70 protein-coding genes and 2 tRNA genes are annotated in these 103286 nt (G+C 45.4%); 53 read left to right on the forward strand and 19 right to left on the reverse strand.

Translation table 11 applies throughout. From position 1 onward, the window contains the following. The first annotated feature begins 677 nt into the window (after positions 1 to 677). Entirely contained in the window at positions 678 to 1028 is a 351-nt protein-coding gene (locus ACHKAR_RS01655) for a hypothetical protein (protein WP_159584570.1), read from the forward strand. Positions 1029 to 1137: 109 nt separating this feature from the next. Here ACHKAR_RS01655 and ACHKAR_RS01660 read toward each other — a convergent pair whose 3' ends face one another. Together ACHKAR_RS01660 and ACHKAR_RS01665 are read right to left on the reverse strand one after the other, a co-directional pair. Next, on the reverse strand, positions 1138 to 1350 hold the full coding sequence (locus tag ACHKAR_RS01660) for a hypothetical protein (protein WP_159584568.1): 213 nt from the start codon (positions 1348 to 1350) through the stop codon (positions 1138 to 1140). Positions 1351 to 1418: 68 nt separating this feature from the next. Next, positions 1419 to 2096, reverse strand: coding sequence for an NUDIX hydrolase (locus ACHKAR_RS01665; RefSeq protein WP_159584566.1), 678 nt, complete (start codon positions 2094 to 2096; stop codon positions 1419 to 1421). 100 nt (positions 2097 to 2196) lie between these two features. Here ACHKAR_RS01665 and ACHKAR_RS01670 point away from each other — a divergent pair, with 100 nt between their 5' ends. Both ACHKAR_RS01670 and xylA read left to right on the forward strand, forming a co-directional pair. Beyond that, complete coding sequence (locus ACHKAR_RS01670; protein ID WP_395415901.1) at positions 2197 to 3687, forward strand: xylulokinase; 1491 nt, start codon at positions 2197 to 2199, stop codon at positions 3685 to 3687. A 4-nt stretch (positions 3688 to 3691) separates the two neighbouring features. Next, positions 3692 to 5026, forward strand: coding sequence for a xylose isomerase (xylA, locus tag ACHKAR_RS01675; RefSeq protein ID WP_395415902.1), 1335 nt, complete (start codon positions 3692 to 3694; stop codon positions 5024 to 5026). Positions 5027 to 5110: 84 nt separating this feature from the next. On the opposite strand, the gene ACHKAR_RS01680 is transcribed toward xylA, so the two are convergent. The 4 genes from ACHKAR_RS01680 to ACHKAR_RS01695 form a co-directional block, all read right to left on the reverse strand. After that, positions 5111 to 6976, reverse strand: coding sequence for an LA_2272 family surface repeat-containing protein (locus ACHKAR_RS01680; RefSeq protein WP_395415903.1), 1866 nt, complete (start codon positions 6974 to 6976; stop codon positions 5111 to 5113). Beyond that, positions 6961 to 7950, reverse strand: coding sequence for a FecR family protein (locus tag ACHKAR_RS01685; protein WP_395415904.1), 990 nt, complete (start codon positions 7948 to 7950; stop codon positions 6961 to 6963). The genes ACHKAR_RS01680 and ACHKAR_RS01685 overlap by 16 nt, the downstream gene beginning before the upstream one ends. Positions 7951 to 7972: 22 nt before the next feature. Further along, a complete protein-coding gene (locus tag ACHKAR_RS01690) occupies positions 7973 to 8536 on the reverse strand; it encodes an RNA polymerase sigma-70 factor (RefSeq protein ID WP_395415905.1) in 564 nt (187 codons plus the stop codon). An 82-nt stretch (positions 8537 to 8618) separates the two neighbouring features. Further along, positions 8619 to 9272, reverse strand: a complete 654-nt coding sequence (locus ACHKAR_RS01695; RefSeq protein ID WP_370519077.1) for an NUDIX hydrolase — start codon at positions 9270 to 9272, stop codon at positions 8619 to 8621. Between the two features lie 260 nt (positions 9273 to 9532). On the opposite strand from ACHKAR_RS01695, the gene ACHKAR_RS01700 reads away from it, so the two are divergent. From ACHKAR_RS01700 to ACHKAR_RS01735, 8 genes are all read left to right on the forward strand, one after another. Further along, a complete protein-coding gene (locus ACHKAR_RS01700; RefSeq protein ID WP_395415906.1) occupies positions 9533 to 10999 on the forward strand; it encodes a CotH kinase family protein in 1467 nt (488 codons plus the stop codon). A gap of 70 nt (positions 11000 to 11069) precedes the next feature. Continuing rightward, positions 11070 to 11747 carry a response regulator transcription factor gene (locus ACHKAR_RS01705; RefSeq protein WP_159584552.1) on the forward strand — a complete coding sequence of 226 codons (678 nt, stop codon included), beginning with the start codon at positions 11070 to 11072 and terminating at the stop codon, positions 11745 to 11747. Further along, the gene (locus ACHKAR_RS01710; RefSeq protein WP_395415907.1) at positions 11744 to 13009 is read left to right on the forward strand and encodes a sensor histidine kinase; all 1266 of its coding nucleotides are present in this window, start codon (positions 11744 to 11746) and stop codon (positions 13007 to 13009) included. Before ACHKAR_RS01705 ends, ACHKAR_RS01710 begins: the two co-directional genes overlap by 4 nt. An 89-nt stretch (positions 13010 to 13098) precedes the next feature. Next, a complete protein-coding gene (locus ACHKAR_RS01715) occupies positions 13099 to 15543 on the forward strand; it encodes a TonB-dependent receptor domain-containing protein (protein WP_395415908.1) in 2445 nt (814 codons plus the stop codon). A gap of 147 nt (positions 15544 to 15690) precedes the next feature. After that, on the forward strand, positions 15691 to 16029 hold the full coding sequence (locus ACHKAR_RS01720; protein ID WP_159584546.1) for a PadR family transcriptional regulator: 339 nt from the start codon (positions 15691 to 15693) through the stop codon (positions 16027 to 16029). Continuing rightward, on the forward strand, positions 16026 to 18638 hold the full coding sequence (locus ACHKAR_RS01725; RefSeq protein ID WP_395415909.1) for an ABC transporter permease: 2613 nt from the start codon (positions 16026 to 16028) through the stop codon (positions 18636 to 18638). The genes ACHKAR_RS01720 and ACHKAR_RS01725 overlap by 4 nt, the downstream gene beginning before the upstream one ends. A 162-nt stretch (positions 18639 to 18800) precedes the next feature. Beyond that, positions 18801 to 20594, forward strand: coding sequence for a T9SS type A sorting domain-containing protein (locus ACHKAR_RS01730; protein ID WP_395415910.1), 1794 nt, complete (start codon positions 18801 to 18803; stop codon positions 20592 to 20594). A gap of 196 nt (positions 20595 to 20790) precedes the next feature. After that, positions 20791 to 22404: a T9SS type A sorting domain-containing protein gene (locus ACHKAR_RS01735; protein ID WP_395415911.1), complete on the forward strand. Its 1614-nt coding sequence runs from the start codon at positions 20791 to 20793 to the stop codon at positions 22402 to 22404. A gap of 5 nt (positions 22405 to 22409) precedes the next feature. Here the strand turns inward: ACHKAR_RS01735 and ACHKAR_RS01740 are convergent, their stop codons facing one another. The 4 genes from ACHKAR_RS01740 to ACHKAR_RS01755 form a co-directional block, all read right to left on the reverse strand. Then, positions 22410 to 22892: a deoxycytidylate deaminase gene (locus ACHKAR_RS01740; protein WP_159584538.1), complete on the reverse strand. Its 483-nt coding sequence runs from the start codon at positions 22890 to 22892 to the stop codon at positions 22410 to 22412. Positions 22893 to 23357: 465 nt separating this feature from the next. Beyond that, on the reverse strand, positions 23358 to 24356 hold the full coding sequence (locus ACHKAR_RS01745) for an ABC transporter ATP-binding protein (RefSeq protein ID WP_395415912.1): 999 nt from the start codon (positions 24354 to 24356) through the stop codon (positions 23358 to 23360). Between the two features lie 3 nt (positions 24357 to 24359). Next, positions 24360 to 25529: a PQQ-dependent sugar dehydrogenase gene (locus ACHKAR_RS01750; RefSeq protein ID WP_395415913.1), complete on the reverse strand. Its 1170-nt coding sequence runs from the start codon at positions 25527 to 25529 to the stop codon at positions 24360 to 24362. A gap of 42 nt (positions 25530 to 25571) precedes the next feature. Next, on the reverse strand, positions 25572 to 29819 hold the full coding sequence (locus tag ACHKAR_RS01755) for a CHAT domain-containing protein (protein ID WP_395415914.1): 4248 nt from the start codon (positions 29817 to 29819) through the stop codon (positions 25572 to 25574). A 141-nt stretch (positions 29820 to 29960) separates the two neighbouring features. On the opposite strand from ACHKAR_RS01755, the gene ACHKAR_RS01760 reads away from it, so the two are divergent. After that, complete coding sequence (locus ACHKAR_RS01760) at positions 29961 to 31859, forward strand: ABC-F family ATP-binding cassette domain-containing protein (RefSeq protein WP_159584530.1); 1899 nt, start codon at positions 29961 to 29963, stop codon at positions 31857 to 31859. A 5-nt stretch (positions 31860 to 31864) separates the two neighbouring features. On the opposite strand, the gene ACHKAR_RS01765 is transcribed toward ACHKAR_RS01760, so the two are convergent. Next, positions 31865 to 32848 (reverse strand): c-type cytochrome, encoded by a 984-nt coding sequence (locus tag ACHKAR_RS01765; RefSeq protein WP_395415915.1) that lies wholly within the window; start codon positions 32846 to 32848, stop codon positions 31865 to 31867. 232 nt (positions 32849 to 33080) lie between these two features. On the opposite strand from ACHKAR_RS01765, the gene proB reads away from it, so the two are divergent. The 3 genes from proB (at position 33081) to ACHKAR_RS01780 (ending at position 36292) form a co-directional block, all read left to right on the forward strand. Next, positions 33081 to 33842: a glutamate 5-kinase gene (gene proB, locus ACHKAR_RS01770; RefSeq protein ID WP_395415916.1), complete on the forward strand. Its 762-nt coding sequence runs from the start codon at positions 33081 to 33083 to the stop codon at positions 33840 to 33842. Further along, positions 33839 to 35095: a glutamate-5-semialdehyde dehydrogenase gene (locus ACHKAR_RS01775; RefSeq protein WP_395415917.1), complete on the forward strand. Its 1257-nt coding sequence runs from the start codon at positions 33839 to 33841 to the stop codon at positions 35093 to 35095. The genes proB and ACHKAR_RS01775 overlap by 4 nt, the downstream gene beginning before the upstream one ends. 69 nt (positions 35096 to 35164) lie before the next feature. Next, positions 35165 to 36292 carry an aspartate aminotransferase family protein gene (locus tag ACHKAR_RS01780; RefSeq protein WP_395415918.1) on the forward strand — a complete coding sequence of 376 codons (1128 nt, stop codon included), beginning with the start codon at positions 35165 to 35167 and terminating at the stop codon, positions 36290 to 36292. Positions 36293 to 36327: 35 nt separating this feature from the next. Here ACHKAR_RS01780 and ACHKAR_RS01785 read toward each other — a convergent pair whose 3' ends face one another. Beyond that, positions 36328 to 37230, reverse strand: coding sequence for a sialate O-acetylesterase (locus tag ACHKAR_RS01785; protein ID WP_395415919.1), 903 nt, complete (start codon positions 37228 to 37230; stop codon positions 36328 to 36330). 268 nt (positions 37231 to 37498) lie between these two features. On the opposite strand from ACHKAR_RS01785, the gene ACHKAR_RS01790 reads away from it, so the two are divergent. The 6 genes from ACHKAR_RS01790 to argJ all read left to right on the forward strand — a co-directional run bounded on the left by ACHKAR_RS01790 (position 37499) and on the right by argJ (position 45581). Next, a complete protein-coding gene (locus ACHKAR_RS01790) occupies positions 37499 to 38722 on the forward strand; it encodes an ATP-grasp domain-containing protein (RefSeq protein ID WP_159584519.1) in 1224 nt (407 codons plus the stop codon). A gap of 57 nt (positions 38723 to 38779) precedes the next feature. After that, a complete protein-coding gene (locus tag ACHKAR_RS01795) occupies positions 38780 to 40768 on the forward strand; it encodes a hypothetical protein (protein WP_395415920.1) in 1989 nt (662 codons plus the stop codon). After that, positions 40762 to 41919 carry an alanine racemase gene (alr, locus tag ACHKAR_RS01800; protein WP_395415921.1) on the forward strand — a complete coding sequence of 386 codons (1158 nt, stop codon included), beginning with the start codon at positions 40762 to 40764 and terminating at the stop codon, positions 41917 to 41919. Before ACHKAR_RS01795 ends, alr begins: the two co-directional genes overlap by 7 nt. A 192-nt stretch (positions 41920 to 42111) precedes the next feature. Continuing rightward, on the forward strand, positions 42112 to 43305 hold the full coding sequence (locus ACHKAR_RS01805) for an aspartate aminotransferase family protein (RefSeq protein WP_395415922.1): 1194 nt from the start codon (positions 42112 to 42114) through the stop codon (positions 43303 to 43305). 2 nt (positions 43306 to 43307) lie between these two features. Beyond that, on the forward strand, positions 43308 to 44345 hold the full coding sequence (gene argC, locus ACHKAR_RS01810) for an N-acetyl-gamma-glutamyl-phosphate reductase (RefSeq protein ID WP_395415923.1): 1038 nt from the start codon (positions 43308 to 43310) through the stop codon (positions 44343 to 44345). Between the two features lie 18 nt (positions 44346 to 44363). Continuing rightward, the gene (gene argJ, locus ACHKAR_RS01815; protein WP_159584509.1) at positions 44364 to 45581 is read left to right on the forward strand and encodes a bifunctional glutamate N-acetyltransferase/amino-acid acetyltransferase ArgJ; all 1218 of its coding nucleotides are present in this window, start codon (positions 44364 to 44366) and stop codon (positions 45579 to 45581) included. Positions 45582 to 45618: 37 nt separating this feature from the next. On the opposite strand, the gene ACHKAR_RS01820 is transcribed toward argJ, so the two are convergent. Then, positions 45619 to 46188 (reverse strand): DinB family protein, encoded by a 570-nt coding sequence (locus tag ACHKAR_RS01820; protein WP_395415925.1) that lies wholly within the window; start codon positions 46186 to 46188, stop codon positions 45619 to 45621. A gap of 127 nt (positions 46189 to 46315) precedes the next feature. Here ACHKAR_RS01820 and ACHKAR_RS01825 point away from each other — a divergent pair, with 127 nt between their 5' ends. Next, positions 46316 to 46912: a toxin-antitoxin system YwqK family antitoxin gene (locus ACHKAR_RS01825; protein ID WP_395415926.1), complete on the forward strand. Its 597-nt coding sequence runs from the start codon at positions 46316 to 46318 to the stop codon at positions 46910 to 46912. 7 nt (positions 46913 to 46919) lie between these two features. Here the strand turns inward: ACHKAR_RS01825 and ACHKAR_RS01830 are convergent, their stop codons facing one another. Further along, the gene (locus ACHKAR_RS01830) at positions 46920 to 47753 is read right to left on the reverse strand and encodes an ion transporter (protein ID WP_395415927.1); all 834 of its coding nucleotides are present in this window, start codon (positions 47751 to 47753) and stop codon (positions 46920 to 46922) included. A gap of 354 nt (positions 47754 to 48107) precedes the next feature. Between ACHKAR_RS01830 and ACHKAR_RS01835 the strand changes: the two genes are divergently transcribed. From ACHKAR_RS01835 to ACHKAR_RS01880, 10 genes are all read left to right on the forward strand, one after another. Next, positions 48108 to 48728 (forward strand): RNA polymerase sigma-70 factor, encoded by a 621-nt coding sequence (locus tag ACHKAR_RS01835; protein WP_395415928.1) that lies wholly within the window; start codon positions 48108 to 48110, stop codon positions 48726 to 48728. Positions 48729 to 48875: 147 nt separating this feature from the next. Further along, on the forward strand, positions 48876 to 49862 hold the full coding sequence (locus ACHKAR_RS01840) for a FecR family protein (RefSeq protein WP_395415929.1): 987 nt from the start codon (positions 48876 to 48878) through the stop codon (positions 49860 to 49862). Between the two features lie 86 nt (positions 49863 to 49948). Beyond that, complete coding sequence (locus ACHKAR_RS01845; protein WP_395415930.1) at positions 49949 to 53200, forward strand: SusC/RagA family TonB-linked outer membrane protein; 3252 nt, start codon at positions 49949 to 49951, stop codon at positions 53198 to 53200. A gap of 2 nt (positions 53201 to 53202) precedes the next feature. Then, complete coding sequence (locus tag ACHKAR_RS01850) at positions 53203 to 54777, forward strand: RagB/SusD family nutrient uptake outer membrane protein (protein ID WP_395415931.1); 1575 nt, start codon at positions 53203 to 53205, stop codon at positions 54775 to 54777. Between the two features lie 61 nt (positions 54778 to 54838). Beyond that, the gene (locus ACHKAR_RS01855; protein ID WP_395415932.1) at positions 54839 to 55903 is read left to right on the forward strand and encodes a LamG-like jellyroll fold domain-containing protein; all 1065 of its coding nucleotides are present in this window, start codon (positions 54839 to 54841) and stop codon (positions 55901 to 55903) included. A gap of 149 nt (positions 55904 to 56052) precedes the next feature. Continuing rightward, a complete protein-coding gene (locus ACHKAR_RS01860) occupies positions 56053 to 57258 on the forward strand; it encodes a glycoside hydrolase family 76 protein (RefSeq protein ID WP_395415933.1) in 1206 nt (401 codons plus the stop codon). 22 nt (positions 57259 to 57280) lie between these two features. Then, entirely contained in the window at positions 57281 to 58714 is a 1434-nt protein-coding gene (locus tag ACHKAR_RS01865) for a glycoside hydrolase family 125 protein (protein ID WP_395415934.1), read from the forward strand. A 26-nt stretch (positions 58715 to 58740) separates the two neighbouring features. After that, positions 58741 to 62988: a carbohydrate-binding protein gene (locus ACHKAR_RS01870; protein WP_395415935.1), complete on the forward strand. Its 4248-nt coding sequence runs from the start codon at positions 58741 to 58743 to the stop codon at positions 62986 to 62988. A gap of 183 nt (positions 62989 to 63171) precedes the next feature. After that, entirely contained in the window at positions 63172 to 64083 is a 912-nt protein-coding gene (locus ACHKAR_RS01875) for an ROK family protein (protein ID WP_395415936.1), read from the forward strand. After that, on the forward strand, positions 64080 to 65408 hold the full coding sequence (locus ACHKAR_RS01880; RefSeq protein WP_395415937.1) for a sugar porter family MFS transporter: 1329 nt from the start codon (positions 64080 to 64082) through the stop codon (positions 65406 to 65408). Before ACHKAR_RS01875 ends, ACHKAR_RS01880 begins: the two co-directional genes overlap by 4 nt. A 54-nt stretch (positions 65409 to 65462) precedes the next feature. Here ACHKAR_RS01880 and ACHKAR_RS01885 read toward each other — a convergent pair whose 3' ends face one another. From ACHKAR_RS01885 to ACHKAR_RS01895, 3 genes are all read right to left on the reverse strand, one after another. Next, entirely contained in the window at positions 65463 to 66209 is a 747-nt protein-coding gene (locus tag ACHKAR_RS01885; protein WP_395415938.1) for a VIT1/CCC1 transporter family protein, read from the reverse strand. 40 nt (positions 66210 to 66249) lie between these two features. Further along, positions 66250 to 66714 carry a hypothetical protein gene (locus ACHKAR_RS01890; RefSeq protein ID WP_395415939.1) on the reverse strand — a complete coding sequence of 155 codons (465 nt, stop codon included), beginning with the start codon at positions 66712 to 66714 and terminating at the stop codon, positions 66250 to 66252. Between the two features lie 267 nt (positions 66715 to 66981). Beyond that, positions 66982 to 67055 (reverse strand) — tRNA-Met (locus ACHKAR_RS01895). A 97-nt stretch (positions 67056 to 67152) separates the two neighbouring features. Here ACHKAR_RS01895 and ACHKAR_RS01900 point away from each other — a divergent pair. From ACHKAR_RS01900 to bshB1, 7 genes are all read left to right on the forward strand, one after another. Continuing rightward, complete coding sequence (locus ACHKAR_RS01900) at positions 67153 to 67542, forward strand: START-like domain-containing protein (protein ID WP_159584479.1); 390 nt, start codon at positions 67153 to 67155, stop codon at positions 67540 to 67542. A 60-nt stretch (positions 67543 to 67602) separates the two neighbouring features. Then, entirely contained in the window at positions 67603 to 69369 is a 1767-nt protein-coding gene (locus tag ACHKAR_RS01905; RefSeq protein WP_395415940.1) for an LptF/LptG family permease, read from the forward strand. A gap of 80 nt (positions 69370 to 69449) precedes the next feature. Beyond that, positions 69450 to 69719, forward strand: coding sequence for a 30S ribosomal protein S15 (gene rpsO, locus ACHKAR_RS01910; protein WP_159584476.1), 270 nt, complete (start codon positions 69450 to 69452; stop codon positions 69717 to 69719). 118 nt (positions 69720 to 69837) lie between these two features. Continuing rightward, positions 69838 to 71982, forward strand: a complete 2145-nt coding sequence (gene pnp / locus ACHKAR_RS01915; protein WP_159584475.1) for a polyribonucleotide nucleotidyltransferase — start codon at positions 69838 to 69840, stop codon at positions 71980 to 71982. Between the two features lie 56 nt (positions 71983 to 72038). Beyond that, positions 72039 to 72902, forward strand: coding sequence for a sigma-70 family RNA polymerase sigma factor (locus tag ACHKAR_RS01920; protein WP_395415941.1), 864 nt, complete (start codon positions 72039 to 72041; stop codon positions 72900 to 72902). Positions 72903 to 72997: 95 nt separating this feature from the next. After that, positions 72998 to 73954 carry a thioredoxin-disulfide reductase gene (trxB, locus tag ACHKAR_RS01925; RefSeq protein WP_395415942.1) on the forward strand — a complete coding sequence of 319 codons (957 nt, stop codon included), beginning with the start codon at positions 72998 to 73000 and terminating at the stop codon, positions 73952 to 73954. A 55-nt stretch (positions 73955 to 74009) separates the two neighbouring features. Then, positions 74010 to 74729 carry a bacillithiol biosynthesis deacetylase BshB1 gene (bshB1, locus tag ACHKAR_RS01930; RefSeq protein ID WP_159584472.1) on the forward strand — a complete coding sequence of 240 codons (720 nt, stop codon included), beginning with the start codon at positions 74010 to 74012 and terminating at the stop codon, positions 74727 to 74729. Here bshB1 and ACHKAR_RS01935 read toward each other — a convergent pair. Further along, positions 74717 to 75970, reverse strand: a complete 1254-nt coding sequence (locus ACHKAR_RS01935; RefSeq protein ID WP_395415943.1) for a glycosyltransferase — start codon at positions 75968 to 75970, stop codon at positions 74717 to 74719. The genes bshB1 and ACHKAR_RS01935 overlap by 13 nt on opposite strands. Beyond that, positions 75943 to 76584: a pyridoxamine 5'-phosphate oxidase gene (gene pdxH / locus ACHKAR_RS01940; RefSeq protein WP_221413401.1), complete on the reverse strand. Its 642-nt coding sequence runs from the start codon at positions 76582 to 76584 to the stop codon at positions 75943 to 75945. The genes ACHKAR_RS01935 and pdxH overlap by 28 nt, the downstream gene beginning before the upstream one ends. Before the next feature lie 135 nt (positions 76585 to 76719). On the opposite strand from pdxH, the gene miaE reads away from it, so the two are divergent. The 14 genes from miaE to ACHKAR_RS02010 form a co-directional block, all read left to right on the forward strand. Further along, positions 76720 to 77304, forward strand: a complete 585-nt coding sequence (gene miaE, locus ACHKAR_RS01945) for a tRNA-(ms[2]io[6]A)-hydroxylase (RefSeq protein ID WP_159584470.1) — start codon at positions 76720 to 76722, stop codon at positions 77302 to 77304. Next, positions 77304 to 77882: a YqgE/AlgH family protein gene (locus ACHKAR_RS01950; RefSeq protein ID WP_159584469.1), complete on the forward strand. Its 579-nt coding sequence runs from the start codon at positions 77304 to 77306 to the stop codon at positions 77880 to 77882. Before miaE ends, ACHKAR_RS01950 begins: the two co-directional genes overlap by 1 nt. Positions 77883 to 77935: 53 nt before the next feature. After that, the gene (locus tag ACHKAR_RS01955) at positions 77936 to 80002 is read left to right on the forward strand and encodes a DUF349 domain-containing protein (protein WP_395415944.1); all 2067 of its coding nucleotides are present in this window, start codon (positions 77936 to 77938) and stop codon (positions 80000 to 80002) included. Positions 80003 to 80104: 102 nt separating this feature from the next. Next, positions 80105 to 80177, forward strand: a tRNA-Thr gene (locus tag ACHKAR_RS01960). Between the two features lie 280 nt (positions 80178 to 80457). Next, positions 80458 to 83175, forward strand: a complete 2718-nt coding sequence (locus tag ACHKAR_RS01965; protein WP_395415945.1) for a hybrid sensor histidine kinase/response regulator transcription factor — start codon at positions 80458 to 80460, stop codon at positions 83173 to 83175. Between the two features lie 199 nt (positions 83176 to 83374). Next, positions 83375 to 84769 carry a sugar porter family MFS transporter gene (locus ACHKAR_RS01970; protein WP_395415946.1) on the forward strand — a complete coding sequence of 465 codons (1395 nt, stop codon included), beginning with the start codon at positions 83375 to 83377 and terminating at the stop codon, positions 84767 to 84769. 10 nt (positions 84770 to 84779) lie between these two features. After that, positions 84780 to 87887, forward strand: a complete 3108-nt coding sequence (locus ACHKAR_RS01975) for a SusC/RagA family TonB-linked outer membrane protein (RefSeq protein WP_395415947.1) — start codon at positions 84780 to 84782, stop codon at positions 87885 to 87887. A gap of 9 nt (positions 87888 to 87896) precedes the next feature. Further along, a complete protein-coding gene (locus tag ACHKAR_RS01980) occupies positions 87897 to 89561 on the forward strand; it encodes a RagB/SusD family nutrient uptake outer membrane protein (protein ID WP_159584464.1) in 1665 nt (554 codons plus the stop codon). A 48-nt stretch (positions 89562 to 89609) separates the two neighbouring features. Then, positions 89610 to 90872: a DUF4960 domain-containing protein gene (locus ACHKAR_RS01985; RefSeq protein ID WP_159584463.1), complete on the forward strand. Its 1263-nt coding sequence runs from the start codon at positions 89610 to 89612 to the stop codon at positions 90870 to 90872. A gap of 57 nt (positions 90873 to 90929) precedes the next feature. Further along, positions 90930 to 93164 (forward strand): GH32 C-terminal domain-containing protein, encoded by a 2235-nt coding sequence (locus ACHKAR_RS01990; RefSeq protein WP_395415948.1) that lies wholly within the window; start codon positions 90930 to 90932, stop codon positions 93162 to 93164. Positions 93165 to 93170: 6 nt separating this feature from the next. Then, positions 93171 to 95696 carry a GH32 C-terminal domain-containing protein gene (locus ACHKAR_RS01995; protein WP_395415949.1) on the forward strand — a complete coding sequence of 842 codons (2526 nt, stop codon included), beginning with the start codon at positions 93171 to 93173 and terminating at the stop codon, positions 95694 to 95696. Between the two features lie 44 nt (positions 95697 to 95740). Beyond that, positions 95741 to 101104, forward strand: coding sequence for an Ig-like domain-containing protein (locus ACHKAR_RS02000; protein ID WP_395415951.1), 5364 nt, complete (start codon positions 95741 to 95743; stop codon positions 101102 to 101104). 105 nt (positions 101105 to 101209) lie between these two features. Then, entirely contained in the window at positions 101210 to 102697 is a 1488-nt protein-coding gene (locus ACHKAR_RS02005; RefSeq protein WP_159584457.1) for a glycoside hydrolase family 32 protein, read from the forward strand. A 13-nt stretch (positions 102698 to 102710) separates the two neighbouring features. Beyond that, positions 102711 to 103286 (forward strand): PfkB family carbohydrate kinase (locus ACHKAR_RS02010; RefSeq protein WP_395415952.1); only part of this gene is annotated, 576 nt, incomplete at its 3' end.

The following is a 103286-nucleotide window of genomic DNA, read 5'->3' on the forward strand; positions in this document are numbered from 1 at the left end:
ATTTAGATGGGTAGAACCGAAGGGATTTTGCTCCACACTCGATTAACCAAAAAATCATGAATGACACCAGAGGTGTCCAATGTGAATAGCTACGTTCCATTTGAACAGGTAGCTCCAGAGGACCGATATGTTTATAAGAGGGTTTCGCAGCTACGCCGCTTTTATGTTCTGGGCCATATTGCTATGAATATTCGGCTCCCGTGGAGCCAGTATTTAGATGGGTAGAACCGAAGAGATTTTTTCTCCCCAATCCATCGACTAAATCATGAACGACATCAGAGGTGCCCAATCTGAATAGATAGGTTTCTGAATTTAAAACAAACAGCTCCGTAGGAGCGACATGTTTATAAGAGGGTTTCGCAGCTATGTAGCTTTTATGTCCTGGGCCATATTGCTATGAATATCGGCTCCTATGGAGCCAGTATTTAAATGGTAGAACCGAAGGGATTTTGCTCCACATTCGGTTAACCAAAAACATGAATGACGCCAGAGGTGTCAAATATCAATAGCCACGGTCCATATGAACAAACAGCTCCAGAGGAGCGACATGCTTCCAGCAAGATCTCTCTTTACACTCCATAAAATTGTTCTAGACTCACGCGAAGGGAAAGAAGATTTATTTAAAATGGATATATTAGAAACTCATAAGTTATCTTGGCTCAATCAAAACACCGCATATGCCAACATTAATACTATCCTCCATTGTTTGTGAAATCCCTGAAGAATCTGACAAGGACGAGATCTATCTCATGCTTCAGGGCAAGAAGATTTGGCCACAGAATAAGAAATACCTCAAGATCGATGTGGACGAGATACTGCCCCTTGGACTGAAATTCAACATCAAAGGGCCGGGAAGGATGAAGCTGGAATTATGGGAATATGACGTGACCAGCAAAAACGATCACCTGGGGAATTTTCATTTGGATTTCAAAAACCTCGATCCGGGAAATTACACCGAACTTCTCATGCGCAACGAGGCAGGTGCTCAGAAAGCCAGTTATTACCTCAACTGGGAGATCAGGGAGTGATTCTTGCATCTAAAAAAGGCAGATCACTCATTGCGAGGAGGCTACAAGTCCGAAGAAAAAATCTGTCTATATTGATAGGTCGCGCAAGACCACAAGACGGTAGGGTTTCTTAGTGTTTAGTTTTTGAAGGGTGTCGAGCTGTTGATGATAAAAAGACCCTACTTTTAATCATCTCAATTATCGATGTTGGACATAAAGTAAGGTCATTCCAAAAATCTTGCTCATTAGCTTTTACAAATTGCTTAAGTTTTTCTACAAGCGTTATGTCTGCAATCTGGCTGATGTATTCAATAAGGGAGTATTTTTCTGCTTGAATATCCATGTCGATTGTCTTTTTTACAGAGTAACGATTTATAATTAAATTTTAATCTTGGAAATAGATAACATACCTCATAAATCCAACACAAACTTGTGCTCTTTTAGGGCCTGGTACACCTCCTGATCAAACTTATAGAGCTTGGCCGCACGGTGGGATACATTGTTTTGCTTTTCGCCCAGGTCTACGATGAGCTTCATACCCAGAATTTTTCGGCGGAAGTTGGGCTTGTCCAGTTTGATCTGCAGGATGGATTCATACAGATTTTGCAGCTGCAGTAGTGTAAACTTCTCCGGCAGGAGGTTGAACCCAATGGGCTCCTGCTTCACCCGGCTTTTGAGCTGATCCAGCGCATAGGTGAGGATTTCGTCATGGTCATAAGGCAGCTCTGGCACTTCATTCAGAGAAAACCACTGCACGTCTGAGGCGGTGTAGCCAGCCACCACATCATAGTCAGTGTCTTTAATCAATGTATAATAACCCACAGTCACCACCCGCTTGGTTGGGAAACGATCCACCGATCCGAAAGCCTTCAACTGCTCCAGAAATAGATTATTCACACCTGTGAGGAGATAAAGAATTCTGTTAGCTGCTGCATCCAGAGACTCCTCATAGGTGATCCACCCCCCGGGCAATGCCCACTTGCCTTTGCTAATCCCTTCTCCATGCTTGACCAGGAGCACTTTGAGTTCATCCGTGAATCCAAAGATCACACAGTCAATAGAAAGGTCTTCCATGATATGTTCTGCCATGTCGTGATTTTAAGCTTTTGCCAAAATAAAGATAAAATACTTTCCAATACTTATGGTCATTATGACTATAAGTATTATCTTTATTTTAAATTCATAGAAAATGTACTTTTTAGGTTTAGATATAGGAAGTTCCTCGATCAAAGCAGCCTTAGTTGATGGCACTACCAACAAACAAGTAGCTGTGGCACAATATCCAGAAACAGAGATGGATATGATGAGTGAGCAGGTGGGTTGGGCTGAGCAGCAGCCGGAGGTCTGGTGGAAAAATGCGTGTGCCGCCACTCAAAAGGCATTGAATTCAGCACGAATCAATCCGATGGAGGTAGCGGGCATTGGTATTTCTTATCAGATGCATGGGCTGGTCCTCGTAGATAAACATCACGAGGTGCTGAGACCGGCCATTATTTGGTGCGACAGCCGTGCAGTGGAGATTGGGGAGGAGGCTTTCCAGGGTATTGGAGAAGAAAAGTGTCACAAGCATTTACTTAATGCGCCGGGTAATTTCACCGCATCCAAGCTGAAATGGGTGCGCGAAAACCAACCCGAATTATATGCAAAGATTCACAAGATCCTCTTGCCGGGAGATTATATAGCACTGAAACTCACAGGGGAGACCACCACGACTGTTTCAGGTTTGTCCGAAGGTATTTTCTGGGATTTTCAAAATAACGAAGTGGCTGGATTTCTCATGGATCATTTAGGCTTTGATCAGGAGGTTATTCCCAGGATTGTTCCAGCTTTTGGGGATCAGGGAAGGCTCTCGGTCACTGCTGCAAGGGAGATTGGTTTGAAGCCGGGCATTGGCATTGGCTACCGGGCTGGTGATCAGCCAAATAATGCGCTTGCTCTTGGGGTGATCAATCCCGGAGAAGTGGCAGCCACGGGAGGTACCTCTGGCGTGGTATATGGCGTGAAGGACAAGCCTGTTTATGATCTCAAATCACGGGTCAATAGTTTTGCCCATGTCAACCATACTTCTGAAGATCCACGAATAGGGGTACTACTTTGTATCAACGGAGCGGGCATTCAGTACCGTTATATCAAGCAGATGATGGCTGAGGAAGGGCTGGGGTATACAGATATGGAGCGGGTAATGACCCGTGTACCTATCGGAGCTGACCAGCTGCGGGTAATTCCTTTTGGGAATGGGGCAGAGCGGATTCTCAGCAACCGCAACATTGGTGCTCAGGTGAATAACCTACAATTCAACAGGCATAAGAAGGAGCATTTTTACAGAGCCGCTCTTGAGGGCGTGGCCTTTTCATTTATTTATGGTATCGAGATATTGAAAGAACTGGGTTTGGATATTACCAAGCTCAGGGTGGGCAATGACAACCTGTTTCAATCCGGTATTTTCAGTAAGACAATAGCCACCTTGGCCGATGCCCCTATAGAGATGGTAGAAACTACCGGAGCAGTGGGTGCCGCCAGAGGCGCTGCTTTTGCCCAAGGGCATTTTTCCAGCCTGGCAGAGGCGGTGAGTGGAGATGCCACAATAAATATTTATGAACCAACCACGAGTGAATATCAACAATACAGCAATGCTTATCAGGCTTGGGTAAGTGACTTAAAGAGACTTTTAAACGACTAGAAACATGAGCAAACAAATTATTTTAGGAGACAAGGAATACTTCAGCGGAATCGGCAAGATCGCTTTTGAAGGAAAGGAATCAGACAATCCCTTTGCTTTCAAATATTATGATGAAAACAGAGTAGTGGCAGGTAAAACCCTGAAGGAACACTTCCGGTTTGCAATTGCCTACTGGCACACCTTCTGCGGTACCGGTGGAGATCCATTTGGTCCTGGCACCAAAGATTTTCCATGGAGCACAGCAGGAGACGCTTACCAGCGCGCCAAAGATAAAATGGATGCTGGTTTTGAGTTTATCTCTAAAATCGGAGCACCATTCTATTGCTTCCATGATTTTGACCTGATAGAGGAGGGGGATACCCTGGCTGAGTCTGCCAAGCGACTTGATTTTATCACGGATTATGCCAAAGAAAAGCAGGCCGCTGCCGGCACTAAGTTGCTTTGGGGTACGGCCAACTTGTTTTCCAATCCACGCTACATGAATGGAGCCGCAACCAATCCAAACTTTGAGGTGGTGGCCTATGCAGGAGCACAGGTGAAAAATGCACTGGACGCGACTATCAAACTCGGTGGAGAAAACTATGTATTCTGGGGGGGTAGAGAAGGCTACATGAGCCTGCTCAATACCAATGTGAAGAGTGAACTGGATCACCTGGCGCAGTTTCTGCATATGGCCAAAGACTATGCAAGAAGTCAGGGATTCAAAGGTAATTTCTTTATTGAACCTAAACCCATGGAGCCTACCAAGCATCAGTATGATTTCGATGCGGCTACTGTGCTGGGATTCCTCAGAGAGTATGATTTGTTGGCTGATTTCAAGCTGAATCTAGAAGTGAATCACGCTACGCTGGCACAGCATACCATGCAGCACGAGATGCAGATAGCAGCTAATGCCGGAGCACTGGGTAGTATGGACGCTAACAGAGGCGACTATCAGAATGGATGGGATACAGATCAGTTCCCGACTAACCTGAATGAACTCACTGAGATGATGTTGGTATTCCTGGAAGTAGGTGGCCTACAGGGTGGAGGGATCAACTTCGATGCGAAGACCCGAAGAAACTCTACGGATCTGGCCGATATTTTCCATGCTCACATAGGAGGTATGGATGCTTTTGCCAGAGCACTGATTACAGCAGATGCCATTTTGACTCAGTCTGATTATAGCAGACTGAAAGCAGAGCGATATGCTTCTTTTGGTACTGCAGATGGCAAGGCCTTTGAAGGTGGAAAATTAAAACTGACAGATCTGGCGAAAATTGGCGCTGGCATGGACAACATTCCTTTGCAGAGTGGCAAGCAAGAGCTGTTTGAAAACATAATCAACCAATATATTTAAGAGGTTCACTTTTTGGTTTAGGTGAATTCCAAAGGGAAATGATTCGTTTCATTTCCCTTTTTTATGTTTAAAATATCCTGAATTTCAAATTCTCAGTCCAATGCGATAGCCCAGCCATAATTTTTGAGAATTCTTGGAACTAGACCTTTCCAATAGAGGGTTGGTACCCACTAAGTCCATCGGGTTGAATCGGTCATTGATGCCATAGAAATAGAGGTAGTGAAGCACCGGGCCGGCATGGATAGACATGCGCTCTGTAATCTGCCCACCGAGCGAAATATTGAACCTACCATTGATTGGAACGCTGGTAATCTGCTGATTGGAAGGGAGGAGCGTGTGACCAGTTAATTCAACTCCCAGATAGAGAAATTTGGCAATGTTTTGTTGACTTCCAAAGCCAAAACCTGAAGTCCAGAAATTCTTTTCATAGCTAATGCCAGAAGTGATGATGGTATAAAAATGTTTGACTCCAGACTTGAATGACATGTTAAATTCGGTGACATCATTATAGTCAATATCTAAAGCGATCACTTCACCTTTTGCCAGGTTGACCAGACCGAACATCGTTCCGTATTCCACTTTTTCGGCCATATTCACCAGGCCTACCTGTACTCCTTTTAATGTAGAAGCAGAATTGACGGTCCCCAATTGTAGGCCTTTGAGCGTGTCGCCCACATGGTTGTAGAGCAAGGTAGCTTGCATCCCCCGTAGGGAATGATGTGTGTAATTCATCACACTGCCAAGCTGTGCTCCTGTCAATTTTCCATGAGCATGATTGTAGCCGAGGGCCAGCTGGGCTCCACTGGTGTTGCTGGCCATATTGGCACCCAAGGCCATTTGAATACCCATAAGGGTATCCCTGGCCAAATTATAGCCCCATGACGCCTGCATGCCTCTGACGTCTTCCGCTACATTCGCACCCATGGATGCCTGCAGACCACTGAGGTCTGCAGAGTAGTTGGCCGCGAGAGCCATTTGTACCCCCATTGCCGATCCAGAAACAGCATTGGCACCTAGAGCGGCCTGAAAGCCCTTCATTTCGGACTTACTCAGGTTGAATGCACCACCTATTTGAAGGCCCTCGATATCCCCGCCAGCAGTGTTGGCCAGACCAGCAATCTGAAGGCCTCTGACTTGTCCACGGTTGGCATTAAACATGCCCAATTCAACGCCATCAACCCCTCCGGCATAACCCGCCAGGATGTTCAAAGAGATGTGGTTGGTGACCTGACTGCTAACCTGACCATTAGTGCTCACTCCTGGTACAAGGGAAAGTTGAGCCCAGCGGTCTTCTCCTGAAGGGATGTCTTCGATATGTTTTTTTTCTCTTTTATCTATGAACAGACCTGCTGCTTGTTTTATGGAGTTGATGGTGATTTCTGTTTTATGAATAGGTTCTAAAAGCAGACTGAGGAAGTCGCTATAGGTTTTGTCTACTGTAATTACCGTGTCCTTATAATTCTCCTTACTAATGGCCAAAGTGATTTTGTCTCCGTCTGGCCTGGAGGCCAGGTGGTAAGACCCATCTTCGTTGGAAAGTGTGGCCGAAAGTCGACTCACTTCGTAAATTCTGGTATTGGCAAGTCTTTCTCCGGTTACTGCGTCGAGAACCTCACCATTGATGTGGATGGGGGTAGAGGTGCTTTCAGAGACATCTACCTGAATGATAATATAGCTACCATGAACCTTGAAATTGAACCCGGTTCCTAAAATACCTTTGAGAATTGTTTCAATGGATTCTCTTTGGTAGGTGCTGTAAATCTCTTTTTTGGGTAACCTGTCTGGATTGTAAGAAACGTGGTATTGAGACTGTCTGGACAACATTTCCAGTGCCTCCATAGTAGTGGAACCATCGAAGGAAATGGTCAGTGTATCTTTCAGCGGATCAATCTGAGAATGGCCTGACTGAGAAAATAGTAAGAGCCCAATAAAGGTTAGTAATCGGTACATCCTTTTCCAGTTAAAATGTATTGTTGGTCGGTTTGCGAAATTTCAAGGTTCAGCGTAAGGGCAATCACGTCCAGAATGTTTTCAAGCGTGTCATTGTTAAAGGTCACACTCAGGCTGCAATCGCTTAATTTTTCGCTTCCAAGCTTGATTTGAGTTGCATAAGCTTCTTCAATGGTTCGGATGACTTCAGGGAGTTTTTCGCCGGAGAAGCGAAGGGATTTTGTCCTCCAGAATTGCTCCAGGCCAACTGAAGATGTTTTTTGGGCGGGAGACAAAGTTTCAGTAGTGTTGCTGAATGTGGCTTTCTCTCCTTGGACGATCAGGACAGATTCGTTTCCCCGAGTGAATTGTACGGTGCCTGTTTCTACGATTACGGTTACGCTTTTGTCATCCACTTTAACATTGAAAGAGGTACCTAACACTCTGATTTGAGTGGGGCCTGCCTCGATGATGAATGGCTGATTGGGGTTGGGAGTGATTTCAAAAAAAGCTTCTCCACTGAGTGCTACCCTTCGTTCCTCGGTACTGAAGGAACCGGGGTAAGTGAGCTGACTGGCCTCATTGAGAGCCACGACAGAACCATCCTCCAATTGTATGTTGCCTACTGTGGAATGAGTAGTATAAGTTTTTTGTGGATCTTGCAAGAAACGTACGAGGTATCCAACACCGACCATCACTAAAATGATCGCCGCTATTTTGAGAAGGGTGTAAGTACGATTGGTTGGTGAGACAGGTTTTTGTGCCAGCACTTTTTGCCAGGCTGCATCAATGTCTCGTTTTTTATAGTCTGTGTTTGGGGTGCTGATTGCTCCTGTATCAGCCCACAGAGTATGAAGCTCTCTTAAAAGCTCCTTATTTTCCACAGAAGTATTGGTCCAATGCATCAGGACAAGTTCTTCCTCTTTTGAGGCAAGCCCCGAGAAATGCCGGATTAGTAGCTCCGTGGAAATATGATCTGGAAGTTTTGTATTCATCCTTTCTTAGTTGACACGTTACTCAAAATCTACCCCCATTCACCATCCACAAAAAAATTAAGATCAGAAAATCTTTGAGTTCGTTCCTCAATAATTTCAGTGCTTTACTCATCTGATTTTCTACTGTTTTAATAGATAAATGGAGGTGATCAGCTATTTCCTGATATTTTTTACCCTCGTATCGACTCAGGTTGAAAATCTGTCTGCATTTGGTTGGCAGCTTATTTAGTGCTGCTTCAATCGCCTCCTTCAGCTCTTCGAGTTCAAGGAAATCAATATTACTTGCATTTGGGTGAGTGATCTGGTGATGAGTGGCATGCGAGGCTTTGACCTTCTCATGTCGCAAATGATTAAGACATCTATTGCGCACAGACCCCATGAGGTAGGATTTGACAGAAGTGTTGATCTCAATGGTTGTTTGGCTCCAGAGCGTCACAAAAAGCTGCTGCACGATTTCTTCAGCATCGTCTTCATTGGAGATGTAGCTCAGTGCAAAATGTACCAGTTCGTCGTAGTGAGTCCTGAAGAGAGATTCGAAAACCTGGTCATCACTGATATGGACAATTTGTTTGGAGCTAGGATTCAACGGTTAGGTGTGGATATACCCAAAAGTATAAAATGAAAGGGTATTGTTTGTAAGTATGTGCTATCGAGACGTACGTCTTGATCTAAACATTCAGCGAAAAGTCCCTTTTGGACTCCGAGGCGTACTTTTCCTTGTTGAACTGATAGAGGTATGAGCCTTTTTTACTGGAAGTCATGTCTTTCTCTTCCAGTTTGGTCAGCACATCCAGTTGATTGATTTTTTTGACAAAATTTCGCTTGTCCAACTCCTGATCCAAAATAGCCTCATAGAGCTTTTGTAGCTGCCGCATGGTGAATTTTTCAGGCAGCAGTTCAAATCCAATGGGCTGAACGGAGGTTTTGTATCGCAGGAGATTGATGGCTGTGGTAACCATGTCGCCATGATCAAATATGAGTTTAGGCGCTTTGTTGAGGCTGAACCACTCAGCTGAGTGTTGTCGGGAGAGCTCTTTATTGTGGTCTTCTATTTTGATCAGCGCATAATAGGCAATGGAAATCGTTCGTTCCACAGGGTCTCTGTCTGGCTGACTGAATGTTCGCACCTGATCCATATAGACGTCTCGTAGACCAGTGAGGCTGTGGAGTATCCTGTTGGCGGCCTGTGAGGCGGTTTCATCCTCACGAAGAAAGCCACCCATGAGTGACCATTTCCCCTTTTCGGGCTCCAGATTTCTTTTGATCAAAAGCAGCTTGAGTTCTTCATCGTCAAAGCCAAAGATGATACAGTCTACTGCCACAAGCAGTCTTTTTTGGTTTTGATAAGTGGTGATCATGGCTGTGATTAAATCTATTATTTGTAAATAAGGTGCAGAAATCTCGTGTGCACTCTTTCATCGCAGGTTAAAATGCGTAATTAAAGGCAAGTTTCCAAAGGTGAAGGTAATGCACCTGGGCAGAAGGCTGAGAAACGGATGGCTTGAATTCCAGCGCTCTCGGGTTTGATCGGCTAACGGTGGCTCTTCTTGGGGGTATGAAAATTGCGTAACTTGTGGGAATTATGCGTACTCATCTGACTTTTTTTAGTGCAATAATAGGCCTCTCTGCGCTGGTAGCCTGTAAAACCGACAAAAAGGAGGAGCCCAATCCTCAGACTCCAGAGGAGGTGGTCTTTGCAGTTGAGACCGGAGAGAGCCAACTGCCTTATCTCATCATCGATACCAAAGGTGTGGATATCAAAAATGAGCCTAAAATCCCGGCTGAGCTGAAGGTCTATGTGGAAAAGGCCGCAGTGCAGAGTGCACACATCGGCATTGAATATCGAGGGTCTACCTCTTTCCGATTGTCGGATAAGAAGTCTTTTGGAATAGAGACCTGGGCCGAGGATGGCAGCGATACCGAAGTGAGTTTTTTTGGGTTTCCTGAAGAAGAAGACTGGATACTTATGGGGCATGTGGTCAATGAAGGGCAGGGATATATTTTTGACCGTACCCTCATGTATCATCAGTTTGGGTATCGGCTATTTGAGGAGATGGGTCGATATGCCAGTCGCACGGAGTTTGTGGAGCTACAGATAGACAATGACTACAAGGGGGTCTATGTGTTCATGGAAAAACTCAAACGTGACAAGAATCGAATAGACATTAAAAAACTTGAGCCAGGAGATGTGCTGGCTGATGATATTACAGGTGGGTATATTTTGAAAATTGATAAGACGGTAGGTGGGGACCTGAACATCAACCAGCCGCTGGAGTACTTTGAAAATAACTGGGAGGATGATGCCCGGTACACTGAGGATATCAGCTTTCGTTCGGACTATGACATCTATGGACAGCCTATTGAATTTGACCCATATGGGCAGCCGTACCATGCCAATATGTACCTGGAAACCTATTTTCTGTATGAGTATCCAAAGGCTAAAGAGATTACCGCTGCTCAGAAAAATTACATTCAAGCGTATATCAGTGATTTTGAGACGGCCCTTTTGACAGATGACTTTTCTTCAGAAGAGCGGACCTATACCGACTTTGTTGATCTGTCAAGTTTTGTGGATTTTTTCCTACTGAATGAGGTAGTACGGAACGTAGATGCTTACCGGCTCAGTACCTATCTGCACAAAGACCGGGGCGGCAGATTAAATATGGGCCCGGTTTGGGACCTGAACATTGGCTATGACAATGGTGGACGGGTACCCATAGATGGCTGGGTGATGAATTACAATCAGTATGTGGAGTCCGACGCCTGGATGGTGCCCTTCTGGTGGCCAAGACTTATGGAAGATCCCAAGTTTAGGGCGGCTGTCAAGATCAGGTGGAACAGCCTGCGGGGAGGGATCATGAGCACTGCATCTCTCACGGCTATGGTTGATGCCACTGCCAGCTATCTGATAGAGAATGGCGCTGTAGATCGCAACTATGATCGATGGGGGAAGGCCATCGGGGTGGATTATGACGCAAGTATCGCCAGCCTCAAGACCTATTTAGAGGAGCGCACCCAGTGGATGGATGGTCAGATTTCGGCTTTTTGAGTGAGCACAATTCTCAGTGCCACTTCTCATTTCAAAATTCCTTCAGAAATAGCCCGTATTTTTGGTCCCAATGAAACTACTTGTCATAGAGGATCATGATCAACTTAGCGCCAATATTCGCACCTATCTCCACGGGGAGGGCTATGTGTGTGAAGTGGCAGGCAGCTACCAGCAGGCCGTGGAGAAACTTTATGCCTATCAGTATGATCTGGTGGCACTAGACCTCATGCTGCCTGATGGCAATGGTCTGGACCTGCTTCGAACCATCAAGGAAAACTGGCCTCAGATCTGCGTGCTGATTATTTCCGCTAAAAATGCCCTTGATGACAAAATCAAGGGCCTCGATCTGGGAGCAGATGACTACCTGGCCAAGCCCTTCCATCTGGCTGAACTCAACGCCCGCCTGAGGGCGATTTTTCGAAGAAAAAACCAGCAGGGGGATGACAAAATCCAGTTTGAAGACATGGAACTTAACACTCAGACCTTTGAGGTAGTGGTGGGAGGACAGGTGCTTGACCTCACCCGTAAAGAGTTTGAACTGATCCAGTATCTCCTGCTCAATCAAAATCGTGTGCTCACCAAGCAGTCCATCGCAGAGCACCTTTGGGGGGACTATATGGACACCGCCGATTCTTTCGACTTTGTATATCAGCACATCAAAAATCTACGTAAGAAAGTCGCTGAAGCAGGAGGTACCGATTACATTCATACCGTCTACGGCGTGGGTTATAAATTCAAAAAGGGATGAAACTCGTTGTTAAAATCACTCTGTATTTTGTCCTCATCTCCTCTATTGTATTCCTCATTGGAGCGGTATTTAGCTACAATGCTATAAGCCGTGAGATTGACATAGAGGAGCGGCTTTTTCTCAAAGAAAGACTCCAGTCAGTCGTAGGGTTTCTGGAACACAGAAATCCAACCCACGAAATTTCACGGGATAAGATGGTCATCACACCGCTCGATGAATTGGTGAGCGATAGCGAAATTGTATTTACCGATACCCTCGTCACACACTCAACCCTCAATAGGATAGAGCCGCATCTGAAGCTGGATGTCATTCGACAGGTCAATGGGAGGGCCTATAAAATTATGCTCTATGATCTCATCATAGAAGAAGACGATATCGAGGATGCCGTACGTGAATCAATGGTGAAAACCTACCTGATGTTGCTGCTGGTTTCGCTCGTTCTTAGTCTCATTGCTTCCTACTATGTATTCAGGCCGTTTCAGTTTACACTGGCTGCTATCCGGGATTTCTCCATCAAGCAGTCTCACACACCAAAGCTGCCCCTTTCGTCCACAGCAGAGTTTAAAAAACTCAACCAGTTCATTGACGAAATGATGCAAAAAGCTCAAAGGGATTATCGCTCGCTGAAGGAGTTTTCGGAAAATGCTTCACATGAAATACAGACACCCATTTCTATAGTTCAAGGCAAGCTGGAGCTGCTCATGGAGTCATCCGAGCTCCGCGAAGATCAGATGGAGCTCATCTCCTCAGCACAGAATGCGCTGAAGCGGCTGAGTAAGATGAGCAACTCGCTCTCGCTCCTCACCAAGATCGAGAATAAGGAATTCTCGGATATTGCCCCTGTCAATGTTTCCAAACTTTTGTCGGAGTTGTTATTTGATTTCAAAGAGCTGATAGAGCTGAAGCAGATTACGCTCACTACAGAGGTGGAGCCTGATGTGGAGGTCATTGGCAATGCTACGCTACTGGGAATTCTGATGACCAATCTGCTGAACAATGCCGTAAGACATAATCGTACCGGCGGCAGCCTCCGTGTTGAGCTTACCTCCGCCGGTCTTAACATCACCAACACTGGCGAACCTCTCGAGGGCAATGCGCAGGATTATTTCATGCGATTCAAAAAGGGGTCGGAAAATCCTGATTCTTCCGGGCTGGGGCTGTCCATAGTTCAGCAGATCTGTTCAGAACATCAATTCTCTGTTATTTATCAAACTTCTGCCGAACAACATCACCTCTCGGTACGTTGGGAAAGTAGGAATTAGATGTAGCTACATAAAAATCAGATTTCCTTCAGAATTCAAACAAATTTCAATCAGAGTGTGCAGGTAGTTTTGCATTCTCTAATAGACTTATGATACGAAACACTTACACTTTTTTATTCATTTTTCTTTTTGGCATCACCCTTCATGGGGCATCACCTATCGAGGAGGCACCTTCTATCAGAGGACAGGTGATTGATGCAGGTACAGGCCAGCCTTTAGAGTTTGCCACGGTGAGTGCGGTGCGTGCGGACGACAAGAGCCTGATCACTGGGAGTATTACAGATGCCGAAGGTCGGTTTAGCCTGGCAGTGGAGCCTGGTGAGTATGTGGTGAAAATTCAGTTTGTTACCTTCGAAACGAAAGAGATTTCGGTCATTGTGGGACAAGGCAACCGCAATCCCGACCTGGGAACCATCAGCATGAAGCCATCGGTGAGTGAACTGGATGAAGTGGTGGTTTCAGGAGAGCGCACTCAGATGCAGCTCAGCCTCGATAAGAAAGTGTATAACGTGGGTAAAGACCTGAGTTCGTTAGGAGGATCCGCCTCTGATATTTTGGGAAATTTGCCGTCTGTCACTGTGGATGTGGAGGGCAACGTGGAGCTCCGTGGGAGCTCCAGTGTGAAGGTACTCATAGACGGCAAACCCTCAGGACTCGTGGGGTTGTCCAGTACAGATGCTTTGCGTCAGCTTCAGGGCAATATGATCGAGCGCGTGGAGATCATCACCAATCCTTCTGCCCGGTATGATGCCGAGGGGATGGCGGGTATCATCAATATCATTTTGAAAAAGGACAAAGGAAACGGTCTCAATGGAAGTTTTCAGGTGAATACCGGCTATCCACACAATCATGGAGCCTCCGCCAATGTTAATTTTAGAAAAAAATGGGTCAATCTGTTTCTTAACTATGGAGTAAACTACAACAAAGCGCCAGGCTTGGGAGGTGCCAGTCAGCAGTATATGCTGCCAGATACTTCCTATACGACTGACCTGAGTCGTCAGCACATCCGGGGTGGGATATCCAATAACGTGAGGTTCGGAGCGGATTTTTACCTCAACGATTACAGTACGATTACCACCTCTTTTCTCTATCGCTACTCTGATGAACTCAATGATTCGGAACTTGAGTACAAAGATTATGATGGCAACGAACAACTCATAGACTATACACGCCGGGAAGACACCGAAACGGAGGGTGATGAGAACCTTGAGTATGCAGTCAACTATACCCGCACCTTTCAGCGTCAGGGCCAAAAACTCACGGCAGACTTTCAGTATCAAAATAACAATGAACTGGAGAAGTCCGACATTGTACAGTATCAGGGAGCTACCATGGCCGAAAGTGTCCCCGAACTTTTTCAAAAAGTGCGCAACGATGAGGGCGAGAAGCGTTTGATGCTTCAGTCGGATTATATCCAGCCATTTGGTCAGAAGGGCAAGGTAGAAGCTGGATTCCGGAGTACTTTCAGAGAAGTGAAAAATATCTATAACGTACAAGAGAAGAATGACCCCTCCGAGGCGTATGTTCCCCTGGATACCTTCAGCACGGACTTTGCCTACAATGAGGATGTACATGCTTTTTATGGTATCGTGAGCAACGAATTGGATAAAATATCCTGGCAGTTGGGGCTTAGAAGTGAGACCACCAGCATCAATACGGTGTTTCAGGAAACAGGCAAGCAGCGAAACTGGCAGTATACCAACCTTTTCCCAAGTGCTTTTTTTACCTATAAGCTCAAAGGTGAAAACCAATTGCAGTTGAGCTACAGCCGTAGGATCAACAGGCCCAGGTTCAGAGAGTTGAATCCGTTTAGCTCCTTTACGGACAATCGTAATTTCCGCATAGGAAACCCTGAGCTTCAGCCCGAATTTACTGATTCATACGAAACCGGATTTCTTCAGAACCTGAAGGCTTCATCTATTTACTACGGGGTGTATTACCGACATACTACTCAGCTGATTCGTAGAGTGAGCCTTGCTCCAAACGAGAGTGGAGAACGGGTGCAGATTCCATACAATATTGGCGAAAGTGATGCACTAGGGATGGAAATCAATGCGGCCCATGAGTTTACCAGTTGGTATCGTGTGAGTGGTAATTTCAACTTTTATCATCAGCAGATTACCGGTACGGTGGGAGACACCATCAATCTGGGAGCACGCACTACCACCTTCAGTACAAGGGTAAGCAACAACTTCAAGATACCTAAGCTTTTTGATGCTCAGGTGAATGTGAACTATCAGGCGCCGCAGAATCAGTCGCAGGGGAGAAGGCTCTCCGTGACGGTGGTCGATGTGGGGCTGACCAGAGATATCTGGAAAAATAACGGGACCATTTCCCTCAGTGCGAGAGACCTCTTCAATTCACGAAAGTGGAGGTCGATCACGGATATACCCACTTTCTACGAGGAGTCCACCTGGCAGTGGCGGAAGGGCCCCACTTTTGTGCTCACCGCTACTTATCGCCTTAATCAGAAGAAGCAAAGACCTGAGCGCGGTGCAGGCCGGGACGAGTTTGAAGGTGATGGAGGTTTTTGATCCCCAGAAAAATATAGTTAGTTAGGTTGATTGGTAGAAGCCGGCTCATACAATGAGTCGGTTTTTTTTGTTTTGATCATATCATTTACAACTATGAAAGAAACCTTTTACATTTGCTGACGTATTTCATTTACAATCATGAATGATATGAAAGAAGAAAAGGTACAGATTGGAGAGTTTGAAGAACTGGTGCTGCTGGTGACGGCCATCCTTCATGAAGATGCCTATGGGGTCAGAGTGATGGACGAGATTGGAGCGCAGACGGGCAGGAAGGTGAATATCAGCGGAGTACACACTGCCCTCGATAGATTGGAGAAAAAAGGCTACCTCAGCTCATACATGGGAGGCGCCACAGCCGAGCGAGGGGGTCGTAGTAAGCGATATTTCAAAGTGACTAATCTTGGGGTACAGGTATTGGAAATCAATCGAAGGGTGAGAAATACTCTTTACGATCAAATACCCAAAGTTTTGCTGGAAACCCGATGACATCTGCCAATCCACCGAAACTGCCCTTCAGAATACTGAGATGGTTCTGCAAGCCCTGGTATGCCGAAGTGATAGAGGGTGACCTGCTGGAGCTTTATCATAGACAGGTGGCCACACATCCAACCAAGGCCAGACTAGCTGCCTACATGAATGTGATTCGTTTTTTCAGGTGGCGATACATCAAAGATTTAGAAGATTTTCAACCTAATACACCTTTTGGTATGTTCAAAACTTATTTCAAAGTGACCATGCGGAGCATGGGTAAAAACAAGGTGCAGACTACATTGAATATTTTGGGTCTTTCAATGGCCATAGCGGCATGTCTCCTCATTCTGATCCACATCAAGTATCAGTTTGCTTTCGATAAGCACCTTCCACAGTTGGAGAATATCTACCGTGTGACATTAAATGAGCGTGGAGGGAACACCCCGGCATTGCTGGTGAAGCAGATGCAGGCTGACTATCCTGAAGTACTAAATGGAACCAGGATTTCGGGGCCTCTGGAAAGTGTGATCTCACTCCAGGGCCGCTACATCAGGCAAGGAGGTGGGATCTACGCGGATTCTACTTTTTTCGATCTGTTTCCTGCTACCTTCCTGGCGGGCAGGAGCGGTCAGGTACTCAGTGGCCCCAGGGATGTAGTGCTTACAAAAAGAGTGTCCGATAAACTTTTCCCTAATGGAGAAGTGGTAGGAGAGGAGATTAATGTAGATGGGGATGATTATAGAATTACGGCTGTCATAGAAAATCCACCAGCGACTAGTTCCATTCCATACGAATTTATCTTGTCCATGCCACGTGAGTCATGGGTGACCAATGGTTGGTGGACTGGGAATAATTTTTATTCTTATTTACTTGTTGATCCTAATGCTAACATTGATCAACTGGAGGGTAAGTTTCCTGATTTCGTCCAGCGATACATTGGCCCGGAGATTCTGGGATTTTATGAAGCCTACGCTACCCTTGAAGATTACTTCGCCGAAGGTCACCAGTATTCCTTTGGGCTTGTCCCGATGAAGGACATTCATCTGCATCACCCGCGACTTTCCCTGGGTACAAGAGCAGACTATCAGAGTATACTCACTTTTGGAGGGGTGGCGGTATTTATCCTGCTTATCGCCTGCATCAACTATGTGAATATGGCCACTGCGCGCTCTTCTCTCAGGGCTAAGGAGATTGGGATGAGAAAGGTGATGGGTTCTGTGAAAAGCCTTATTGCTCAGCAGTTTCTTCTGGAGTCATTTGTGATTACATCCATCGCCATGGTAGCCGGGCTCGTGCTGGCGTTGGTTTGCCTCCCATATTTCAACCAGGTGAGCCTGGGAAGCTATGGTATCTGGGACATTGTGAACCTGGAGAATGCCCTTTGGTTTTTCCTCATTTTGATCGCTACCAGTTTGCTTTCCGGGATTTATCCAGCGCTCTACCTGGCGTCTTTTCGTCCCATTGCAGCTTTGAAAGGAGAGACGGTAAAAGGGGGAGGTAGCCGGATGCGCTCAGGATTGGTAATTTTTCAGTTTTCTATCTCGTTGTTACTCATGGTAGGCACCTACATTGTATATCAGCAGATTTCGCTGATGAGCAATAGAAAACTGGGTCTGGCTACAGAACAGACCTATGTCATCAGAGATGCTCGTAAGATAGCTGGGGACTTTGGAGCTTTCAAGAATCAACTACTCGGCCAGGCGGCCATCAGTCAGGTGGGGCTGGCCAATGGATACCCTTCGGGAGGTATGGCTGATTGGAACTATACCTCAGTGGATGAAGACCAAATTCAACTGAGTCCTAATAATATCTTCGTTTCCAGCGAGATTCTGGAGGTATGGGGCTTGAAACTCCAAAGTGGTAGATTTTTTAGCGCGAACCTGGGCACCGATACCATGAATATTGTTGTCAATGAAACCCTGGTGAAAACCCTGGGATGGGAGGAACCTCTCGGCAAAATGTTGGGTAGAAGTGAAGGGCACTTCAAAGTCATCGGCGTAGTGGAGGACTTTGCTCTGGGCTCGGCGAAAAGCGGAAACGCACCAGTAGTGTTTCGGTATATGAATGATGGCGTATTTGATATCTTCGGAGGAGATTATCTGATGGTGAAAATAGATGGTAATTTAAGAGACGCTTTGGAACACATAGAGGCCACATGGGATCGTTTCTTACCCAATTACCCTCTGGATGGTCGATTTATGGATGATTCATTCCAGGCTCTGTACGATGGAGAGCGAAGGTTTGGCTTGTTGTTTTCCGGATTTTCGGTTCTCGCCATTGTCATTGCCTCAATTGGATTGTTTACCCTATCGGCATTTGTGCTGGAGCGCAAGCGCAAGGAAATAGCGATCAGAAAGGTCCTTGGAGCCAGAGTGGGTCAAATCTTTGTGAGGATAATAGCCTACTTCGGACGCCTTATCATCGCCAGTACATTTATTGCTGTGCCGGTTGCGTTCTACCTGGGGCATGATTGGCTTGATAATTATGTGGAACGCATCGATTTGAGTAGTATGATTTTCGTGATCCCTTTGGCATTACTGGCCCTGATTTCGCTGGTAACTGTAGCCCTACAGACCTACAGGACGGCAGCTAATAACCCATTGGATTCTTTAAAGGAAGAGTAGAATAATATCGTTTTGATGAGGGGTAAGTGTTCCAACTTTAACGGTTATGGGAGTATCTCGGGTGTGTGTCGACAAATGAGCACCATTTAGCGATAAAAATGAGTCTTTTATGGTCAAGTGAGGTACTTTTACGGGATTAGTCCATAGTAATTAATCCAACCCATGACCTTGAATGTGAGGGCGTTATGCGCCTTATTTTTTATAACATTATGTCTGACTTCCTATGCCCAATGCCCAACGGGAAATGTGACAGGTGATGTAACCATCAATAGCAATTGTAACATTACTTCTGGTGCAAATTATACCATCACAGGAAACCTTACACTAAATGCCAATCTAACATTAGGAGCTGGCGCTAAACTCACGGTGACAGGTACACTCAATAATAGCTATGTTGGTTCGGCCACTACCCGAACCATTTCTGGCGGGACTGTAGATGTGGGCACCGTGAACACCGGAAATAATTATACTTTGAACCTAAGTGGTACCACGCTGAATGTGACTAATGGATATACCGGTGGTTATCACGGTGGGCTCACCATGACCAATGCCGTTTTGGATATTGGTACATCATTTTCAGAGGGGTTCCAGCAGGGTACCATCACACTCAATAACTCTGATATTTCCACCGGAACTACTTTTGCTACTTCCGGAGGAGGTACACAGTTGTCACTGACAAATGGATCGTCCATCGATGCAGGGACTTCCTTCAGTTTTACCGGTGGCAGCGGACGCACACTCACCGTGAACAACTCTTCTATCAACTCAGGCACTAACTTCACGATTGGGGAGCAATCTGGCTCCAACATTACCAATGGCTCATCTCTTGTAGTCGGAGGTAATTTCTTAAATGACAATGGTGCCGATATGATCCTGGATAATTCTACGATCACGCTCACTTCAGGAAACTTTATGAATGACTTCCAGGCTACCATTTTGGCCCAAAATGGGAGTGATATTACCCTCTCAAATGGTAACATGAATACGGAGGATCAGTCTAGTCTGATCATCGATGCCAGCGATGTGTACATCAACGGAGACATGAACAATGACTTTCACGCACAGCTGACCGTACGAAATAACGGAACGCTCACCGTGACGGGTGACTTTAACAACGGATTACAACCCAATGGTGATCCTGCAGACCAGGGTTATGTAGATGTGGATGGTGGTTCTGTCTCGATTGGCGGCAATTTGAATAACTCCGCTGGGAGTTCGATTGATATAGACGGAGGAGGGTCGTTTGCTGTAGCCGGAAATGTTACAAATGGCAACGAGTCTACACCAGCTTCTATCACGGTTCCTGACGGCACATTCTCCTATGGAGGCACTATGTCGGATCCTCATAGCGGGGTTTCGGCATCCTCAGGAGATTCGGAGTGTGCAGATGGTTGCTGTGGATCTGGTTGCGCAGCATTGCCCGTGTCATTGATCACTTTTGACGCCCTGCAGGAGGACGATCAGGTGCTTCTGAGTTGGAGTACTGCCACGGAAAAAGACAATGATTACTTCACTTTGGAGCGCTCTACAGACGGGCGTACTTTTCAACCCATCGCTCAGATTTCCGGAAATGGTACCTCTAAAGTAATTCAACATTATTCATTCATAGATTACCTGGGTTTTACTTCCTCCTCCACTTCCGTCTATTATCGCCTTTCGCAAACGGACTATGATGGAACTTTTGAATGGCTCCGCGTAATTGATCTGGGACAAAGTGCACAGGTGAATAGGATCCAGGCATTTCCAAATCCGGCCTGGCAAGGGGATGAAATTCAGATAGAGGGTGTAACGGCCGATATGTCGTGGGAAATATACGCTTTATCCGGTGGGCTGATGGCCAGAGGTTCATTTATTTCAGGCAACAGAATAAATATGCAACACTACAAGCCAGGGACATACCTCTTGAAAAGTTTCAGCGGATCAGCCAGCACCACTGCTAAAATCATCATCCGATAACAGAGAGCCATGTTGGGTAATTTTTATACTTAATATACCCTGTTTGATTCAGTTCCGTTAGGTAAAAGACCCCCTGCGTATAACACGCAAAAATGTGCGTAATTCGCCCAATTGCGTGTTTATCAATATGTTATGAATAAAATATAACCCTATTTTAAGGTGTAGTTCTTAGCTATGGACTAAAAAAAACCACCTTATGATCATTAAAATAGGCTTACTCACCATCTCATATTTAGCACTTACCGGAGTGTTATGGGCTCAATGCCCTACTTCTGGTACTATTAGCAGCAATTGTACCACCATTGGGAACCTGACCATTTCCGGCGCTACACTCAATGTGGATCCGGGAGTGACGGTGACTGTGATGGGCACACTTAAAGTAGAATCTGGAGGCACGCTCAACGGCACAGGAGCTACCTTTAATGTGTGGACACTAGCGGATGGGGCCGGATCCACCAACACCTACAATGGCGGCACCTATAACGTATCCACCAGTTTCTCGACTGCCAATGGTGGAGATTTTGCCATGTATAATAGCAATGTAGTACTCAGCATGGGGACAGTGAGTATCTCAGGAGACGATGTAGTACTGGAGAACTCTACATTTACAGGCGTATCCTCATGGACCACCAGCGTGACCAGCATGGCCATGACAGGGACAGATATTACCACCTCCGGGAGTTTGCAACTCGAGAATGCTACCATCACTGACGCGGTGCTGGATGTGGGAACGAGTATTTCCTTGAAAAACACTACAGTTACTAACAGTATCGTGAATTCAGGAGGGAAAATGACCATTGAAAATGGCAGCGTGGTTTTTGACAATAGCACCCTGGATCTTGGTACTTCCAATTTGATGTCATTTGGGACCACTGCACTGGATTTCAATGGCAATGGTGTGCTCACGATGAATAACAATACTCAGGTGGATATTAAAGGGGATATTGTGAATAATGAATGGTACATAGACAACTCACATGTTCGCGCCACAGGCAATTTTGACAATGCAGGGAATGAGATTTTAGTGGTAAGAAACAATGGCACTTTTAATCTGCTTCGCAATTTCGACAATCGCGGAAATAGTGATGTTTCCGCAGATAGTGGAGGGTTCATTGATGTAGGTGGAAATTTTGATAATAGGAATGGTGGTGCTGTGGATGTGAATGGTGGTACTCTGGTGGTTGGAGGTACTTTCACTGGCAACACACCAACGGGAGATACTGGCGATTGCTCCGGTGGGAGTGGAGGATGTTGTGGGAGCTCTTGCAATCCGCTTCCTGTGAGTCTGTTGTGGTTTGAAGGGATGGAGCGAGCAGGAAAGGTTGTACTTAGTTGGGAGACCGTCTCTGAACTCAACAACAGCCACTTTACCCTGGAGCGATCAAGGGATGGACAGACTTTTGACGAAATAATAAAAGTGGAAGGAGCCGGATCCTGCAAAGAAATGCGGAGGTATGAAGTGACTGATGAACAAGGACACAATGCCTGGACGGTCACCTACTACCGGCTTTCACAGACCGACTATGATGGAACTCATGAAGTGCTCAAAGTCATTGCCTTGGGGTCCACCGCTTTTTCTTCGGAAATCAAAACTTATCCGAATCCTGCTTTTTCAGAATCGATATTTGCCGTAGACGGAGCCACCGCAGATATGTCCTGGGGACTGTATACCATCAGCGGACTTCAGATAAGAACGGGTAATTTCAGTGAGGAGCAGAAGATTAGCACTGCCGGAATGAAACCAGGTACCTATTTACTCAAAGTACAGAATTCAAGTGGGTTCACCACTAAGAGGCTCGCTATTCAATAGCTCTTTCAGATCAGGTCTGTGACATGAGAGATTTGACCCTGGTACTTTTCCATGGTCACGCCAAACTTGCTCAGGAAATCCACGCCTTCATCCTGCTCTATGCCTTTGTGAGCGGCATAAGAGTTTAGGTAGATGACTTTTACGATACCGGCGGTATAGATGATCCGGGCACAGGCCAGGCAAGGTGAAAGTGTCACATAGAGCGTTGAACCCTCTACTGTAGCCTTATTCTTCACAGCATAAAGGATGGCATTTTGCTCGGCATGAATCGCCAGAGAGCAGCCACCTTTTGAATCCCGGGGGCAACCTGTTTCAGGATATTCTTCATCGCAGTTATGGGTGCCTGCAGGAGGGCCATTGTAGCCTATAGAGATGATGCGGGTGTCTTTGGTGAGTACTGCTCCTACATGTCTTTTGATACAATGACTTTTTTTGGCAAGGTTTACTGCCAGTTCCATGAAGATGTCGTCAAACGCTGGTCTGTCCATACTGCTAATCTAGTGACAACTCCCATTAGGTGTTCAAGGATTTAACCTTTTTTGAAATCAGACGGAAAAAGGTAACGTTTTCTTACCTAAAATATTTGATGAATACCGTTGATACATATCAGCACTGATCATGTTTTTCAACAGCATTTAGGTGGCTTTTAGGTAGTAATTTCATGCTTATATCAGATGATTGGTATTTGCACTACTATATAAGAAAACTGTTTGGGATAACCCACAGCAACACAGGATCTGGCCTGGTTATTCGATTGATCTGATCACTCCGGATAGCACCCAGCAAACCCCGCTCAAGGCGGGGTTTTTTTATGGTCATAGGACTGCTGGCGCTTGCTGATCATTGAGGGGGCACGAGCGAGCTGGTTCCGGCTTTGGGTCACCATGGTTCTGATTGATTTATCAAATGTCTTAATTGAGGTCAAAGTGGGCAAGATTGAATTTTCCGCGCAATTAGGTGACGGGGAAGAGGCGATCCTCTTTGATTGAAAAACAGACTTGTGTTGTTGGAGTGATTTTTTTTGTATGATCAAAGGCCCAAAGGCGTAAATGGGGAAGGGAATGTGGAGAGAGGACTACCTTGTTATAGGGCCCGCCAAACACTACTTTTTGAGTGGTGGCTGCAAAACCGTCTGGATCTAGCCGCAGGTCTTCTGCCCACAAGCCGAAGTGATGTCCCGCTGGTGGAGAGATGTTGGGAAGAAGCGTTTGTAGTTCTCCAACTGTCAAGGTATTATAAAGGCCCAGGAGGTCAGCCACTCTGATGTCACCTGGGGCATGATAGATATTTTCCGGTGTGCCTGTTTTGATGAGCTGTCCGGCATCCAGCACGAGCAGCCTGTCGGCAATTTCCATAGCATCCCGGGCATCATGGGTAATCAGGAAAATGGCAGTATCCGTAGAGCTTGCTATCTCCTTTACTTCTTCGAGCAGGATAGCCTTGGTGTTGATGTCCAGGTTGCTAAAGGGCTCATCCAGCAACAGCACGTCAGGCTCGGTGGCCATGCCTCTGGCAATGGCCACGCGTTGCTTTTCACCTCCGGAGAGCAAAGAGATGTCTTTATCCTGCAGATGCTCGATTCGGCAAAGCTTCAACAGCTCTGAGATTCGTTCGTGCTGATAGTCGGACACATAGCTGAGAAGTTCGTACCGGATGTTTTCCCTAACTGTCATGCGGTGCTTCAGCTGAAAATCCTGATGTACGAGCCTGATTTCTTCGTAGCCTGGTACTAGTTGATCGTCAGGGTTTTCCAGCTTTTCGCCTTCCAGCCAAACCTCGCCAGTGTCAGGTGCGAGCAGGCCAGCCAATATCCTGATCAGCGTGGTTTTCCCCGATCCACTTCTGCCTATGAGTGCGCATATTTCTCCCTTATGGATTTCAAATGAAACGCCTTGAAGGACAGTGCGTCCGTCATAGTTTTTCCCTACAGAATGTGCGCTGAGTATGGACAATATTTACGATCCGGTGTAGGTCACTCTGTAAATAGACCCGGTCAGGTCGTCGGAGATGAGCATAGAGCCATCTTTGAGAAACAGTACATCTACCGGGCGTCCCCAGGCGGTGTTGGTTTCTTTGTTGAGAAAACCTGTAATAAAATCTTCATAGGCTACACCCTGGCCGTCTTCTATCTTCACGGTAGTAATCTTGTGGCCACTGTGTCCAGCCTCCGGAGAGCGGTTCCAGGAGCCGTGTTCTGCTATAAAGGCCAGGTTGGCATACTGGGAAGGGAACATACTGCCCGTGTTGAACTTCATGCCAAGTGGTGCCACATGTGCTCCGAGTTTTTGAACAGGTGCCACAAATTCATCACACGATCTCTTGTCTCCAAATTCCGGGTCTTTGAGTTCGCCACCATGGCAGTAGGGATAGCCAAAATGCTGGCCTTTTTCTGTAGCTCTGTTTAGCTCACAGGGAGGGATGTCATCACCAAGCATATCCCGCCCATTGTCGGTAAAGTAGAGATCTCCTGTTTCTGGATGCCAGGCGAACCCGACCGTGTTTCTGACTCCACTTACATACACTTCACGGTCAGAGCCATCAGCATTCATGCGGGTGATAGAAGCATATATTTCATCCTTGCTTTCGCAAATGTTGCACGGAGCACCTACAGGCACATAAAGCTTGTCGTCAGGTCCGAAGGCAATATATTTCCAGCCATGGTGACCATCAGTGGGATAATCGTCATAGATCAGTTCTTTGACCGGTGCGGCCAGGTTACTCTCTATGGCAGGAAATTTCCAAAGTTTACTCACTTCAGCCACATACAGGTCACCATCTTTGAAAGCCACACCATTGGGCATTCGCATGTCAGTAGCCAAAACGTAAATCTCGTCCGCTTTGAAATCACCATCGTTATCCTTCAGGGCGTAGACTTTGTCACCCCCGCGGTTACCCACGTAGAGGACTCCCGAAGGGCTTATGGCCATAGATCGGGCGTTTTCTACCCGGCCATAGAGGGCTATGGAAAATCCGTCAGGCAGCACCAGGGAGTCTAGTTGCAAGTCCGTCATATCCAGCAGTGTGGTGTCTGCAGCTGTAGATTTCTCAGTATTCGAATCTGATTCCGGTGTCTTGGTACAGGAAAGGAGCGCAATGCTCAGCAAGATGATTATAAGTCTGGTCATGAAGATTTAATCAATAAGTCTTTTGATTGTTCAAAGATAGCGCTAGCTCTTGGCAATCATCGTGAATGCCCCCCAATAAATAGGGTCACTATATTGAGCTTTGATCGTCAACTGGGCATTGTTGAACGCCGTTCGTTTATCCTGCCCATCGAGCCAGTTCTTATAAAACTCCACCATGAGCTTCTGTGTGACCTCATCGGAGACCTGAAACAAACTCATGACAATGGCATCCGCTCCGGCCACGAGGAATGATCGTTGTAAGCCGAATACTCCTTCTCCTTGCTGAATCTCCCCACGACCTGTCTCGCAGGCACTCAGTACGATGAGTTCAGTTTTATCAAAATTGAGGTTCATGGCCTCATGAGCAGTGAGTACTCCATCATCGATGTTGTAATTTTTGGTGGCTTTCACCAATACATCTCCGCCACCTTCTGCCAGCAATCCGGCCCGATCGAGCGGATTGTCATCTTCCTCAATCATAAACTCAGGGCGTTTCTCTTTTTTGGCTTTGTCATCAAAGAAACCATGCGTGGCAATGTGAACGAGCGTGTAATTTTGAGATTGTTTGATTTGATTTTCAGTCGCATTTTCTCCGAGGTAGTATTCTATTTTCCAGCCCTTGGTTTTCAGTAGATCATTGATGGTGATAACCTCCTGCTCTGTGCCAGGTAGCTGTGGTACATAGACATTGGCTCCGCCACGATTGGCTTCACGTTGCGCAGTTTGTCGGTTTTCATCGGTTTCATAGTAGTTTGGATTGCCCAGCAGCATGGCCGTGAACTCACGTGGCTCTTCAGCTTTTTTCACTTTTTTCGCCTCTCTGGAGCGGAGTGCCGCGATGGTTTTGGTATTATTCACCACCCGCACATTCATTTTGTCAATGACATACTCCGTTTCATTGATTTTGAAAGACTCTACATTGAGCTGATTGTAAATACCATCCGGCGACAGGAAAATAATTTCTTTGTCCTTTACCTTATTGTAAATAGGCTCCCAGAAAACGCCAAAAGAGTTGGCATCAGTTAATTTGTATTTGGTGACATTTCGGTGATACATAAAATGGCGTGTTTCCATTTCGTTGCCATCTTCAAAAAGGACCAACTCCGGATTCTTTCTGGTCTCACTGGTGATAATGAGGGCCGCGTATCGGATCTTCTCATCATTGAATTGGTCATCAAACTCCCTGTATCTGATAATTTCAACCGCTGCTTCATTGTCTTTCAGTGACTTACGGATGTCATCCCAGGTGTAGAGTTTGTACTCGAAGGAATCCTCAAAGGCATCTGAGCTTTCACTTAGTTGCTTTTCGAGTACTGCAATTTCGTCTTTCAGCTTTTTGATGTCTATTTCAGTCTCACTGGCGTCCTCCGAACTCTGAGCCAAGGTAGTGGTGAGGTATTCTTTTTTGCTCACCCAGGTTTTGAAAAGTGTAATTAGTTTTTGGTCCCCACTGTGGAGAATACTATTTCTCGTTTTGATGGAGGAGTTGAGGAGGAGACCCTTGGTTGCCAGGGCAAAATCGTACATGTTTTCCAGATATTTCTCTTTGCTGGCACTGTAGCGCACTGCCACAGTATTATAAAACTCAAAGTCCGGTTTGATTTTGTTCCAAAATTTGGCCTTTTCGTCCTCACTCAGTGTAGGGAAGTAGGTTTTGGTGTAATTGAGGTAAGCCAGAGTTGTCTCACTGAGTATGGACTCCACCTTGCTCACTTCGTCGTTAATGTAGTAGGCACGAGCCAGTCGGCTTTGAGTATTGAGAAAGTCAGGATGTTCTTCACTGAAGATTCGTTTGAAATACTTGGCCGCTTTTTCGTACTCACGACGTGCTTCTTTGAATTTACCCTGATAGTTGTAGATGTCTCCTTTTATTCTGGCTACCTCACCAGAGCTTCTGTTTTGGTTGGCCAGCGCATCTCTCCAGATGTCATCGGCCTGATCCAGAAGGGCCAGAGCTACGTCATATTCTGCACGCTGAATGTGTACAAACGCAATGTTTTTGAGCGCTTCTGCGTAGAGTGGATGCTTTTCGTCAAAGTTGGACGCGGTGATTTCTTTGGCCAGCTGATAGTATTTGTCCACTATCTGGAGCTGACTACCAAGATTATAATGAATGTGGCCAAGGTCTGTGTAAGTATCTGCAAAGAGAATATGATCGGGGCGTAGGGTTTTTTCTCTGATTTTCAGCACGTCTGTGGCATTGACCAGCGCTGCTTCATAGTTGCCCAGGTCTAGGTAGAGTTTCACCATTTTGCTGAGGGTCTCGGCAAAGATCAGTGTGGTGTCGCCATACACGGTTTCGGCAATGGAGAGGGCGGCTCTCAGGTTTTTTTCCGATTCAGGATAGTCCCCGCGGATCATGAAAACCTCACCAAGCGCACTGTATGGTTTGATTAATCGGCGGCTACTGCTTCCGTATAGTTTTTTCCGCTCTGCAATGGCCGTATTCACCAGCTCCTCGGTTTCGCTATAGTTGCCCATACGGGTGTAGAGAAAGGCCAGGTCCACGATGGATTCCAACCTGAGTTCCTGATTGGCAGTGGCTATTTTCTTATAAATAGATTCTGATTTGCGGAGCTGATTCTCTGCTTTGTTGTACAATCCAATGGTACCGTATAGAAATGCAGCGCTGTTGAGCGCCTTCACATACTCTTCGGATTTACGCTCACCACCACGCCTAAGTACCTTCAGTGCTTCGTCGGCATTGAGCTCGGCATCTTTGTAGTAGCCGCCTTGTATTTGCAACCTGGCAAGCGCCACCAGTTTTTCACCCAGCTCAGAGTTGGTAGTATTGGGGTTGGCCACCATGGCCTCTACTACAGATTTGGTTAGGGCAATAGGATAGTCAAAGTTACCCGTGAGGGTGAAATACTCCATTAGATCGGTGACGATGCGTGCATAATCAGGATGCTGGGTGGACAGTTGGGTGAGTGGTTTTTTGTACACTTCCCCGGCCAGTAGCTTATAAGCCCTGGCGGGGTTTTCAGAGTACTTCAGGTAATAGCCCGCAAAGTTGATTTGATATATATTGGTTTGCAGGGCCCTTTTTCCATACCGGGTATTCAGAGACTCACCCAGTTTGATGTAGAACTTCTCCGCGAGCGGATAATTCTCTGATCGTTGGATGTCGAAAATGTATTGAATTCCATTTTCAAGTGCTAAGGTCATAGTCTTGTGATCCTCAGGCAGGAGGTTGGCGGTGCGCGAGATCAGCGAATTGAATCGCATCACTATGTTTTGCTTGGTATCTCGCTCATAGCTGCGCATGAGGGTGTTGAGAAACTCTGTGTTGAAATAGGCATATTCCCGACTCACTTTGGCCTTGATCAAAGCTGTTTCTACTTTCATGGAAGTGGTCACAGCATCGCCAAAGCGCCCTTCTCGTTCATTGGCAATGATGTTGGCAAAGCCAGCTTTTTCAAAAAGTTTCCCTTTTGGTTTTACCGTGAGAATCTGGTCACTCACTTTTCTGGCCTTGGTGGCATCACCATAATCCAGATACACGTTGGTTTCGGCAATTCTGAAGTCTATATATGCCTCTGTGGTGGCTTCTACTAGTCGGTTCACCTGTTTGTTGCGAGTCTCCAGCAGCTCAATGGCCTTTTGATATTCGCCTTTGCCCCGGTATGCTTCTATTTCTGCTGTGAAAAGATCTACCAGAAGTTGTGTTTTGTAGGCCTCGTCTTCTGCCTTTATGGCTTCAAAGGAGTAGCTCAATTTGAGTTTGGTAGGCCATGCTGCAATGAGTTCTTTGAGGGAGATGAGGGCCTCATCATATGAACCCATGGCTACATCGGTAAAAGCCCGACGCATTTTGATCTCCTGAGCCAGAATGTCATTTTGCAGATAAGTAGAACTGAGTCCTTCCAGGATGGAGGTCAGGCTATCAGCTTTTCGGTGGTTTCCATATTCATTGTAGAAATCAATGACCCGGAGCATTCCCATGGTGTAATTGTAGGTATGTCCATTTTTCCATTTAGGAAGCGATTTCAAAGCAATATTGAGATTGCCCTCCATACCCTTAAAATCGGCCATGGCATAGTCTGCCCGGGCTTCCATGATGTAGGTGAGAGGATAGAGGGAGGAGTCCCCCTTGTATTTCTTGGCAATGTGCTTGCTTCTTAGCTTGGTCAGGGCTTTTTCTACTTTGGCATATTTGCCTTTGTTGTACTGCTTTTCAGCTTTTTTTAGGAGTACTTCCCAGGTCTGTCCCTGGGCGGCCGAGGATACAATGAGAAATAACAGTGCAATGACGCACGATTTGCGGAAGTAAAATTTAGGAGATATCATGGCTTATTCAAAAATGAGATGGCTCAAGGCTAAAATTAATTAATAACCTCCTATAATACTATTGATACTTAATTAAGTGATAGTGAGGAAAAAACGAGCGGGAATCGTTTTTCATCTGCTGAGTCATATAACTTTGCGGCCATGATTAGTATCAATAACCTTTCATATTACATCGGAGACAGGCCCCTGTATGATGATGCATCGCTTTTTATAGGTCCCAAGGACCGTATTGGCCTTATTGGGCTGAATGGTACCGGTAAATCTACCCTGTTGAAAATGATCACAGGCGAAGATCAGCCTACAGCTGGCGAGATCAATATGAGTAATGATACGACCATAGGTTTTTTGAACCAGGATCTGCTTTCTTACCTGACCGACGATTCCATTCTTCATGTGGCTATGCAGGCCTTTGCTGAGACCATGAAGATTCAGAAGCAAATAGATGAGGTGCTGCATGAGATGGAAACCAACTACCGTGATGAGCTCGTGGACAAACTGGCCAAATTGCAGGAGCGGTTTGAAACCAACGATGGTTACACCATGCAGGCGAAGGCCGAAGAAATTCTGGAAGGAATAGGGTTTAGTACCCAGGACCTTCAGCGACCACTCAAGGAGTTTTCCGGAGGGTGGCGCATGCGCGTGATGCTCGCCAAATTGCTGCTGGAAAAGCCTTCCCTGCTCATGCTGGATGAGCCTACTAACCACCTGGATTTACCTTCGATTCAGTGGCTGGAGAATTACCTGCAGTCTTATGACGGTGCCTGTATTATCGTTTCGCACGATAGACGATTTTTGAATGCATCTATCAATAAAATAGTGGAAGTATCGGCTTATCAGCTCAATATGTACGCTGGTAATTACGATTTCTATCTGGAGGAGAAGGAGCTGCGAAATGAGATTCAACAAAATGCATTTGAAAACCAGCAGCAGAAAATCAGGCAGGCTGAACGCTTTGTGGAACGCTTCAAGGCCAAGGCCTCAAAGGCAAAACAGGCACAGTCCAGGGCCAAGATGCTGGACAAAATGGAGCGCATAGAGGCTGTGGCGGATGAAGCTGCGGCGGTCGATTTCAAATTTAAATTCAAAGTAAAATCAGGACGCCATGTAGTGAAGATGGAGAATATCTCCAAGTCCTATGGCGACCTCAACATCCTTTCACATGCCAATGCGCACATTGAGCGTGGGGATAAAATTGCCTTTATAGGGGCCAATGGTAAAGGAAAATCCACAGCACTGCGTATTGTGGCAGAGACCGAATCTTTTCAGGGCACCTTACAGAAGGGACACAACGTAACTACGGCTTTCTATGCACAGCATCAGCTGGAGGCGCTGAATATTCAGAATGAAATTCTTGAAGAACTGAAGCAAGCGGGCTCCGGAAAAACCGATCAGGAGTTACGTGGTGTATTGGGCTGTTTTCTTTTTACCGATGATGAGGTTTTTAAGAAAATAAAGGTATTAAGTGGAGGAGAGAAGTCGCGTGTGGCACTGGCCAAAACCCTGATTACCGAGTCCAATTTTCTCATGCTGGATGAGCCTACTAACCACCTGGATATGATGTCGGTGAGTATACTGGTACAGGCCCTACAGCAATTTGAGGGTACCTTTTTGCTGGTATCTCACGACAGGGATTTTATCTCAAAAGTGGCCAATAAGATCTGGTGGATTGAAGATCATGAAATCAAAGAGTATCCCGGTACTTACGAAGAGTGGGAGTGGTGGTATAATAGAGAGCAGGAGAAGAAAAAGTCATCACCCCAGCCTCAGAATAGTGAGAAAAAGGAAAAGGCTAAAGTAGCAGTTGAAAAGCCACGCCACGACGATACCCAGAAACAACTGGAAAAAGAGATAGCTCAACTGGAAGGCAAGATTGAAGCACTGGAAAGCGAAGTAACTAAACTGGAAACGGAGCTTAGTAAACCAGAGGTATTTGGAGACGCTGCCAAAATGGAAAAAACCACCAACCGCTACCAGAGCAAGAAAGCTGAGCTGGAAACGCTCAATGCTACTTGGGAGCAATTGGTGGAAAAAATAGGATAGTCCTTTTACAGTTCTGAGGCTGGTGTGAATTTCACCACTTTATTTTCAATGGCCGGAAGGGATCTCAGGTAGGTATATATTGCTCTGAGGTCTTCTTCTTCCATGGTGGCATACATCAACCAGGGCATTACCGTTTGCATGTCATTTTCGCCCACAGCATGTGGCACATAGCTTGAGTCTGCATACGCTTTGAATCTGTTCACGAAGAAATCTTCGGACCACGAGCCGATACCAGTCTTCTCATCAGGGGTGATATTGGCCGATCGAACAATCCCGAATCCGGGCATGTTAAATTCAAAACTTCCAGCATAATTCAGTGCCATAATTGGCGCGCCTTTATCCTGCGGAGTGTGGCAGTCACCACAAGCGGCAGCGCTGGTCATGTAGGCTCCATAGGCCAATACATCGCTTTTATCCGGTTTAGGTTGTGGGTTTCCTGGCTTAGGGATGGTGTGCAGGATGATGTTCATCGGGAAATCAGCTTCAGAAGGTGCTACCTCATTTTGGATAGGAGCAAGAGATCGGATATAAGCGATGATGGAGTAGATGTCTTCATCAGCCATTTGGCCGTATCTCTGGTAGGGCATTACCGGAAATATCGGGTTACCATCTTTGGTGACCCCCGTGGTAATCAGTCTGTAAAGCTCACCGTCTGTCCAATCGCCCACACCAGCCGGGGTGATGTTTTTGGAGGTGAAGGAGCCACGAAAACCAAAGTCCTGATTGAAGATTTCTCCACCTTGTCCCAGGGTATTGGGTTTGAGTGGGCCAGAGAATTTTGACCATTCGCGAGCAGAATGACAGTCCATGCAGACCGTCACACTATTGGCCAGATAGGCACCACGAGCCACCAATTCAGGAGTGACTGCTATGGATACCTCGGGCGCTGGTCCTACATCGGGCAATGTAGTTTTGATGAAGGCTATGCCACAAAGCGCCAGCAAAATGACGCCAGCAATAATAATTCCAAGGATTTTTAGGATTTTCATAAAAATGGTTAGGTTCGTGAATTCCTGAAGGTAAGAATTATCCAAAAAAAAGTCAATGGGGTAGGGATCACAAAAAATGAAGACAACTGTTGACTTATTTCCTTCACTTTGAATCAATTTACTGCTACTTTTCCGCTCAATTTAGACCAAGTCTACTCTTTGACATTGCCCCAAAGGTCTGATTGCAACACAACCCAAAAAACAACTTACATTTTTAAATCATCGAAAAGAGGTGAAACGGATCGTAATAAAGGTGGGAACAAACGTGCTGACCAGGCACGATGGGATGTTGGATAAGCTTATTTTCCGGCAAGTGGTGGTACAGCTCGTGAAGCTGATTCAGGAGGGCTGGCATCCGGTATTGGTATCTTCAGGCGCTGTGGGTGCAGGCAGGAGCATTATTGGAGACAGTGGCATCACCAGTGAGGCTATCAGAAGACAGGTGCTTTCTGCGGTCGGGCAGACTTCCCTCATGAAGCGCTATTTTGAATTGTTCATAGAGTATGACATTGTGTGCGCACAGGTGCTCACCACCAAAGAAGACTTTGCTGAAGGAGAGCACTATGAAAACATGATGAACTGCTTCGAGGGGCTCATTGGTCAGGGGATTGTTCCTATTGTGAATGAAAACGACGTGGTTTCTCTTACAGAACTGATGTTTACAGACAATGACGAGTTGGCTGGACTCACGGCCTCCATGATTGGTGCTGAAAAACTGATCATCCTGAGCAACGTAGATGGGGTATACGATGATGCCGGGCACGTGATTGGCCTGGTTCCTTTTGGTGATGATGCCCACAAGAAGCACATTTCCGTGGAAAAATCAGGAATGGGCAGGGGAGGAATGCATTCAAAAGTAGAGATCGCTACGCGAGCCGCTGCCGGAGGTATTGAGACGTTTATTGCCAACGGCAAGCAAGATAATGTTATTCTGGATGTTCTCAACGGGAAAGCGATGGGCACTCGTTTTGCCACAAAAGAAGCAAGCAAATGAAAGAGGAGATACTGAAAAGTTTGAGGGGAGTACAGGTCGCCAGCCGTCGGTTGGTTAGTCTGGAAGATGCGCAGGTCCGGCAAATCCTGAATGATGTGGCAGATTTGTCATGGGAGAATAAAGACTCGATACTGGCAGCCAATCAGGAAGACCTGAGTCGCATGGATCCTGAGGATCCTAAATATGACCGCCTCTTACTAAGCGATGATCGTTTGAAGTCGATTCTCGAAGATATCCGCAGGGTGGCCCGGTTGCCCACTCCGTTGGGTCAGCAGCTCGAAGAGCGCACATTACCCAATGGTTTGATGCTGTCGAGGGTGTCAGTACCTATTGGGGTTATTGCTGTGATTTATGAGTCACGCCCCAATGTGACATTTGATGTCTTCTCACTCTGTCTAAAGACAGGAAATGCCTGTGTGCTGAAGGGTAGCCGGGATGCCAAAGACTCCAATGCCGCTATAGTAGCGGTGATTCATGAGGTCCTGAAGGCACATCAACTCGAAGAGGTGGTTTACCTGGCTCCGGCCGAACGTGAAGCGCTGCAACCGATCCTCACAGCTGAGGGTCTCATAGACTGTGCCATCCCCAGAGGTAGTCAGGGCCTGATCGATTTTGTTCGGAAAAACGCCAGCATTCCTGTGATTGAGACTGGAGCGGGTATCGTCCATACCTACGTGGATAGCTCAGCAGATTTGGTCAAAGCGAAGGCCATTATTCAGAATGCTAAAACCAGGCGAGTGAGCGTGTGTAATGCCCTCGATTGTCTGGTATTGCACAGGAGTTTGCTTAGTGACCTGCCTCAACTGCTGGCGGGAATGGATGAACATCATCAGGTGGGGATTTACGCTGACGAGGAAAGTTTGAAAGTGCTGAAAGGTCATTACCAAAGTGACTTGTTACATCCGGCCAATGAAGAAGATTTTGGGATAGAATGGCTGGCTTACAAAATGTCGATACGCGTGGTAACGGACTTGGAGGAGGCACTGGAGCATATTGCCAGATATAGTTCCAAGCACAGTGAAGCGATTGTTGCTGAAGATCAGCAGACGATTGATCAGTTTTTGAAACAGGTGGATGCGGCCTGCGTATACGCCAATGCTTCCACTGCTTTTTCGGATGGTGGTGAGTTTGGGCTGGGTGCTGAGATCGGTATCAGCACGCAAAAACTCCACGCTCGTGGCCCCATGGGGTTGAGGGAAATGACCAGCTACAAATGGGTAGTGAGGGGAGACGGACAGATCCGGAACAATTAATAAAAGTAACAGACCGATACGGTGGAAGTGTTTTCACCTTTATAATATCAACTTTTCAAAATACAGAAAATGGGTTTATTCAATGTATATCCACTCTTTCCTATAGAGATCACCCGAGGTGAAGGCAGCTATGTCTACGACACAGCTGGCACCCGATACCTTGATTTGTATGGTGGTCATGCGGTCATTTCTATTGGCCATTCTCATCCGCGCTATGTTCAGCGAATCACAGAGCAAGTGCAGCGATTAGGTTTTTATTCCAATTCAATTCAGAACCCACTGCAGGAGGAGCTGGCTGTTAAGGTGGGTGAACTTTCTGGTAGACCTGAGTGGGATTTGTTTTTGTGCAACTCTGGAGCTGAGGCCAATGAAAATGCGCTGAAACTGGCTTCTTTCCACACAGGGAGGAAGAAAGTGATCTCATTTACCAATGGATTTCATGGACGTACTTCACTGGCTGTGGCGGTGACTGATAATCCGGGCATTGTGGCTCCGGTTAATGCTACAGACAATGCATTGATTCTGCCCTTCAACGATGAGGAGGCACTGGAGATGGCTTTTGCCAACGACGAGATTGCTGCAGTGATCATAGAGGGCATTCAGGGTGTGGGCGGTATTTTTTTGCCGGATGAGTCTTTTATGAAGAAAATCCGCTCACTATGCGATATCTACGGAACGGTATTTATTGCCGATTCCGTGCAGTGCGGCTATGGGAGAAGTGGTCGATTTTTCTCCCAGGATTACTATGGTGTGGAAGCCGACCTCTACACCATGGCCAAAGGGATGGGCAATGGCTTCCCCATTGGAGGGGTGCTCATCTCTCCCAAGTTTGAAGCGAAGTTCGGAATGCTGGGCACCACGTTTGGCGGAAATCATCTGGCTTGTGCAGCTGCACTGGCCGTGGCGGAGGTGATTCAGGAGGAACATCTGATCGAAAATGCAGGAGCTATTGGGGACTACCTGATGGGTGAACTGGCCGGAATATCCGCTGTGCAGGAGGTACGTGGAAAAGGCCTGATGATCGGTATTGATCTGGAATATCCCGCAGCGGACCTTCGAAAGAAGTTGCTGTTTGATCATCACATATTCACGGGTTCGGCTTCCAGAAAGAACACCATTCGGTTGCTGCCCGCGCTCAACCTCAGTAAAGAGGATGCCGATCACTTCCTGGAGGTTTTTAAAAGTGCCGCTGGGTGAAGGTTTGAAGCTTTACTCCTAAAGGCAAAGGGAGACTATGGATCTCCCATTATTTGGTATAAAGCATCAGCAAAGGCCTTGCCCAGGTCAATGTAATTTTCACTCTTGTAGTGCCATGGATCTGAGTAGTCATAGTACCGTGTATTCCTTACTATGGCAGCATTGCCGTCGGTGCGGGCATATTTTTCCTGTGCGTATTGCACCAGTTCGCCGTAGTCCCATACTTTGCCATCTTCATCGTTCCAGGAGTCAGATATTTTTCCAATCACTACCGGAAGGTCATCCACCCGTAGAGCAGCACGTACAAGGTCCATCAGACGTTTCAGGTTGGCATAGTAGCGGTTGGCCATGGCTTCCGTTTTGTCGCCATCGCTTTCCCCCTGCATCCAGAGAATACCGCTGGGGACCAGTAGGTCATTTACCCCATCACCATCTATGTCTTGCACCTGTGTGGCATTTCGGATGGTGGCTAAAAAATGATCGTATTGATTGATCCCACCCTTTCCCCGAAAGTCGGGCTCCCATGAACCAAAGGGCCCCGCACCGAGGCTGTCTATGGAGGTACCACCTTTGGAATATTTGATCAATGCAATCTTTTCATCAGGGTAAAGTCCTTGCATTCTCTTCGCAAACGCGAGTTCTGGCCCAAACCGATCGCTGAGCTGATTGGATTTACCATCTGATGCAAACCCGACTCCATGGCCGGGTTTAAGGGCTTCCCATATTCCCTGACCACCATTGGGCTCACCATCTCCGGCGAGATTGCCATGAAATATCCAGACATTATCGAATGATCCACTCAGTGAATCTGGCAAATCTTTGTTGTATCCATAGCCGTCCATGTTGGACTGACCACCTAGATAGAAAACACGAACGGTTTCCTGACTGAAGGAGAACAGGGGAATAAACACTAAAATCAGATGAATCAGACTTTTCATTTCGGTTGGATTTTTTTGAAGGCTTAAATTAATACTTTTCGGGTACTGGCACCAATCATCAGTTAAGGCATTCTCATTTTAAACTATTCTAAGAAACTGCTGTACTCTTAGAGGTAATCGCGATTTTCAGGAACAATAAAGACACTCAGTCATTACTATAGATAGATGTGTCTATCTAATACAGGAAATATATGTCCAATTGGGTCCCTTCGAAGAGATGCGTCTGCGCTGATTAATCGATTTCACAACCTTAAAATAGAAAATAGTTATGGCTAAATGTTTTGCATTGATTGGGTGGAGTCTGCCCGTGATAGAGAGTATGCAGAAGCTGGGAAAACCTTATGTAGTGGTTTCCTTTGCTGATTTTGAACCTTATGCAAAGGAAAACGACATCCCGTTTGTGTCTTACCAGCTGGATGAATGGAGTGATACATCCAATTCATTAGACCTGGTGGAAAAGCTCAAACCCTTTGACGCAGATGTGGCAGTACCTCTTTATGAAGAAACAGTGGAGTGGGCAGGTGCACTCAATTCTATTTATCGCGGTGACCCACGGGTACTCAATCGTGCGTTCCTTTTCAGAAATAAGGCCATGATGAAACGTAAGGCGCTTATTGGAGGGTTGCGTGTTGGGCTTTTTGAGGAAGTGCATAATAAAGAGGGAGTCAAAGCCTTTATGAAGCGTCTCAATGAAGCCAACCTGCAGTTGGAAGGCGAAGAAGATAGCTGGGTACACATCAAGCCCTTTGCTTCGGCAGGTACCGTCGGGCACAGGTTACTTCGCTCCATGAAGGACATAGACGAAAAGTGCGAAGACGGTGATTTTCCATGTTTGGCTGAGAGCCACCTTTCCGGTAGGGAGTTTTCTTGTGAGGCTTTTATTCACAAAGGGAAAATACGGTTTCTGAATATTACCGAGTACGTGAAGCTGGGTTATTCCAATTTTATTCCCGAAGGAAACTATCTGCGGAGTAAAAGAGATCTCATTCATCAGCATGTACAGAAGTTGGTAGATATTTTTGGGATTGAGTATGGTATGGTGCATCCAGAATGGTTTCTGACCGACAATGATGAGCTCAATTTTGGAGAAACAGCCTGCAGAATCCCGGGCGGTCATATTTTGGAGCTGGCCAGTAAATCATGGGAGTTTGATGCACTAGCGGCATTTGTGGTTTCTCATGATCCCAATGCCACTGAGGAGGAATTGGATGCTATTTTTCCGGCCAAAGATTTTAAGCCCAAAAACTACCACGGAAATGTGATGATCTACCCACGCAAGCGTCAGTTTTCAAAGCTGGAGATACCTGAGGAACTCAATAATGAGCCATACTTTGTGGACCACACGCTGGTACCACCTTACAGTGGTCAGAAGCTCAGCGACAGTCGTGAGGGTTTTGGTAATCATTTTGGTACCATCAATTTCAAAGGGGAAGATCCGGATAGGATGACAGAACTTTTGCAGCACTATGAAGAGGTCGATTTTTATATCTAAATAGTAGGACGACTTTAAGCGATCATTTTTTTAATAGTATTGAATTCAAAACAACGTATGCAAACAGCTTCAGATCAGGTATTTGATAACTTTGAGTTAAGCTTAAAGGAGTTTTCCGAATCCACTGAACTCACCAAACCTGAAAAGGCAACCAAGTTGGCTAGCCAGATAGACTTGTTGAGCCTTACGAGAGATGGCTTATCATACCTCTACAAGAAGTGTTCAGATCTTGACGAAGCGGGAATATTTACGGGCACCGCCTGGAACGAACCTGATAAGCTAGTACCATACCTGGTTAAAGGAACTCTTACGTTTGGGCATCCTTCCTCCAGCTTTGAAATTCTCTCAGAGCTCAGGCTTTTGGCCATGGCCAATGGAGACATGGTATCTCCGGTCATGACTGCTGAAGATGCGCAGCATTTTCTAGAGGAAGTGGTGGTGCACAATCTCGAATTTGCGCTGAAGGAACCCTCTGAAGAAACCAGGATTGTGATGTCAGAGCGTGAGATGAAGAAAGCGTTTAATCTCTTTGGGTTTATCATGAGTGAAATAGACCTGGGAGGAGTTTATGAAAAACTGGCCGAGGAGATCAGGCTCATTTGTGCTCAGCGGCCTATCGTGACCAGAAAAGTTCGTGAGTTGATCAGGCTTGTGGATGAGAGATTTGATACCTCAGGTAACTCCAAAACAGATGAGTCAGTAAGGCATTATATAAATGCGATTTATGGCCCATCAAAAGGAGCCAAAGCACATAGCGAGCTATCGGATTATCAATACTTTCTGAGCAATGCCAATATGAAAACCCTCAAGGCTGAAGCTGAAGCGATGGGGTATCACATGAGCTCTACAGGGCTGGTAAGTAGCTTTCATGCGCTTCTCCTTCAAAAACTGGTGCAGGAATACCCCGACCTGGTACCGGACAGTCTGGACCTCAACGACCGGGGTATAGCTGAATGGGAGAAGTTTCATGAGCTGGTATCCACGCTCATTATGGAGGTGGTAAGCCCGGATAATTGTCAGTGTATCTATGGGCTGGCGCGTATGCTGGGTAAAAACCTGTTTTCCAGAAGACCAGTCCGTGTGGGATTGGAAAATCTCAGGAAGATCAAGCTGAACAGTCAGGTGGAGAAGCGGATCCTAAAGTCACTCGTTAATCAGCAGCCAGATGCCAATGCTCTCAAGTACCTGCTGGGGGGTACGCTGAGAGTCCTGGGACAGCCACTGGGGGTAGGCCAGGGCAATAACCCCACTTGCCAGTCAGCCAGAGGGATGAGTATGTGGAGTCAGCATGCCCCTGCCAAGTTAATTGACATGATTATCACAGTGGCCACCCAAAATAACCTCATCATGAGGTTTGAAAATGTGGACCTCACCTCTAATCAGTTGGGTAAGGGGCTGGTGGAAAAGCTGGACTATAATCTGGATCCGGTCTCCGTAGTGCTCGTGCCACATCTGGACAAACTGTACAACGAAATGATGCGGCGCACGACCGGTCGGGGTGAAGATCCACATAAGTGGGTGAACCCACTCATGTACGGGCAATGGATTCAGTTGGGGTTTGCTTCCTGCTACGATTACCTGACCAATTCCATTCTGGATTTTGAGGGCTTTGTACGAATTTTTTACGCAGCTTTTCATCCAGAATTTAACGGGCAGAGAGAAATGGTCTATCCCAATCCCGTGGGAATTTTTATTACCAGTTCTAAGGGCGATATGATGGGCTTTCACGCCATTTCATTACTCAGGGTAGATCAGGACTCCACAGGCGTGGTTCGTGCCTATTTTCTTAATCCCAACAATGAGGGTAGACAAGATTGGGGGCAGGGTATCAAGCCCTCTGTATTCGGCCATGGGGAGAAGCATGGCGAGTCCTCTTTACCATTTGGGCAGTTTGTAGCCAGGGTGTATGCGTTCCATTACAACCCGCTGGATACCGCCGATTTTTTAAGTGGTGTACCTGATCATTTACTGAAAGACGCAGTTGCTCTGGCGCAGGAGAGCTGGGGCAAATCCTATATCTGGAATCAACAAATCAAGCTATGGTAAGGCACTCATCAAGAATAGAACTCAGTCAATCGTCACTGACCAACAATATCAACTTTATTCGTAAGAAGGTAGGGAAAGACGTCAGGATTTCATCAGTAGTGAAAGCCAACGCCTACGGTCATGGCATTGCTCAATTCGTGAAAATGGCCGAGCGAGCGGGTGTTAATCATTTTGCTACAGCGTCAGCTTTTGAAGCAGAGGAGGTTTTGGAAGTCAAATCCGAAGCAACTGATGTGATGATCATGGGTATTCTGTACGACGAGGATATTGAGTGGGCCATTCAGCATGGCATTGAGTTCTATGTATTTAACTATGAGCGGCTGCCCGTGGTTTTGGAAAAGGCTCAAAAGCTGGGCATACAGGCCAAAGTACATATCGAAGTAGAAACGGGTGCTAACCGCACGGGGATGAACGCCCGTGAGTTTCCGGATACGCTTGCTTTTCTGAAGAAAAATCATGCGCATGTTGCTTTCAAAGGGCTATGTACTCATTTTGGTGGAGCTGAGAGCTTTTCTAATCAGTTTAAGATTACCGCTCAGCAGGGGCGTTTTAAAGAATTCGTGAAAATCTGCGAGAAGAAAAGAGTAATTCCTGAAATCCGTCACATTGCATGCTCTGCTGCGGCACTGGCCTACCCCGACACGGTCTACGATATGGTGAGGATGGGTGTTGCTCAGTACGGTTTTTGGCCAAGCCCGGACATCTATTATATGCATATGCAGGCAGGTGAGGCTAAGGGAAATGGTTCTCTTAAGCGACTTTTTACCTGGAAAACAGACGTGATGGACGTGCGTGATGTGGATGCAGGTGAATTTATTGGCTATGGTACGGCCTATCAGGCCACACAGGATATGAAGGTAGCCGTACTTCCTCTGGGCTATTCCAACGGGTACCCTCGCGGACAATCTAACCGCGGGTTTGTGTTGATCAAAGGAAAGAAAGCCCCAATCATCGGGTTGATCAATATGAATCTATTTATGGTAGACATCTCTCATATCTCCAATGTGGAGGTGGGCGACGAAGTGGTATTGGTAGGTCGCCAACAGAATAACACCATCAACATCAGCTCATTTACCCAACTCACCCAGCTTCTTAATAACGAAATGCTTAGCCGGTTGCCTTCAGCCATTCCAAGAAGGATTGTGAAGTAATATTGTGTTATTGTAATAATTTATTGGATTATTATTATTGTTTGAAATTTTAAGGAACAATTGAAGGCTTAAGCTATTACTTATGTAGATGTCTCCATCTGGGTTGGGATTTTTATGTCTCCAGGTCAGTTTATTTTTTGGGAGACCTTTCATTTTTTAATTAACCTTCGGGTGATCACATTAAAATAACCAATGAGTTATTCAACAAAAGAACTACACGAATTAGACAAAACTTACTATTTACCCACTTTTAAACGCTACCCGCTGGCCTTCAAAAAAGGCTCTGGCTCCCGCCTCTGGGATATGGAGGGCAAAGAATACATCGATGCGTTGGCAGGTATCGCTGTGAACAATGTCGGCCATGCGCATCCCAAAGTAGCGGATGCTATTGGCAGGCAGGCGCATGAGTTGATTCATATTTCCAATTTTTATCTGAGTGAACCACAGGTGATGCTGACCAAGAAATTGGCAGAATTATCGGGTCTGCAGCGCGTTTTTCTTGGAAACAGCGGAGCTGAAGCTGCTGAAGGAGCCATCAAAATTGCCAGGAAATATGCCAGCAAAAATGGACGTGGAGGCACGATCATAGCCATGAAAAATGCCTTTCATGGGCGTACATTGGCCACTGTGGCAGCCACCGGTAAAGAAGCCATGATGAATGGTTTTGCACCAATCCCCGCAGGGTTTCTCCATGCACCCTTCAATGACCTGGAGGCGATTAAGGAAATGGTAACTGAGGAGGTTGGCGGCATTATGCTGGAGCCCATTCAGGGTGAGGGCGGGATCAATCTGGTAGATCCCTCGTTCCTCAAGGCGCTCAGAGCCTATTGCGATGAGCAAAATCTGGTATTGATTTTTGATGAGATCCAATCGGGAATGGGGCGTACCGGGAAAATGTTTGCATTTGAGCATTTTGGAGTAACACCGGATGTCATGACCCTGGCAAAAGCATTGGGCGGAGGAATGCCCATTGGCGCTGTACTGGCTTCAGAGAAGGTAGGATCAGCCATAGACTGGGGAGATCACGGTACCACGTTTGGTGGCAATCCGTTGGCTTGTGCGGCAGCCCTGGCTACTATAGAGGCCATGGAGGAAGAAGGAATGCTGAAGCAGGCCACGGAAAAAGGAGCCTGGCTCAAAGCTGAAGTCGAAAAAGTGAGATCAGAATATCCTGAAATCAAAGAGATCCGAGGTTATGGGCTCATGATCGGTATAGAACTTACCCTAGAATCCAAACCGGTGGTAACCACCATGATGGAGCATGGGGTATTGGCCAACGCTACGGCTGGCAATGTGATCAGGCTGGTCCCGCCTCTGAATATTCCCATGGAGGATTTGAAAACAGTTTTTGAGGTAATGCTCAAGTCAATCAAAGCAAACAGATAACAATGTCTAAATATAATGTAGCAATCGTAGGCGCTACCGGTTATACGGGTAGTGAATTGGTAAGAATATTGATTAATCACCCGGATGTGAACATCACGGCGATTACTTCAGAGAGTAGAAAGGGGGAGCTGTTTTCCGATGTACACCCCCAGTTTAAAGACATCTTCGACCTCACGCTCATAGGTATAGATGATCTGGAAGAAGAGGGCCTCGACCTGGTTTTTTTAGCCCTTCCACATGGGGTGTCCATGGATTTTGTTAAGGACAACCATCATAAATCTTTTAAAATCGTGGACCTCAGTGGAGATTTCAGGCTTTCCAGTAAAGCAGTCTATGAGGCATGGTATCAAAAGGATCACCATTTTGAGCAGGGATTTGACCAGACGGTATTCGGCTTGCCGGAGCTTTATCGAAAAAGGATCAGGGAAGGTAGGTTGGTGGCAAATCCAGGTTGTTTCCCAACATCCGCCATTCTGGCACTGGCGCCATTGATGAAGGAGGGCATTATCGATAAAAACCAGATCACCGTAGACTCCAAAACAGGCGTGACGGGCGCAGGGATCAAGTCAAAGCCCAATACCCATTTTCCGATGGTGAACGACAACTTTTCGGCCTATGGGGTTAAATCCCACCGGCACACCATAGAGATTCAGGAGATCGTTGGGAAATACGCCAACAGTGAAGCTACCGTGCTTTTCACACCGCATCTATTGCCTGTGGATCGTGGGATCCTCTCTACCACCTACACCAAGCCCACCCGGGAGATCAGCACTCCGGAGCTGGAAAAGATTTTTAGAGAATACTATGAAAATGAACCTTATGTGCGACTGAGAAGTGATCTGCCCAACCTAAAGCAGGTGCGTGGGACCAACTATTGTGATATCTTCACCACCTATGATGACCGGACCAATACCATCATTACGATCAGTGTCATTGACAACCTGGTGAAGGGGGCGGCTGGGCAGGCCGTTCAAAACATGAACATTATGCTCGGACTGGACGAAACCTCCGGTCTTCACATTTCACCACTACAACCTTAAAATACTATTGCTTTGAATATGATCAGAAATATAACCAATGTAAGAGGCATCAAATGCTGGGGCGCGCATACGGGAGTGAAGTCCATGCGCCGGGATTTGGCTATCATGTACTCAGAGGTACCGGCCAAAGTGTCGGCAGTTTTTACTCAGAACCTCGTCATTGCAGAGCCTATCAAATTAACTAAAAAGCACCTTCAGGAGTCAAATTATATGGCACAGGCCATTATTGTTAACTCGGGTAACGCCAATGCTGTCACAGGTCAGCAAGGAGCGGAGGGAGCTCTGGCTATGGCACAGACAGCTGCGGATGAATTCAAAATAGATGTCAATCAGGTGATGATTGCCTCTACAGGAATCATCGGGCAGAAATTTCCAACGGAAGAAGTGGTAGATGGAATTAAGGAAAATGTAAAGAAGATTTCTGAAAATTCCCGGGCAGGGAGTTTTGCAGCAAATGCCATTTTGACCACAGACACCTTTGCGAAGGAAGGCTATGTGGAGTTTGACATAGATGGCAATACCATCAACATTGGCGGGATTGCCAAGGGGTCTGGAATGATTCATCCCAACATGGCGACCATGCTGGCCTTTGCTTTTACCGACATCAATATAGATCAGAAGCTGCTGGACAAGGCCTTCAAAGAGGTAGTAGAGGACTCCTTTAACATGATCACTGTGGATGGGGACACCTCTACCAATGACATGGCCAGCATCATGGCCAATGGCCTGGCCGATAATGAGATGATCACCTCAGCGAGCGACCCGCATTACATTACCTTCAAAGAAAAACTGAATGAGCTCATGGTACACCTGGCCAAATTGATCATATCAGATGGAGAAGGGGCCAGTAAGTTTATAGAGTATCGCCTCTCAGGTGCCAAAACCAGAGAAGATGCCCGGAAGATCGTGCGGGTGGTTTCAGACTCTTCATTGGTGAAGACCGCCATGTTTGGTCGTGATCCCAACTGGGGGCGCATACTGGCCGCTATGGGGCGGTCAGGGGTCTCTTTCGATGTGGATAAGGTGGACCTTTCGCTGGGTAATGAGAAAGAAGAAGTCATGATGATGGTTCAGGGTAAGCCTCAGGAATTTGACATCAATTTGGTGAAACGGATATTGAAACAATCTGAGATTACCATCAAAATGAAGCTGCGTGAGGGACGGTCTTCAGCGATCGGCTGGGGCACAGACCTTACGACAGATTATGTCATGTTTAATTCCATGTATACCACCTGAGTTCCGTGTGATCAAAAAACGAAAGTGCCCGTATTTTTCAGGAAGATACGGGCATTTCTTTTGAGGTGGGCAGGAGCTGAACGGCTTGTTGGATGTGTCGCTGCTCATGGGCGAGTATGATCCTGAATGCATCCTCCAGCGAATAGAAGATCAGCCCACTGGCAGGCGAAGTGATGATGGTTTTTTGGTGATCAGCCACGTCAGTTTTAAGGGCGAAATCCATTAATACGGAGTGGTGATCTTTGAATTCCTTTAATTTATCCAGTGTGAATTGCTTCTTCACTGGTTGAAACTTACGCACGGTTTTGATTTTCCGGGTATTATCCGGATGTACAGACTTCAGTATGGACTGGCCGAAAAAAGCCGACAAGTATTTGAATCTTGCTGTGAGCGGATTGGAATGTTTTTGGGCTATGATTTTCTCAAACCTTCCGAAATAAAGGGTATTGGTGACGATGAGATGGTCCAGTAGTTCTCCAATGCTCCATTTAGTAGGGGTAGGTTTGTGGTTCAGAACTTCTTCATTAAGCCCACTAAAGTGCTGGTCTATTTTTCCAGGTATGTGTACGGCCTCTTCCATCCAGGCCTCCAGGTACTTATTTTTCATTACTAAACCAACGCTGCTTTTCACTCATTGTTTTGACAGAGTCTCAGTTTCCGGTTTTACAGAAGTGAATTTTTTCTTTTGGTTGTATAATTTTGGCACATCTTAAACCTAAAAACTTTGTAATAGCATGAATAGAATTGGTTCAATTTGGTTGATGTTGGTTTTGGGAGTAATGATGGCCTGCCAGAACGAAACACCTGTGATTTTGGAAACATCCTTGATTCCATCCACTGCGGAGGTGAGTGCCTATGGCGATGTGGAGGGACTGAGCAAAGCCACTCAGCGCAGTGATCAACGAATCGTAGCGGAGGGGGATGTGCTCAATGGGCTTAAGCATGGCTCGTGGATTACCTATGACAAAGAAGGGGCGATTACTTTACTAGAAACCTTTAACGAGGGTAAAAAACAAGGTGTGGCTTTGAAGTTTGACAAGCAGGGGTATGTGGAGACCAAGAGCTACTACCATAGCGATCAGCTGGACGGTGAGTATGTGGTCTACAAGCGGAAAAAAGTCATAGAAACCAGAAATTATAACAACGGGGTGTTGAATGGGCCGTTGACGAAATACTATGACAATGGCACACTGATGCAGGAAGCGCCCTATGTTGATGGGAAACTTCACGGTTTGGCAAAGTGGTATGACCAGGAAGGAAACCTGTCGATAGCCTACCGATATGAGGATGGTGAACTGGTGGATAAAAACCCTGAACTAGAAGCAGAGTGAGCTGAGCTCAATTCTTCTGATCTATTTTTTTCTCGAGCTGGGTGATTTTTCTCTCAATACTCGATAGGTATTCGAGCATTTGTTCGTGCTCATGATGTACGAAATCCTTCACCCGCTCTTCTTCTTCTTTCATTTCAGCACGGTTGATCTCATTCATGGTGTTGACCACTATCGCTATGAATACATTGAGTGTGGTATAGGTAGCCAGCAGGATAAAAGGAATAAAAAACAGGTAGGAATAAGAAACCTCCTGCATCATGGGTCTTGCAATCCCTGAAGACCAGCTTTCCAGCGTCATTACCTGAAACAGGGTGAAAAAGGTCTTGCCCATATCACCAAAGTACTCAGGAAACTGATCCTGATACAAATCGGTACCAATCACCGCAAAAATGTAGAAAATCATAAATAGCAGCACCCCGATCCATCCAATGCTTGGAATAGATTTGAGCAAAGACTCTATGATCAAACGAAGCTTAGGTACATTTTTGATGAGGCGGGCGGTTCGTAGCACGCGGAGGGTACGCAGGATGTGCAGGGGGCCTGCAGCTGGGATCAGCGCAATGGCCACAATGAGGAAGTCAAAAATGTTCCAGGTGTTGGCGAAAAACTTCTGACGATAGGCCACGATTTTCACAGAGATTTCGAGCGTGAAGATGACCAGAATATATTTGTCTATTTCTGTAAGCCAAAGCCCCGCTGACTCCCGAATAGTGGCAGAGGTTTCCAGTCCTATGGTGATGGCATTGATAATAATAAGGGCTATGATGGAATATTGAAACGCTTTAGATTCAATGAAGGCCCTGAGGTCGTCCATGTTTTTGACTCGATCCCAGATGAGCATAAGCGGATTTTTGGTCTGGTTATTCATGATCTGATAAAATGCAATATTAACCAATTTGCCCTATAATAAGCTGCAAATCAATATTTTCAAAAAGACTGATTTATCAGGAAATAATTCGCTCGAGAATATTCCCCACGAAGTACGAAAGTGTGGCTGCGGAACCTCCAGGCGGGAGTGTTTCTGGCTCTGGAGAATAATATGCTCAAAGTGGAACAGACCGACTACATAACAGGAATCAAAGAGGCTTGAGAGAACTTTATTTTATTATCAATTGAGATTGATTATTTATATTATTGTGACTTAAGCAATATTTTCAGCTTAGATGCAGCTTGCATGAGTAACTTTTTAAAGTAAATGACCATAAGGCGGAAAATTCATAATATTAATTCACTTGATGACACCCATCAATGGTTCAAAAGCTGCTACGATCAGAACTTTACAAGTCTTTATCAATATGCTAAGAGCATAACTCATGATGTGCAATCTGCCGAAGATATTGTTTCTGAAGTATTTATGAATCTTTGGAGTAATAGAGATAGTCTCACTTCAATTAGGGATATCAATTCTTATCTCTTCATTACGGTAAAGAATTCAGCGATAAGGTTCGTTACACGAAATCCCAATAGTTTTTTTGGCAGTAATTTGGAAGAAACTATCAAAGAGATTGATAGACACGACCCTGAACAGGTAATGCTGGAGCAAGAACTGGTTGGCGCCATAAATGATGCTATCAATGCTTTGCCGGATAAATGCCAGATTGTTTATAAGCTGATCCGACAGGAAGGGAAATCTGTGAAAGAAGTGGCAACAGAAATGGGTATATCGGAAGGAACGGTAAAAAACCACATGACGAAGGCTGTTTCCCGAATAAGAGAAGAAGTTACAGATTATCTTGAGGCTTCGGGTGGTACTAAGTCTAATTATGGTAGTTTCTCTGTTCTGCTGTTTCTTGGTACTATGGAGTTGCTTGGATAATTATGAAATTGTTATTTTAAGGGCTTTTTTGGTGTAATTTTAGGCGGTCGCATGCTCATTTCAGTAAAATAATTACAAATTTTTAGATTTGAATGTGACTTGAGACATGCTTTTGACTCTTTATAGTACATAGAGTTAAAGCATCTTATGGACCAGATCATTCTTAAGTATTTGAATAATGAAATGAACATTGACGATCAGCACAGATTGTCAAAGTGGTTGGATGAGGATCCGAAGAATCGTCAGATTTTAACTAAGATTGAGTTATACTGGAAATCATCAGACCCTTCAGCTCAGAGTGCAAAAAATCGAATTTGGCTTCAACTACTTGATGAAATCGATTTGTCTGCAGGTTATCATGGTCAAAAGGAATCGAAGAAGTTTCATGTTACATGGTATCGCATTGCAGCTGCAGTTGCGCTTCTTATTACCTCAAGTTGGCTAGTTTATAATTTCTGGTCAGGCAGCAATCTTAGTAATTCGGATATTATTCGTGTGGTTGAAAAGGTGGCCCCTGTAGGAAAGAAGTTAGAGTTACAATTGGCTGATGGTAGCACCGTCAAATTAAATTCAGGATCGAAGATTAGTTACCCGGAAGTGTTCGAAGGCAACAGTAGGCAGGTGGTTTTGACCGGTGAGGCCTTTTTCGATGTAGTCAGGAATGAATCCAAGCCATTTATTATAACCACCGACAATATCAATATTGAGGTATTAGGGACTTCATTCTCTATTCAGGCCTATGAAGATGAGTTTTTTTCTGAGGTATTTGTAAGGTCCGGGAAAGTCAGGGTGAGCGATCCTTCGGGCAGAAGCTTTGTCGATATCCTCCCAGCTGAGAGAGCAACCTATAACAAGAGAAAAAATATACTTAGTCGGTCAAGTATTGAGAATAGTGCTGCAGCTTTCGGTTGGATGGATGGGAGGTTGGTTTTCGAAGATGAAGAACTCGCCGTGGTGTTTAGAAGGCTTTCCAGGTGGTACGGTGTTTCAGTTTCCTACGACAAAATTGCACTGAAAGAAAAGAAAATAACTATCAATTGTAAAGATTGCTCAATCCAGGAACTGATGGAAAGTCTTTCTTATAACTACGAATTTGACTATAGGATAAATGGGGATTTAATAACGATATTTTAATCAAATAAATACAAAAGCCGAGTATGGTTTTGGGGAAAACTACTCGGCTTTTTTGAACTACAAGTCTTGGATTTAACCAACAACTTATGAATACAAAAGTACACTTATTTATTTCTTTTATGTCCAAACTGGCCATATGCACGATGATTTTTTGCTATTCGCTCACGATGGCATTTGCCGGTGAGTCGCTCGCGCAAAGAAAAAGACTCGTGGAGACCCATGTGGATGTCAGGCAAAACCATGAAGAGCTGCTGGGTCTCATAAAGGAGCTTGAAGACGTCACTGACTTTTCATTTATGTATACCCGTTCTGATTTAAAGGGTAAAAAGATAAGTATTCCAAAAGGAGAATGGAATATGGAAAGATTGATGAAGGACGTGTCAAGCCAGTCAAAAGTTTCTATCCGCAGAGTAAATGAAATAATTTCCATAAAACTGGTATTAGACAATACCCAAAATCCGGAGTTGTACGAGGAATTAATATCACAGATCACAGTAAGTGGCCGCGTGATTGACGACTCGGGCGAAACGCTCCCAGGTGCCACAGTGCAAGTCAAAGGGACATCTACTGGCACTATTACAGATGTGAATGGTTTATATTCTATAGTGGCAGAGGAGCAGGATGTGCTGGTATTTTCATTTGTTGGTTTTAAGACAATGGAAGTGCCCGTAGATAGCCGTACTGAGATCAATGTAGAGTTGAGTATGGATATTGAGGCGCTTGATGAAGTAGTGGTTGTGGGCTATGGCACGTCTAAAAAGGAGGAGCTTACCAGTTCCATAGTTCAAATCAAAAGTGAGGATTTCAGAGCAGGAGTGACAAATAATCCTGTTGAGTTGCTAAAAGGGAAAGTGCCGGGTCTTTCCATCATAAACCAAGCAGGAAGTGATCCAAACAGCACTCCGCAGGTAAATCTTAGAGGCGTGGGTACCATTAGCGCTAACAATGAACCGCTTGTAATTATAGACGGTGTATACGGTACTATGCCTGACTTGTACATTCTAAACCCTAATGACATTGAATCCTTTAACGTACTGAAGGATGCCGCATCAGCCGCTATCTATGGAACCCGAGGTAGTAATGGAGTAATCATAGTGGAGACTAAGTTTGGTGAACGAGAGAAGAGTCAGATCATTTATACCAGTTCCTATTTTATAGAGAAGCCAAGAAGAAACCCCGAAATGTTGAATGCTCAGGAATACCTAGATGTGATGAGAACCTTGGGTTTTAGCAAAGAGTCTATTGATAAGGGTTTTGATACCAACTGGACGGATGAGTTGATCACATCGAAATTGAGTTCCTATCATTCTTTGGCAATATCAAAAGGAACAAAAACATCCCAGATGCGCTTCTCTTTGGGGTATCGAGATAGCAAGGGGCTAATATTGAATAGTAGCAATAAGACGGCCAATTTTAGATTAAACTTCAAACAACAAATATACAAGTGGCTGGTGGCGGAAGGAACCATTGGTGGAAACCGCTCCGATCAGGCTTTTGCCAATTACAATGCTTTGGATGAGGCGTTGAAATATGACCCAACCGCTCCAGTGTATAATGAAGATGGTACTTTCTATCAGTTGCCGGGTGTGGGCGCTTCAAATCCGGTTGCACTGCTGAAACAGATTGAAAACGGAGCCATAAGTAACAGGGTAAATCTGAACGTAAACCTCACAGGTCATATTACTGATAACCTATCAGTTTCGGTCAAAGGGTCTTCTTTTCTAAGAAACTATGAACGCTCACTTTTTGAAGACATAGACTCAAGAAATAGCGTGTTGTCAGGTATTCCGGGTAGAGCCGAAAAAGAGAATAATTCATCGGTTGAGAATATTTTCGAAGCAACATCAAACTTCAATCAACAGTTTGGTAAACACAACATCAAACTACTGGCTGGATATAGCTTGATCAACAATGTTACGCACGGTAGCAATATGTTCAATCGAGGTTTCCTTACCAACAAGCTCAAATACAATGATATCGGAGCTGGGAGCTTTCTGCAGGATGGCCGAGCTGATTTTGGAAGTTTCAAACAGAGCTATAGACTCATTGCCTTTTTTGGGAGGTTCAACTATTCCTGGTCGACTAAGTATCTTTTTAATGCTAGTTTGAGACAAGAGGGAGCGAGTGTTTTTGGTGAGAACAATAAGTGGGGTTTATTTCCCGCCGTTTCTGGTGGTTGGAGAATTTCGCAAGAAGACTTCATGTCTGACCTTCCCTTTATTTCATCCTTAAAATTGAGAGCCGGATATGGAGTGACAGGAAGAAGTCAGGGAATTGCACCTTATCAGTCTCTTGCCAGAATAGGTGAAAGCGGAAGAGCACTTTACAATGGGCAATGGATCTTCACTTATGGCCCCATTAATAACCCCAATCCGGATTTGAGATGGGAACGAAGCAAGGAGTTGAATATAGGATTGGATTTTGGTGTTTTATCTGAACGAGTGACTGGTTCGGTAGATTTTTATACCAGAATCACAGATGATTTGCTTGGTTCCTTTAACACACAAACACCCCCAAGTTTAGAGCCAGTGCTATTCACCAATGTCGGATCAATTAAGAATCAGGGGATTGAATTCATAGGAACTTTCAAGGCCATAGATGGCAATGAATTTAAGTGGGACATTACACCCACATTCTCTATCAATACGAATGAAGTCATTTCACTGGCCAATGATCAGTTTCAAGCAGATACGATTTATTATGGTGATTATGGAAATGTAGCAACGTCTCTGTATATGATGGCTGAAGGCACAGCTGTTGGTACATTCTACGGCTTTAAGTTTAAAGAGATCGGATCTGATGGGAAATGGGTATTCAATGATCAAAACAATGATGGAAGAATTGATGAAAACATTGATTACCAAGTAATAGGGAATGGGCTCCCGAAGTATTTTTTCAGCTTGAACAACCAGTTTAGCTGGAGGCAATTTGATTTATCCATATACATGGTAGGAGCTGCAGGTTATCATGTTTTTAATGAGAAACGGCTATGGTATGAGAATACGGCAAATTCACCATCCAATTACTTCAAATCAATGTTGGATGAGCCCCAGTCTTCACTCGATGATCGCCTAAGATTTTCTGATTACTATCTGGAAAAGGGTAATTATCTAAGACTCGATAACATTACCCTCGGTTATAACCTGAAAAATGTGTCTGTGTTCAAACAGGCGCGAATTTACACCACGGTTACAAATGTGGCATTATTGACTAACTACTCTGGAATTGACCCGGAGGTGGGTAGTGGAACCAACGGAGGGCTGAGTTTCGGGTGGGATACACGTAGTTTCTACCCAAGATCTGCCACTTATTTACTAGGCCTCAACATTACATTTTGATCATGAAAAATTTACTGAAAATATTTTTACTAGGGATTAGTCTATCCAGTTGTGTAGACTTGGATGAAGAAGTTTATAGTGAAGTTACAGCGAGTAATTTCTATCAGAATGAAGAAGAAGTGGTGTCGGCAGTGATGAGGCCATATGCTCATCTAAGACAAGTCTTCCTCAATTTTTCCACCAATGGATGCGGGGTATTTCTCTTACAAGAATTGTCAACGGATGAGGCTGCCTGGCCTACCAAGGGTAGAGATGGCTTTGATAACGGAAACTGGATTCGATTGCATCGCCATGAGTGGACTGTGGAGGATGGTTCTTTCGCTATTTCCTGGAACGACATGTATAAAGGAATAGCTTTATGCAATAATCTGCTTTTTGACTTTAAGGATATTGATGCGGTTAACTCTACGGACAAACTACAATATCAAGCTGAACTACGAGGACTTAGAGCCCTATATTACTATTATTTGCTCGACCTGTTTGGCAATGTTCCGATAGTAACCGCGATTAACCAATTTAGCCCGTCCAACAATACAAGGGTAGAAGTATTCAATTTTATCGAAGAAGAAATCCTGGACATCAGGGCCAACCTTCCTAAGAAAGGTGATATAGGATGGTACGGACGATTTACTCAAGAAGCTGCCAATGGTCTGCTATCAAGGCTATACCTGAACGCTGAAGTGTATACAGGTGAGGCCAGATGGACTGATTGTATAGAAGTTAGTCGCTTGGTATTGGGATCTTCGTTCTCGCTGGAGGCACAGTGGGATGCTCCTTTCAAAACCGATAATTATGCCTCCGACGAAAATGTTTTTGCTATTCCAGCCGATGAGCTTTTTGGAAATGATTTACAGCAAATGTTTCAATTCACTACCCACTGGCAGCAGCGAGAACCACAGTTTGGATATCAGGGAAATGGTGGATACAATGGCATGGTCAGTGTCCGTGAGTTTATAGAAACTTATGACACCCTAAATGATGCCAGATGCTTTTTTGACTCAAGAGTTTTTGTTCCCGGAAACGAGAATGATCCGACTTTGCTGAGAGGCCAGTTTATGTGGGGACCACAGTACGGAAGAGATGGTAATCCTATTCTGGGAACTAATGACAAGAATGGACAGCACTTGGTTTTTGAGTTGGATGTACCAAACATGGAAGATGGCAATGAAGCTTCAGGTGCCAGAAACATTAAGTATCAGGTAGAATATGGTGCGGTAGGGTTCTCCAATGATATAGTGCTTTTCAGGTTAGCGGAGATATATTTCAATATAGCCGAAGCTTCTCTCAGGAATGGAGGCATCGTTCCTCAAGATGTGCTTGATGCAATCAATGTAATACGAGACAGAGCAAATGTTCCAACTTATCAAAACCTAACATTAGATGAGTTGTATGATGAAAAAGGACGAGAAATGGCCTATGAGGGCTTACGCCGTACGGACATGATCAGATACAAAAAGTATACTGGAAATTGGTGGGATAAGGAGGTGAGTGACGGATTCAGAACCTTATTTCCTATTCCGCAGTCCAGTAGAAACGTAAACCCAAACCTGGATCAGAATCCAGGATACCCGGATTAACCAGGTGACCAAACGAAAAGCATAATTATTGAATATTAATTAAATCTAAACTTGAACTACAATGATTGATTTTAACAACAAAACCAAAATTTACGGGATTAGGGCCCTGGTGCTGTCCCTAGGTGTACTTGTGATTTTTACCCTGAATTCATGCGGAGATGACGGGGAGGACAAAGGTCCGAATACTGATTTAACAGCATTAACAGCAGAAATATCAACCGTAGAGACTTTGCTTTCTTCATCCGTTGAGGGGAACGGTGTTGGAGAGTACTATAAGAATTCTAAGGAACCACTGGAAACGGCCTTGGCAGACGCTCAAACCGTAAGCAACAACGAGGCTGCAACTCAGGAAGAAATAGATGCCGCGTTGACCTCACTCGAAGATGCCAGATTTGCATTTGCAGCTCGAGAGATTGAAGATGCAGCATTGCAGTTTTCGGCCAATGGTTCCGAAAATGCTATTGCCGTGGAGCAAAGTAGCAATTCCGCGAGTATTTTCAATAGAGGCGAATTCACATTCGAAACCTGGGTCTACTACACGGATAAGCCGGGATTCTTTGGGCAAATGGCTTCTACCGAGTTTTATGCTGACGGTGTTTGGGGGTGGAATGTAAGAGTTGGAGATGGAGACGCGCTTGACTTTGCAATTGGGGATGCAGATGGAGAGAGTAGACTTCAACCGGATGTTACGGCTGTTCCCGGGGCTATTGTTCCTAGAAATGAGTGGGTTCATATAGCATGCACCTTTGATGGTACGACTATGAAATCTTACATCAATGGGAATGAAATAGGGTCACTAGATGCATCTGATAGAGACAGAATGGGTGAAGTAGCTGCTCAAGAAGGAGCTCAGCCTCTTACATTGGGTAATAGTGCGGGTTTTAAACAACCTGAGAGAAGGTTGGTCGGTAAAATGTTTGATGTGCGCTATTGGGGAGTGGCAAGGTCTGTAGCCGAAATCAAAGAAGACATGGATTTTGTTATCGACGGGGATGAAACTGGCCTGATTGGCTACTGGCCTTTTGCCAAGCCTGCTACAACTGATTTGATCACAGACTGGGCTTCAGATACGGAAGGGGAGAACAATTTGTCCTTAGTAGATGGAGCTATCGTAAGCACTCGATAGTTTAATAAAACTTCACATTTCTTCATACATGTATAACGCCGCACATCATTGTGCGGCCTTGTACACTATTGCCCAAATTTTTAAAGACTGGTTCAGACCTGCGCGGAAATGTGTAGAAAATTCTTCAAGAACCATTTGAAAATCTACTAATGAAAAATAGGATGATACTCTTAAAATTTATTTTAATACTGCTTCCCCTTATGGGTTGCAAAGAAGAATCTAATCTGGATCCTGATGAAAACGAACCTAAACAACCGGTGCCTCCTTCCTGGGTATCTCGGGCTGATTCCTCATTCAATTCTCTGAACCTAATTTATTGGAACGCGGAAAAAGGTGTTTATAATACGGATAATAAAAAGAACCTGAATACTCAGCACTACTGGTGGCAGGCCAATGCGCTGGACGCCGTGGTGGATGCTGCCGTCAGGGCCAAGAGCCCATCAACAATTAATCAGATGAACGAAATGATTTCTGGTATAAAAAACAATATCAGTTCACTTCGAAACAATGATTTTTTTGACGATCGCGAATGGATGGCTCTGTCCATTTTAAGAGCTTATGAGCTTACAGAAAATGAAGAATACCTCAACGATGTTAAGGGACTTTGGGAAGATATCAAACTTGGATGGAATGACAATCACGGTGGAGGAATCGCATGGAATGAAAACCAACTGGATTATAAAAATGCCCCTTCGAATGGTCCAGCAGCAATTTTGGCCTTTAGGCTTCATAAAATTACCGGATCAGCTGCTGACCTTGATTTCGGAAAACAAATTCTGGCTTGGCAAGAATCAAAGCTCGTTGATCCTGTTACCGGAATTGTATGGGATGGCATTGGTCGTCAGGGAGGAACTGAGATAGACGGAGACAACAGTACCGAAGATTTTTGGCGTTTCACCTATAACCAAGGAACATATGCCGGTGCTCTTGCTGAGCTCTATACCATCACAAAGGATCGCCAATTGTTGGTTAAAGCACTAAAGACGTTCTCCGCTACAGAATCACTTTTATCAAGCTCTGGAGGCATCATCCGCCCGGAGGGCGATGGAGATGGGGGGTTGTTCAAAGGGATTATGATGCGCTATTTTGGTGTGCTGGCTCTTTCTGAAGGGTTAAGTGATGGAGAGCGAAGGAATGTAATTGATTACTTGGTTGATAATGGGGAAAGTGCCTGGGATAAGGCAAAAAACCCTGCTTATCCGTTTTTGTTCAATCATGATTGGAGGGTCAGCCCACCTATAAATGGTCAGGGGCAAGTTTCATCTTCTGTGGACCTCACAGTGGCTCTGAGCGGTGTGTTCTTAATGGAGACACTTGCAGTTCTTGAAAACAAAGGACTTCTCAAAACTTTATAACTCAACAATAACATTTGATAAAATGAATAGAAGAAAGTTTATTCAAACCAATACCCTTTCTCTGATTGGGGTAGGCACGTTATTGTCTGGAATGAGTTTCCCAGTGCCTTTAGGGGATAAGAGTTACACCTCTAACCGCCCTCCAAAGTCAAAACGAAACTTTGTCAGCAAAGCTGTTGAAGAAACTATAGGCACAGTGAAAAAGGGTATTGACAACCCAAAACTGGCTTGGATGTTTGAAAACTGTTTTCCCAATACACTGGATACCACCGTTCAGTACGAAGAGCAAGGTGGGTTGCCAGATACATTTGTTATTACAGGAGATATACCAGCTATGTGGTTAAGGGATAGTACGGCCCAGGTATGGCCGTACTTACCTTTGATAAACAAAGACGACAAGCTTCGGAAGCTAATTGCGGGTGTTGTACGGCGGCAAACCAAATGTGTACTGATAGATCCGTATGCCAACGCATTCAACAAGGAAGCTACCGGAGGGCATTGGCAGAGTGATGATACAGAAATGAAGCTGGAGCTGCATGAGCGAAAGTGGGAGGTGGATTCTTTGTGTTACACCATTAGACTGGCCTACCACTATTGGAAGACCTCAGGAGATACCTCTGTCTTTACTTCAGAGTGGCAAGAGGCCATGAAACTGGTACTTAAAACATTTAAGGAGCAACAACGAAAAGGAGGGGATGGTCCTTACAAATTCATGCGCGAAACGCCCATACAAACCGACACCATGCCAGGTAGAGGTTTTGGAAACCCGGTAGTCCCCGTTGGCTTGATTGCATCGGCTTTCAGACCGTCTGATGATGCTACTACATATCTTTTTCTGGTACCATCCAATTTCTTTGCCGTGGTAAGTTTGCGACAGGTGGCTGAGATCGCTACCGAAGTATTAGGTGATGGATCACTTGCCCAGGAGTGTATAACCTTAGCCGATGAGGTAGAGGCGGCACTCAAGGAATATGCTATTGTAGAACATTTGGGTTATGGAAATATTTATCCTTTCGAGGTAGATGGATTTGGAAACAAGCTATTTATGGATGATGCCAATGTGCCCAGCCTTTTAGCACTTCCATATTTAGGGTGTGTATCTGAGAACGATCCCATCTATCAGAACACCAGAGATTTTGTCTGGAGCAAGGACAATCCATTCTTCTTCGAGGGAAAGGCTGCATCAGGTATTGGAGGTCCCCATGTGGGTATGGATATGGTTTGGCCTATGTCCATTATTATGAAAGCCCTGACTAGCGAAAACGATGCGGAAATAGCGGCTTGTATCAAAACCCTGATGGATACAGATGCAGAGACCGGGTTTATGCATGAATCCTTCCATAAAGATGATCCAAAGAAGTTTTCGAGAGAATGGTTTGCCTGGGCAAATACCCTGTTTGGTGAATTAATTCTCAAAACATTCAATGAAAGGCCTGAAGTGCTAAAGAGCATTTAATTTTTTTAAAACCAAACCCCTAATCCATGAAAACCAAACTAATTTTCACAATAGTAAGCTTGCTGAGCATGCTCAATTTAAGGAGCCAAAGCTATGAACAGTTGGCTGATTCGGCGCAGCAGGCTCTTGTTGACGATTACTCTTATACTGTTACGGGGGGCTACTTTTTTGATCAGAGTACGAGCCCGTCCAATACGTATTTTCATTATTGGTGGAATGGTTATGCATTAGAAGTCCTGGTAGATAGGTATGAAAGAGCTACTTCCGGGACACAACGAGACACTGCTGTAGAGCTCATGAAAGATTTGGTGAATGGGATGGAAACTGCCAATGAAACCTTCAACAACAACTATGGGCACTACAATAATTTTTATGATGATATGGAATGGTTAGCCATTTCCAGTTTTAGGGCGTTTGAAGCCATCAAAGGTACTCATCCGTCAGATTCTTCCTTATTTCTTGATGTTTCCACCACATTATTGGAGGATATCAAGACTGGGGAAAATGATATAATGGGAGGAGGTATTGCCTGGCGCAAATCACAAAGAGATTACAAGAATAATGCTGCCAATTCTCCCACTGTAATAGTGGCAGCCCGAAGGTATCAGTATTTGGGTGATGCTGAAGATATTGCGTTGGCTCGAAGACTCTATAGTTGGGTTAAAAGTAATCTGGTGGCAAGTTCGGGTCGCGTATATGATGGAGTGAACAGAGACCCCAAAAACGCACCCGGTGAAATTGATCTCTGGGAGTTCACTTATGGGCATGGGACATTTATAGGTGCTGCACTGGAAATGTACAGAGCTACAGACAGCACTCATTATTTGGATGATGCTATTCTTACCGCAGATTATGCTGTAGGGGAATCAAATAATCTGTTGAATGATGGGATTTATAAGAGTGAAGGAGCAAGTGGGGACGCTCCTTTGTTTAAGGGAGTTTTGATAAGGTATTTAACTGAGCTTGCCATGGAAACATCCGTTTCGTCTATCAAGAGAGATACTTATAAGGCGATGGTTGCTGACAATGCCAGTGCTCTGGTGAGTGGAGGGTTAAATCTGGTGAACTATCATACAGGGCCATATTGGGGTGAATCTACCTGTGATGCGGTGCTTTCCGCTCAGCTGGCGGGAATTACACTATTAGAAATGGCCGTGAAACTTGGGTTAATCTCACATGATGATGGGTTTTTGATCCCTGGTGGAATTAATGCTGAAAATTATACCAGTGCAACTGGAGTTAGTGTTGAGGAAAATGGAGATGCAGACCCTTATTGTGGTATGAATATTACCAGTTTTGATGCTCCAGATGACATCAGCTACAAAGTTAGGGTAACCTCCACCGACACCTATTTAGTTCGGGTGAGAGCGGCGAGTGTCAATAGTGGACGTCAGCTCACTATCTCATCAAATGGAAATGCTCTGGCAACAATAGATATTGATAATACGGGTGATGTTCAGACCTATTCAACGGTGACTGGCATGATCAACTTAACTGCAGGTGTGGATACACTTTTAACATTGTCAGCACCAAATGGTAGTTTCAATCTCAATTGGATTCGTTTTGAAAACCCATTGGTGTTAACCTCAGAAAAGATAGAAGCTGAGAATTTTGTGGAGATGTCGGGAGTGGGAACATCAGGAACCTCTGACTTTGGTGGTGGGGAAACTGTTGATGCGGTAGGATCAGGTGATTGGATGGAATATTACGTGGATGTGAAAAAATCAAGAGAATACAATTTTTTGGTTCGCGCATCACGTCAGCCAGTAGGAAGTGATACGCTCCAATTGAAAAGTGGTGCTACCCTGATACAGGAAATTGCCATCCCCTCCACAGGAGGTTGGGAAAACTGGGCCACCCAAAGTACTACAGCTACTTTAACCGCAGGAGCTCAAATACTCAGGTTGGAGTCGAAACATGGAAACGCCAATATCAATTGGTTCAAACTGGATAGTATAAAAAGTGTGGTCAGCGGCCAAATTGAAGCGGAAGATTACCAATCTATGAGTGGAGTAGTTACTGAAACTACAACAGATACAGGTGGTGGGCAAAATGTAGGCGGCATTGATGCTGGGGAATGGATGGACTATGAGCTAAGCGTTGAATCAGATGGGTGGTATAAGCTAGATGCGAGGATCGCGAGTATTTATGCAGGGAGATCATTTCAATTGAAAAAGTCAGCTGATGTGCTGGCCACAGTGAATATTCCGAATACTGGAGGATGGCAAAATTTTCAAACGGAGACCGCCTATGTACAACTGACCGCAGGGGTTCAAACTTTGAGAATTCATGCAGTTGATGGCGGGTTCAATATCAACTGGTTTGAACTGACCTTCATTCCCAAATTTGTCAGAACGATTCAGGCAGAGGACTTTATATCCGCTCATGCTGGTGTAGGCACAGAAACGAACTGTGATATAGGTAGTGGACTCAGCCTGGCTGGAATTGACGCAAACGAATGGGCAGAATACTTGGTTTATGCCGATTCTACAACGGATTATATGTTTGTCGCGAGAGTGTCCAGTGAGTTGTCCGGAAAGTCTTTAACAGTCGAGGTTGATGGTACGCCAGTGGAAACGATAGATGTTCCGAACACCGGGAATTGGCAATTTTATGAATCGATTTCGACCATCTTGAATATTAGTGAAGGAGGTCATACGATTAGAATTTCTAGCAGCACAGGGGGATTCAATTTGAATTGGCTGAAATTTTTCCGAGCCTTCAGCCTCACCGATGCTCGACTTGAAGCAGAAAATGCCCATACAGAGCATAGTGAACAAAGTGGTACAGGCTGCCCAACTTTCAATGGTTCCAGTCCCTATCAAACGGAGATCTATGGTGAGGAATCAGAAGATAACCTCGGTACCAAGCAGCTATCGATGCAGACAGGCAGTTGGCTGGATTATTACGTATATGTACCCACCACTGCTACCTATTTGTTTTCGGCCAGGGTTTCCAGAGACAATGCACTTTCAGGCCAGGGTGTTTTACAACTGGTCGAAGATGGCAGTACACTTGTTACACTTACTATTGACGGCACAGGCACTTGGAGTGATTTTGTGACCCTATACGATCAAATATCCCTTTCCCAAGGGCCCCATCTTCTCAGGGTTAATGCTCAAACTGGAATTTTCAATTTGAATTGGATTCGTTTCGATAAAGCTGTTGTGGTTGGTGATTATGTGAAGATTGAGGCTGAAAACTCCAATAGCGAAGCGGGAGTGTTCGTGGATCAGAGAAGCGACAATGGAATAGTGTATACGAGTAATGATATAGGTGTCGGAGATCACATGGATTATTTTCTTGACATTGATAACGCGGGGCAATACCTATTTAAGGCCAGGGTCTCAAATAGTCACATTAGCAATGATGCCGAAATGATGATAAAAGATGCCAATTCTTCTACGCTTTACGATTCCATTTCAATTTCCAGTAATACTGGATGGCACGATCTTGATGCAGTGATTGATTTTCCTTCTGCAGGTAATACTGTGCTTCAATTGCTAGGCAATGAGGGCGAGTTTCATATGAATTGGTTTGAACTACTCTATGATATCACTGATGGGGGTGGCACCATTTCTGAGGAGCATGACGACTCTCCTAGTGGGGAAGAGATTGATAAAGTCATTGATAATTCATCACTAACTAAATACCTGACAACTCATGCCGAAGGGTATATTGAGTATCAAACATCCGAAGGTCACCGGGTGACTACCTATTCCATAACATCCGCTAACGATGCTGAAGATAGGGATCCCAAAGACTGGAAACTGCAAGGGCACAATGGCACGAGCTGGGTAGACCTGGACACGCAAACAAATCAGGATTTTTCCGATCGCTATCAAAGAAGGTTTTTCTACATTGATAATGACAACAGCTACAAGCGTTATCGCTTGGATATTACTGCCAATAATGGGTCTTCACTACTCCAGCTCGCAGAATGGCAGTTATTTGGAGTTGAAGAGAGTTGTGTAAGTTGTCGGGAAACCCTTGAAGATCAAAAGGGCCACGTTGAGAAATTATCGCCAGCAGAGGTTCAGATTTATCCAAACCCGATCAGTGCTGGGGATCAACTCATAGTTCATACATACAAGGATGATGGTATCAGAGAAATTGAATTGATTGACCTGAGTGGTCAGCAAATACAACGGTCATCCTATCATGAACTACCAAATGAAGTTGAAGTGAGTATTGGTCGCTCTGTCAAAGGAATTTACCTATTGAAGGTCAGTACAACCAATGGAACTTTTGTCACCAGAGTTATCATCCGATAACCTCTTTTGGAAGCAGACACCATTTGAAATAGATGATTCAGTGGAAAACTGCTTCTAAATGCTAAGTTGAGTGACAAGGATCAAATCGGTGCGAACTCGTTGAAGTCAGGTATTATATTTTGAGATTTCACACCGGACAAGGCGTAATCACTTTTAAACGAATCAAGTAGTCTGAGAGCACATATGACTAATCTATTTGTAGGAAATAGTTATGTCCTTGGTATGGATATCGGGGGCTCACATGTAACCGCCGGATTGGTGGATTTGGACAATGGGTTAATTGTTCAGGATTCTCTCCGAAGAGTGGAATTGGATTCACAGGGATCAACTGAAGAGATACTGAATGTTTGGCGAGGTATAGTCGAGTCTTGTTATAGTGATTATAATGATATGTCCAAACATATCGGATTGGCTATGCCTGGTCCATGTGATTATGAGCGAGGCATTTGCCACATAGATGGCTTGTCGAAATACTCCAATTTGTATGGATTAAATGTCTGTGAGACGCTAGCTCATGCTTTGAGTATCCCAGAGGAGAACATTCAGATGACCAACGATGCTGCTTGTTTTCTTCAAGGCGAATTGGACATGGGAGTTGGTCGGAAATATCAACATCCAATTGGTATAACGCTTGGAACTGGATGCGGGACCGCAAAAATCAGGCATGGAGTAGGTGTAGATGGGGAGCTATGGCAATACCCATTCAATGATGGAATAGTTGAAGATTTTATTTCCACGAATTGGTTTAAGCGAAGATACTCGGAGCTGACCGGCCAGGAGATTTCTGGAGTAAAGGAACTCACAGAAATGAGCAATAGTGAACCGTCAATAAGATCAGTATTTAAGGAGTTCGCTTTTAACCTCGCAAAATTGATTGGCCTGTTTGTGTCCGAAGAAAACCCTGACGCGATCATCCTGGGAGGGAATATGTTAAAAGCGCAACATATTTTCTTGCCTAAGGTGCAAGCGGAACTCACCAAAACCGGAATAAAGGAGCCAATCCACCTATCTACCCTTGGAGAAAGTGCAGCAATTCTAGGAGCTGCCTCGGCATATGTCAAAAAGAAAATGAATCTGAAAAGTAAAATAGCATGAGTAGAAAGCTGATTATGGCCTCTCTAACCGCTTCTTTAGCGGGTTTTTTATTTGGATTTGACACGGTGGTTATCTCTGGAGCTAACCTCCCTCTCAAAGAGTTGTGGAATACCTCAGAGTGGTTTCATGGCACTTTTATCATGTCTATGGCGCTGTGGGGCACTGTGGTGGGGGCTATGCTGGCAGGTATTCCTACCGATAGACTTGGCAGAAAGACCACATTGATCTGGGTTGGTGTTCTGTATTTTGTGTCAGCTCTCGGCAGTGGCTTAGCATTAGACCCTTATTGGTTCTCATTTTTTCGCTTCATTGGAGGATTAGGAGTGGGGGTGTCTTCAATTGCCGTTCCTACTTATATCTCGGAGATATCTTCAGCCAGTAACAGGGGTCGTTTGGGTATTCTCTATCAGTTCAATCTCGTATTTGGAATCCTAATAGCATTCATCTCTAACTACCTTCTTCAGGGTGTAGGAGGAGATAACGATTGGCGCTGGATGTTGGGAATAGAGGCATTACCCGCATTCATCTACACATTAATGGTGCTGGGTGTGCCCAAAAGCCCAAGATGGTTGATTACTCATCTGAACGATTATGTTGGTGCCGAAAAGGTGCTCAAGGAGTTGTCTTCAACTGAGGCAGAAGCTTCTGCTATGCTAAAGGCCATAGAAGAGGATCACCGTAAAACAAAAGATGATAAATCTTCAGTATTCTCAGCAAAGTACAAACGTTCGTTAATACTGGCTTTTCTGATTGCTTTTTTCAACCAGCTGTCTGGGATCAACTTTATTCTTTACTATGCTCCGGAGATTCTGCAGAAGGCAGGATTTGGCTCATCCGATTCACTGTTAAGTTCGATCTCAATCGGTATCGTGAACTTGGCTTTCACTTTTGTGGGGATGGTGTTGATCGACAAAGCAGGAAGAAAGCAACTGATGTATATTGGCTCTATCGGCTATATCACCAGCCTGTTCATGGTGGCTTATGGGTTTTATGTTGAGTCCAGTGCCCTATTCAAGCTCATATTCATTTTGACTTTCATTGCCTCCCATGCCATTGGCCAGGGATCTGTGATCTGGATATTTATATCTGAAATATTTCCTAATAGGGTGCGAGCCTACGGTCAGGCTTGGGGCAGTGGCACACACTGGGTATTTGCAGCTTTGATCACACTTTTTGGGGCAGTATTGATCAATACATTTGCGCCGTGGGTGGCATTTGTGTTTTTCGGATGCTTTATGGTCCTACAGTTGCTCTACACCCATTTTATGATGCCAGAAACAAAAGGAAAAAGTCTGGAAGATTTGGAAGATTTGTTATCAAAATAAAAGGTGAAGAGGGTGAATGTTTTCTGAATCAATATTTTCAAAAAGGTTGATTTATCAGGAAATAATTCGCTCGAGAATATTCCCCACGAAGTACGAAAGCGTGGCTGCGGCACCTCCAAGGAGGAGTGTTTCCAGAATGCTTTGGAGCTTTGGCGTATTGGTGACAATGCTCTTCAGATAGCCTATACCTAAAAAACAAACGCCTGTGAGCAGGCTGGAAATCAGAAACAGATCGGCAGATATGGGCTGAATGTAATCACCTACATAAATGATCAGTGGGATGAATCCCAGACTGATAAAAGAGATAAAGGTCACAAAGCCCATAGCCAGCGGGGATTTGGTTTCTTCAGCCATTTCCAGTTCTTCTTTCATCATCACATCTACCCACCGGTCCTTGTCGGCGGTGATGGTTGCCACCACTTGATCCAGCAGGTCTCCTTCAAACCCCTTCGCAGCGTAGATTTCCCTGATTTCTTCTCTTTCTTTTTCGGGCATGTGATCCACCTCCCAATATTCTATTTGCTTGTGCTTATGATAGTTTTGCTGCTCCGATTTGGTAGATAGGTAACTACCCACAGACATGGCAAATCCATCGGCAATAAGATTGGCAAACCCAAGAATGATCACTACGGCACTGTCCAGACCAGCTCCAGCTGAGCCGGCCACCACCGCAAAGGTGGTCACACTACCATCTATGGCTCCGTAAACAAATTCACCCAGGTAGTCTTGAAATTTGGAGAGAAAGTGCTTTTCACCATGAATATGAGCTTCCTTATGATGCTTAGCAGCTTCTTTATTCATGAGGTGTGGTTGTGTTGAAAAATTGTTTTGAACAAAAAACCTAGTTGGTTTCTTCCTGGGCTTCTTTGTCGAAGTAGAGTGCTTCTGTACAGCCGGTTTCGTCATTCTTACCGCTGATGTTCATGGTGCTTACCGTCAGTGCAAGTTTGAAATTTGTGCATTCGGGACCATCTTCTGTTTCCACACACATCGTCAGTTTGGACTCACCCACAGAATAGGTTCCCACTTCCGTCATCAGGATGCCATCTTCAATGAACTCTTTGATGTAGTTCATGCCAGTGGAGTCGCTGGAGAAGATATACTTCGTGCAGTTGTCATCAGTGCATTCATACGACTGGAGTCCATTGAGTTCAGCGTCATCACAGTTAGACTGAGACGTGGCATTGAGCAGCCATGTGCCCACAATGTTGGTCTTATTTTCTTTTTGAATATCTTCCTTTTTACATCCCAGAACAAAACATAGCAGGAGTAACAAAATGATCAGGTTTGACTGTATAGCTTTCATTGCGATTCTTTTGAGTAAAGTTATCCACTTTTGATCATACCAGAAAGGAGATTTGGCGGGGCATCGAAACTCTCCAGTTAAATTCAATCAAAGCACTGAAAGCGCAGTGACAAGGGTACAGTTGCCTGCCGGAGATTATGTCAGATGGGTAGCATGATTGAGGATAGAAATTACCCCACGTGTCGTGTTGCTCGGATAAAGATAAAAAGCTATATTACTGGTCATCAGTATATAGCTTTTATCGTGATTCTGTAAATAAAAATAGAGTAGCGAGGGGGGGAATCGAACCCCCGACCTCCGGGTTATGAATCCGACGCTCTAACCATCTGAGCTACCTCGCCGTTGGAAAAGGAGTGCAAATGTAAAAAGTTTTCTTTTTTATCATAGCATATTGCTGATTTCAATTTTTTTTTTACCTTATCCAAAAATTAATCATCCATGCCGAAAGAAAAATTTGTTGGCGAGTACCCGATTAACGCATCCAAAAAAATGCTCTATCCTTACTTCAGCACGGCTTCTGGTCTGGCGCAGTGGTTTGCAGATGATGTGAATATTGATGAGGATAAAATCTATACTTTTTTGTGGGATGGAGATGAAAACAAGGCGAAGATGGTCTCCAGCAGAACCAACTCTCATGTACGCTTTGAATTTATAGAAGAGGATGGGGATGAAGATGACCCCACTTATGTTGAATTCAAACTCGATATGAATGAGCTGACACAGGAAGTGTTCATTCGGGTGACAGACTACAGCGATATAGATCAGGAAGAAGTGAATGATCTATATGAGAGCCTCATCAATGACCTCAAGGAAATTGTTGGAGGGTAACTATCTATCCAGACCATGCGTATGCCCTTTGAGTTTTCTTAAGCATATTTGCGGGGTTTTATGCGCAGGCTAGATACATTAATCATTAAATCATTTGTAGGTCCTTTTATCCTCACTACTGTGGTGGCCACATTCGTGCTGCTCATCCAGTACATGATGAAGTACTTCGATGATTTTGTGGGTAAAGACCTGGGTGCAGAGGTCTTTGCAGAGCTGCTTTTCTACTTTAGCCTGAATATGCTTCAGGTGGCCCTTCCATTGGGAGTACTGGTGTCTTCGCTCATGACCTTCGGAAACCTTGGCGAAAATTTTGAACTCACAGCGATCAAGAGTGCCGGGATTTCACTGGTGAGAGCCCTTCGGCCGATTTTCTTTTTCGTCATTGTACTCACCTTCGCCGCATTCGAGTTCAATAACTACATAGTGCCTGCTGCTAACCTCAAGGCCTACAGCCTACTCTACGACATCAAGCACAAGAAGCCTGCTTTGGACATCAAAGAAGGTGTTTTTTACAACGGCATACCCGATTACAGCATCAAGGCACAGGAGAAGTTTCCGGATAACAAGACCATGAAGAATGTGCTCATCTATGATCACACCAGTGGGATCGGAAACAATCGGGTAATTCTGGCAGATTCCAGCAAGATGTTCATGATTTACAATGATAAATACCTGAAGCTGGAGCTTTATAATGGAAATTATTATAGCGAGGAGCCTAAGGCCCGGGAACCTGTCGATCAGTTTTACCGCACCAATTTCGCACGTATGGACATGGTGTTCAACTTGTCTTCATTTGATCTGAAACGAACCAAGGAAGAGCTTTTTCAGAACAACCGGCAAATGAAGAACATTGCCGAACTCACAGAAGATATGGATTCGCTGGCCTACTCTATCTATGAGGCCAAGCATGGTTTTTTTGCCAATGCCAAGGGTTTTTTCTCTTACCACCTGGATTCATTAGAGATTAACATGGAAAAGGTAGCCAAAAAGAGTAAGGCTCAGCAGGTCATGGAAGAGTCGGTAAGGAGCCCGATGGAAGATGATAAAGCCGATGATGAATCTGTTGTGGAGTCACCAGAAGCTGAGCCGGATAGTATGAAAGCAGCTATGCTAGCCTATGTGGAGAGGAATCATCCAAAAGAGATGACCGAGGATTCCTTGCCCAAGCCTAAGGTTAAGCGACCGATGATCAAAGAGGGTATGGGCGCTAAGCCTGTCAAGACACTGGAGAAGCCGGATGGCGGATTGATTGCAGCCAATACAGGCATCCAGAGAAAACAGCCTCGTCCGGATGGTCCTGGCTCCATTACCCAAAAGGAGCAAGTCCTGCTGGATACCCTTGGTTGGGACTATCTGAATGCTAAGGTGGAGGGTAAGAGTGCGGATGTATTGCAAACAGCCAGAAATCAGGCTCAGAATGTGAAGATCAACCTGTCCTCTGTGGCATCCCGGGTGGATAACCTGAGTCGTGACTACAGAAAATTTGTCATAGAAAAATATAAGAAATACAGTCAGGCATTTGCCTGTGTGGTGATGTTTTTGATAGGAGCACCATTGGGATCTATTATTAAGAAAGGGGGGCTTGGTGTACCGGTCATTGTGTCGATTATCTTTTTCCTGATTTATTACATCATAGGCATTATCTGTGAAAAATCTGCCAAAGAAGGGGTGATGGACCCGGTTTTGGCGGTTTGGGTGGCGGATTTGGCACTCCTGCCGGTAGGTTTGTTCTTTTTACGACAGGCCAGAGTGGATGCCAAGCTTTTTGATACAGATTTTTATCTGGTATGGTTTGATCAATTAAAACAGCGGCTCAAGAAAAGTTAAGCAGTAATTATTGCTTTTCAGCCTAAAGCCCCCTAGATTTGCGCTTTGATTTAAGGAGACAAACAAGAGAACAACAAATAATGTATTTAACGAAGGAAAAGAAGGAAGAATTCTTCACTAAACACGGAAAAGGTACAGAGGACACTGGTTCTTCTGAAGGTCAGATCGCACTTTTCACCTTCCGTATCAACCACCTCACCGAGCATCTAAAGCAAAACAAGCAAGACCACTCTACCCGATTGGGATTGATGAAACTAGTCGGTAAGAGAAGGAGATTGCTGGATTACCTTTACAAAAAGGATATCGAGCGATACAGAAGCATTATCGCGGAGTTGAAAATCCGAAAGTAATTATAAGACACTATTTAAGGGGGAATTCAACTCAGGATTCCCTTTTTTTATCTTCGGCGCCTGAAAGAAAACAGTAAAAAGATGGGGCTCCAGGATATCATTTTAACAACATTCACATATGAAGCCTCAATACACGGTTAAAAAATTTGCGTTGGCAGATGGCAGAGAGATTTCCATCGAAACAGGCCGCCTGGCCAAACAAGCTGACGGTTCAGTAGTGGTGAGAATGGGTGATGCCATGATCCTTGCCACAGTAGTATCCAAAAAAGAAGCGGGAGAGGGCGTTGACTTCCTTCCGTTATCAGTTGATTATCAGGAAAAATTTGCAGCAGCAGGAAAGATCCCTGGTGGGTTTTTGAAGCGCGAAAGCAGACTCTCTGATTACGAGGTGTTGATTTGTCGTTTGGTGGACAGAGCGTTAAGACCTCTTTTTCCATCTACCTATCACGCAGACACTCAGGTGATGCTCTCATTGATCTCCGCAGATCCGGAGGTAATGCCGGATGCACTGGCAGCCTTGGCAGCATCAGCCGCACTTGCGGTATCAGATATTCCATTCGATGGTCCTATCTCAGAAGCACGGGTGATTAAGCTTGGTGATGAATTTCTAGTGAATCCAACACCAGCGCAGATGGCTGAAGCTTCTCTTGACCTCATTGTGGCGGGTTCTGCTGATAACATCATGATGGTGGAAGGCGAGTCTAAAGAGGTGAGCGAAGAGGATATGCTCGAAGGTATCAAGGTGGCACATGAAGCCATTAAGATTCAGTGTCAGGCACAAGTAGAGCTTGCAGCTGAAGTGGGAGCTACCGTGAAGCGTGAGTTTGATCATGAGCCTTCAGATGCTGAGTTGGAAGCCAAGATCAGAGCACATTGCTATGATGCTTGCTACGAAATCGCTAAGAAAGGTTCTGCCAACAAAACAGAAAGATCAGAAGGGTTTGATGCGATTAAAGAGTCGTTCCTGGCCACCTATACTGAAGAAGAAAGAGAAGAGCTTAACAGCTTTCTGGTAAAAAAATATTTCCACGACGTGCAGAAAGACGCAGTAAGAAACTGCGTGCTAGATACTAAAAAGCGTCTGGATGGAAGAGATCTGGATCAGATCAGACCGATTTGGAGTGAAGTGGACTGTCTCCCTTCTGCGCACGGATCGGCTATCTTCACCAGAGGTGAAACACAATCATTGACCACCGTGACGCTCGGTTCCAAAATGGATGAGCAGATGATCGACGGTGCCATGATCTCTGGTTACAACAAATTTATCCTTCATTACAATTTCCCAGGTTTTTCTACGGGTGAAGTAAGACCCAACAGAGGACCGGGTAGAAGAGAAGTAGGTCACGGTAACCTTGCCATGAGGGCATTGAAACCCATGATTCCTACAGAAGACAATCCTTATACCATTCGTATTGTTTCAGACATTCTGGAGTCAAACGGATCATCGTCTATGGCTACCGTTTGTGCGGGAGCATTGGCCTTGATGGATGCCGGTATTAAGATCAAGAGCCCTGTTTCAGGTATCGCCATGGGAATGATCTCTGATAGCGCTACAGGAAGGTATGCAGTACTTTCTGATATTCTTGGAGACGAAGATCACCTTGGTGACATGGACTTCAAAGTGACCGGAACAGAAAAAGGAATCACAGCTTGTCAGATGGACATCAAGATTGACGGATTGTCATATGATGTGTTGAAAGAAGCACTTTCTCAGGCCAACAGAGGTCGTCTTCATATTCTGAACGAAATGAAGAAAACCATTTCTGAGCCTAGAGCCGAAATGAAAGAAAACGCACCACGTCTGGTACAGTTGGTGATCGAGCGCGATATGATCGGTGCAGTGATCGGACCTGGCGGAAAGATTATTCAGGAAATCCAGAGAGAATCTGGTGCTACTGTAAATATTGAAGAAACTGACAAGGGAGGCCTTGTGAGTGTATTCGCTGCAGACAAAGGAGCCTTGGACAACGCTCTGTCACGCATCAAGGCCATCGTACAGGTGCCTGAAGTGGGAGAGATCTATGAAGGTAAAGTAAAAGCCATCATGCCATTTGGTGCTTTCGTTGAGGTATTGCCTGGTAAAGACGGCCTTCTACATATTTCAGAGATCAAGTGGGATCGGGTAGATAATGTAGAGGACGTTCTGGAAGTAGGTGAAGAGATCAAAGTGAAACTCATCGAGATCGACAAGAAAACCGGTAAATATCGGTTGTCAAGAAAAGTTTTACTACCTAAGCCGGAAAGAAAAGAGAAAGCTGATTAAATTTAGTGGTGATAATACTGGCTGCACATCTTGTGCAGCTTAATTAACACCGCCAAATGAGACAACTGAAAATTAGCAAGCAAATTACGAATCGGGAGAGTCAATCTCTCGATAAGTATTTGCAGGAAATCGGAAGAGTTGAGTTAATCACCGCCGATGAGGAAGTAATACTAGCCAAGAAAATAAAAGAAGGTGACCAGCTTGCGCTGGAGAGGCTTACCAAAGCCAATCTGCGTTTTGTTGTGTCAGTGGCTAAACAGTATCAAAATCAAGGACTTACACTGGGGGATTTGATCAATGAGGGAAACCTCGGTCTGATCAAAGCTGCTCAGCGCTTCGATGAGACCAGAGGCTTTAAGTTCATCTCCTATGCCGTTTGGTGGATCAGACAATCCATTTTGCAAGCCCTTGCTGAGCAGTCCAGGATCGTCAGGCTACCACTCAATAGGGTAGGTTCACTCAATAAAATCTCCAAGACCTTTTCATTTCTGGAACAAAAGTTTGAAAGAGAACCTTCAGCTGACGAAATGGCAGAAGTGTTGGAGATGACAGAAGGTGAAGTGCTAGACACCATGAAAATTTCCGGAAGGCACATTTCTATGGATGCACCCTTTGCCAACGGTGAAGAGAGCAGTTTGCTGGATGTGCTGGAGGATGTGGGCGAGGATACTCCCGACAGTAGCTTACTGACCGATTCATTGAGAAGAGAAATACAGCGGGCTTTATCCACCCTTACTCAGCGTGAGGCGGATGTGGTGGCTTTTTACTTTGGACTCAATGAACAGCATGCGCTTACCCTGGAGGAAATCGGAGAAAGATTCGACCTTACTCGGGAGCGTGTGAGACAGATTAAAGAAAAAGCAATAAGAAGATTACGTCACGCTTCGAGAAGTAGGTCATTGAAAACTTTTCTTGGATAGTAGCCAAAATGACATTTCGTTACATTATGGCGTTTTCTTTGTTACAATAACTTTGCATCGTCGTTGTAATAGAAAATTGAAACATATTCGTAAAAATGACTAAAGAAAGAGTAAAAGTATTGATCATAGGTTCCGGTCCTGCAGGTTTTACAGCTGCGATTTATGCAGCACGTGCGGGTATGAAGCCCGTGCTTTACCAGGGCGGTCAACCTGGCGGTCAGCTGACCATCACCACTGACGTAGAAAACTACCCTGGATATCCTGAGGGAATCATGGGGCCACAGATGATGGTGGATTTTCAAAAGCAAGCCGAACGCTTTGGGACAGACATCCGCAGCGGCATGATCACGGCGGTTGACTTTTCAGGATGGCCACACAGTGTTACCGTGGATAACAAGACAGAGATCGAAGCGGAGGCAGTGATCATTTCTACCGGAGCATCTGCCAAGTGGTTGGGACTGGAGAGTGAGCAACGATTGAATGGAAGAGGTGTTTCTGCCTGTGCGGTATGTGATGGATTCTTTTTCAGAGGTCAGGACGTAGCCATAGTGGGTGGTGGGGATACTGCCGCTGAGGAAGCTACTTACCTGTCGAAGCTGGTAAATAAGGTATACATGCTGGTGAGAAGAGATGAGATGCGCGCCAGTAAAATCATGCAGCAACGTGTGCTGAACGCGCCAAACATAGAAGTGCTCTGGAACTCTGAAACTGATGAGGTGTTGGGAGAAGAAGAAGTAACAGGCCTGCGTATCAAGGACACTGTGACAGGAGAGAAGAGAGAGATTGAGGTACAAGGCTTCTTTGTGGCCATTGGTCACAAACCTAATACAGACATTTTTAAAGGATTTCTGGATATGGACAGTGCAGGGTATATTAAAACGATCCCGGGTACGTCCAAGACCAATATTCCGGGAGTATTTGCCACTGGTGATGCTCAGGATAAGATTTACAGACAGGCAGTGACGGCAGCTGGTAGCGGATGTATGGGCGCACTGGATGCAGAGAAGTTTATCGCTGAGAAAGAGGTAGAACTTCAGGAAGCGGCATTGTAATTTTGGAGGATAGAATTAACCCTATGGTCCCGACTATGTCGGGACTTTTTTTGTTATGAAGATAAATATACTAGCCTTTGCTGCTCATCCTGATGATGTGGAACTGTGCTGCGCCGGCACGCTCATCGTTCATCAGATGCGGGGCTTTACTACCGGTATTATAGACCTTACCCAGGGAGAAATGGGCACCAGAGGTACTGCCGAGCAGCGACTACAGGAAGCCAAAAGAGCAGGTGAAATCATGAAAGTCTCTGTACGCGAGAACCTTGGATTTGCAGACTCTTTCTTCACCAACGATACTGAGCATCAGCTGAAGATCGTTCAGAAAATCAGAGAATTTCAACCGGATATCGTGCTGACGAACGCGCTCTATGACCGCCACCCGGATCACGGACGCGCAGCGACCATGGTAGAAGAGGCCTGTTTCAAAGCGGGATTGAAGAAGGTAGAAACCCTGGATGCGGAAGGAAACCCACAGAAGGCCTGGAGGCCAAAGAAGACCTATTTTTGTGTACAGAGCGTCTCCTTGACACCCGATTTTCTGGTGGATATTTCGGATGCGCAAGAACTCAAAATGGAGGCAGTTCGGGCCTATAAGTCGCAGTTTTTTGACCCTAATAGTCAGGAGCCCCAGACCTACATTTCAAAACCAGAGTTTATGCAGATGATCGAAGCGAGAGCTTTGGAATATGGTCACCGCATAGGTGTGAAATATGCAGAGGGCTTTATGACCAAGCAATCACTTGGAGTGAAAGACCTTTATCACCTGATGTAAAAGGTATTTGCCCGGTCATACTCACGCATTCTCAGGAGCTGGGCCAGTTGATCCTTTTCTGCTAGCAGAAGCTCAGGAAGCTGTAAAGAGAGCCACTGCATAGCAGAATGCAAGGGGACACTGCCGTAAAAGTGATCCCGGGCAAAGTGGACATACTTAAGGACTCTGAAGGCATCCCACCATTGAAAATACCTATCCAGGAAGTTGCTGTAGCTGCCAGACTGATCTAGGATTTGGTGTAATGCTTCTTCGAAATTGTTTTCAAGATAGAAAGCCCTTAGGCAGGGAGAAACCTCTGAAATATCGAATATTCGTGTGGTATAAAGGTCTTTTAGATCCTTGTTTACAGGTCTGAGCTGTTCAAATATATCGGGGTGATAGACGGAGTAGTCATCGGCTTCATCTTCCAGGTATTTAGCAATGGCATGTCCGGTGCCAAAGGGCACCCGATCAGATACCCTGTCGGAGGGGTAGATCGTGGTTTGATTGATTTCACCAATTCCTTTGAGAGGAATGGTCTTATGGATAAAATAGAAGTCTTCACCGGCCTTTCTGGTGTTCATTCCACCTTGCTTCTGGTAGGCAGAGGATCTCACCGTAATACATGATCCGAGTGTCTGAAGCGCATAAGGATACCCGCATACCCTTAGTGCATTGGTATAGTAGCGGAGATACAGTTCATAGTTGAGAATGGCCTCATGATTGGGGCCGTGGAGCTCATGTTCGTAATGAACAAGCCCGAGGTTATTTTGAGGATCCTGATAGAAATGCTCAATGGCCTGAAGGTAGTTATCATCGCAATGGCAGTCTGCATCGTAGCAGACGATGATTCCATCCTCCTGACGATCTTCAAATACCCTGACCGCTTCGTCCATCCCGATTTTGCGTGCCAGACCCACGCCAGCTTTTTTTGGGGGGAGTTTCACATGCAATACATGCTGCTGAAAGGTGGGGATGACTTGCTGTATGGCCAGTAGGCACGCCTGGTTTTTTTGCTGAATTTCCAGAGAAGCGTTCTCCGATTCATTCACTATGATGAGCACCACCATTTCGAGTGCTGGAGGTGTACATCGATGTAAGGAGGTGAGCGCCTCGGGCAGGTGGTCTTCACAGAAAGCCGGGATCACAACGATCATCTGAGGGTTTCCGCTGACTTTGCCTGCAAGGCCGGTGGCTGGCCAGGCGTATCTTTTCAGATAAATGCTCTCTGCCTTCAAGGGGCCAATCGCTGTGTGGACCAATCTGAGTCTGATCGGGTGTAAAGAATACGGTCATGAAGGCGGCTGGCTCTTCCCTGCCAAAATTCGATGGAGTCAGGTACGATCTTGTAACCACCCCAGAAATCTGGAAGGGGAATTTTTCCATCCTTAAATTTCGCCTTCATTTCCTGTAGCTTCATTTCCAGAATGCTCCTGGAAGTGATCACCTCGCTCTGGTGAGAAACCCATGCACCCAGCTGACTGCCCAGAGGTCTGCTTAGAAAATACTTCATGGATTGCGCGGTGCTTACTTTTTCGGCCCTGCCAGTGATGATAACCTGACGCTCCAGCTGGTACCATGGAAAAAGAATGCACACCTGAGGATTCTCCTCGATCTGGCGAGCTTTCCGACTTTTGTAGTTGGTGTAAAACACAAAACCATTCGGGTCTATTGCTTTCAATAAAACGGTTCTTTGAGTGATGTGCCCACTCAGGTCGCTGGTACTCAGTACCATGGCATTCGGTTCAGTGACTTTACTTTTTTGAGCTTCGTCAAACCACTGCTGAAACTGGTCAAAGGGAGAGGCACAGACGCTATCCAAATCCAGTGAGGCCTTTGTGTATTCCTGTCTAAGTGATGCAAGATCCAGACTCATACTAATTTTACTGAGATACAGAATTAAGGTTCAAAATTGTTTTATTTGTTCTTAAACCAAAGTTACCAAGAAGGAGTGACGAAGAGGTGTCAAAATTTACTGATTTATAGTAAATCACCAGAAAAGGAGTGACGAATGAAACAGAGAATTGATCTGAAAGTAGAGAGTAGCCAGGAGTGGATTGACACGGTGGTGTCTGATTTTGATGAGTTTTTAAAGGATCATGCCAATTGTGAACGCAAGGCTTCCGCTATGGCCATGAGTTTTGTGGCCAAATATCCAAATCGTGTGGAAATTATCCCGGAGCTCATCAATACCGCAGTGGAGGAGTTGGAACATTTCCGGTCGGTCTATGCCATTATGGAAGAGCGCGGAATAGAGCTTACTCATGAAATAGGGCAAGACATCTATGTGAAGCAGCTTTTGGATAAATGTCGTGACGGTCGTGAGGAGCGATTTATGGATCGGTTGCTGCTGGCATCTCTGGTAGAGACTAGGGGTGCAGAGCGATTTAGGATGGTGTATGAGGCCATGGATGATCCCGAACTAAGACGCTTCTATCAGGAACTTTGGGCTTCTGAAGCCAAGCACGGGGAAGTATTTGTGCGGATGGCCTTAAACTATTTTGAAGAAAAGGCGGTCTATAAAAGACTAGAGGAAATGACTGATTATGAAGCCGTTGTGCTTCAGAGTTTACCACTAAAACCTGCATTACACTGATGGACTACTTTGCAACAGACCAGATCATAGAACCAGAGCGAGGAGACTTGCTGATTTCAGAGCCCTATTTGCCAGATCCAAACTTTGAGCGCACGGTGATTTTACTTTGTGAGCATGACGAGAATGGATCCTTTGGCTTTGTGCTTAACAAACGTGCTCAGTCCAGGCTGGATGAGCTGATTGAGGAAGCGGAGGGGTTTAGCACCGATGTATTTGTGGGTGGACCAGTACAGCAAAATACGTTACATTTCTTACATAAATCTCCGGCCACTTTAAAAGGTGACAAGAAAGTGGTGGATGGTGTATATTGGGGCATTGACTTTGAAGGATTGCTGAGCTCGATAAATACCAGGCAGGTGGCTAAAGAGGAATTAAAGTTCTTTGTGGGCTATTCTGGTTGGTCACCAGGGCAGCTGATGGACGAGCTAAAATCCAAATCATGGATAGTCTATAAAAAGGCTTCCCCGGAAGTGGTTTTTGAAATGAATCCGGATGACCTGTGGAGAGAGGCACTTAAGACAATGGGAGGGAAGTTTAGAGTAATCTCAAACTATCCTACCGACCCGAGACTGAATTAGTACGACGGATTTATTAAATTTATAGGTTGAAGCCAATATAGAAAGATTCCATCATGGAGGATAAGGAAAACAAATTGCCTGAAAATCTCGAGGATTTGCAGGATGGTGTTCAGGAAAACCCTGAATTGACTGACGAAAGCACAACCCCGGAAGACTCGGGCGAAACCAGCAAAGCAGAGCCGGAGGAAGCTCCCAAAGCAGAGGTGGAGGAAGCGCCTGAAGGTCAAGCGGCCGAGGTAGCCAAGACCGAGGAAACTCCAGCAGAGGAGGTGGTAGAAGAAAGCCCCAAGGAAGCTCCTGAGCCTGTTGCAGCTGTAACTGCCAACGAGGATACGCAGGATGATTCAGCGTCTGAAGATGATTCGCACGATGACGATGAGGATCATGGCGATGAAGATGATAAGCTGCTGGAATCGTTGCATTTTGATAACCCTACCAAGGATGAACTCCTGGCTGCCCTTAAAAAGGTTTCCGGCATAGAGAAAATGCGTGTGTTGGATAAGGCCCTGAAGGAGATCAAACCTCCTTTTGACCATATCTATGAAAAAGAGAAAGAGGTTGCCCTCAAAAACTTTGTGGAAGCAGGCAATGATGCTGCTGACTTTGTCTACAAAGGGGATGATACAGATGGGCAATTCTTTGAGCTATACAATCAATTAAGGAATAAGAAACAACGTTTCTTTTCTGAGCTTGAAAAATCCAAGGATGAGAACCTCAGGAAGAAAAATGAAATACTGGAGAAGTTGAGGGAGCTCGTGGATGGTGAAGAAAGCACCGCTTCGATCAATACACTGAAAGCACTCCAGGAGGAATGGAAAAAACTGGGTCAGGTGCCTGGAGCTCACGTGAAGAGCCTGTGGGCCAACTACAACGCCCTGATCGATAGGTTCTATGACAACAGAAGCATCTACTTTGAGCTGAAAGAACTGGACAGGAGGAAGAACCTGGAGGGTAAACTGGAGCTATGCGCACGTGCAGAGGAGTTGGTGAACCTGGAAAACATAAAAGAAGCCATCGTACAGCTCAATGAGCTCCACGAGGAGTTCAAACATATCGGACCGATCCCCAAGGAGGACCAGGAGCCTGTATGGCAGCGCTTCAAGGCCGCCTCTGATGAAATATATGCCAAGCGCAAGGAGTTTTTTGATGAACTCAAGCACGATCTGAACGAAAACGCTGATAAGAAGCAGGCGTTGGGTGATGAGGCGGCAGAGTTTGTGTCGTTTAATTCTGACAAGATTAGCGACTGGAACAAAAAGACCAAACAGCTGCTCGAGCTTCAGAAAAAATGGGAGGCCATCGGTGGACTGCCTCGCGACCGGGCCAAACACATCAACAAACATTTTTGGGGCAATTTCAAGACCTTCTTTGCCAATAAAAATGCATTTTTCAAAACGCTGGAGACCCAGCGTGAGGAAAACTATAACAAAAAGAAGGAGCTGCTTGAGAAAGCAGAAGCCCTTAAAAACAGTGAAGAGTGGGATCAGACTGCCAACGAACTGAAAAAGCTCCAGAATGCCTGGCGTGACATTGGTCCTGTACCAGAGAAGTATCGCAACGAGGTGTATCAGAAGTTCAAGGCTGCATGTGATACCTTCTTTGAGCGGAAGCGTGCTCAGGGCAGTGTGCAGAACAAGGAGTTTGATCAAAACCTGAAAAAGAAGGAGGAAATCTGTGCCATGCTGGAGGCCTATATCAACGCTGATACCATAGAGTTGGGTCAGGTATATGACCTGTTGGAGCAGTACTCAGAAATTGGTTTTGTACCACGAAATGCCATCAAGAAGATACACGACAGGTATGACGACATCACCAACCGACTCGTGAGTCTTGAGGATCTTTCTGATAGTCAGCGGTCGGAATTGGAGACGCAGGTGCAGTTGAGCAAGCTTAAGAACAGCCCTCATGGTGGACAGAAAATTCAACGAAAAGAAGGCGCGATTAAACGTAAACTATCGTCTCTGGAAAGTGATATAGCTACATGGAAAACCAATCTCGACTTTTTCGCGGATTCCAAGACGGCTGATAAACTGAAAGCAGATTTCAATGAAAAAATTGAAAAGGCTACTGCCGAAATGGAGGAATTGAAGAAGCAGCTACAAATGTTGAAACAGATTTGATTTTTTTCTCTGTGAGGCTTTGTAATTCTTAAGAGGAATTATACATTTGCACTCGCTTTCAGAGAAAGCAAAACCAGATTTCACTGCGGCGCAGTAGATCAGGCCTCCTTAGCTCAGCTGGTAGAGCAACTGACTTGTAATCAGTAGGTCATTGGTTCGATCCCGATAGGAGGCTCTTGGATAAACCCACTCTATGTAAATAGGGTGGGTTTTTTCGTTTTCATCGAATTGATGAATTTATGAAGGTATAGTCAGAAGGTATAGTTTACAATTATCATGCTTCTCTACATGTATCAAACAGCCTTTCCCTTCCTGCAAATTGAACTTGTATGCGGTGTTTCAGGTCTGTTTTTTTTTGATAAACAAGGTATTAGTAAGCATCTGAAATTGCTTTAACCAACTTGATAATTGGTTTTGGTTGCGATTTATTAACCTTGTGGTGGGTAACTTAAACTATGAGGTCAATAATCATTTGGTTGGGCATTTTTTGTTTCGGTTTTTTATTTGGCTGCCAGGCTGAACAGGAACAAGAAAAGAAATTCAAGGTGGGCTTCTCTCAGCCAATCATGAAAGATGCATGGAGACAAGCCATGTATAATGAAATGCAGCGTCAGCTGATATTTCATGATGAGATAGAGCTGATTTTCAAAGATGGGGATTCTCAGACCAGCATACAGATCGCGCAGATACTCCAGATGGTGGAGGATGGCATTGATTTACTCATAGTTTCTCCCAATGAGGCAGCCCCTCTCCAGCCAATCATCGAATCAGTTTTTGATCAGGGCATCCCGGTCATTATTCTGGACAGGAGGATCAATTCCAGCAAATACACGGCATACATAGGCGCTGACAACAAGCTGATAGGGAATGCTGGGGGGAAGTATATGGCTCGGCTACTGAATGGTAGAGGTAAAGTCTTGGAAGTATACGAGAGCCTTAAGATCACGGCATTTTCGGATCGACATTTTGGGTTTCGTGAGGTTATGGTGGGGCATCCTCAGATTCAGATAGATTCTGTCAAAGCCATCGCTAAGGGTGAGTCAAAGTACAGGGAGCTGATCGCCAATGAGCAATATGATGTAGTTTTTGCAGCCACGGATGTGGCGGCCAAGTTTGCGTATGATGTGGCACAAGAAGCGTATCCAGAGGGCAGGAACAAGTACTATATTGGTATAGATGCATTGCCAGGAACCGGTAATGGTCTTGAGATGGTTGAGAACGGTATTTTGACGGCTTCCATTATTTATCCCACAGGTGGTGACCTGTCTATTGATATTGCTTCGAGAATTCTCAATGGCGAGCCCTATGAGAAGGAAAACATCCTTCAGACCCTGGTGGTGGATTCTACCAACGTGAAAATCATCCAAACCCAGGCCAGGAAGATATTGGATCAGCAAACGGATATTCTCAGTTTGTCGGATAAGCTTGGGGTTATCCAGCGGGTTTTCAAAACTCAGCGGACCCTTACGTATTTGTTTGCACTTACCATGGTGATATCCATTATCATGACGGCTTCAGTGCTTAAATCTTTGGTGGAAAAGCGTCGGATCAATAATGAGTTGCAAAGCAAAAATGAGCAGATCACCCAATATGCTCAGCAGGCAGAAGAAGCAACTCAGGCAAAATTCAGGTTTTTCACCAACATCTCTCATGAGTTCAGGACACCTCTCACCCTCATCAAAGCACCGGTAGATGAGCTGCTGGAACGAAAGGAAGCCAGTTTGTTCAAAAAGGACTTAAAGCTGATCCGAAAGAATACGTTGCGGTTGTTGCGGTTGGTCAATCAAATTATGGATTTCCGTAAAATTGATAACTCAAAAATGAACTTGAGAATCAATGAGCAGCCGTTGATACCCTTTCTGAAGGAAATCATGGACTCCTTCGAAAAGCTGGCCGGAGATAAGAAGATAACTTTCAAACTGATTCACGACAATGATCAGGTGAAGCTCTGGTTTGATGGTAATATGATGGATAAGGTATTTTTCAACCTTCTGTCCAACGCATTTAAATTCACGAGTAAGGGTGGGTCTATATTCATTCGGGTGGAAACTAATCAGCTGAGTGATGAGGTGAGAATATCTGTGGATGATACAGGGAATGGAATGACCGAAGAACAGGTCACTCATATATTTGATCGGTTTTATCAGGGCGATCAATACAGAAGCCTGGGGACTGGCCTGGGATTGGCTTTGTCCAAGGAAATCATAGACTTACACAAGGGGAGCATTGAAGTCGAAAGTATCCCCAACAAAGGAACGAGGTTTGTAATCAAGCTAAAGACTGGCAAAGACCATTTGGATGAGTCCATGCTTGCCCTTGAGGAAGGCCTCTATTTGAGGTCCGACGAATCACTTTTTCCTGCAGACTATGAATCAACAGAAGAACCACTGATTCGGGAAAAATCTGAGGACGGGAGTGGTAGCATTTTATTGATTGAAGATAATGATGAGCTTCGGGCCTATCTCAAAGGCCGCTTAGGCCGTGACTACTTTGTGATGGAGGCAAACAACGTGGCAGAGGGTATTGAGATGGCGATGAATGAGGTGCCCGACCTGATAGTCTGTGATTTGATGCTAAAGCATGAATCAGGCTATGAGGTCATTCGAAGACTGAAAGAAGACTTGAGGTCTTCCCATATACCTATAGTCATCCTTACAGCAAAGTCCTCAACAGAAGAAAAAATCAAAGGAATCCGACTGGGGGCAGATGATTACATCACCAAGCCTTTTGATGTGGCCATTCTTTGCGAGCGCATACATACTTTGCTTGCGAATCGTCAGAAGTTGAGAGAGCACTTCCTGCATGAACTGCCTGTGGACCAGAAGGGCGTATCGAACTCTCGGATCGATAAAAAGTTTGTGAGTGAGTTTACGGCCCTTGTAGAGGCTAACCTCGCTGATGCTGGGTTCGGAGTAAATGAAATAGGTCATGAATTGGGACTCTCCCGAATGCAACTATACCGAAAGGTGAAGGCCCTTTTGGGGTATAGTGTCAATGACTACATCAGCAACGTCCGTCTAAAGAAAGCCAAACATTTGATTCTGGAAGGGGAGCACAATATCTCTGAAATTGCACATATCGTTGGGTTTTCAACGGCTTCATATTTTTCTACAGCATTCAAGAATCAGTTTGGTATGACTCCTTCAGAGTTCAAATCAAATCACGAGTCATGAGGATGTTACAATTTTGAAACCCCCGATCAAAATTGAAAGCGCTTTGCTGAAATTATAATTTAAAACCTCATTTAAGGCGTTATAAAAGCACTTATTTCAATGAAATAGGCCTTATAAAATCAAAATTGCAATTTATTGGTACGGCATTAGAAACTTGAAAATGACTCGTGACATAACTTGGATGAAAGTTTTCAAGATTATGAATGCACGAATTTTATATTATGCTATTGTTGTTGGACTCGCCGGATTCTTATTCGGATTCGATACAGTAGTTATTTCAGGTGCCAACCTTCCTATTAAAGAGTTATGGAATACCAGTGATTGGTTTCATGGCACCTTCATTATGTCAATGGCACTATGGGGTACGGTGGTGGGAGCCATCTTCGGCGGGTATCCCACGGACCTCATAGGTAGACGCTCCACACTGTATTGGGTAGGCGTGCTTTATCTGACTTCCGCACTAGGGTCGGCGTTGGCCACAGATCCTTATTTGTTTTCTTTCTTCAGGTTTATTGGTGGAGTAGGGGTGGGTATTTCGTCCATTGCAGCACCCACTTATACTTCTGAGATCGCCGCACCTTCCAGCAGAGGGCGCCTGGTTGCCCTTTACCAATTCAACATAGTATTGGGTATTCTGGTGGCTTTTGTTTCCAATTACCTTTTGCAAGGTGTGGGAGGTGCCAATGACTGGAGATGGATGTTAGGTGTAGAGGCCATCCCCGCTGCGGCGTATATAATCATGGTGTTGGGGGTGCCAAGGAGTCCCCGGTGGGTACTCATTCACAAAAAGGATGAGCCTGGCGCTTTGAAAATATTAGAATTAAACAATAGCGAATCTGAGGCCAGGTCGATCATAGCCAGCATCAAGCAAGATGTTAAAAATAATTTGAGTGCTCATACCAGCGTGTTTTCGGTTAAGTACAGATGGTCACTCATGTTGGCTTTTCTACTGGCCGCTTTCAATCAGCTTTCGGGCATCAACTTTATTTTGTACTATGCCCCGGAAATACTGGTGAAAGCTGGCTTTGGAAGCTCCGACTCCTTATTTAGTGCAATATTCATTGGTGTGGTCAATCTACTCTTTACCATGCTGGGCGTATTTCTGATCGATCGTTCTGGCAGAAAAATGCTGATGTACATTGGCTCAATAGGCTACATCATCAGTCTGGGCATGGTCGGATACGCTTTTTATGCTGAGCTCAGCGCGGTGTTTAAGCTGACATTTATACTCACGTTTATCGCAGCCCATGCCATTGGACAAGGGGCAGTGATCTGGGTATTTATTTCAGAGATATTTCCCAACAAGGTCAGAGCATATGGGCAGGCCTGGGGGTCAGGAGTTCACTGGCTATTTGCCGCATTGATCACCCTGTTTGGTTCTGTGCTGATCAATTCGATGAATCCCTGGACGGTCTTTTGGCTCTTTGGGAGTTTCATGGTCCTCCAGTTACTCTTTGTGATTTTCATGATGCCCGAAACCAAAGGCGCTTCCCTGGAAGAGCTACAGAGCCGCTTAGGCGGAATGAAAACGAAAAAATCTCAATCGACTATTCAAGAAGTAAAAGAAAATTATGTCGCCGAAGTGGGCAACTAAACCTCTAATTATGATGAAAAAATTACTCAACGGATTTTTGCTGCTACTGGCCACAATGTGTGCTACCGATTTGCTGGCACAGGAAGTGACCATATCAGGTTCCGTGACGGACCAGGAGCGTGGTGAGACCTTGCCAGGTGCTACCATCACTATTGAAAATGAATATACCGGAACCATCACAGATATAGATGGTAAATACACGATCACAACGGAGGCCAATGCCACCCTGATGTTCTCATTCATTGGTTATGAAACAAAGAAAATAAAGCTGAGCGGGCAAACGAGGTTAGATGTAGCGTTGGCGGCAGATTTGCAATCTCTGGAGGAAGTAGTAGTGGTAGGCTATACTTCTAAGAAAAAGAAAGATCTGGTAGGATCTGTAAGTGTCGTGGACATGGAGGAGGTTGGAAAAATCGTTTATGCCAATCCTCTTCAGGCACTTCAGGGGCGAGTAGCCGGGGTGACCTTTAATCAAACAGGGGAGCCGGGATCAGTGGGGACTAGTGTCAACATTCGTGGGTTCACCACTTTTGGGGACAATACGCCACTCTATGTGATCGATGGGATTCCTTCACAGGAGCCTCCCAACAATCTTAATGGAAATGATATTGCTTCTATTCAGGTGTTGAAGGATGGTGCAGCTTCGGTGTATGGTGCCAGGGCTGCCGCAGGAGTAATCTTGATCACCACGAAAACAGGTAAAAAGGATAAGCTGGAGATTGATGCAGGTGTGATTTTAGGTCGACAGACACGTGCCAACTATCTGGATCTTCTAAATGCTGAGGAATGGGGGCAGGTATACTGGGAAGCCTATAAGAACAGCCGAAACGGTACACCTTCATTTACCGGGTACTTTGATCTTGGTGGTAAGCCCGGCATTCCGGCAGATCCACAGCTCTATCAGCCAGACAAAGACGATCCGAGCAAAGATCAGTCCTATCTCTACACACCTGAAGGGACGAACTGGGCGGACAGGATTTATAGAGATGGTCAATCTCAACAATACTATGTGAATATATCTAATGGTAATGATAAAGGGAATGTCATGTTTGGCGCATCCTACTTCGATGAGCAAGGAACCATCATCACCTCCTATTTCAACAGGATTACTGCCAGGTTGAATTCTAACTACAATCTTACCAAATGGATGAAAGTGGGAGAGAATCTAAGCATATCTAATTCAGAGCGTGTGGGTGTTGGTGGAGCTGCCAACGATGTGGTAAGGCAGCATCCGGCGCTTCCTGTATACGATACTGATGGAGATTACGCAGGCAGAGTGGGAGACTTCCCGGACATTAGAAATACGGTCAGTCAGTTGGATAGAAACCGAAATAATACCACTAAAAGCTGGAGGATCTTTGGTAATGCACATGGGGAAGTGAGCCTGCTGGACGCACTTGATATCTTGCCTGAAGCACATGCTTTTAAACTGCGCACCAATGTGGGCTTAGACTACAGTGATTACTATGATGATTTTTTCGGATCTAGTTTACATGAGGGCGTCTATCAAATAGATAACAATAGTTATTTTAATAAATATGGTCGGGGTGTCACACTCACCTGGAACAATTTTGCTGAGTATTCATTCAGGAAGAAAGACCATAACCTCACCTTAATCGGAGGGATAGAATCCATCCAATTTAGCTACCGGGATTTGGCCGCTTCACGTACTGGGTATTCTTCAGAGACACCCAGCTACCTGACCATTAGCAGTGGAGATGACATAGGCATCGCCGAGGGTGGGCGCAGCAACTGGGGGTTATACTCAGAGATTGCCCGCCTGGATTATATCTTCAAAGAAAGGTATTTGGCCACGGTGCTTTACCGGCACGACATGACCTCAAGGTTTGCTACTGATAGAGACTTCCTGACCTATATGGTAGGATGGAGAGTGACGGACGAACCGGCCATCAGACGAGCGATAGGAGATAACGTGCTCAATGATTTCAAGTTAAGAGCCAGCTATGGGGAGTTGGGCAATCAGAATACCGGAACTCTGCATAATCAATCCACTTTTTACGGGCCAAATGATCTCAACGCAAACTATGATCTGACCGGAACCAATACCTCAGTACAACAGGGATTTGTAGTGCTAACACGAGGTAATCCATTCTTGAGATGGGAAACGACAAAAAGCTACAACATTGGAGCGGATGTTCGTCTTTTTAATAAGTCGTTGGATTTTACTTTTGATGTATATCAGAAGGTTACTACTGACCTGATAAGCAATCCTCCTTTGGCCCTGGCCATTGGCGAGGGTACTGCTCCATTTGTAAACTCGGCCCAGGTTACCAACACTGGTTTTGATATGAGTCTTACGCATTTCTATAGGAGCAATTCAGGACTTAAAATCACCAATTCTGTGCAGGTGTCAAGGTACAAATCTGTGGTAGATGATCTTGACGATAGGTATCCTTTGGGTTACGAGGGAGAAAGATACTTCGATAGTGGGGGTAGAATCGCTGAAGGCCGGCAGATGCGCGAATTTTACGGCTGGGTGGCAGACGGTATTTTCCAGAACACCGAGGAGGTGGAGGCACATGCCAACCAGACCGGGAAGGGCGTAGGGCGTATTCGTTATGCAGATATCAACGGGGATAGCATCATCAATGACGAGGACAGAACTTACCTGGGCAGTCCCCACCCGGATGTAACCCTGGGCCTCAACTCACAGGTGAAATACAAAAACTTCACACTCGATATGTTTTTCTACAGCTCCATCGGGCATGAGATTTACAACAATCTTCGGGTAACCTCTGAGTTTGCACAAATAGGTACCTACAATCGTACCTCAGCCATTTTAAATTCCTGGACTCCAGAGAACACTGGGGCTACAGTACCCATGCTCACTTTGGATGATAAGGGAAATGACGAAAGCAGGGCCTCCTCTTATTTCATAGAAGATGGCACGTTCCTGAAAATGAGGACGCTTCGTTTGGGATACAATTTTACTCCAAAAATATTCGAGGGGTTCAATGTAAACCTCTACACTGAAGTACAAAACGTATTCACTATTACTAATTATTCGGGTATTGATCCCGAAGTGCCGGGCGGATTTGACAATGGAGTTTATCCATTACCCCGCACTTTCATTCTCGGTCTAAATCTCAAACTCTAACTGACAGTCATGAAAAAGATATTTATAGCAATTTCGATAGTGGCAGTACTTCTGCCAGCATGCAAAGACCAGGTTCTGGATCAGGTACCACAAGGTGCCCTGGCGGAAGGTGTAGAGGTAGATGAGGGAATCATGGAGAACCTGATCACTGCTGCGTATTCTTCTCTCACGGCCAGGTTTATCGGTCTTCATCATGTCACTTTTCAGGGGCCAACAACCAACTGGATTGCAGACATCAGATCAGATGATGCCTACAAGGGCGGGGGCGGAATCGTGGACCAGGTACCAATGCATCAGGCTGAAACTTATGTGTTGAATCCTACCAATGATCTTGCCTTCAATAAATGGCTCAATCTTACCTGGGCCATAGCCCGTGTGAATGTGGCCATAAGCAACCTTTTGGAATACGAAAACCCAAACTATCCTTCTGAAATCAGAATGGCCGAAATGAGATTCTTACGTGCTCATTTTCACTTTGATATGGTGAGAAACTATAACCAGGTGCCCTGGTTGGACGAAAATGTATTGGGCTCAGAAGCGTCTAATACCACTTACACCAAGGAGGAACTTTTGGAACTGATAGAAGCGGATATGCAATTTGCGTATGACCATCTCCCCCTTAGTCAGCCGGAACTCGGAAGGGTCAATAAATATACAGCCGCGGCTTATATGTGTAAAATACTGGTAGAGGAGAAAAAGTGGAGTGAGGTAATTCCATTTGCCGATGAGGTGATAGGCTCTGGACAATACGCTTTGCTGAATGAGTTTGAAGATCTGGCATCACTAGATTTTGAAAACAGCTCAGAGATAGTGTTTACCGTGCAGTTTGCATTGACCGAAAACCCGGATTTGGGGCACAATATTGGGAACATTCTCAATGTCACCTATAGTAACGCTTATCCGGGAGGGGACGACTTTTATCTGGCTAGCCAGAACCTTGTGAACGCCTTCAAAACAGATGCCAATGGGTTGCCGGTATTTGATGGATTTGACAATCCTCCACATGCTACCGGAGCTTCCTATCTCAATCCTGTGGATCCTAGAGTTGATTTCTCTTTAGGAAGAAATAACATACCATGGAAACAGAGCGGCATCTACACTTTTTCAGAGTGGGGCAGGAGTGCAGATTATCCAAATAATTACTCTTCCAAAAAGCACGTCATAGATTCTAACGATCCCAGGATGCATGATGGTTTGCCATGGGCAGCTTCCGGACTAAACTTCGCAATCATTAGGTATGCCGAGGTGCTCCTATGGAAGGCGGAGGCGTTGATAGAAGGGAATATTGATCTGAATGAGGCTCGTGCCCTCATCAATCAAATCCGAAACAGAGCTAAGAACAGTACTTACGTTCGAACGTTGGACGGAGTATCTACAGCTGCCAATTATGCGATAGAACCCTATCCAACTACCGGATGGAACCAGAGCTATGCCCGTCAGGCATTGAGGAGAGAAAGAAGGCTTGAACTGGCCATGGAGGGCCATCGTTTGTTTGACCTCAACAGATGGGGGATTACAGCCCAGACCATCAGTGAATACTTATCCGATGAATACACAGTAACACCTTATTTGGAAGGGGTAGAGTTTGTAGAGGGTACTCATGAGTATTATCCAATTCCGCAAGCCGAGTTGGATAAGAATCCGGGCCTTTACCAACAGAATAACGGTTATTAATTCAATCAACTTTTCAATAAACATTCAATTTTCTAAACCAAAATAATTATGAAGAAGTCAATTTTGTTTTATGCGGTGATGATCATCGCAACAGTGGGCTTTATTGCCTGTGGGGACGGTGGCGAGGATCCGGCACCATCATTGGAAATCACATCCATCACAGCTACGTCGGCTGATATCACCAGAACGGGTGTGGTAGATGCCGCCGCTGGTACGGTTATTTTCCAGCCATTTCCACCACGTACGGATATTTCGGCTGTGACTATTGCAGTTACCTTGCCAGAGGGCGTTACAGTATCTCCAGCATCTGGTACTGCTCAGGATTTTTCAGCAGGAGCAGTGACTTACACCATTTCCAATGGTAGTGAGGAGCTCTCTTTTGAGGTTTCTGTGACTGCTGAATTTGCTGCTTCTATCGCTTTCGTGGGAGATGCCAATGCTCCGGGTAGTATTAAAGAAAAAGACATGGCCGCTGCTTATGCGTATCTTTCGGGAGAGTATGGTGATGACCTGGAGTACATTCCGTTCTCTAGTGTAAATACCGATGCGTTACAATACATCGAAGTAGTGGTTTACTATCAGGATAGCGATCCGGGAAACAACCCTGGTTTATTAGAGAGTATCCCTGCATCAGCACGGGCAGCTTCAGTGGTTGACGCATTCAAAGCATGGCATGCAGCCGGTGGAGATTTCGTGTTGGCTGGTCATGGCACACAGTACCTCAACCAACTGGGAAGGATTCCAGATGATGCTGGAAAGCCGTACGAAGAGAATGGATGGGCGCCTAGAATCTACGGAAGTGGTGATGGTTTTGAAAACCCTGATCAGTGGGGAATTAATGTCAACTTGAATGTTAATGCCATTGAGACCGTTTCCAGTTCTGATTGGGATCGATCTGGTCATGCCATACTTGAGGGCTGCACTACCAGTGACATTGCCAACCCTGTAGATCAAACTTCCTATGGTCATCCTGCTATACCAATGATAGCAGCTGGGTACAAAGAAGATCATAATTCCATGTGGGATATCAACGCCGCACCGATCACCGATCATGTGGATGCTTTTGATAAAGCAGATAAATGGGAAGCAGCTATGGAAGCTACACTTATTGGTACGTGGGGTCACGTGGTGGACCTGTGCTGTGGAGCAGTAGTAGAGCTTCATGCGAGGGCTTCTGCACCAGCTGAAGGTTCGATCATCGTGATTGGAGCTGCTGCATATGAGTGGGAGCAAAACGGCGCTGATAATGCATTTATGAGCAACAATGCTGCAATGACCGTTAATTCAATTAACTATTTAATAGAAAAGTAAATTTTCTTCATACTGAACCGGGAGGGGGTTTCCTCTTCCGGTTTTTTCACACATACCATGCATCTTCTCACTAAGCTCTTTTTGATATTCATAGCACTGATTTTTGGCCTCCCGGCCAAAGCGCAGACTTATACTGAGCAATATCGAATGCAATATCATTTTTCTCCGGAGCGAAACTGGGTCAATGACCCATGTGGCATGGTCTACCTCAACGGTACTTACCATCTGATGTACCAATACAATCCTCACGGCACGCAATGGGGCAATATGTCTTGGGGGCATGCCACATCCACCGACCTGATGCACTGGAAAGAACAAGGTGTAGTCCTGTATAATGACAGTCAGGGTGCCATTTTTTCGGGGGGAGCAGTCATTGACTATCACAATACCAGCGGCTTTGGAGACTCCGCTATGGTGGCCATTTACACAAGTGCAGGACAGACTCAAAAGCAAAGTCTGGCGTACAGCCTGGATCAAGGTATAAACTGGACTAAGTATTCTGGGAATCCAGTGCTGCCAAATAAAGGAATTATCGATTTTAGAGACCCCACGGTGCTTTGGCACGAATCCACACACACCTGGGTGATGACATTAGCCGAGCAGGATCAAATCGGGTTTTACTCCTCTCCAAACTTAAAAGACTGGACCTATCAGAGTGCCTTTGGAAAAGGAATGGGTGCCCACGGTGGAGTGTGGGAGTGCCCTGACCTGTTTCAGTTGGAGGTGCAAGGCACCTCAAGGAAACTATGGGTGCTGATGGTCAGTATCAACCCTGGCTCACCCTCCGGCGGATCTGGTACTCAGTATTTTGTGGGTGATTTTGATGGGAAGTCATTTACACTTACCCCCGAGTTTGAGCTACTGCTCAACCCCCAGCCAACAGATGAGGTGTTGGTTTTTGAAGACTTTGAGTCCGGCTATGAAAACTGGACGGTGACAGGAACGGCCTTTGGCCAGGCACCTGTGGCAGGTACACTCCCCGATCAACAACTCGTCACAAATTATCAGGGAGATCAACTGGTGAATAGCTATCTGAATGGTGATGCAGCTACAGGCAGTCTTACCTCAGCGCCCTTCATCATTGAATCCAATTATATCAACTTTCTGATAGGGGGTGGCCACCACCCAGACCTGACGGCCATCAAGCTTATCGTTGACGATCAGGTGGTGAGGAGTGCTACAGGTAGCAACACCGAACAACTGAGGTGGTACGCCTGGGATGTGTCAGAATATGCTGGCAAATCTGCCCAACTTAAGATTGTGGATGAAGTGACTGGTGGATGGGGGCACATCAATGTCGACCATGTCTATTTTTCTGATCAGGCAATTGTACAAAAGGAGGCTTTTTGGGTAAATCATGGGCCTGATGATTATGCCGGGCGTAGCTTTCAACAAACTCCTGATGGCCGAGTGCTGTGGATGAGCTGGATGAATAACTGGTCATATGCGGGCAACCTGCCTACCTCCACCTGGCGTGGAGGAATGTCTTTGCCCAGAGAACTTACTTTGAAAGAGACTCCTGCTGGTATTCGGCTGTTTCAGCAACCTGCTGCTGAGGTCTATGAGTTGAGACAGGATACACTTGTTATTCAGGGTGATTTGGACGCGCTCAATACTGCCCTTGTTGGCAGAGCGCAAAGCTCTAACCAGTACGAGTTGCGGTTTTCTATTAACCAAACAAATACCCAATCTGGAGCAGGGGTAATTCTTGCAGCTGAGGGCAGCTACTATACCCAGATAGGATATGATCCCAAAACGGCTAAGGTTTTTTTGGATAGGAAACATTCTGGAGTAGCTTTTTCCGGAGACTACACTCAGTTGTTTGATTTTAGTACATCTGAACTCCAGTCATTGAATTTCCAGATTTTTGTAGATCAGTCGTCAGTAGAGGTTTTTGTAAATGATGGTGAGGAATTGATTTCAGCCCGTATTTTCCCAACTTCAGGGGCCACCGGGCTAAGGTTTTATGGGGACGTTGGATCTATTACTGAGGTTTCGCATTTTGAATATGGGAATATTTGGCGGGAAGCGGAGGCGCTGGTCACTTTCACTCCCAAATCGAGGGTTAAAATTTTCCCAAATCCATCCCAAGGAAAGTTTCGGGTGGAAGGGGTAAAGTCTCTTGCTCATGTTGAGTTGATCGGGATGTCAGGCAATAGACTTCCGTTTACCATTAGTACTAAGAACGAAGGGTATGAGATAGTCTTGGATAACGAGACTTACTCAGGAGTGATCATTTTGAGGATAGTGGCTGATAACCAAATAATTACCGAACAGTTAATCAATCAATAGAGGGATATGAAGAAGATACAATTGTTGTTTTGGGTAGGATTGATGTTGACAGAGCAGGTCATTGCTCAAGAGGTATTTCATGTAGGGTTCAACGAAGTTTCAGGGACAAATACCACCACGGAGGAGGTGTCCTCACAATCTCTGAGTATCGAAAACCTTTTTGATCGTCCTGAGCGTATTACGGCACCTGATGGAAACGCCATGCGACTGGATGGGTGGTCTACTTATATTTCACAATCCAACTTTAGTTTATCAGGGATCGATCGTGCACTCACCATAGAAGCATGGTATGCCACTGAGGCTTTCAATAGAGAATCTTCCTCTATCATTGAGCTGTCTTCAGCATCAGGGGCTTCTGGGTTTTATCTAAGTGTGGGCCCTTATGGGGAACTTAACTTTGGCTACCACCTGGATAATACGTTTTATGTGCACAATACACCAAACAGGCTTTCTACTTATCGATGGCATCATATTGTAGCCACTATAGACCTGAATGCTGGGGAGACCAGGGTGTATGTGGATGGTGTAGTGTGGTTTTTAAAACAAGGACTTTCGGCATCCTCTATTTCTGTCCCGGAGAGTACCTTGTACATTGGTAAAAGAAGTCTTGATCAACGCGCAAATGGATTCTCTGTCAATGTGCTCAATGGAGCTTTGGATGATCTAAAAGTCTATAATGTAGCACTCACAGAGGCAGAAATAACGGATGCAAGTCAATCTGTACCTGAGAGGAAAGTTGATTTATACATAGATCCGGCCGTGAGGTTTGCCGGAGATCATTTGCGACCACAATACCATCCTATGCCCAACAACAGCTGGGCCAATGAGTGCTATGGTTTGATGTATTACGAGGGTAACTATCACCTGTTTTTTCAGAAAAACCCGAATGCTCCCCAGCTATATTTCATGCACTGGGGCCATCTGATCAGCCCGGATATGGTACATTGGCGCGAAGTAGATATTGCTTTGAGGCCAACTCCGGGTTTTGACAATTTCGGCGCATGGTCAGGTACCACGCTTAAGGACAATGCTGGAAGTCCCTATATTTTTTACACGGGGGTAGATGGTGCCAAAGCCGGTATTGGTATGGCCATTCCCACCGGGGATTCTTTGCTCACCTGGACCGAAAGTGAGTCCAATCCCTTATTGGCCAATGCACCTACCAGCTTTAGTCACATGGACTTTAGAGACCCATACCTGTGGAAAAGTGATGGGTTGTATTACATGATAGTGGGTTCAGGTTTGCAAAACAATGGTGGCGGCATACTCTTTACCTATCGTTCTTCAGATTTGGTCAATTGGACGCTAATCCCGAGGTTGTATGCCAATTCAGGCATTTCCGAATACGGAGAGTTTTGGGAAATGCCAACCTTCAGGAAGTTGGCGGGGGATACCTACCTGCTACAGTTGACACCTACGCCTAACAATGGGAAACGTGCACGTTCTATTTATTTGTTGGGCGCCTGGGAAAATGAAACCTTCAAACCTTATTTTGAAACCCCGAAATCACTCGAGTTATTTGATAGCCACATGCTGGCTCCGGCCTTTGGTACAGATGATGAGACGGGAGATACTTACATCGGGATTATTCCCGAAGATCGGGATGGCAATGATCAGATCAATGCCGGGTGGCGACAGACTTTTAGCATACCACGCCAGGTGCGTCTGCTGGAAGATAGCACCATTGGGCAAATACCTCATCCAAACCTTTGCAGGCTAAGGTCTGACGAGATATCGGTGGAAAAATTGGTTTTGGAAAATGGCAAAAGAAACAACCTCCCTCAGTTTAGAGGGAATCAGATCGAAATGGAATTTGATATCAAAGCTGATTCCAATGCCAACTTTGTAATTCAGGTGCTCAAGCATGAAGATGAGCGCGAGTATACAACCATTACTTTTGATTATGAACTGAATAAAATCATTCTGGATAGGCGCCAATCATCCCTTTCGAATACCTTAAAGAACACCAGAATAGGGGATTTTGTATTCAACCCAAATGACACTTTGAACGTGCGCATATTCATTGATCACTCTACTTTAGAGGTGTTTGTGCAAAACCTTACTGTGTTTTCTGCCAGGGTTTATCCTTCTCGGGCGGAAAGCGACCTGATAGACGTGGTAGCCATAGATGGCGAGGTATCTGTGGTGTCAGCTAAGAAATGGGAAATGGCCTCCATGTTGGACCATGAAATAGTGGATCAAAGTTGTGTCCCGAGTAACCTTCCTACGCATTTTAACAAGATACCCAAAGAGCCAGAGGAACCCGAGGAGCCTTTGAAATCGGGCTTTAAATCCGGGTGGAAGCTCTACCCTAATCCCTCGTTTGACGTGATCAACCTGGATACTCCCGGAATAGAAAACGGCCAATATTTTATTTATTCTCTCTCAGGTCAGCAGCTACTAAGTGGAGCCATTGATCAGGAGAGGGCAGCTATAGATGTACATCAAATTCCCGCCGGAATGTATTTACTGACCGCCAGCGATGGCACCCTCTTTTACTCAGAGAGGATACTGATCAAAAACAAAGAATAAAAGGCAAGAGGTGAACATATGATTTAAACTTAAACCCTTACAAAATGATGAAAACATTTATCTCCATTATAATGGTGATCTGGGCATACTGTGCCATGGCACAAAGCCCCATCGTCTACCTGAAGTATGATGAAGCCAGTGGAACTCAAACGGCGTTGGATGAGGCAGGAGGATTGAGTTTTCAAGTTGCGAATACGTTTAATAAACCAGAGCGAGTCTCTGGTGTCACCGGCAAGGCGCTAAGAACCGATGGGTTCTCAACCTGGGCCAGCCGGGATTTGACCACCAATTTTGGTGGTACTATGACCGTGGAGACATGGATCAGTCTGGAAAGTTATCCGTCTGATCATGAAGTGCCCTATGGTAATCTTACCCCATCGGCTATCATCAGTCAGGTGCAGGGAGATCAGGGCTATCAGATCGGGATCAATACATTTGGTGTGTATTGGTTTTCGGTCAATGTCAATGGCCTCAAATATACCTGCCAGGCACCAAACCCATTTCCGCTCTATGAGTGGGTACATGTGGCAGGTGTAGTAGATGCAGGTGCCAGCGTGATGAGGCTGTATCTCAACGGACAGGAAGTAGCTTCGGCATCCATACCCAACGGGGGCACCATACAGAAAGCTTCTGCTCCCCTGATCATTGGTAAGAGCAATGTGGATACCTACAGCGGGATTTTCCTGATCAATGCACTTAATGCAGCGATAGACGAAACCAAAATATATGACATTGCGAAATCCGGGACCGCTATTTCTTCAGCGTATCAGGCCTTAGTCGCTAATATTCCCACATCAGGTTTTGAGTCGCTGGCCGTACCATCCAGTCGATTTGCAAACGATGTTCAGCGGCCTGTATATCATGCTATGCCAGCTGCCAACTGGACCAACGAACCCCACGGTATGGTGGAGTACAATGGACAATATCACCTGTTTTATCAGCGCACGCCCAATGGCCCATTCAAAACCATGATGCACTGGGGACATATGATCAGCAGCGATTTTGTAAACTGGGAGCATGAGAAAGATGCCCTTTGGCCTACTTTGGAGTGGTCATCTACTTCAGGCTATGACATGAAAGGTATCTGGTCTGGTGATGTAGTGGTGGACAATGGAACTGCCCATGCCTTTTATACCAGTGTGAATCATTCCGGGCCTTACAATCCGGGGATTTCGCATGCCACCAGTAGCAATGGTCGATTAGAGAACTGGACAAAGCTTGGACCAGTGATTGACCGAGAAGTAGTGGCAGATTTCAGAGATCCTTACTTGTGGAAAGAAGGTACGACATGGCACATGATCATTGGAGCAAAACTCACCAGTGGAAGAGGTGGACTAGAGTACTACACTTCTTCAGATTTGAACAACTGGACACGTCAATCTCAGTTTACTACATTGGATTACAATCAGGTAGCCCCAGCCCAGTCTCTGTGGGAAATGCCAGTATTTGAAAGTATAGGAAATGGCAAACACATACTAATAGTCAATCCGATTCCCGGACCAGGTCACACCCGGGCGGTATACTGGACCGGTGTTTGGTCTGGGGGGCTTTTTACACCTGACTACACTCAGCCTAAAAATCTGGACGTGATTCATGGGCACCTTTCTCCTACAGTAGCCAGAAACACCAACGGCCAGTTGGTGGGCATGGGGATCGTGGATGAGCGATGGGATTCACAGGCTCAGTTGGATGCTGGCTGGTGCCATACGTTTAGCCTTCCGCGCGTTTACACCCTGCTGGCAGATGGGCAGACATTAGGACAAAGTCCGGCTCCAGAGCTGCAAACATTGCGGATAGCAGGCACAGCCATCACCCAAACTAACCTTTCCGTATCTGGTACACAAAAGATACAGGCAAAAGGTCAGTCAATGGAGTTGATCGTGGAACTCAACCCGAATACTGCGGGTGATAAGTATGGAGTGAACTTCCTTGTGTCGGATGATGGGCAGGAGATTACCCGACTGTACTATGATGCAGTGAACAAGCAGGTAGTTCTGGATAAGTTGAATTCTAGTTTATCACCACGGAGTTTTGAAAGATTAAGCTTTACAGAGGACTATGACGAAACCGCTTTTGGCAAGCCCGAGAAGTTCCATATATTCCTTGACCACTCTGCTATCGATGTGTTTATCAATGGTAAAGCGGCATTCTCCAATAGGATATATCCAACCATGGTTAGCAGTAACGGTGTGGAGCTATATTCTGATGGAGGATCGACTAGTTTCACTTCTGTACAGAGCTACTTGCTAGGAGCTGGAGGACAAGGTATTGGTGTGACCAGTGTTTCACTAAACAAGTCAAGCCTTATTTTGCCCCTGACAACCTCTGGTACTTTGACAGCCTCGGTCTCTCCGGCAACTGCCACCAATCAGCAGGTTACCTGGACCACCAGCAACGCTGGGGTAGTGACGGTTGTTGACGGGAAATTAACACCTGTAGCCAAAGGCACAGCTACGGTCACGGCGTCCGCAGCAAATGGTCACAGTGCTACATGCGAAGTGACTGTTTCAGATGCACCAACTTATCTGGTATATGATTTTGAGAGTGGTAATCTTTCAGGCTGGACTGTATCAGGTGCAGCTTTCGACACTGCAGATGTCACGAGTGACACTGCCTGGTGGGGAGGCCTATTCCAGCATCAGGGTACCTATCACTTGCATGGTTTTAAAGATGGAGGTGATGGACAGGTGGGATCTCTTACTACAAGCAATTTCACATTGGGATCCCATGGCCAAATCGAACTTTTGATAGGTGGAGGAAATGACATCAACAACCTTTTTGTGGGCCTTTATCGTGCCTCTGATGATGCGCTACTTGCGAAAGTGACAGCCAATAACCATGAGACCTATTCCAAAGTGATCATTGATGGATCTGCCGCACTGGGTACAGTCTGCTACCTCAAAGCGGTGGACAATTCTACCGGAGGATTTGGGCATTTGAACCTTGATGATGTACGGATTCCTATCCAGTCCGGAACACCGATAGCAGCTACAGGCGTTTCGCTCAATCAAACCGCTTTGACTTTGGCACCACAGGCAACCTTCGCTTTGGAGGCTACGGTAAGTCCTTCCAATGCAGCCAATCAATCGGTGACATGGTCTTCAAGCAACACGGGGGTAGCTACTGTGAGTAGTGCAGGTTTGGTCACTGCTGTGGCCACTGGTCAGGCGGTAGTGACAGTGACTACTGCCGATGGCGGATTCACAGAGCAGGCCACCGTGACGGTGTCTAATCAGGAGTTTCTGATCTATGACTTTGAAAGTGGTGACCTTACTGGTTGGACCATATCTGGTACAGCATTTGTCAATGCGGACGTTACCACGGCAGCAAACTGGGGCTGGGGAGGCCCATTTACACCACAAGGTAGCTATCATCTTTGGGGAGTCAGCTCTGGGAGCGACACAGAGACCGGATCGTTAAGGTCTCAGGATTTTGTGATTGGCGGAGACGGTATTATTACTTTCATGATAGGTGGTGGTTTTGATATCAATACAGTCTACCTCGCCCTGGTCAGGAAGTCTGATGGAGTGGAGTTGATGAAAGCGACCGGAGATGATAACGACAGTGAGAATTATGTGTCCAAACAATTCGATGCTTCGGCTTACATTGGGGTGGAGTGTTATGTCAGACTTGTGGATAATTCTACAGGTGGATGGGGACACATCAACTTGGATAACCTGGTGGTGCCTATTGGCAATAACAATGTGCCAGCTACAGGAGTGTCATTAAATGCCAGCTCGCTTACACTCACCGCCGGGGCCTCAAAGAGTCTGGTAGCAACAGTGACACCTGCGAATTCTACCAACAAAGACATATGCTGGAGTTCATCAAATATCAATGTGGCCACCGTCAATGATGGAGTAGTTACCGGAGTGTCAGCCGGAACGGCCACAATAACAGCGACTACTATAGATGGTGGGTTTACTGCACAGGCTACGGCAACAGTGGTGGCCCAGGATTATCTGGTTTATGATTTTGAGTCTGGAAACCTCAGCGGATGGACGACTACTGGTAGCGCTTTTGTCTCAGCTGATGTAACCACTGATGTCAATTGGGGATGGGGTGGCCCTTTCAATCAGCAGGGCAGCTATCATTTGTGGTCTGTCAAGTCAGGTGGTGATGCAGATACTGGTACCATGCAGTCTCAGGATTTTATATTGGATGGAAATGGCGTGATCACCTTTATGATCGGTGGAGGATTTGACCTCAATACCCTCTATCTGGCGCTAGTTCGCAAATCTGACGGTGCTGTACTGATGAAAGTCACCGGAGATAATAATGACAGTGAAGCCTATGCCACAAGGCAGTTTAATGCTGTAGACTATGTGGGTACAGAATGTTACCTCAAACTAGTGGACAATTCCACCGGCGGATGGGGGCATATTAACCTGGACAATGTAAGGATTCCGGTAGCCAGCGTGTCTGTGACTGGGGTCGATCTTGACCAGGCTTCTGTGATTTTGACAGAGGGCCACAGTGCCACTTTTACAGCTACCGTACTGCCAGTAGGAGCTTCCAATCAGGGAGTAAGTTGGAGTTCGTCCAATACCAATGTGGCCACAGTAGACGCAAATGGTACGGTTACAGCAATAGCTTCGGGGAGTGCTACGATCACGGTCACCACCAACGAAGGAGCTTTCTCTGATCAGACAAGTGTCACTGTAGAGGCGCAGCAATATCTGGTTTATGACTTTGAGTCGGGCAACCTTTCTGGCTGGACCTCCACAGGAAATGCATTCGTCTCAGCCGATGCTACCAATGCAGTGAACTGGGGATGGGGAGGCCCATTCAATCCACAGGGTACTTATCACTTGTGGTCCGTGCAGTCTGGAAGTGATGCCGATACAGGCACCCTTCAAACCGCCGATTTTACACTGGGTGGGAATGGAATCATTACTTTTTTGATCGGTGGAGGATTTGATTTTAACACCGTCTATCTGGCACTTGTTCGTAAGTCAGATGGTGCCGTACTGATGAAAGCCACTGGTGACAACAACGACAGTGAGGATTACATACAGAAGCAATTTGATGCTTCCGCATTTGTGGGCACCGAGTGCTATCTGAAGTTGGTGGACAATGCTACCGGTGGATGGGGGCATATCAACCTCGATAACCTGATCATCCCTACTGTAGGAAACGCAACAGCGCGAATTACCGAAGAGCTCGAAAAGGTGGAGGAAACGATTGTCTTGAGGGTATATCCAAACCCTGTGACTGATGAGTTGCATTTGGATTTACCTAAGGAGTCGGTATATGAGTTGAGCATTCTGTCTATGGATGGTAGAGAAGTCAGAAATCAAACGCTGACGGGCTCAACACTGGATGTTCGGGCACTGAATCCGGGAATGTATCTGGTGATGGTAACTACGGACAGTCAAAAGCATGTTTTTAGAATAATTAAACGATAAACTATTTGAAAGGAGCATAGACTTTAGACATCAGGCGGCGGCAACCCGCGGGTTGAATAAAGTCTATGCGAATTTCATGTGACCCATTAAAATAAACTTATACACATGAAATATAGCACCATTCTATTTGCGATCATTTTTTACGGTTGTGCTTCTACTGTTCAGCAGAAGGAGCCGATCAAACTAAGCGGAGGAGAGGAATACCGACCGGCTTATCATTTCACACCACCTGCTCAATGGATGAATGATCCAAATGGAATGGTCTATTTTGAAGGAGAGTATCACCTCTTTTATCAGCATTTTCCCGACAGCAATGTTTGGGGGCCTATGCATTGGGGGCATGCCGTCTCTGAGGATATGATCAACTGGGAGCATCTGCCTATTGCATTATATCCAGACTCTCTGGGTTATATTTTTAGCGGTAGTGCGGTCATCGATTGGCAAAACACCTCAGGTTTTGGAACCAGGGACAACCCACCAATGGTAGCTATCTATACCTATCATGATCCGGTTGGAGCCGATGCCCGAAGAATTGATTTTCAAACCCAGGGAATCGCATATAGCCTGGATAGAGGAAGAAGTTGGACCAAATATCAACAAAACCCTGTTTTGGAGAATCCGGGGATCATAGATTTCAGAGACCCAAAAGTATCATGGAATGAAGAGTTCCAGCAATGGACGATGATCTTGGCAGTGAAAGATCATGTGAATATTTATTCTTCTCCAGACCTAAAAGAATGGAAGTTGGAAAGTGAATTTGGTCAGTCTATTGGGGCCCATGGAGGCGTATGGGAGTGCCCAGACCTTTTTCCTTTGACGGACGAAAACGAAACTGAAAAATGGGTGATGCTGGTGAGCATCAATCCGGGAGGGCCACAGGGAGGTTCGGCTACCCAGTATTTTGTGGGCGATTTTGATGGATCTGTATTTACACCTGGTGATTCTACTATCCGATGGGTAGATTATGGAGCGGACAACTACGCCGGAGTTACCTGGTCTGATGTGCCTGAGTCAGATGGGCGTAGGTTGTTTTTGGGGTGGATGAGTAACTGGCAGTACGCTGTAGCGGTGCCTACCGATAACTGGAGAAGCGCTATGACCCTACCACGAGAACTGAAGCTGCTCACGATCAATGATCAGCCCGTTTTGCAGTCGGTGCCAGTAGAAGAACTCGGCGAGCACTTTGAGACATCAAGTTCTATTGATTCGGGTGGTCAGCTCGAATCTGCGGCCTACAAGTTGGAACTGTCCAATATTCCTGAGTCGGGATTGGAGTTGATCTTCGAAAATAACATTGCTGAAAAGCTCACTATTTCTCTGTCTAAAGATGAATTGCTCATTGATAGAACATCATCGGGCCTCTCTGATTTTAATGATTTATTTGCGTCTGTTCATAAAGCACCTTTGCCGGATGTAGAGATAGAAAAGCTTCAGATTTTTATGGATAAATCTTCCATAGAGGTCTTTGTAAATGACGGACTGGTGGTGATGACAGATCTGATGTTTCCCAATGAGGTATATACGTCCATTTCATTTACGGAAGGATTGGACGTGAAAATGTCTTCTTTAAAATCTGATCTGGTAGAACTCTAAAATTTATAAGCAAATGGAAAACACGAAAGTATTGGCCTTTGGGGAAGTATTATGGGATTTCATAGAAGGATATAAACATTTTGGCGGAGCGCCGGTCAATTTCGCAGCACACATGGTGCAGTGTGGTCGAGAGGCGTCTATTGTCACGGCTGTTGGTACAGATAAACTTGGTGATCAGGCCGTGGAGGAGATGATCAAACTCGGCGTGGGTCAGGATTTTGTGCAGCGAAATAGCCACCTCACTGGGCGGGTGATGGTGTTTTTAGAGGAGGGTCAGCCCACCTACCGCATCAGAAATGATGTCGCCTATGACTACATCGAGCAGTCCGGTATAAATACAGCCAAACTGAACGAATATGGGGCGTTTTACTTCGGTACGCTCGCCCAGCGACACCCCGTATCCAAAGCAGCGATGGATTTCATCATGGCCAGAGGATCGTTCAACACTATATTTTATGATGTGAATTTGCGCAGGGATGCCTATACCAAAGAGGTGATTGAGTCTTCATTTGGCTACTGTACGATAGCCAAGATGAATGATGAAGAGGTGAGGGTGTTGAGCTCATTGCTCTATGAGGCGGAGATGAGT

Source organism: Marinoscillum luteum, from assembly GCF_044005705.1.
Taxonomy (GTDB): domain Bacteria; phylum Bacteroidota; class Bacteroidia; order Cytophagales; family Cyclobacteriaceae; genus Marinoscillum; species Marinoscillum luteum.

Excerpts from the sequence above, each read along its gene's own strand:
- ACHKAR_RS01655 (WP_159584570.1), top strand. The coding sequence starts at position 678 with ATGCCAACATTAATACTATCCTCCATTGTTTGTGAAATCCCTGAAGAA.
- ACHKAR_RS01660 (WP_159584568.1), bottom strand. The coding sequence starts at position 1,350 with ATGGATATTCAAGCAGAAAAATACTCCCTTATTGAATACATCAGCCAG.
- ACHKAR_RS01665 (WP_159584566.1), bottom strand. The coding sequence starts at position 2,096 with ATGGCAGAACATATCATGGAAGACCTTTCTATTGACTGTGTGATCTTT.
- ACHKAR_RS01670 (WP_395415901.1), top strand. The coding sequence starts at position 2,197 with ATGTACTTTTTAGGTTTAGATATAGGAAGTTCCTCGATCAAAGCAGCC.
- xylA (WP_395415902.1), top strand. The coding sequence starts at position 3,692 with ATGAGCAAACAAATTATTTTAGGAGACAAGGAATACTTCAGCGGAATC.
- ACHKAR_RS01680 (WP_395415903.1), bottom strand. The coding sequence starts at position 6,976 with ATGTACCGATTACTAACCTTTATTGGGCTCTTACTATTTTCTCAGTCA.
- ACHKAR_RS01685 (WP_395415904.1), bottom strand. The coding sequence starts at position 7,950 with ATGAATACAAAACTTCCAGATCATATTTCCACGGAGCTACTAATCCGG.
- ACHKAR_RS01700 (WP_395415906.1), top strand. The coding sequence starts at position 9,533 with ATGCGTACTCATCTGACTTTTTTTAGTGCAATAATAGGCCTCTCTGCG.
- ACHKAR_RS01705 (WP_159584552.1), top strand. The coding sequence starts at position 11,070 with ATGAAACTACTTGTCATAGAGGATCATGATCAACTTAGCGCCAATATT.
- ACHKAR_RS01710 (WP_395415907.1), top strand. The coding sequence starts at position 11,744 with ATGAAACTCGTTGTTAAAATCACTCTGTATTTTGTCCTCATCTCCTCT.
- ACHKAR_RS01715 (WP_395415908.1), top strand. The coding sequence starts at position 13,099 with ATGATACGAAACACTTACACTTTTTTATTCATTTTTCTTTTTGGCATC.
- ACHKAR_RS01720 (WP_159584546.1), top strand. The coding sequence starts at position 15,691 with ATGAAAGAAGAAAAGGTACAGATTGGAGAGTTTGAAGAACTGGTGCTG.
- ACHKAR_RS01725 (WP_395415909.1), top strand. The coding sequence starts at position 16,026 with ATGACATCTGCCAATCCACCGAAACTGCCCTTCAGAATACTGAGATGG.
- ACHKAR_RS01730 (WP_395415910.1), top strand. The coding sequence starts at position 18,801 with ATGACCTTGAATGTGAGGGCGTTATGCGCCTTATTTTTTATAACATTA.
- ACHKAR_RS01735 (WP_395415911.1), top strand. The coding sequence starts at position 20,791 with ATGATCATTAAAATAGGCTTACTCACCATCTCATATTTAGCACTTACC.
- ACHKAR_RS01740 (WP_159584538.1), bottom strand. The coding sequence starts at position 22,892 with ATGGACAGACCAGCGTTTGACGACATCTTCATGGAACTGGCAGTAAAC.
- ACHKAR_RS01750 (WP_395415913.1), bottom strand. The coding sequence starts at position 25,529 with ATGACCAGACTTATAATCATCTTGCTGAGCATTGCGCTCCTTTCCTGT.
- ACHKAR_RS01755 (WP_395415914.1), bottom strand. The coding sequence starts at position 29,819 with ATGATATCTCCTAAATTTTACTTCCGCAAATCGTGCGTCATTGCACTG.
- ACHKAR_RS01760 (WP_159584530.1), top strand. The coding sequence starts at position 29,961 with ATGATTAGTATCAATAACCTTTCATATTACATCGGAGACAGGCCCCTG.
- ACHKAR_RS01765 (WP_395415915.1), bottom strand. The coding sequence starts at position 32,848 with ATGAAAATCCTAAAAATCCTTGGAATTATTATTGCTGGCGTCATTTTG.
- ACHKAR_RS01775 (WP_395415917.1), top strand. The coding sequence starts at position 33,839 with ATGAAAGAGGAGATACTGAAAAGTTTGAGGGGAGTACAGGTCGCCAGC.
- ACHKAR_RS01780 (WP_395415918.1), top strand. The coding sequence starts at position 35,165 with ATGGGTTTATTCAATGTATATCCACTCTTTCCTATAGAGATCACCCGA.
- ACHKAR_RS01785 (WP_395415919.1), bottom strand. The coding sequence starts at position 37,230 with ATGAAAAGTCTGATTCATCTGATTTTAGTGTTTATTCCCCTGTTCTCC.
- ACHKAR_RS01790 (WP_159584519.1), top strand. The coding sequence starts at position 37,499 with ATGGCTAAATGTTTTGCATTGATTGGGTGGAGTCTGCCCGTGATAGAG.
- ACHKAR_RS01795 (WP_395415920.1), top strand. The coding sequence starts at position 38,780 with ATGCAAACAGCTTCAGATCAGGTATTTGATAACTTTGAGTTAAGCTTA.
- alr (WP_395415921.1), top strand. The coding sequence starts at position 40,762 with ATGGTAAGGCACTCATCAAGAATAGAACTCAGTCAATCGTCACTGACC.
- ACHKAR_RS01805 (WP_395415922.1), top strand. The coding sequence starts at position 42,112 with ATGAGTTATTCAACAAAAGAACTACACGAATTAGACAAAACTTACTAT.
- argC (WP_395415923.1), top strand. The coding sequence starts at position 43,308 with ATGTCTAAATATAATGTAGCAATCGTAGGCGCTACCGGTTATACGGGT.
- argJ (WP_159584509.1), top strand. The coding sequence starts at position 44,364 with ATGATCAGAAATATAACCAATGTAAGAGGCATCAAATGCTGGGGCGCG.
- ACHKAR_RS01820 (WP_395415925.1), bottom strand. The coding sequence starts at position 46,188 with ATGAAAAATAAGTACCTGGAGGCCTGGATGGAAGAGGCCGTACACATA.
- ACHKAR_RS01825 (WP_395415926.1), top strand. The coding sequence starts at position 46,316 with ATGAATAGAATTGGTTCAATTTGGTTGATGTTGGTTTTGGGAGTAATG.
- ACHKAR_RS01830 (WP_395415927.1), bottom strand. The coding sequence starts at position 47,753 with ATGCTCATCTGGGATCGAGTCAAAAACATGGACGACCTCAGGGCCTTC.
- ACHKAR_RS01835 (WP_395415928.1), top strand. The coding sequence starts at position 48,108 with ATGACCATAAGGCGGAAAATTCATAATATTAATTCACTTGATGACACC.
- ACHKAR_RS01840 (WP_395415929.1), top strand. The coding sequence starts at position 48,876 with ATGGACCAGATCATTCTTAAGTATTTGAATAATGAAATGAACATTGAC.
- ACHKAR_RS01845 (WP_395415930.1), top strand. The coding sequence starts at position 49,949 with ATGAATACAAAAGTACACTTATTTATTTCTTTTATGTCCAAACTGGCC.
- ACHKAR_RS01850 (WP_395415931.1), top strand. The coding sequence starts at position 53,203 with ATGAAAAATTTACTGAAAATATTTTTACTAGGGATTAGTCTATCCAGT.
- ACHKAR_RS01855 (WP_395415932.1), top strand. The coding sequence starts at position 54,839 with ATGATTGATTTTAACAACAAAACCAAAATTTACGGGATTAGGGCCCTG.
- ACHKAR_RS01860 (WP_395415933.1), top strand. The coding sequence starts at position 56,053 with ATGAAAAATAGGATGATACTCTTAAAATTTATTTTAATACTGCTTCCC.
- ACHKAR_RS01865 (WP_395415934.1), top strand. The coding sequence starts at position 57,281 with ATGAATAGAAGAAAGTTTATTCAAACCAATACCCTTTCTCTGATTGGG.
- ACHKAR_RS01870 (WP_395415935.1), top strand. The coding sequence starts at position 58,741 with ATGAAAACCAAACTAATTTTCACAATAGTAAGCTTGCTGAGCATGCTC.
- ACHKAR_RS01875 (WP_395415936.1), top strand. The coding sequence starts at position 63,172 with ATGACTAATCTATTTGTAGGAAATAGTTATGTCCTTGGTATGGATATC.
- ACHKAR_RS01880 (WP_395415937.1), top strand. The coding sequence starts at position 64,080 with ATGAGTAGAAAGCTGATTATGGCCTCTCTAACCGCTTCTTTAGCGGGT.
- ACHKAR_RS01885 (WP_395415938.1), bottom strand. The coding sequence starts at position 66,209 with ATGAATAAAGAAGCTGCTAAGCATCATAAGGAAGCTCATATTCATGGT.
- ACHKAR_RS01890 (WP_395415939.1), bottom strand. The coding sequence starts at position 66,714 with ATGAAAGCTATACAGTCAAACCTGATCATTTTGTTACTCCTGCTATGT.
- ACHKAR_RS01900 (WP_159584479.1), top strand. The coding sequence starts at position 67,153 with ATGCCGAAAGAAAAATTTGTTGGCGAGTACCCGATTAACGCATCCAAA.
- ACHKAR_RS01905 (WP_395415940.1), top strand. The coding sequence starts at position 67,603 with ATGCGCAGGCTAGATACATTAATCATTAAATCATTTGTAGGTCCTTTT.
- rpsO (WP_159584476.1), top strand. The coding sequence starts at position 69,450 with ATGTATTTAACGAAGGAAAAGAAGGAAGAATTCTTCACTAAACACGGA.
- pnp (WP_159584475.1), top strand. The coding sequence starts at position 69,838 with ATGAAGCCTCAATACACGGTTAAAAAATTTGCGTTGGCAGATGGCAGA.
- ACHKAR_RS01920 (WP_395415941.1), top strand. The coding sequence starts at position 72,039 with ATGAGACAACTGAAAATTAGCAAGCAAATTACGAATCGGGAGAGTCAA.
- trxB (WP_395415942.1), top strand. The coding sequence starts at position 72,998 with ATGACTAAAGAAAGAGTAAAAGTATTGATCATAGGTTCCGGTCCTGCA.
- bshB1 (WP_159584472.1), top strand. The coding sequence starts at position 74,010 with ATGAAGATAAATATACTAGCCTTTGCTGCTCATCCTGATGATGTGGAA.
- pdxH (WP_221413401.1), bottom strand. The coding sequence starts at position 76,584 with ATGAGTCTGGATCTTGCATCACTTAGACAGGAATACACAAAGGCCTCA.
- miaE (WP_159584470.1), top strand. The coding sequence starts at position 76,720 with ATGAAACAGAGAATTGATCTGAAAGTAGAGAGTAGCCAGGAGTGGATT.
- ACHKAR_RS01950 (WP_159584469.1), top strand. The coding sequence starts at position 77,304 with ATGGACTACTTTGCAACAGACCAGATCATAGAACCAGAGCGAGGAGAC.
- ACHKAR_RS01955 (WP_395415944.1), top strand. The coding sequence starts at position 77,936 with ATGGAGGATAAGGAAAACAAATTGCCTGAAAATCTCGAGGATTTGCAG.
- ACHKAR_RS01965 (WP_395415945.1), top strand. The coding sequence starts at position 80,458 with ATGAGGTCAATAATCATTTGGTTGGGCATTTTTTGTTTCGGTTTTTTA.
- ACHKAR_RS01970 (WP_395415946.1), top strand. The coding sequence starts at position 83,375 with ATGAATGCACGAATTTTATATTATGCTATTGTTGTTGGACTCGCCGGA.
- ACHKAR_RS01975 (WP_395415947.1), top strand. The coding sequence starts at position 84,780 with ATGATGAAAAAATTACTCAACGGATTTTTGCTGCTACTGGCCACAATG.
- ACHKAR_RS01980 (WP_159584464.1), top strand. The coding sequence starts at position 87,897 with ATGAAAAAGATATTTATAGCAATTTCGATAGTGGCAGTACTTCTGCCA.
- ACHKAR_RS01985 (WP_159584463.1), top strand. The coding sequence starts at position 89,610 with ATGAAGAAGTCAATTTTGTTTTATGCGGTGATGATCATCGCAACAGTG.
- ACHKAR_RS01990 (WP_395415948.1), top strand. The coding sequence starts at position 90,930 with ATGCATCTTCTCACTAAGCTCTTTTTGATATTCATAGCACTGATTTTT.
- ACHKAR_RS01995 (WP_395415949.1), top strand. The coding sequence starts at position 93,171 with ATGAAGAAGATACAATTGTTGTTTTGGGTAGGATTGATGTTGACAGAG.
- ACHKAR_RS02000 (WP_395415951.1), top strand. The coding sequence starts at position 95,741 with ATGATGAAAACATTTATCTCCATTATAATGGTGATCTGGGCATACTGT.
- ACHKAR_RS02005 (WP_159584457.1), top strand. The coding sequence starts at position 101,210 with ATGAAATATAGCACCATTCTATTTGCGATCATTTTTTACGGTTGTGCT.